Source organism: Clostridium sp. 10cd* (genome assembly GCF_044336395.1).
In the GTDB taxonomy this organism is placed as follows: Bacteria; Bacillota_I; Bacilli_A; order Erysipelotrichales; family Erysipelotrichaceae; genus Clostridium_AQ; species Clostridium_AQ innocuum.
Genome location: NZ_CP172347.1, coordinates 4,147,044 through 4,262,386 on the forward strand (window position 1 = coordinate 4,147,044; position 115,343 = coordinate 4,262,386).

Here is a 115,343-nt window from a genome sequence, read left to right on the forward strand (position 1 = left end):
CTTGTATTTTCAGCACCATTGATAAAGTCTGTGGAAATGCTTTTTACAGCTGCCCACTGTACCATATACGTCAGTAATGGGATCATAACACTGTCTGTGTAATAAAATTCAATGCGTTCTTCTTTGTCAATTTCCTGAAGATCTTGAATCGTATCCTTTAAATCAGATGTGGCAAGAGCCTTGCAGCATTTTTCCATGGATGTCCAGAATAAAGCGATGTCCATAACAGCAACAACAACATTTTTTAAACAGGATACAGCAACTATCAGGGAACGAACAGCTGCTTCCACACTGTTTTTTTCAATTACCATCGTCTTCAGTCGATTTGTATATTTGGCAAGATTGGCTAATTGCTTTGTCTGTTCCTCTTCCAAACGAATCAGCTCAGCATTGATTTCCGTTAATCTCTTGCTGCGGTTTTCCTGTACGCTGCTTTCCTTCTGTGACTGCTCGGCAATTTGTGAAGAAACACCATGTAAAGCTGCACTAATGCTCTTAAGCGCACTTGATTTTTTGTTAACCTGCTTTTCTGCTTCCGTAATTTCAATATCCTTAGCACGGATGTCAGACCTGATGCTTTCCCTTTTTTCATCATTATCCGCTGTTTCAAGAGCTTTAACAAGTTCCTCTTTCTCTTTCTTCAGACTTTCGAGTCTATCCTTTGCGGCATTTGCTTCTTTTTGTGCAGTGTCAAGCTTTTCCTTATCCTCAGTTGAGCTTTCTGTAGAACCTGATTTCCCTGCCACATCAGCTGCTACAGAAGCAGCACTGCCAAGAAATGAGAATACAGCGCCCATGATGTCCATTGTACGCTGATGCTTTTCAGCATCCAGCTCTGCCTTGCTAAGCTTCTCATATTCGGTCTGCAGCCTGGTCAGACGTTTCTTAATTTCCTGTTGGGCAATATCCGCCGCTTCCTGCTCACTTTGAAAATCCGCCATCTCCTTCTGTATCTGATCCTGATGTGCATACTGGCGATTGTTTTCGTCAATAGTGTTTTTTAAGGTTTCTGAAGTATCCCCCGCCATTTTCTGATAGTCCTTTGCCAGCTGCTCCGCCTGTCTGCTCATTGTACCTGCAATTACAGAAAAGCGTTCCAATTTCTTGATTGCAACCTTTTCCGCACCCTTAGTCAGCCAATCAAAGAAACCAATCAAATCATGAATAACAGCAGAGGACTGTCTTGCGAAATCGTCAATCACATTGATTCCCTTATCGTTTAAATCCATCAATGTTTTCTGCAGATCCCATATCTGCGTTTGTACATCAAAGCCATACACCGCATGATATGCAACATTTAGCAAATCTACAGAATTATCAAGATTCTTGAGTACGGTGTCCAAATCCATTTTGTGAAGTATATTCTTTTTCTCTGTCACCACTAGTGTAGAGGATGCATCCGGGGCTTCTTTCAGGCTGTATGTCTCTCTAATACCACCACAGTCCATAGAAATTGTATGATCCTTTTCAACCTTTAAAATTAAATCATTTGCCATTGTGTTTTACACTCCTTTTCTTTATAAGGAATCATAAGTATGCGCATAACTGATTCATCCTGTACATACTGTAATATATTTCTGCATCTTGGTGCTTCGGATCTACATGTCATGCGAATATAATAACAAATACTGCAATTTGCTTATTATAAAAGAACCGGTTCCAAGATAGAATCGGCTCCTCTTTTTGGTTGTGAACTAAAGATGTTTCCACTTCATATTATTGCCATTTATTATATCTGTTTTATCTACGAAACAGCATTTATCCGCACTGATGGAATTCGGCAAATGATACACCTTGGTTTTTTGATTCAGGTCATATTTATGTGTAAATTTTCCCTTTGCAATTTCAAAATGATTATGATTTCCTGTAGCTCTGCCTGCAGTTCCCGCATTCGCTATCTGTGTGCCCTGGCTATATTTTACACCAACTCTGATACCGTCAAGATTGTTGTCGTGTATAATCATAATCGTAGCATAGTCTATTGTTCCATCCGCAAATCGAACCTTGTTCTGAGACTGCCAGAATACTGCATTTCCCAGATCCGGTCCATCAACGCCGACACAGACTACATCAAAGGGAGCATATAAAGGACTGCATCCACCTTTATAGCCTGCTAAATCAAGCGCATTAACTCCCTGATGTGAGTATGATCCGTTATTACCCTGCGTGATATTCATGTGTTCCACAGGAAACAGAATATTCTGTATTCCGTCTTTTATGCTTTTTTGATGTGCTTGCATTTTATCTTCTCCTTTATGTTACATTCATACTGATTTTATTGAAGAAAGCTCTGCTTTTCGTAATCAGTTTCTTTACATGTGTGCATTATTCCCGCATGTGCAAAATAATCCTATCCGAAAATATATTGAACAGGATCATGCTTACGCTTACATTCCTTCCGGAATTTTAAAACTCAAAAGTGTCTCACGAACATCAGCATCCTGAGGCCACTCATCACAGAAAACAAGATAGTTGCTCATTTTCTCTGATCCCTGATATGTACCGATGCAATACATATCATCCAGCATAACGGAATTTGCATCAGCTGTTGTATTTGTTTTTTTCAAATACATAGTATATGCAATTTCATACTTGTTCTGTGGAGTGACACTGAGGAAATCTGACATCTCATCATTTCCCAGCGGTCCAACAAGAACGCGTGAATAGCCACAGCCCAGATAAGCCGTTAAGCTTTTGTGAATCACCATGATATGCAGATGATCGAGATAATTGATAACATTCTGATGCGGTGCACAGGCAGGCCGATTATAATGAATATCAACAGCAGCATACGTTCCTGATTGGTTCTTTGTAATCGCCATTCTACACCCTCCTTCCATCCTCAGGATATCAGAATACCAATATGATGAGGGCAAATTTTATTATTTATACAAATTAGAGATTCTGTTCTACAAAGTGGTTTGGTAAATAAAAAAGGAAAAAGAGTAATTCATCCTGATTAGATGACATTACTCTTATTAACCTCACTATAATTATATCGAGTATGGTATTTACTTTTCATAAGAAAGAAAAACTATAAAACCAGCGTATTATAGCTGCTTTTTTCATTGAATTATAGACACTTGCAAACTGTCCTTTACTGATCCACAACACTCCTGTTCTACCGTTATAGCCAAACAAAGTGCTTCAATTTATACTACATATAAATTCCCAGACACCATTTTATAAACTCGTACAATGCTGAACATGTAATTCCTACAAGAATATCCTTTTCAATCGTATAACTATGCTTTTTAATATACTGAACTATGCCAGCTTTATCTTTTTGTATAGCATATGCATATATATGTTCCAGTATTTCTTTATTTTGTGAATTCTCCGTTTTTGAAATAGATTCCCATAATTCCTTTTTTAAAAGATTCCAAGCCTCTGGACTAATTTCATTGGTCTGAATATTGATTTGGTTATTATTCCCTATAACTGTATTCGATATATTCGAATAATTCGTATAATTTCCCATAAGTTACTCCTCGCTTTATATTTTCAATTCCGGATATTCATCAGCATCCGAAATACTCACTTTATTATCGCTGCCTATGATCGAATCACTGATATCGGAATATGAGGTCTTAGATTGATCCGCATATACCATAATCCCATGATTTGTGATATCCAGCTTTTCAAGGTTAATAATGATTTCATTTTCAATTGCATGTCCATTCATGATATTTCTAATCACATCGATAACCTTTAAGGAGAACTCATCATCTTTGCTATTGATCCAGAAACTAATTCCACTTCCCGTAGAAATAATAATATTTTTCCCAAGATTCTTATTTTTTTCCCAAGTGCGATAAAGCATATATCCTGAAATTGCCGCACTAATCAAAAACATAAAGCTGGTAAACTTTATTTCAGCAGCAGTCACTGTATAGAAAAAAATATAAAAGCTAATTATGAAAATACCTATTGCATAAGGTGAATATCCATACTTAGGCGGATAACGCAGAGATACACTGGCAACATTCTTAATTTGAATAATTGCATCATCCATTTCTATTATGTTCTTCTCAATTTTTAATATTGGTGAAGAAAGTACATTTACATCAGCCTGATAATTCATTCTAATCCCCTCCATTTAAATTCCATTCAGCTACTTCAGTTTGACCATTGTCATCTGCTTTTTTATTAATTTCAGTATATAAGATATGTCCATCTTGTGTTAAAGCGACAGTGTGAAGCCATCCGGCAGAAATCTGTACAACATTGCTCCATTCCTGTACTTCTGTCTGACCAAAATTCTCTTTTTTATCAAGAATCTCCGTAGCTATTACAGTTCCATCCTTACGGAGCCCTATACTGTGAAATCTACCTGCTGATATTGCAATAATATCACGCCAGTCTGATACGGAACAACGCCCATCTTTCTCATATCCTGCAGAAACAACAGTGCCATCTTTTTTCAGCCCCAGTGTATGATTCGAGCCTGACGCTATTTGTATTATATCTGTCCAACCATCCACATCCGTTTCACCAAAATCGTATTTTTCATTATTGATTTTTGTAGATACAACCGTTCCATCCGATTTCAATCCTATAGTATGATCCCATGCTGCACAAACCTGAATGATATCTGTCCAATCAGTTACATCACCCTGCCCAAAATCATACATATCATCAATGAAGGTAGATATCACTGTACCGTCCTTGCGTAACCCAACGGTATGCCATGTCCCAGCAGATACCTGAACAATATCAGACCATCTATCTACTTCTGCTTGTCCTGTATCGTTAGAAGTATTTACTGAGGTTGAAACAACAGAACCGTCATCTTTCAAACCCACTGTATGATATTCATTGGAAGATATTTGTATTATATTTTCCCAATCCTTCACATTATTTTGTCCACGATTATCTTCAGCTTTGTGAATCTCTGTAGATAATACGGTACCGTCTTTTTTTAAAGCTATCGTACTGTATACACCGGCATCGATTTGAGGAGAATTGTGATTTTCAGTATTCACTATACCTTTTTCATTTTTCTGTTCTTTTATAGCTTTCTGTTCTTTTTTAGCGGAAACAGAGTCAGTTATATTTTCATTATCATGTGGTATTTGCTGCATTGCTGTAATGATAAGAAGAGCACTCAGAATAAGAACGCCTGCTGCAGCCATGATGGCCAGTTTCCTTTTCCTATCTCGTTCAGCAAGCATCTGGGATTCACATAATTGTCGATACTCTGCCTCACGTTCTTTCAGATTTCCTTTCTGTATAACCATTTCTGTCGTTATCAGCGGGCCGGTTATCTTTTCACAATACCTTCTTATATTCTCTTCAAAGCTTAAATCAACAGATAAGATAAGTTTTTCATCTTCCAGAAATTTATTAATTTTATCAGTTATCAACTTTTCATGCTTTATTTTTAACAAATCCTCATCCATGCATGATAATAATTTCTTTTTATCTAAACCGTAAGTATCTTCCATTTTTGTTGCATAATTTTCAAGGATATCGTCAAGCGTCTGTTGCTCATTCATTATTAGAAATTTATCTGGCTGCTTATAAGCCCTATTTTTCAAGTCTTCATTCATTAATTCAATCAATTTTTGTTTTTCAGAACCGCACGATTCACAGATATCTGATTCTGCTGCATTACAAAATCCGCAGGTACAGACCCAAAACGCATTATTTATTAAAGGTAGATTATGAACCGTTAATCCTGAAGTATAATCATTTAATAAATTCAATTGCTGACGATCACAGCTTAATTTGATATTCGAAACTATATGTCCATTCACAACATATTCTTTTCCATCTGTAATATAGCTAATTAATGATAAATCTGTAGATGCGTCAGATAACTCTATTTCATATACAAATCCTTGCAAATTCTGATTCTGATATTCTGAAACAGGTTCAAATCGTTTAATCGTAAATTCCTGCCCATGAAAATTAAATTTCATTTGCATTAAATCATTTTGTTCATTGAAAAATCGATTAAAAAATCTTACCTTTAGAAATCTTCTGCACACACCATTACGCTTTACAATGATATTTTCAACGTTATAAAGCCAATATACTGAATCTAATCGATTACGTATACTGTCCTTATTCATGCAATTATAAAGCATGTAAAATAAATTATTCATATTCCCACCCTCTTTTTTATACCTTTATTTTATAAAACAATTAAGTATTTGTAAACAATTTATATCATTTTTATTAACCTGATGATTGCAGGAACTAAAAGGAATTCTTTATTTATGTGGGAGAAAGAGGTCTAAAACTTCGATTCAAGTAGTCTTTCATATCACATGTGCACAAGATTTCTAAATATCATCATGCAAAAAAGTCAGTCTATACTGCAATTAAATCTACAATAATAAACTGACTTTTTATTTAAATATTATTCATCTGCTGTATTTTCTTCCATGACCTGTTGAGCCAGAGCTTTTACATCTTCACCATTCTCAACTTTTTTCATAACTTCAACAGCGCGTTTTACAGTATTGACATTTGGTTCCATTACCCATGAATTAAATCCATTTGCCGGTGACCATGCGCTGGCATTACCAGTACCATTTACAGAAATCTGTTCGATATCCCAGCCGCTCATATCATTGATCTGCATTTTGATCAGAGATGTCATTTCATTATTACTCATATTTGTTTGGAAGCTGCCACTGACTGCATCCAGAATGCTTGTATAGTTTGTAATAATAGATGGTGAAATTGCTTTGTTTATAATACCGGTAATTACACGCATCTGATTCTTACCGCGGTCGCGGTCACCGCCGCCTAAATTATATCGTTCGCGGGCAAAGCGTAATGCTTTTGATCCATCCATATAAACGTCTCCTGCTTCATATGAATAAGTTCCGTCACTTGCTGTAAATGCTACAGGATTATTAACTGTAATACCACCTAAAGCATTAACGATATTTTCAACGCTTGAGAAATTTACACGAACATAATAGTTAATATCAATACCGAAATAATTCTCCACTGTCTCAACTGTACAATCTACACCAAAGATACCGGTATGTGTCAGTTTATCTGTCTGGCCACCCTGACATGGCTGAGGTACATAATAGTCACGAGGAATGCTAGTTAGTAGAATCTGATGTGTTTTCGGATTCACTGTTGCAATCATGTTAACATCAGATCTGGATACAGTTGATATTGTTCCATAAGTATCAATACCGGTAATGTAAACATTGAATGGTTCAGAAGTAACATTTACATTTTTACTAATGTCTTTAGTAGTAGTCTTATATTTATAGCTTTTTACAATCCTTGTTTCTGAATCGAATTTTGAATGATTGTCTTCAAATAAACTTCTGGTAGCTTCATCCATAATGATAGCGTCAATCTTACCATCATATAAATCATCAGCAATCGTCTTATAAGATTTATAATCAACAGTTGATATATCCTGTCCAGCATCTTTCTTTATATCTGAAAGTCCCTTTTCCATGATATTTTTGTCTCCGGTCTTCGTTAAACCAAACTTACTATTTTTCAAATCACCAATAGATTTGGCTTTATTTTCTTTCATAACAACAACAGACACTACAGAGGTTTGTGAATCATCCCCGGTCATTCTAGAGAATGCTGATCCTGTTTTAAATAGATACCAGTTTCCAACACCTAAGAATACCGCCAATATAACAATCAGTATTTTTCCCAATACCTTATTTACTTTATTTACTTTTTTCCCAAGTTGCAGATAATACATACCCAACAGTAACAATAAAAGAATCACGCAAACAATCATCGCATATTTCATAGGAATAACATTAACCGTGAACACCTGTACAATCATCCCTAATGTCAATAACGCATAAAGAAGAACAAAATAAAACCCTACATTTTTTAATAAAGGTGTTTTTTTCGCCTTATGTATTTTCTTAGCCATAAACAGCCTCCTCATTTCATCAACAGTACTATTATAAAGGTTTTTTTACAGTTTGACCATACGATTTGTATTACATTTCCTTAATATTATGCAAATTCCATCAATAAAGGATAATAGACAGTTATCCAAGGTTGAAAAGAATGCTGAGGGATGGATCGTTGCTATGTCACGTTCATCACGAATGTGTGGTCATAGATGTTATAAAGTCAAACCTGAAAAGAAGTTTGATAGGCGAAGCCTACCCTATTGGAGGAAGCAGCATGAAATGGTATGTTGTACAGGTAAGAAGCGGTCATGAAAGAAAGATTGCAGAGAAGTGCCGGACCATGATTTCAAAGGATGTGCTGCAGGAGTGTTTTATACCTGAGTATATCCGAAAAAAGAAATACATGGGGAAATGGCATGATGTAAAGGATATCCTGTTCAAAGGCTATATCTTCATGATAACGGATCAGATCGATCAGTTAAATATAGAGCTTAAAAAAATACCTGATTTCGTGAAGGTCATCGGTAAGAAAAAGGCAGACATATTTCCTTTGAATGAAGAGGAAGTTGCTTTCATGAAGTCATTCGGAAAAGAAGAACATGTTGTAGAGATGTCTACAGGCTTCATACAGGGAGAGCAGATATTTATAACAGAAGGACCATTACAGGGGAAGGAAGGACAAATCATAAGAATAGATCGGCATAAGCGGATCGCCTATCTTCAGCTCAGTATGTTCAACAAAGAAACCACAACAAAAGTCGGATTAGAGATCATAAGCAAGTGCTGAAAAGGGACTTGCTTTTATTTTGGAGGGATAGCATTGGAAAAAAGAAATATACCATTTTCACCCCCTGATATGAGTGAATTAGAGGTAGAGGAAGTAAAGCAGGCTATATTATCTGGATGGATTACAACAGGGCCTCGTACAAAAGAGTTTGAAAAACAAATCTCAGCATATGTTGGAACAAATAAAACAGTTTGTTTAAATAGTGCAACAGCTGCAATGGAATTGACTTTGCATGTACTTGGTGTTGGACCAGGAGATGAAGTTATTGTTCCGGCGTATACGTATACTGCTAGTTGCAGTGTAATCTGCCATGTAGGGGCAACACCAGTTATGATAGATTGCGCTAAAAACAGTTTTGAAATGGATTATGATAAATTACCGGATTTAATTACAGAAAAGACAAAAGTCATAATTCCCGTAGATTTAGCTGGTATCATATGTGATTACAAAAAAATTTACGAGGCAGTCGAATCTAGAAAGAATCTTTTCAAGGCAAATAATGATATACAAAAAGTATTCAATAGGGTCATTGTTATGGCAGATAGTGCCCATGGTTTTGGAGCAACACAAAATGGTATCCATGCAGGAGCGATTGCAGATTTTACTTGTTTCAGCTTTCATGCTGTCAAAAATCTAACAACAGCAGAAGGTGGAGCGGTAACTTGGAAATCAAGAAAAGGAATTAATGATGAAGATTTATATAAGCAATATCAATTGTTATCTCTACATGGTCAGACAAAGGATGCTCTATCTAAAAATAAGCTAGGTGCATGGGAATATGACATAGTCATGCCTGCATACAAGTGCAATATGACGGACATCAATGCTGCTATTGGGCTCATACAATTGAAACGTTACCAAAAAATGTTGAAATGGAGACATGAAATTATCAGAAGGTATGATGAAGCATTTAAAGATTTACCTATTACATTACTAAATCATAAAGATGATAATCATATGTCAAGCGGACATCTGTATTTTGTAAGAGTGAATAACATCATAGAAGAAAAACGAAATGAAATCATCATCAAGATGGCAGAAAAAGGAATAGCATGTAATGTTCATTATAAGCCATTACCTATGCTTACTGCTTATAAAAATTTAGAATTTGATATCGAAAATTATCCAAATGCTTATAAGCAATATAAAAATCAAATTACCCTTCCTCTGTATAGCAAACTAGACAAGACAGATATCGACTATATCATTACTTGTTTCAAGGAGATTTTAAAAGCATGCGGATGTTATTAAAAGACTGGGAAGAGTTGCCGGAGTTTATGCGAAATGAAGATGTGAAAGTTTATTATGAGAGTTTATCAAAGAAGAAAATTAGTCTATTTTTTAAAAGAATATTCGATATAGTAATGTCACTAATTATGATTATAATCACTTCCCCGCTCCTTATACTACTCTCAATTTGGATTAAATTAGATAGCAAAGGTCCTGTATTTTACAGGCAAGCAAGGATTACGCAATATGGGGAAATATTTCATATTTATAAATTCAGGACAATGATAGTTAATGCGGATAAATTAGGAACATTAGTTACAACAAAAAATGATGTGCGAATAACAAAAGTGGGAAATAAAATAAGAAAGTGCAGACTTGATGAAATACCACAGTTATTCAATGTTTTGCGAGGAGAAATGAGCTTTGTTGGGACAAGGCCAGAAGTAAAAAGATATGTAGATAGTTATACGGACGAAATGAAGGCTACACTTTTATTACCTGCCGGTATAACATCTGTGGCCAGTGTAAAATTCAAAAATGAAGAAGATGTTATAGAATTAGTTAAAAATAAATATAGAAATACGGATGAATTATATATTAGTGAAATATTGCCTAAAAAGATGAGTTATAACCTAAAATATCTTATTAATTACAGATTTTATAAAGATATTTATTGTTGTTTGATAACGGTTTTATAGGAGAGAAGATAGATGAAAAAACCATATATTTCTACAATTATAGTTGCTCGAAATGCTGGGAAGTCAATAGAAAAAAGTTTAAAATCTTTAATTGAACAAGATTATCCAAAGGATTTATATGAAATAATTTTTGTAGATGGTGTATCTGAAGATCAAACACTGAAAATTGCAGAGAACATACTGGAAAATTCTAAACTAGATTATCAAATAATAATCAACCCCAAAAAAACTTTAGCGTCAGGGTGGAATTTAGCAATAAAGAAAGCAAAAGGAAACTATGTCGTAAGAATAGACGCTCACGTTGAAGCATATAAAGATTTTCTCGACAAAAGTATATCAACCTTATTGGAAATGCAAGATGTAACATGTGTCGGTGGAAAAGCAATTACTGTCGTTGAAGGTAAAAATCACGAGATAATTTCTAATGTTTTGTCTTCTCCTTTTGGTGTTGGTAACTCTACATTTCGAGTCTCTAATACAGCGCAATATGCTGATACGGCAGCATGCGGTTTATACAGAAAAGAGATATTTGATATAATAGGTTTTTTTGATGAATCATTAGGAAGAAGCCAAGATACAGAATTACATGCAAGAATCACAGCAGCTGGGGGGAAATTTTACTTTAATCCTGAGATTAAAGTAAAATATTATGCTAGAAATACTTATACGGGAATTATCAAACAAGCATATCATAATGGAAAATGGAATATCGCTGTTTGGAAAAAAAACAAGCGTTCACTTATGCTCAGACATTTAATACCGCTTTTTTTTGTGCTAAGTATAATCATTTTAGGTTCTTTAAGTATTTTTAGTATGCTTTTTTTGAAAATACTTTTATGCGAACTTATCTTTTATTTCATACTAGCGCTTTTTGCTGGATTACAAAAAAACAGGTATCCTATTCAACTAATGAAAACGATATTTCTATTTTTTTTAATGCATACTGCATATGGGATTGGGTCAATTAATTCATTTATTCATTACAGAAATTTATAAAAGGAGGAATTCATTATGAATTTATATAACAAAATTAGAAATAAAGAAGAAAAAATAGCCTTAGTAGGATTAGGCTATGTGGGAATGCCAATAGCAGTTGCTTTTTCAAAAGAATGCGATGTTATTGGTTTTGATGTAAATAAGTATAAAATCGAATCATATAAAAATGGTATTGATCCCACTAAAGAAGTCGGTAATGAAGCTATTAAAGAATGTAAGGTAGAATTTACAAGTGAAGAGATTAAACTACAAGAAGCAAAATTTTTCATTGTAGCGGTACCAACTCCAGTCCGAGATGATCATACTCCTGATCTATCGCCTGTAGAAGGCGCTAGTGAGATTGTAGGAAGAAATCTTAGTAGGGGCTCTATAGTTGTGTTTGAATCAACAGTATATCCAGGTGTTACAGAGGATATTTGTATACCAATATTAGAAAGAGAATCTGGATTGATTTGCGGAAAAGATTTCAAAGTTGGTTATTCACCAGAAAGAATCAACCCTGGAGATAAAATTCATCGATTAGAAACGATAACGAAAATAGTATCTGGCATGGATGAAGATTCATTAGAAGAAATAGCAGCTATATATGAAATAGTGGTCGAAGCCGGTGTTTATAAAGCTGAATCAATTAAGGTTGCTGAAGCTGCAAAAGTTATTGAAAATAGTCAAAGAGATATTAATATTGCATTTATGAATGAGTTGTCAATTATTTTTAATAAAATGAATATTGATACACATGCTGTTTTAAAAGCCGCAGGAACAAAATGGAACTTCTTAAATTTTTATCCAGGTTTAGTTGGCGGACACTGTATTGGGGTTGATCCTTATTACTTGACTTATAAAGCAGAACAAGAGGGGTATCACTCACAAATCATATTATCTGGTAGAAGAATTAATGATGATATGGGGAAATATGTTGCTGAAAACACAGTAAAAAAATTAATTGAGAATGATAAGAATATTAAAAATGCAAGAATTGGCATATTAGGATTCACATTTAAGGAAAACTGTCCAGATACAAGAAATACAAAAATAGTCGATATAGTTAAAGAATTAGGTGAATATGGTATAACTCCTATAATAGTAGATCCTATTGCTGATAGTGAAGAAGCAAAAAAACTTTATAATATCGATTTTAAAGACTTAGAGGAATTAAAAGACTTAGATGCTTTGATTATTGCTACTGCACATGAATGTTTCCATAAATATACAAAAGATAAATTTAATAATATGTTTCGAAATAGCAAGATCATTATCGATGTTAAAGGTATTTTAAACAGAAAATCATATGAGGATGCGGGCTATACATATTGGAGACTATAGTTATGACAATAAAAGATATTTTAGATGTGATTAATGATTTGCATATCGATTATAAAATCTCAATTTTAGATGATTTTGAAATAAATACATATTGTTCATTAAATGAGCTGAAAGAAAATGCAATAACGTGGTTAAAAAAATATGATAAAAACAGCCGTGAAAAGATATTATGCTCTAAAAATACTTTATTTATAGCTTCACTAGAAGATTATGATTTCTCTGGACGAAACACGATATTCATAAAAGATTTAAAAGCAAATTTTTTCACAATCATGAAAGTGATTTTTAAGGATATAAATCCTGAAGAAAAAATCAGTAAGGTTGAGAATACTTCTACAGTATTAACATCGACTTTGGGCTGTAATGTATATATAGGACATAATTGTTTTATCGATGCAGATGTTGAAATTGGTGACAATGTTACTATTATGCACAATGTGGTAATACAAGGAAAAGTTAAAATAGGTAACAATACGTTTATCGAATCAGGAGCATTAATTGGCGTTTCGGGTTTTGGCTTAGCGAATAACGAGGATGGAAATCCATTTATTGTTCCTCATTTAGGAGGAGTTATAATTGGAGAAAGCGTGAGAATTTGTGCTGGAACATGTATTTGCCGTGGATGTTTATGCGACACAGTTCTTGGAGATTATACAAAGATCGATAATTTATGCCATATCGCTCATAATGTAATTATTGGAAAAAGAGTAGCAATAACTGCAAATTGTGAAGTTTCAGGTAGTGTTAAAATAGGAGATGACACATGGCTAGGCCCGGGAACTACTGTGCTAAATGGAATTTCAATTGGAGAAAAGGTGTTCACAGGTATAGGTACTAATGTAATACACGATACAGACAATGATGTTTTGATTTATGGTAATCCAGGCAAGACTAATGAAAGAAAGGTGAAATGAAATGGATAATTTTAAACCATCTTATGAAACATATAAGAAGATTATAAGCGATATAAAAGAAACTGGAAAATATTGTGATTACAGTAATGCGATAGATAAAGATGAGTTTATTTTAATGAGACATGATATAGAGTTTTCCATAGAAAGAGCTTATAATCTTTCATTAGTTGAGAGTGAAAATGGGTTTTATTCAACTTATTTTGTGCAGATTACTAATAATTTTTATAATGCTTTTTCTTTGAAAAATATGATTTTACTCAAACAAATGATTGATAATGGACATCATATAGGTTTACACTATCATTTAAATGGGCAGACAGATTTTTTAGAAGTGCGTGATGGGGTACGGGATCAAATACGTATTTTATCAGAAATGTTAGGAACTAAAATTGATAGATTTTCAATACACAGGCCAATAAAAGAAGTTTATTATCATAAGATTCAAATTCCTGGAATTTATAATGCCTATGCTCCAGAATTCTTTTCATATGCTGATGAAATAACTGATTATACGAAACTTGATGTAAAATATATTGCAGATTCTAAACATCATTGGAATTATGGAATACCTTTAGGTAAAGATTTAACCGAAAATAAAAAAATACAAATTTTAATTCATCCTTTTTCATGGACTGAAGAAGGATATGATAATTTTAATAATTTCAAATCATTACTTAACGAAAAAGATGACGAGTTGATAACTACATTAAATGATGAATTTAAGCGTTTCAGTGAAATACATAACGAAATTAAAAATGAACAATGTTATTTTCATATAGATAAATAGGAGGAATCAAAATGGGATATACAAATTTGAAGTTTCCAGAAAATAGTGTTTTTTTAGTAACCGGAGGCGCTGGTTTCATAGGCTCTAATTTATGCGAGGCTATTTTAAAGATGGGGTACAATGTTATCTGCCTTGATAATTTATCAACAGGAAAAAGAGAAAATATTGAGTTATTTTTAGACAATCCAAACTATAAATTTATCAAAGGAGATATAACAGATTACGACACCTGCTTAAAAGCATGTAATGGTGTAGATTATGTGTTGAACCAAGCTGCATGGGGATCAGTACCAAGAAGTATTGAGATGCCCTTATATTATGAAAAGGTTAATATAGGCGGTACACTTAATATGATGGAAGCTGCAAGACAGACAAATGTAAAGAAGTTTGTTTATGCATCTAGTTCTTCAGTATATGGTGACCACCCCATACTACCAAAAGTTGAAGGACAGGAAGGAAACCTGTTATCACCTTATGCATTAACAAAACGTGTTGATGAAGAATATGGAAAAATGTATAAAAAATTATATAATCTAGACACATATGGTATGAGATATTTCAATGTGTTTGGGAGAAGACAAGATCCAAATGGAGCATATGCTGCTGTAATACCTAAATTTTTAAAACAGTTAATGAATGATGAAGCACCAACAATCAATGGGGATGGAAGGCAATCTAGAGACTTCACATATATTGATAACGTCATTGAAGCTAATTTGAAGGCTTGTCTAGCTTCTTCAGAAGTGGCAGGAGAAGCATATAATGTAGCTTCTGGCGGTAGAGAATATTTAATAGATATCTACTATAATCTGTGTTCAAGTTTAGGTAAAAATATTGAACCTGTTTTCGGTCCTGATAGAAAAGGCGATATTAAACATTCTAACGCAGATATAAGTAAGGCAAGAAAGTTTCTGGGATATGATCCTGAATATAACTTTTCTGATGGAATAAAGCTAGCTATAGAATGGTATAAGGAGAATTTATAATGGTTGATGGCTTAGTTTCTATTATTGTTCCCATTTATAATGTAAAGCCTTATTTAAAACGATGTATTGATTCATTGATTTCTCAAACCTACTCTAATATGGAGATTATAATGATTGATGACTGTTCTACAGATGGATCGAAGACCATAGCAGAACAATATTCTTCTACATATCCCTTTTGCAAATTATTATCACACAAACAAAATAAAGGACTTGCTGGAAGTAGAAATAGTGGAGTGAAAAAAGCGGAAGGTGAATGGCTTTTTTTTGTTGATAGTGATGACTGGATTCACGCTGATACATTAAAACTCCTTGTAAGTAATGCGAAAAAATACAATTCAGATATAGTAATGTGTGGTTACTGTTATGCATGGGATAATAATGAGATTAAGATTATTGATTCTTTTAAAGGAATCTCCTCAGAATCATCTCAAAAGGATAAAATAGCACTTGTACCACAACCTAGTGCTACAAGGCGTTTATATCGGTCTGATTTTTTTCTTGAAAAAGACTTTGATTTTCCAGAAGATATAAAAAGAGGGGAGGATTTCCCCTTAACTATTCCACTTTTAACATATACAAGTAAAATTACGATAGTTAATGAACCACTATATTTTTATTATCAACGTAAGGGATCTATTTCAAATATAAACAAAATAGATGATTTTTCTTTTTATGATAAAATCATTAAAGTGACAAATGAGAGGGTAAACAAAGGATTTGAAAAAGAAATTGAATATAGATATATCCTTGAACTTGTTTATTCAAAAACATTATTGATGATTAAGTCAAAATATAAAAATAGTGAAATAAAGAGTCATCTAACAGCATTTGATAAAGAATATAATGGATGGATTTACAATCCATATTTAAAAAAATGTAATAGAATGAAACTGTTTTTTATAAAAAATGCATACAAAAAAAATATCAATATTCTTAAAGTATTGGTATTTGCTTGGGATAGGAGGAGATTGATAAAGTGATAATACACACCAAAAAAATGCCCTTTAATTTCGATGGAAAATGTTTTAAAATAATCTCCTTTGTTGATAAAACCCTTTTTATAATTGGTTTATTGTTTTTTTTATATTCATATAATATAGGGTATACAACTTGGATGTTTTATGCCATATTAATAGTATTTTTTTCTAGTTTATTGTATTGTTGCCAAAATATAAAAAAAAGATTAGGTTTATTATTATTTTACCTTGTCTTTTTTTTATTTTTAATGGGAAGAATGTTTGTGGATTTATTTACATATGGGTATGTTACATATAATTTTGATCCTCCAATCGGCTCCCATATAAATTTATGTTTATTTATATCTATAGTATTTTTACGATTCGGCTTTCTAATTATTGAAAAGTTTATAAAATTGCAAGACAGACCATTATTTCAAGATAAATATCACTTATATAGAATTAAAAAGATAAGCAAGTTTATATTTTATTTGGCTATACTAGCTACAATTCCTATGGTTTTAGAGGAGTTTTTCTATATATTAAATGATTCGTATGGCGCCTTATATACAAGCTTTGAATCAAAAATACCCTCAATTATTAGAGTAATATCAAATATGCGAACTATTTCAGTTTTTGTTTTCTTAGGTTGTTTCCCTGATAAAAAAGAAATAAGGATTCCGATAATTTTTATATTACTAAATGGTTGTTTACAAATGCTTACAGGTGACAGGACGAATTTATCACAGGCAATTTTGATAATTGTTTTTTATTATGGATTAAGACAACTTTTAGCTCCAGAGGAGAAATGGATAAAAAAAAGTTATATTATCATTGCATTTATAGTCATACCATTTTTTCTTGCTTTTATGAGTTTTTTTGTTTATATCAGAGAGGGGTTCAATACAAATGAAGTAACGATTTTCAATCAATTCATCAGGTTTTTTAGAAGTATTGGAAGAAGTGTTGATGTTATAGGATACGGTAAATATTATGAAAGCGAGTTACCATCAAGAATATATACGATTGCAGATATAATCAATTATTTTAAGTATAATCAAATTACTGCCTTCTTATTTGATATGCATTTACCAGCGCAACATACTAAAGACTTTGCATTAGGTGGATATTCTTTTATGCATTCACTTACTTATTTAATAGATCCCGAGCTTTATTTAAAGGGACACGGGGCAGGCTCATCTTATGTTGCTGAAGCATATTTTGATTTAGGATATATTGGTGTTGCAGTATTGAACACTGTATATGGGGCATTCTTAGCATATATATATAAGTCATTGTATAGAAATCCAATTATCATAGGATGTTTTTTACAAGCCATTAATATCATGTTTTATGTACCAAGAGGAGCTGCTGATTATCCAATAACATATATATTAAATATAACTGTAATTTCTGCATTATTGATAATATTTGTTTATTCTTATAACGATATTATTTTAAATAAGCTACACAAGTTAAAAAGGAAAATGAAAAATGGTTAATGAGGTATCGAATAATAGTAGAGGTTTTGTAAAAAGATTGATTGGGTTTTCCAGTGCTTCTTGGATAAGTGCTGCAATTAGTTTTATTTCAACACCTATCATAACAAGATTATTTTTGCCTCAAGAAGTGGGAAAAATAAATTTATTTACAACCTTTATGGTTTTATTTCAGACAGTAAGCATATTAGGGCTAGATCAGGCATTCATGAGATTTTATAATGAACCACCATTTAAAATTAACAAAAGAACGTTACTAGGTTTATGTATATTTTTTTCATTTAGTATGTCAATGATATGCGCTTTAATTGTATTGATTTTTTTTAAAGAAGTGACAACTGAAATTACAGGTGATATTAAAATTTCTATATCGATTTTTTTAATAATATCAATTTTTTCAAGTGTTTCATTAAGGATGACAAGCATTGCATCACGAATGGAACAAAAGGTTTTTTCCTATACAATTCAAACGGTATGTATAACATTTATTGAAAAGGTCTTATTCGCTTTTATTGCTTTTTTTCATCCTAAGCATACAGCAGCTATTGCAACTATGAGTATAGGCTATTTTATGGTAGCGGTATTATTTCTTTACATCAAAAGAAAATCGATCAAGATAGATTTAAAAATTCCTAAGGAATCTATATACATGATTTTACGTTTCGCATTACCATATTTGCCTGTGCTGTTATTGTCTTGGCTTAATAATTCGATTCCTCAATTTGTCTTGAAAAGATTTGTGGATTACGGAGCAATCGGTATTTATACAAACGCAGTTTCAATAGCGAACATTTTAACAATTATACAAACTGGATTTAATGTATACTGGGCACCATTTGCTTATGAAAATTATAAAACACATAAATATCGGTTAACCAGAGTACATAAGTGTATATCTTTCTTATTAATTTCATTTGCTATACTTATCATAATTGGACAAGACTTCATTTATCTTCTCTTAGGAGAAAAATATAGAATAAGTAGACTGTTCTTTCCTTTTTTAATATTATCACCTATATGCAATTCAATTGCAGATACTACCGGCATCGGTATAATGTTATCCAAAAAAAGCTACAAGAATATATACACTTTCTCAGGGAGTGTAGTAACAAACATCTTTTTAAGTTTGATATTGGTACCATATCTAGGGATAATGGGAGGTGCTCTAGCTGCTGGAACTGCCTCTGTAGTTATGCTTTCCATAAGAACCTATATCGGAAGCAAGTATTATAAATTAAGTGATAATTATAATTATTTATACATATCCATTTTGTTACTGTATGCAATTGCTTTTCTCAATTATTTTTTTTCAAACCAGCTAATATTGAGAGAATTTTCTATAATAATATGTCTTTTAATTATAATGTGTATATATAGAAAGGAATTCTATTATCTTTTTAATTTTGTATCTATGGAGATTAAAAATTTAATAAGGAGAAAATAAAATGAAAAAGAAACTATTATTTATAATTCCCACACTCTCTTGTGGCGGTGCTGAACGTGCAGTAGTGGCTTTATTAAATAAAATGGATTTTACTAAATATGATATAGATTTAATGCTGTTTCGTAGGGATGATATGCATTATATAAACTCTGTTCCAAAAGAAGTAAATTTATTAGAAAATGATTTATTAACTGATCTGTGTTTTTGCCATGTCAAGCATTTGCTTAAATTCAAATATTTGCTTAATTATTTTCAAATCGTAATGACACGTATTTATACAACTATTCGGTTAAAATGGAATAGTTTAACAAATGCAAAAAAAGTTTTTTATGATTGGGATAAAATAAATAAATATATCCCAAATTTAAATAAAAAGTATGATGTAGCAGTGAGCTTTTTAGAAGGTCTATCAAATTTTTATGTAACTGAAAAAGTGAATGCCTGCATAAAAATAGGTTGGATTAGAGCAGATTATGAGCTTTGGGGGTATGATAAAAATCATGATATACCGTATTTCAAAAAATTAAATTATCTATTCTCTGTATCAAATGCAAATGCTGAAAAGATGAAAAATATATTTCCGCAGATTGCTGATAAAATCTATACAATGTATAATATAATAGACTTTGATTTAATTGCAAAGAAATCGAAAATGAAAATTGCTGAATCAGAATTTAATGATAATAAAGATATCACTATTCTGTCAATTGGGAATTTAAGACCAGTAAAAGGTTATGATAAATCCATTGAAGCATGTAAAATACTAAAAGAAAAAGGTTATAATTTCAAATGGTTTGTTTTAGGTGAAGGGAATGACAGAGCAAGACTTGAAAAAATGATTAATGCAAATGAATTAAAGAAATGTTTTTTCTTGCTTGGTCTAAAAGATAATCCATATCCTTATTTAGCAGCAGCAAATATCTATGTACAATCATCAAAACATGAGGGATTTTCTACTACTATTCGAGAGGCAAAATTTTTTGAATTACCTATTGTAATAACAGATTGTCCAGGAATGAGTGACCAGATTTCTGATGGAATTAACGGTTTAATAGCTGAACAGAATTCACAGGATCTTGCAAACAAAATAGAGAAATTAATAATTAATCAGGAATTGCGTGCTTCATTTTCCGAAGCATTGAAAAATTCGTCAGATTCTGACAATGGAAAAGAATTAAATAAATTATTAAAAATTTTTGATATGTAATCAAGCCCTAAAGAAAGGAAAAAATTATGTTTTTTAATTCATATGAATTTATATTTAGTTTATTACCAATATCTCTATTTCTTTATTGGAGCTCCTGCCATTTTAACCTTAAAAAATATGCAAATTTAATATTGTTAATTATTTCGATTATCTTCTATATAAATTTAACAGATATTATAGGTATGATTGTAATTTTAATAAGTATTATCTTAAATTTTTCACTTTATAAAATATTTGAGAATAATACAAGATATAAAAAAATCTTTTTTATTATAGGGGTGTTAATTAATATAGGAATGTTAGGATATTTTAAATATGCAAATTTCTTCATTGATAATATTAATACCTTCTTCAATTTTGATATGTCAATTACTGAACTTATTGCACCAGTAGGTATGAGTTTTTTTACATTTCAACAGATAAGCTTTATTTCAGACACATATCATAATGCTAATACGTTTCATTATAAATTAGTAGATTATACAATACATATTTTATTTTTTGGATATATATTATCAGGGCCAATTACAAGACACGATCAAATCATTAAACAATTTACAGATAAAGATAGAAAGATCTTTAATTATGATAGTTTCAGTAAAGGAATTATCACATTTACCATAGGACTCTTTAAAAAAGTTATTATAGCAGACACTTTAGCTAAGTTTGCTGATATCGGATTTGGAAACATAGATAACTTAAATACTACTACAGCAATACTAACAACATTAGCCTATACATTGCAGATATACTTTGATTTTAGTGGTTATTCTGAAATGGCATATGGAATAGGGAATATGTTCAATTTAACCTTGCCTGTAAACTTTAATTTACCATATCAATCGAAATCACTTATAGAGTTCTGGAAACGTTGGCATATTACGTTAACAAAATTTTTAACTGATTACATCTATATTCCTCTAGGTGGTAATCGAAAAGGACAAATAAGAATGTATGTTAATACTATTTTAGTGTTCTTTATAAGTGGTTTATGGCATGGGGCAAACTGGACATTTATTATTTGGGGATGTTTACATGGAATCTTATTAGGTCTTAATAAGTATTTTAGGGGACAATGGGATAAACTAAATGATGTTTTACAATGGCTTATCACATTTAGTATAATCAATTGCTTGTGGATTCTTTTTAGGTCTGATAGCATTCATGAAGCCATTCATTTTTTTACCAAGCTTATAGCGTGTGATTTTGGCGCAATAGATAACACATTTAATATGTGTTTTATATTTCCTGAGTTTACAAAATTATTATCAATAGGTCATATCTATTCATCAAGATATTCCATTTTTACTGTTTTTATTTTTCTACTCTTAATACTATATATACTGCAGGAAAAAAATATAATAAATTGTGTTGAAGAACATTTGATTAAATATCTTAACTTAAAGCATATTGTATTATTTAGCGTTCTTTTTTTGTGGTCTATATATTCATTAGGTACTATCGTAAGCTACATTTATGTTAATTTTTGATAGGAAAGAGGTAAGTATATATGGGCACAAAAAAATTTGTAAAACTCTTTATGATTATGAATATCACTATGCTCTTGTTAGGGGGAGGGATTGTATGGTGGTATGATCCTATTTTTAAGTTTCATAAACCTTTAATGAAACCTAAATACTTTGACGAGATATATCAAAACTCTGGCATTGCAAATAATTTTGATTATGACTCTGTAATTATAGGCTCTTCTATGACTGAAAATTTTAAGATCAGTTCTTTTAATAAAGCTTTTAATTCAAACTCAATCAAGTTAAGTTATTCCGGGATGAGAGCGAAAGATTTAGATTTAGCTCTTTCTCAAGTGCTAAAGAGTAAAAATAAAATAAATACTATTCTTATCGGATTAGATGACCATTTGTTAGATTATCCGAAGTATGAGTTTAGATTTGACATTCCTACATTTGTTTATAAGAGTGACTTCTTAAGCTCATTGAAATATGTATTTAACAAGAATCTACTAATTAAGGCCCTTGAAGCCGAAGCAAAGGATACTGATTGCCCTTACTGCTGGTATGATACTGTTAACTTTGGAAAAAAATACTGGATTAATGATTATAAATACATTGATTATTCTAATGTTCCTGAGAAAGAATTAAGTGATATAGAAAAGGAAATTATTGATAACAATATGAAATATTTAATAAACTCAATTAAAATGAATCCAGAAACTGATTTTGAAATTTTTATTCCTCCATATAGTATTATTTATTGGTATCGAAATAAAGGAGAAGGTAAAATAAACTATCAGCTAGATGTACAATTATATGTGTACAAAAAGCTTCTCGAGTTTGAAAATGTTAAGATATATTATTTTCAAAACGATTTGAATATAATTGAGAATTTAGATAATTATAAAGACTATTCACATTATAGCGAGAGTATTAGTGAATATATTTTAGCAGCAATTGCGTATGAAAGAAATAAATTAACAAAAGAAAATATTGATAACACATTACAGCAATTCAGAAATTATTTAGTAACATATGATTTTTCAAAAATTTTTGATTAAATTGATATTATTTAATAATAATAGAAATTAAAAGATAGCGTATAAAAAAAGTGAGGTGTTTAATAAATCAACGGCAATTCATTGATTTATTATTATATGAAGAAAAATAGAAATAGCAATATAGAACTTTTAAGAATTATAGCAGCATTATTTGTATTATCATATCACACAGTTAATGCCACTGTAGATATCAATGCATTAGAATTACCAAGTCGATTTGCTATGACAGGGCTATTTTTTGGAATGGGAAGGATATCAGTTAATATTTTTGTAATTATCAGTGCTTGGTTTTTATGTGAACAAAATTTTAAATTTGAACGTATAACAAATACCTGGTTAAGTACAATCTTTTATACAGTACCGATTGCCATATCATTCGTTTGTTTTTGCAAGGCAGATTTAGTATATCTCATAACTAATATGTTTCCTGTTTTTTTTCAGCCACTATGGTTCATTACAGCATATGTTTTCCTACTCTTTTTAACTCCCCTTCTAAATTTAATACTTTCTAAATATGAAAAAAGAAAATTCAGAAATATGATTATATTTCTAAGTGCCTTATTTGTCTTACCTATGACATTCCTTCCGCAAGTAAGGGGAGCATTTTATTCTGAACTTGGATGGTTTTGCGTTTTATATTTAATTACAGGGTATTTACGAATTTATCAACCATTAAAGATAGTGGATAATAAGAAAATATGTCTACTTGTCTTCATTATATCTTATTTATTTATCGTATCTTGGTATATTTTATATTATGATGTTCCCTATAAATTTTTATCAAATTACCTAGATTTTGCAGGTATTACACACGCATCCTTCCTTAATTTCACAAGCTCTTTACCTTCAGTCTTTGCATCTTTTTCATTTTTCTACTTATTTAAAAACATGAATATAACTAAGTTTAATAATGTGATAAATTGTATTTCTAAGACTAGTTTAGATATTTATATTTTGCTTTCATTGAAGGGCCCAAGTGGTTTAATATTCTGGGTTGATATATTAGATTTAAATGTTTATGTAAATAATGGTAATATATTTATGAAAGTCACTATTATTATTATCGCTGCATTTGTTATAACTAGTTTGATCGGACGTATTAGAATTTACATAGTTAATAAAATAATGCAGCATATTCCAAAGTTGAATGGTATATTCTAATTATTTTTAATTAGAAAAGAGTGTAAGCGATCTAAAAAGTACACACGACCAGAAGCGAAAAAGATGTGCTATAACATACATAAAAATTAGATAATAAAAATCAAGCCTAAATTTCAGAAAATATCACTTCATTATCAGTAGATCACTTGTCTACGACAAAAAGATGGAATCTTCCATTTTTCTGAGAAATATGTATAATATAAATAGGCTATCTTTGAAAGATAGTGTTGTTCTTGCACATACCGTAAATGATTTTAGCTAGTTTAGCGATACATGCAACCTTGGCGGCTTTTGAATTTAACGGGTTCAATTGCTGCCTTTTCTTTTGATAAAACTGATTGATGGGATTTACTTTCTTTAGCCTTATATTACATGTGACCGCCAAATACAGTAGACATCGTAATCGCTTGTTTCCCTTCTTTGAGATAGATAAATGATCACCATCCAGTTGTCCTGATTGACTGATATACCTTCTTGATAAAGTTAGCCATATTGCTCTGTAATCATTAGTCCTTAAATCACCACCAGCACTAGAATGAGTAGTGATGATTATTAGAGGAAGTATTTTATTGAAAATAATATCCAAATTATGGTTTTATCAATGGATTTAGTAAATTATATTCTCCTGCTAAAAAACATGTCAACTCTGCATATCCATTCATTAAAATACCTGGAAATGCATTACTGTAGGATTCATTCCATATTAACTTTTCAGTTACTTCTTTGAGTGTAGTCATCTCATTGACCTCATTTAATTCAAGAGGAAATGTTCCCACTATTTTTTTATAAATATCCTGCATATCAGAACTAAAGAAAACATATTTTCCAGTATATAGCTGCTTTGATAATGAGTAAGGTTTATGCGCATAGTCCTTACCTCTTCCGCTATAATTCCATCTATATAAACCATTACTTCCATTCATATAGTTCTTCAACCTATAAATTCTAGATTCATTAGAAGGATCAACGAGAATCTCTTTCTGAAAATAACTGGAGTTGACATTCAGAATCGCTTCCAAATTGGCTTTGTAATTCTTATCTTCTGTAACACAAGCGATGTTTTGTAGCATAAGGGGTATTCTAGAATAATGGCTTATATCTTCCTCTATTTCTTTATTAGAAAAAGGTTTCATATTCTCTTCAATATCAGTATAATTCGCATATAAATAGTCCCTGTGATCAGACCATGCACCTTTTTGAAATGCATAGTGATTGCCACTATATCCAAACTTCTTATATATTACTTGTTTCGTTAAATCGCCTAATTCTTTCAACTTTTTTGTCTTCTTTATATCACCTGCATTTTTATAATAAGGAAGCAAATTATTGGCTGTCACCAATACAAAAAGATCCTCATCTGTAATCGCTTTTTGATATGAATATTGTGGCTTTGCTTCACTTATTTTATATGCTATTCGGTCTTTCATATTATTAAAATCATCCATATTCCAATTCCATGCCGGTAGTTCCACTGTGCTCATAATAAAGTCATAGCATTTATCCACTAAAGTGTGCGAGACCTTATTTTCTCCTTTACTGGATAGTAAGATATAATTGCTGATAAAGTAAACATAGTTAAGCTTATTTAATATTGCGATATCTCTATCTTCCAAAAGGTCAGTTATTTCATCTTCAACATCATTAAAATAAGCATTAAACTGAACGAGGTATTTAGAATCTTCCTTCATGCAAAAAGATGCGTATAAAGGAACAATCAACAGTTCAGCATCGTTGTATAAATCAATTTCTCTATCCATCGTTTGGGTTACTGTTTTTTGCCAAAGTTCATCTAGATCCTGTTCCCTATCAAGCGTATGGGGATTAATCTTACATGAAGATAAGACACCTAGTAGAAGGATACAGAAAATCATTATTCCCTTTTTCTTTACTCTATTCAATAGAATCAAAAGAACACTTTCACTTTTTTCTAATGTCATCAATTTATTTTTTATATATATTGTTACTCTCCTAATGATGTATTTTGTCATTGATCCATCCTCCTAATTCCACATACTATCAAATACAATGTTAACCCAAAGTGAATATTTATGTGAATCTTATATATTTCTCCTTAGGAATAAAAATAACACAATTACAGGTAAACAGTAGTAGTACAATCTTGTTTTCTTTTTTCTCTTTAACGATTTTATAGATTAGTAATACAATACTCGTTATAGTAACTGCAAAAACAAAGGACCGTAAAAATCTGTATGTATCAATAAAACAGAGCTTATATTGCCAATTACTCTACCATTCAGATATAACCATTGACTTTGTATCATATTAAAAAAATCAGAAATGGAATTGAGCGGAGCGCGGCCCCTTCCCCAATCATCACCTACAAGTGGAAAATTAAATGATAAAATCAATAGTAATAGAAATATGGATATCAATAGCCATTTACTTTTTAAATTTTAACACCATGGAAAAACTCCGCTTTCTTCGTTAGGAAAACCATCATTTCATATTAGTAAGTCACGGTAAACATCTGACTCTTTAAACACTCTATTTAAAATGTATAATATTCTTTAAATGAGTGATATAGTCAAATCTTCTACTTGTCTTTGAAATTTCAAAATACATTTTTTTATTTTCTGTTATTTTCCTATTAAAACTAGCAACTTCTGGAATCATGCTACCCTCAAAATCAAAAGAATAACCATTTGTATTTGCCCACTCAATGCTGTTCCATATTAAATATAGTTGTGCATTAGCATTAGTCGTTGGAAAATATGATGTGAACATATTATATATACATTTATTATCATCATCAACAAATTGACAATTTATTGCACATAATTGGTCTTTATCATATGCAAAAAGAATACGTACTTCAGCGTATGCTTCAACTTGTTTAATAAGATTATAAACAAATTCATTACTATATGACTTTCTTTTTCCCCTTATTCTATAAGAATCATCTTGAGCCTTTAAATATTTATTTACATCTATATTGTCTTGAATTACTATTTCATTTTTTGCTCTATTGATACAATATCTAACTTTCCTATCTAATTTGGCATATAGTTCTTGTAGTTTCTCACTCCGGTCAACGAAATATGAATATCTTGTAGTTTGCTGAAATCCCTTTTCATAGTATTCTTGCCAATCAGTAAAATCATAAGAAAATGCAATTTTGAATCTATCAAAATTGGGAAGTGTATTAATAATTTCATGATTGATTTTCCTTTTCTTTTTATCAGTAAGTCCATTAGTATACCAAATACCTAGACGTGGTGTCAAACGAGGATTCTCAATAAATTTAAATGAGCCTTTTCTCCTATATTTAAAGGGGAATACGGCTATAATCTTATCTGATTCAATAGCTATAATGATTTCCCAATTATCATGAGTAGTGCAATCCAAATACCAATCACGCATAAAAATCGGTATATTAGGCTCCATTTGACACAGTTTTTTATAAGCTTCTTTACTAGTTGGTTCCTGTATTGAACAAAAACATTCCATGATCTCATCTCCCTAGAATTAATAGTAGTCTTAAGTAGGTTTTTATACAAATATATATTATATACTTAGGCGTGAAGTATTAGATATAATAATAATGGAACAAAAATAAATATACAATCAAAAACAAGAAATTTTTTGATAGGAAATTTTGTTAAATATAAGAAATAACCTAAATCTATTGAAACTTTTAAACAAATACCTAATGAATAGATAAATAGCATCTTTTCAATTGGTAATCCTATTATACCACATGTCACGATTATACTAATGTTTAAAACAAGAGATAACAGTGATAGATACAAATTGAGTTGTGGCTTTCTAATAATCATATAATTGTTGGATAAGCAGGAACCGCAGAACTGCATTAAACTTGACAAGACTAAGGTAGATGCGAATATCCCTGCGGTATGCCAATTACTTCCTAGGAAAAAGCTGAACAACTCTTCACCAAATAGCATGAGAAGTATCACTGGAATGATCGCTAATTGTATATTTTTTTGGATCATTTTAAAAGAAAAAGTCCCCACATCTTGATTGTCATTATACATTTTTGTTGCTGTTTGATAATAAACACGATTTACTGGTGTTGCAATAAATGTGTTTGGTAAATTGATTATTTTATTTGCCATTGAGAAATGCCCCAATGCTGTTCCACCAAAATAGAACGCAATTAACTGTAATGGAACCTGTACCGTTATTGAATTCAATAAATTCGCAGGCATTTGATATTTTGTAAAATGTCTATACTTTGTGAAAACTTCTTTCATATAATTTAAGTCATACTTTTTGGCAAAGGGATTTACTGAAAACCGTATCTGTATCATTCTGGCAATATTACCCAGAATTGTACCGCTGATATAGCCGTAAACACCGAATCCTAAAAAACCTAGAAGACAGGAAAACAAAACATTAAAAATCGAGTATGTCAATGAATTTAAAAACAAGGCTCTATATAAACCCTTTCTATTCGCAGCTGCATAATAAATTTGAGAAAGCATATATGAAAAAATATAAAGAAACATAAAAAAGAGTTTCAAAATATAACCATTTTTAACTGAGAATAAAGTAAACCACGGAGAAATTAAACATAATAATACAAATATGATAAGTCCGATAAACATGCAACTATATTTTAGTATATAACATATTGCATTTGATTCATCGTCTTCTTTTGGTATCATAATTGCAGTCATGAGCCCTAGTCCAAGTATAACGATTATAATAGCACCCGATGATATAATTAAATCATATTCACCAATAGTTTCCGGTAGAAAAATCCTAGAGATTATAGGTGTAGATAACATAATTATAACTTGACCTAGAAATACCCCAGATATCATCGTTAAAATATTCTGAGTAAACTCTGATTTCAAAAAATTATGTTTTCTAAATTTTATATTCAATTTCATAGATTCTCCTTATTAAATGTTTCTATTAACGTGTTTAAATCAAGATAATCTTGTGGCTTTCTTTCTGATATGAAATCCTTATACATCTGAAAGGCTGTATTCCAGCCATTGTACGCAGTATTACCATTATGCCATAATAAAACATAGCATCCATGATATAAATCGCTAATCTCTTGTATTCTTTTAAATGCTTTCTTAATGTCTGTATAATTTCCTATTTCACCATTTGTTTTTTTACAAATCGCGACATCCATCATAAAGAGCGGTACTTCAACAACATTGTATATCTGTCCTGTTTCAAAGTTATATGGTGGAAAGGGAAATGCAGTACCAAACCTAAATCCAATTCTATCATAAAATCCTCCTGTGAAATCAAACGCTATGCCTTCTTTATCAAATACTTTATAACTTTCATTGATATCAAACATTAGATAATGAGCTCTTCCAATGAGAGGATAACCATAAGGTAAAAAAGCTTTAATTTCGTCTTTTTTAGCAACTGTTTTTGTTGAAATATAATTTGTCGCATAATGAACGCCAATACTATTTTTATTTAATTCAAACTCGTTTTTAAGTTGATTTTCAATTTTCGAAAAATCATATCCACTAGAAAAATTGATGTCTTTTCCATAAGTATTTAAAATAAACCAAAAATTTGGAAATCCTTTTTTTTGTTCAAAATCAAATATATCTGTGATCCCATTCCTGTTTCTTTTAAAGAAAATATCACCCATTCGCATGAATCCATCATGAAATTTTCGATTAAAAAAGGCGTGCAGAATATTCTTAATTCGCTTTGTGCCTTTAAGCTTATCTATATCATGAGATAAAGCAAAGTGAGTATTCAAATAAAAATCTTTTTGCTCAACATCAAGCTCATCTAATATCGTATTTATACAGATATCTACAATTGGCACTAATTCTTCGCCTAATTTACAGATCATTTTGTTTTCACTCTTAAATCTACCGTTATTATCTTTTTCTTGTACCAAACACTCATCCATTCCAGAAATAAAGAAAAAAATAGTAAATACAAAACATTTTTCCTGCTTTTTATTTGTTATTACTTTATCTAACCTAGAATATGAGGATAAAATTTGTTCGATATCAGATAATGGAAATTTACCATCACAATAAGATTTATCAGCTAATTTAATTAAATACTTATCATCCGTTATAACAATACTTATCTTTTCTGATTTAGTTCTTAAATTGAGTAAATATTCTACGTACGAAACAATATTTTCATGAGTTAAGACCATGTAAACACTCCTTTGCTCTTATTTCTTTCGTTAATCTAAAACTTCATTGCTGAAGAGAATTGAAACAAAGAGCCAAAAATAAAAATAACTCAAAAAAGAAAAACTCATCAACAATGGAACTACACCAATAAAAGCTATTAGAATAAAATAGCTTCTATCATATTTACTACTCAAAATAAACTTCACAATGAGTACAAGTAACATAGCAATGCCAAATAAACCAAAAGAATAAACAATCTCAAGGATAAGATTGTGGGAGTAACTTCCTCTTGCTTCGTTATCCGTACATTTTTTATTGTTTTGAATTTCGCATAAATAAATGCGATCCGCACCAACACCATTTCCAAGTAGGATATTATTTTCAATATCTTCTATTAACGGCTTATAAATCAAATCAGAACGCGCTGAAGTAAACAATTCACCTTTTGCAGCTATATGAATAATCCGTACGATTTTTCCCTGTTTCATTAAAGCAGTATCAAGAGATTTTGCTATCGCTTGATAATTAATGCATAGAGCTATGATTACAATTGCGGGTAAAAGGAGTACAATCTTAATTTTTCTCCTAAGTTTTTTCCACCGCTTTTTCAAGCCAGGAAAAGCTAAAATAAAGGCTAGTAACAATATATAAATCAAAGGTGCTCTGCTTCCTGACAATAGTTGAAAGCCGATGAGAAAACTTGCAATCAAATAGGACGGCTTTTTCTTATATATAATCGCTTTATATAGAGATATGGCGATATTTGTATACACATAATAAGCAAACCATATGTTATATAAATCATGCTCATAAATCCTTATAATACCATTTATTATAATCAAAACAAAGAGTGGCATTTCAAGTCTGATAAAAAAGTCTTTAGATTTCTTGATCAACCTACTTTCGCCCAACATAATCCATGTAGGTATAAACAAATTAAGGAGTAGGCTACGAATATTCGACATAAAAAATGAAAAGTTCTTAAATATAGCAATATTAAACAGAAATATGATCACACAAAGACCTATGAATACAAGTTGCCTTTTATTGATTTTATAAAAGCTTTTAACCAAAAGTACAATTAGTACATCCAATTCTATGAAAAACAGAACTGTATCCGTGATTTTATACACAATCAAAGGAATAGTTGATATCGTATCGAGAAATATTGGAAATAAAATCAAAACTACCCATAAATGTGTGATATCCATATCCATATGAAATTGATATATTTTCTTTAAAATAAGCTTTAATTTCCGCATATTTTTTACTCCTTTTTACAACTTTAATGGTTCAAAAATTTCTACCACTATACAGTTTTATTCTTGATACTGAAAAATAAATCTTCATATGTGTCCGTAATTTTATCCCAATCATACCGCTTTGATAGAGTAGCACATCTTTGTGACATGGCATTATAATCAGCCATTATTTTATTTATACACTCTGCCATTTGTTCAATACTATAACAATTTACTCCATACCCTACAACTCCATCTGGAAACTGCTGATCAAAACCTTCTCCTTTTGAATATATTACTGGAATACCTTGCGACATCGCTTCCGCATAAACCAAACCAAAAGTTTCACTAATTGAAGGCATAATGAAGATATCGCAATCCTTATAAAGAGTTTTAATGTATTCTTTGTCTTGTTTGCCATGATATATGATGTATGGCTTCTCCACAATTAATTTTAACAATGCTTTATTATTGCATCTACCAACAATTTGCAAAGATACATCAAATTTCGATTTTAATTCCATTTCAATAAGTTTTACAATGGTTTTAACATTTTTATTTTTATTGACTTCACCTACAAAAACAAGCTTTAATTTCCTTAAATCCCTTTTTATATGCGTATTTGTATCCGCCAACCAGTAAGCATCAATTCCATTCGGTATCACTACAGATTTAGCTTCTATTGCAGATTTTTTATTGGTTGGAATATACATATCAAGTAACCTTGTTTTATAGGCTTCAGATAAAAAAACAATTTTTTCAGCATGATTAAGAATTTGGATACCTAGTTTTCGCAAATATATAATACGTTTAAAAAAAGTATTTATATCTGTATTTCGTACAGTTACAATATAGGGCGTTCCAGTTTTCAAATAATGCTTATAGGCAATATACCCATTGGAGAAGACCGTATGCGCATGTAAGATGTCTGCATCAAGATTCATTTGAGCAAACGCCTTGTAAACTTTATTATATTTTTTATAAAAAAACAAACGATCTCTTGCCTTGAAACATGCAGCCTTAATGAGATAATCTTGATTAAAAGGGCTAACATCCGCAGCATACGAATGTGGGGCAAACACTATTGTTTCATTCTTTTTTGATAACCTAGAAAATAAATTTTGATAGAGCTTAGACCCATAATAATAAGAACATATATGAATTACCTTCATCCTTCAACCTCATCATTCTTATAAATTTCCAATAAATTACATACCTTTTTGTCCCAAGTGTAGTCAAATCTGATATCATACAGATTCTTTTTCATCTCTGCTAGCGTTTCAATCGTGATATTACCTAAAAGAGTGGGAAGCGCTTCTGGATCTTCCGCATCAATACAGAACCCAATTCTCTTGTCAATCACCATTTTCGCATAAGGCGCTTTCTTATTCACAATGATCGGAGTGCAGGTAAGAATTGCTTCAAAAAACTTTACGGGATATGCGGATTGCCAGTTCGCACTTTTTGTTTGATAAACGCAATATAAAATATCCGTGTTACGATATAACATTTCAATATCGTTTATTCCATCATATGTACCAGTTAAAATCTCATTTTTACCAATTGATTCGGCATATTTTTTTAGTTCTTGATAACTACTACCAATCCCATGAATACGAAATTCAAAATCAGGGTTACAACTAGCATCAATGAAAAATTTTAATGACATATAGTCTCTTGCTGCTCCGATATAAGCAATTCTGATTTTAGATGTAACTGTTTTGTCGATTTCCTTAAAGAGATGGATATCAGGATAGTTTGGTAGCTCGATACATTTTCTTCTGTTTTCTTCTGAAATACCCTTTAGCTGAAAATTATTCACGTAAATGATATAGGCAGCTTTATTCTGAGTATACGTTAAAATTTTTTGCAACATCCAATCTCGCTTACTATTATCGCCTTTCAGATAATATTCATGCATATCAAAGACAAGCAACTTGTCTTTAAGAATGATGGCTGCTAAGGCAGCCATCATCAAATCGTGACAATGAAGGTAACAATATGCAGAATCTTTCTTAAGATATGTTTTAGTCTGGCAACCAAACTTAATCAGCCAGATAAAATATATAAACATCTTAAATTTACTAATGATTTTATATTTATTTATAAGTCCAGTAACGTATTTACTTCTTGGATATAAACGATGTACTTTTATACCATCCATAACTTCATCCTGTTTATCTAACTTTTCATTTTTTTTATCCATTGCAATTATTTCGACATCATAACCACGTTCAACAAGAAATCTTGCTTCCTTATAGACTCTTACATCTGGTTGAAAATTATTGTCTAATAACATTTTAACACGTTTCTTTGGACTCTTCATAATCATCTTTCCTTCTTACTATAGCAATTCTATATTCGATTTATCAGCAATATCCTTCATCGCATTTCTTGAATCAAAAATTGCTTTTGAACTTTTTTGAATCATTTCAAGATCATACGATTTATGTGCTGTGGCGATTACAATCAAATCATATTCACCTAGAATCATTGGATCTATTTTTTCGATACCCTTATATGTCTTGCCAAAATATCTATATTCAGGAATATATGGATCAAAAAAATCGACCTCTGCATTTTCTTTTTTCAATAAATCAATTAGCTTCAATGCAGGACTTTCTCTATAATCATCAATATCGTTTTTATACGCTACTCCAAGAACCAATAGCTTTGAACCAGCCATCGCCTTCTTCTGTTTATTTAGCACTTTATAACATCGCTCAACACAATACTCTGGCATCTTATCATTGATAATCATACTATTTTCAATCATAGATGTATGGAATCCATACTCTCTAGCCTTCCATGTTAGATAATAAGGATCTAGAGGAATGCAATGCCCACCTAGTCCAGGACCTGGATAAAAGGCCTGATAACCAAATGGTTTTGTCTTGGCCGCATCAATGACTTCCCAAGCCGAAATGCCCATTTTTTCACATAACATACAAAGCTCATTCACAAGGCCAATATTGATGTTCCGATAAGTGTTCTCCAGTATTTTTTCCATTTCCGCAACCGCTGGTGAAGATACTTCATGAATATCTCCATCAAGCACTGCCCGATACATCGCTGCTATTACCTCAGTAGCATCTTTTCCGATTGCACCAACTACTTTTGGTGTATTTTTAGTATGGTAAGTCGTATTACCTGGATCTACCCGTTCTGGGGAAAAACCCAAATAAAAGTCTTCTCCGCATTTCAAACCAGATCCTTTTTCCAATATGGGTTTAACCAATTCTTCTGTAGTTCCTGGATATGTCGATGATTCTAGTACCACCATTGTATCTTTAGTTAAGTATTTTGAGATTGCCTCCGTGCTTGCCTTTACATAACTGATATCTGGCTGCTGGTGCGCATCCAATGGTGTTGGCACACAAATTGCAATGAAATCTACATTCTTAATAAAACTGAAATCCGTAGTTGCGGATAATGTCTTATCTGCAACTAGCTTTTTTAGATCTGCATCAACAACATCTCCAATATAATTTACCCCTTCGTTCACACATTCTACCTTTTCATTTTGTACATCAAAACCAATTGTTTTAAACCCTGCCTTTGCCTTTTCAACTGCTAGAGGTAATCCGACATAGCCTAAGCCAACTACTCCTACGACAATTTCTTTATCAATTATTTTCTTTAATAATTTCGTTTTCATATTTTCTCCTTCACCTTATCATTGATTTTTCGGTAATGCTTCCCACAACATTTACAATCTGCAATTCCATGTTTAAACTCTAATTTTTCTCCGCATTCACAAACATAACATAATAGCTTCGCAGGATTTCCAACTACACAAGCATAATCCGGTACATCCTTCGTAACCACGCTGCCAGCTCCAATGAAAGCATAGCTACCAATATCGTGCCCACAAACAATTGTACAATTTGCGCCTACGGAAGCGCCCTTGTGCAAGGTTGTTTTTCGATATTCAGTTTTTCTGGATATGAAGCTTCTTGGATTAACCACATTGGTAAAAACGCAACTTGGTCCTAAAAACACATCATCTTCGCATATTACACCTTCATATAAAGAGACATTATTTTGAATCTTAACATTTTTTCCTAGCACAACTTTGGGCGATATAACTACATTTTGCCCTATATTACAATCCTCACCTATTTTGCAGTCTGACATAATATGTGAAAAATGCCATATTTTTGTTCCATTTCCAATTTGACATCCTTCATCTATATAGCTAGATTCGTGCACATAATAATCAGCCATGTCGATATTCCTTTACAACGGTTTTTATTTCATCACAAATAATTCCGATTTTTTTTTCTTCCAAATAGGGGTGCATAGGTAGACTCAGACATCGTTGACTAATTTCTTCAGACACATTTAAATCAGACAAATTAAAGTTATAAGCCTCATAAACCTTTTGCTTATGGAGTGGTGTTGGATAATAGATCATCGTTGGTATGTCTCGCTCTTTCAATTTGTTTTGCAAGTATTCTCTTTCTTCAGATGAATTCAACAATACTGTGTACTGTGCCCAACTGCTTATCATATTTTTCGGAACATAAGGTACTTCTACAACATTTTCAAGGCTATTTGAATATATCTGTGCAAAAGTATTGCGATTATCTAACTCATATTCTTTAAAAACACGTAGCTTTGGTAACAAGATCCCTGCTTGTAATGTATCCAGTCTGGAGTTCAGACCAACACGTACATTATCATACTTGAATTTTCCTTTGCCATGGATTCTTAAGGATTTCAATTTATCATAATATGCATCATTATCTGTAAATAATGCGCCGCCATCACCATAGCATCCCAATGGTTTTGCTGGAAAGAAAGACGTTGTAGCAATATCGCCAAAGCTACATGCCTTTTTTCCGTTTATAGATCCTCCAAAGCCTTGTGCACCATCTTCCAAAATAAGAAGATTGTATCTCTTTGCTAACGCATAAATTGCTTCAAAGTCTGCTGGCTGTCCGAATAAGTCAACTGGAATAATAACTCGTGGAACAAGTGTGCCTTCTTTTTGGACCTCAATGATCGCTTTTTCCAGTTTCTTTGTATCAATATTAAATGTTCGAGGATTAGTATCCACAAAAATTGGTGTTGCTCCAACTAAAGAGACTACTTCCGCTGTTGCATAAAATGTAAAACTTGGTAAAAAGACAGCATCACCAGCTTTGATATCCCATGCCATTAGCGCAAGTTGCAAAGCATCAGTTCCATTTGCACATGTCACACAATGTTTTACGCCAACATATTCGGCTAATTTTTGTTCTAGTTCCTTGACAAAAGGCCCCATCATATATTGGTTTGATTCTAATACTACTTGAATATTCTCGTTGATATCTTCTTTAATATGGTTGTACTGTGCTTTTAAATCAATAAACTGCATAGTTTCCCTTCTTTCTTACATTGAGTAATCTTCTTAATTAAATCTATTTTTGAAATCAATAGAAGCCACCTCATCTAATAGTGGAAGTTTTACTGCTTTGCCAGTGGCTGCTGATTCATATATTGCCAATACCAATTCCAACGCTCTTGTTCCTGCTTCCGCATCAACTAACGGTTTTGTATGTGTTTCAATTGCTTCTATGACATTATTATAGAGGGGAGTATGACCAAATCCATAAACACTTTCAGGATTTTCGCTATGTTCCCTCATGATATTATCTGCATCATCCCTATCATCAGCAAATTCCCACTCTTCTATGATGTTAACGGATTTGCCACCAGCTTTTACTGTTCCCTGACTGCCAAAAATATAGAGTGTTTCTTCTAAATTTTTAGGATATACGTTTACCGTACCCTCAAATAAACCATATGCACCATTCTTAAACTTAATAATCGCCATTCCAAGATCTTCTGCCTGAATATAGTCATGATTCAAGTTATCTGTATAGGCCATAACTTCGTCAATTTCATCGCCCATCATCCAGCGCAACAAATCTGCATTGTGGATACATTGATTCATCAAACAGCCACCATCATTTTCCCATGTTCCGCGCCACTTTGCCTGATCATAATAGCCTTTATTACGATTCCAGCGTACATGCGCTGCTGCATGAAATAACTTCCCAAAACGCTTATCCTCAATTGCTTCATGAATCTTCTGGATGGATTTATTGAATCGATTCTGATGATTTGCACATACAACCACATCATTTTCTTCTGCTGCTTTACATATCGCACGCGCGTCCTTCATATTCATTGCGATTGGTTTTTCAACAATAACATTGACCTTATGCTGAATGCAATACAAAGCAATCTCTGCATGTATACCTGATTCAGTAGCAATGCCAACCAAATCAGGACTCTCATGATTGATCATTTCTTGATAATTCGTATATTTTTTTATACCTGATGAATCAAACTCAAACTTGGCCAATAATTTGTTCATGTTCTTCGGTACTACATCACAAATCGCAACGATATCCAGATTATTATCTCTGGCTGCAGCTATGTGATTAGGGGAAATTCTCCCACATCCAATTAACGCATACTTCATTTTGTTTCCTCCTCTGTTTTTTCAATAAACGATACAATGTCTTTATAAATATTGTCAGCATCAAATAATTCCTTATATATTTCGAAGGAATTATTGCACACTCTGATATATTCGGATCTATCATTAAGTAAATTCTCTAAATACGCTTTAATATCTTGCTCATTGTCACTGCATAAACCACAATCATAGTTATGAATAAGTTCATTCATAACCCCTTTACATGTGACAATCATGGGAAGTGAGTAGGAAGTACCTTGACAAAATTTATTTCCAACTCCCATATTAAAATCGAAAGAATCATTGTAAGGGGCGAGTACAGCAAAGGATTCAATGAGCAGCTGTGACATCTGCTGATTATTGCACCAACCCATGAATTCAACATTTTCAACATCCTTCATCATATCTTTCACAGTATTAAATTGCGGACCATCTCCAGCAATCCGAATTGTCATAAGCCCTTTTAATTCAATCGCAATTTTCTTAATCAATGGATAATTAAAGCTATTTCCTAGACTTCCAATAAAAGTTAAGTATTTTTCTGGATGATTACAATTGCGGCGATACGTATTGATTTCCAAAGCATCTTTTGTTTCACATCCAATATAAAATGGTTGAGTGATGGGTTCTGAAGTTTTGGAGCTCCTCTTATAAGCCCCCCATTCTACTGCTTTACCAGTTACCCCTGTCAAATATGTTATTTCGTTGAAAATATTCTTTGCCCTTCTATTTGAAAATAAATAATATGGATAAATCAAAGCTTTTTTTATACCATGAAGTCTATCCACGAATATATCTGGCCAGAAATCACGGATATCTATAATAACTTTAACATTATTTTTTTTTGCATATTTTACAGCTTCATAAGCTAGATCAATTGTCGGATAAGCACAAAAGATTACATCTGGAGGAATTCTGTCAGAAATTATTTTTTTAAAATTGCGACTTTCCTTATAAGAACTCATCAGTCTTTGTAACGATATATTCTTTTGATAAGAATTAGAATGAATAAAATTCACTTGATAGTTGTCTTTTATGTTAATGCTACAAGTTTTATCAACCTTATATTTTTTTTTCGTATGATCAAATGACGAAGTAAATAAAGATACATCGTGATTTGCGCCTACTAACGCTTTGGTGAGTTTTCCCATCCTACCAAGGCTTTCTTCTTTATCGTACTCCCAAATAGGTTCATGACTTTTAACCAGCCAAATATTCATAAAAACACCTTTACTTTCATATTTTTATCTTTTTACTCTTTTTGAAGGGACTCCGACATAAGTTCCTGGTTCCACTATATCCTTGATAATCACACTACCAGCCCCTATGATACTTTCTTCACATATCAAGATATTGTTAACGACGTTGCAACCTGTTCCCAGCCAACACTTAGCTCCTATTTGCACCTTGCCAGATAAGTGACATCCAGGTGAAATATGGACAAATTTTCCAATCTTGTTTTCGTGATCAACACTGGACAAAGTGTTGATGATGCATCCATCATTAATTTCTGTTTTAGAATTGATGACTACATTCGCCATAATTGCCACACCCTTACCAAGTAAAACATCAGCGGCTATTACTGAACTTGGATGGATAAGATTAACCAATTTTCCGTTAACCCTTACTATCTGATCAAATAATTTAGCTCTTATTTCGTTATTCCCTAAGGAGATAAAGAAATCATATCCACCTATATATTTTTCAATAGTGCTAATAGATCCTATGATTCGATATGGATATTTCTTATTCTCAGCATCATCTAAAAATACAATTTCATCATATCCATTTAATTTTGCAATATCCGCAAGAACCAAACCATGACCACCTGCTCCAATTAACACAATTTTTTTACTAATTCCCATGGAATTCCTCCATTGTTACGGAGGTATCACTGCTAATACCTTCTTGCTTCAAGACCAATAAAATTGTCTTTCCTATGATTTGGATATCCAAAAGGAAATTGCAGTGCTCCGTATAAAATACATCCTTTTTGAATTTCTCTTCCCATGTTAGAGCATTCCTTCCCATCACTTGAGCAAGCCCGGTCAAGCCCGGTCTTACATCGTGGCGATGCTGTTGCTCCTCGCTATATAACGGTAGATATTTCACCAATAATGGTCTTGGACCCACAAAGCTCATATCACCTTTTAGAATATTGAAAAGCTCTGGCAATTCATCTAGTGAAGTGGCTCTTAACTTTTTTCCAAATGGAGTCAACCTTACCTCATCAGGGAGTAAATTTCCTTCTTTATCTATTTCGCTTGTCATACTTCTAAATTTATACATACTGAATATCTTTTCATTCTTGCCAGGTCTTTCCTGCATAAATATAACAGGACTTCCCAGTTTCACTCTAACAAGTATGGCTATAATTAAATAAATAGGACTTAACAAAACTATTGCAATCAAAGATAATATGAAATCAAGGAACCTCTTAAAAAATAATTTATACATTATTTAAAGCACTCCTTAATAATTTCTATTATTTGTTCTTGCTCTTCCACTGTCATCTTATTATCACTTGGCAAGCACAATCCTCTTTCGAAAATATCCACTCCAACATCAGCGCTTTTACCTGAAATATAGGCATTTGTTCTTGCTCTTCCGTTTCCTTCTCTCGTTATGAATGGATTCATTCTAAATATAGGCTGCATGTGCATCGGCTTCCAAATCGGTCTGCCCTCTGCATTGTATCTCGCAAGTTCTTCTAATATTTCTGTTGGACATGTTTTGCCTGCTTCGCTAATAAATAGTGCCTCTTTATCACTTCTTACCTGTTTACACATTGCTTTCTTATCGATAATCAAACAAGATAACCAGAAGTTTGGCTCACTATTCTTTTCATCGTAAGGATTCATTTTTATTGGAAGATTTTTTAAACCCTTTTTATATCTTTCATAAATAGCCTTTTTTTGTGCAATATGCTCATCTAAGTATGGTATCTGTCCTCTTACTACACCTGCGATGACGTTTGACATCCGATAATTGAATCCCAATTCTTCATGCTGATACCAAGGCGCATTTTCTCTTGATTGTGTAGACCATTTTCTTACTTTTTCAGCTGCTTCTTTATCATCAGACAGAAACATCCCACCTGATGATCCGGTTATGATTTTATTGCCATTAAATGATATTGCATTGTAATCTCCAAATGTGCCTGTCTGTACACCTTTATAGCTTGCACCTAAAGACTCGGCTGCATCTTCTATGATAATGGCATTATGTTTTTTACAAACTGCTTTGATTTCATCAACTTTTCCGGGAGTACCATATAAGTGGACTAGGATAACTACTCTTATCTCAGGATATAATTCAAATGCTTTCTCTAAAGCAATCGGATCCATATTCCATGTATCATATTCCGCATCTATAAATACTGGAATCCCGCCTTCATAGACTACTGGATTGATAGTAGCGCCAAATGTCATGTCTGTACAGATTACTTTATCTCCAGGTTTTACTCCAGCTAGTTTAACTGCCAGATGTAAAGAGGATGTTCCGGATGCTAAAGCAACAGCATATCTGCATCCAACTTTTTCACAAATCATTCTTTCTATTTCATTAATGTTTTTGCCTACTGTAGACATCCAATTTGTTTCATAGGCTTCCGTAATATATCTTAATTCTTCTCCATGCATAGTTGGGCTTGACAGCCATATTTTATCCTTGAATTTCTCCAAATCTATCCCTCCAAAATAAAAGCAAGTCCCTTTTCAGCACTTGCTTATGATTTCTAATCCGACTTTTGTTGTGATTTCTATGTTGAACATACTGAGCTGAAGATAGGCGATCCGCTTATGCCGATCTATTCTTATGATTTGTCTTTCTTTTCCCTGTAATGGTCCTTCCGTTATAAATATCTGTTCTCCCTGTATGAAGCCTGTAGACATCTCTACAACATGCTCTTCTTTTCCGAATGATTTCATGAAAGCAACTTCCTCTTCATTCAAAGGAAATATATCTGCCTTTTTCTTACCGATGACCTTCACGAAATCAGGTATTTTTTTAAGCTCTATATTTAACTGATCGATCTGATCCGTTATCATGAAGATATAGCCTTTGAACAGGATATCCTTTACATCATGCCATTTCCCCATGTATTTCTTTTTTCGGATATACTCAGGTATAAAACACTCCTGCAGCACATCCTTTGAAATCATGGTCTGGCACTTCTCTGCAATCTTTCTTTCATGACCGCTTCTCACCTGTACAACATACCATTTCATGCTGTTTCCTCCAATAGGGTAGGCTTCGCCTATCAAACTTCATATCCAGTTTGACTTTATAACTATATGACCATACATTCGTGATGAACGTGACATAGCAACGATCCATCCCTCAGCATTCTTTTCAACCTCGGATAACTGTCTATTATCCTTTGTTAAAATGAATTTTACACTTTCCATTTTAACTAGAAATATAATACTACAAAAGTAACTATATTGCAACCTCTCTTACTTTATTCTGGTCTGAATATCTAACATATTTATGACTTTATTAGATAATGTAATGATGACTGACAGAATTTGAAATAAAACTACCAGTATAACTGGTAGTTTTCTCTGAGCCTATAAGGCTCCTTTCCCTGCTACACCTAAAGGTACGGTGAGAAAGACTTGACGGTTGCACTCTGCTACTTGTACCCCTTAAAGGGGTCCTCTATTTTATTTTTTCACCTGTGAATGGGTCTACAAATTCCTTCATGCTCATTTGATCATACATTTTGTCCTCGTAAATTTGATTCCTTATGTATTCTTCTATTACTTTTTTATTTTTTCCCACTGTATCGACATAGTAGCCCCGACACCAAAATTTACGTTGCCCGTATTTATATTTCAAATTCGCATGTCTCTCGAATATCATCAATGTGCTCTTTCCCTTCAGATATCCCATAAATGACGAGATACTCATTTTGGGTGGAATCTTTACCAACATGTGCACATGATCATTGCATAATTCCGCCTCAATTATCTCAACACCTTTTCGCGCGCATAAATCTCTTAGTATTTTTCCTATATCTTTTTTCAATTTTCCATATATTACTTGCCTTCTATACTTAGGCGCGAAAACGATGTGATAATTGCAATTCCATTTTGTGTGTGCTAAACTTTCTGTATCCATATTTTATGGTACCTCCTTTATTTTGTTGTGACCGCCAAGCCACTTACATTATATCGGAGGTTTTCTTTTTTTTGTTACTTTTCTTATAGCTTAAGCTTTTTAGAACCACCTGTATAACAGGTGGTTTTCTTGTTACAAAAAGATATATCACCAAAATGTGATATACCTTCGCTTTTTTATTTCGTACAAACGCTTTGATCCTGATCTGTTATGATTAAGCTTAGCAACCTGTTCTTAATATCATCACGCTGTTCGACATCATTCAATACCTCTTCAAGCTTGACCAATCTGTCTGTAATATCGTCCTTTGTAATTGCCATGACATTGTTTTTAAAAATTAAATTGTTTTTCGTTCTTGTTGTTGTTTCTCCATCAAGCTTTAATTCCTCAAACATCTTCTCTCCGGGACGCAATCCAATTTCAACGATATCAATATCCTTATAGGGTTTGAATCCTGACAATCGAATCATTTTTTCAGCTAAATCCAAAATCTTCACTGGCTCTCCCATATCAAGAACGAAGATTTCGCCTTTATCCGCATAAAAACCTGCCTGCAGTACCAGCTGTGCTGCCTCTGGAATCGTCATAAAGTAACGTATGATGTTTTTATCTGTTATTGTGACAGGACCGCCTTCCGCAATTTGTTGCTTAAAAATCGGGATAACGGAACCATTTGATCCTAAAACATTCCCAAAGCGAACAGCAGCCATCTTAGTCACGCCATTGTTACCATTTGCCTGCAAAATCATTTCAGTCATTCGTTTTGTTGCACCCATGACATTGGTTGGATTAACCGCCTTGTCCGTACTGATCATAATGAATCTGGATACATTATTCTTAATGCATGCATTAATTACATTATTTGTTCCAAATACATTGTTCTTGATAGCTTCCATAGGACGCGTTTCCATTAACGGAACATGTTTGTGTGCAGCTGCATGAAAGACAACATCCGGATTATATTCTTTAAAAATACCATTAAATGCTTTGAACTCCCTAATGGATGCAATTAATGAAATAATTTCAATAGTTTCATCCAGCGTTCCATGTGTCCGGTTTCTATTAAATTCCTGTTCCAGCATATACAAGGAATTCTCATTGATATCAATCATCAGCAGCTGTTTTGGTTTGAATTTCACTATTTGCCGGCACAACTCAGATCCGATGGATCCGCCGGCTCCTGTTACTACTACAACCTTATCTGTTAAGTAGCTTTTTATTTCATTTTGCTCAAGCTTAATTTCACCACGGCCAAGAAGGTCTTCAATACTAATATCCTGAACCGGATACTTTTTAGGTGAATTCAGCTCATTAACAAGTAAATTGTCACCTTCTTTCATAATCTTGGTTTCCAGTTTTGCAGATTGACACAAATCATAAATCCTTCTCACTGTATCCTTATCAGCACTCGGCATAGCAATAAATGCAATTTTCACATCATACTTCTGCACAATCTCTGGAATATCATATGTATCTCCCAAAACCCTATATCCTGAAATTTCATTATTAATTTTCTTATCATCAACAAAACCCACGACACTAACATTAAAATTATTATTTTGCGCCAATTCCTTTACTAAGATATATCCGGCATCTCCAGCGCCTATAATGATAGCTTTATCAGTTTTATTCGCAACCTTGTATAACCTTCTTCTATACAATCTGTAACAAACACGTACATTAAACATCAGCAAAGCTGTTAATAATCCTCCAGTAACTATAACACTAAGAAAAGTTCTATCCAATTCAAATACGATCGCCAAAGCAAACAATACTACAGTAGCCATAACAACAGCCAAACCGATTCTCAGAGTTTCGATAGGCCCGACATACTTCCATAAGCTTTTGTGAATTTTAAACAACATGAAGCAAATCATGTAAACTAATAAAACTGAAAGCATTGCCAGCGCAAAGTTTCCTATATAAATATCTTCAAAATTTGGTATTCTAAACTCTATCTTAATCCAATAAGCCAATAGAAAGGATACAAATACGATGCATAAATCAAAAAAGCACAGCATCATCTCTCTATGATTCTTATATAGATTGTTTTCAAATATTTTCTCAATCATTCCAGCCACTCCTTCATACCTATCCTATTCTACCATACAACTTAATTTAATAAAATCTAATTTTAAAAAATCAAGGTAAATATACCTTATTTTATGCTTATACATCAATAATGAATTGTTATTTGTACCAGAATTTATGAATTTTCAAGTATCTCATATCTATCATATAAGAAAAAAATAATTTCCATTCCAAAGAACAGTTTTCAGCTTTTTCTATTATCATGATGACCGTTAGCTTTTCCTCAAATATAACGAATATCTCCTTATAGAGAATTATTTCATTTTCAGATGGCTTCGTCCATTACAGATAGGGGTACCATGCAATCTCAAAGCCTTTAGAGATTTTTTCTATTAATGCATAAGTCAACATCATGCACCGAATTTCACTTGTTATTCACATAAGTCTTAATTCTTAAAAGATTCATCATTATCTGCAAATATACAAAAAGAGAAACCTAATTCACAAGCTTCTCTATTAATATTTCTAATTATCTATGATGCTAACACTTTGAAATCATCCCTTACTTTTTGTCATAGTCTTGAATATTGCGTATTATTTCAATAAAATATTTATCTTCATAACGATTAAAGATAAACTCTATGATTTTTGTTGGAACAACCAACAATGCAGTAATCAAAGATACTGAAGCATTGATGAAAGCTACTAAAGTATTCATATCAAATCCTCTATTTACCATGACTGCAATTGAAATACAATGCGCAAGTACCACAACTATCATAACGCCTAAAAAATAAATACAGAAACTTTCTTACACCTAGTTTCGAATGAAAGAGTTTTTGTAAAAAACCCCTATATTCTATAAGTATCTTTGCATACTCTTCATTTCTTTCTTGCTATCTACTTTTCTTCTTACAAATTCATAGGAATCAACTTCATTATTCCGCAAATACAAAGGTTTTTTTAGTAAATTTCAAATCGTTTTTTCATTTGATTTTATCCTCAACCCCAATTCCCCGATTCTTCTTAATATAGCAGTTTCAGAAACATCAAAAATATCCGATAATTCATTAACAATCGTTTCTTTTTTGTATTCTAAAAGTGAAAAAAGTTTATATTTATCGGTAAAAATATCTTTTGGCATTAATAAAGCAGCAGCAAATCTATTTACTCTTATTTCCGTTTCACTAGTAAGCTTATCCTTATCCAAACTATATTCATCCGCAAAATCTGACTTTCCATCATAATCAAATATGTAATGCCCTAACTAATGAGCCGATATAAAATGCTGGTGTCCGCGATTTTCATATGCATTAATTAACAAAATTCTTTCACACCCTCGTGCCTCTATTAAGAAATCACTGCCCCCAATAACTCCAGAAATATTCGCTGATAGGTTTTCTTTATATATCTTAAATCCCGCTTTATCAAGAATATGCGCAATTGGTGTCCGATAATCTAGCAATTCAATCTGATGGCGTACTTCACCTACAATTCTTTTAATTTCGTTCGAATCAGAAAAGTCTTTAAAATAATTATTTTCTTGTCTTAATCTATCAAATACACACATAGCTCTACACTCTCTTTTCTTTCCTAACGTTTAACACCTCAAATCTATATTACAAAATTTTTCCTTTTTTTGTAAAAATAAAGTGTAGAAACATGGTCTTTAACAGAGACAATTCACCCCTTCCCTATAAATATCTAAATTTTACACCCTTAATTCAAAAACAACATCTTAAAATAATCTTAGTAAAAATCTAGCTATAAATATTATCAATCATTACTGTATTCTATTCTTATATTCATACTCTCATAAATTCTTATCAATAAAGGATAATATAGGATTATCCTTAAAAAGAGTAAGACGAAAGCTATATAAGGAGCTATATGAAATTCATAGAAGATAAAGTATGGACAGAAATTCTAAATTATTTTTATAAGAAACAATATGGTAGCATAAAGGGAAATATTAAAGGTGTTCAGTTTGAAGCGTTGGTTGCATTTTTGCTTAAACTGTTATTTAATCAATATGAAATTGAATTTCATCCTACGAAGGCCTCGCATGATGGTAGTAAAGATTTTTGGGCAATTGATGATCTGCAAGAGCTTTGGTGGGCGGAATGTAAAAACTATACACAAAATATTGCATTGAAAGAATTAGCTCCAACACTGGTTATGGCTGAACTAAATGATGTACAGCATTTGCTTTTCTTTAGTTATTCAAACCTTAATAAAAATCTCAAGCGTCATATAGGACGATATGCATTTGAACACAAAAAAGAAGTTTTCATTTATGAGAATGAAACAATAGAGGAACTCCTATTCACAAATTATAAAGAAATGCTTTCAGATTTTCTGGGTCAACAGATTAAAGCAGATTTTCATCACTCCGTAGAAATAGATTTTTATAATGAAAAAAATCCAAAACTGATAGATAAGAAACGATTTAACGGGTATTATGAAATCATGGATTTAGCTGTGGGTGAAGTGTATAATTTGAATGTTATCGCAGAAAATAAACATAAATTCAATTCCTGTACTATTAAAATAACCATTGATGAATCAGAAGATAATTATTATTTTGAGTTTCTATCACAGGACAAGGCTTTACGTAATAAGATAATGCGTACTATTGAATTAAAACCTAATCAAATCGTATTATGTAAATTTAAAGTACGTTTAATAAAATATAGGGAAAGGCTAAAGCTTCCACGCTTATGTACGGAAGTATGCCTGAACGGTGTGCAGGAAGCAAAAGCAAAAGCTGATTCTGTGGCATATCCTTGTGAATGGAATAGAAACAATGTCCTTATAGGGAAGCATTATGAGGATCTCATAAATATATTTACACATGAGTGTATAAATAATTCCCCAATGTCCGGATTTCTGGTATATGGTGGCGGTGGCACCGGAAAAACAAGAATATTACAGGAATGCGATGCAGTTTTAACAAAAAATGATTATCATATCCTAAATTTTATAGGCTTTGATAAAAATAGTTCTTGGAAGGATGTTGTGCGTGAAATCACCTATAGCGCTTTTGCGATTTCGGAAGACCTTGCATTTCATCTCATGTGTGAAACCGACGATATCGTTATACCGAGTCTTGATGATAATATCAAAGAAGAAATTGTAGCATTTTTTAAATTATTAAATAAGAAAGAATTCGCATTTGAAGAATTGCATCGGTATCTTAAAATAATTTTTGGAAAATTATCACAGGGCAGATATGCTGTAATCATTGATAATATGCAATCTTATGCGGTAGAAATTATTGATTTCTTCAAAGAAATGATACAGTATATGCTCCAACATCAGCAATCCTCACATATTGTCTTACTTATCTCTATCAATACGAGTCTTGTATTTGATGATCGATACCTTGATTTTATCGGGGAATTTAGCAGAATTGATTTTCTCTGCAGGAAAATTGATGGATTTCAAAATGAAAAACAGGCCATCGCATATTTAAAAACTATTTTGAGCTTGGATGATTATCCTTTAAATCTTCCTGTATTAAGAAAGATTCTTGCCAGTACGTCGTTAAAGCCAAAATATATCCAGCAGCTTGCCAATCACTTAATCATATCAGATTGCATAGAATTTAAAAATCAGCATGGAATTATCAACAAATCGAAGGAACTGGAAGCGAGTTTACGATCTATTCCAGATGATTATGAAAGATTATTCAGTTCGAGTTATCATATGATATTGGATAAATATGTACAATGGAAGTCAGATATCTATGATTTTATTTCCTTACTTCATCTTTTTTCCACAATGGATGAATCATTATTAGATATATTAAATGTAGACAGAAAGATTGTTCAGGCCTTAGTCAGGCACGGGGTCATTAAAAATGAAGGTGACCATAGGAACAAATGCTATGCATTTGAACACGATCTAATTGAATCCTGTTTAAGTACGGATATCTATCCAGATCTGCTGAAAAATGCGATGAAATATTTAGAGTCCTATCAAGACCTTTTTCATACGATTCTAAGAGATAAACAGGTTCCTATTCTGCTTTATAAGCTTTCTCATCGTATGTATGCAGGCAGTGAGCTTATAACTATAAACAAACATAAAGTACTTTATACTATACCAAATAAATTTATATTTAATTTTCATACGTATTTGCTCGATAATTTCATAAATAAAAAAGATGAAATGGAATTGAATGTGTTTATTAAGGAAGTGTCTGAATGCTGTAAATATGTTAGAGATCATATCAGTGAGTTAAGTGCAGAATATTTATTCGATAAAGCCTTTTCACATGTGTTTGATATAGTTTCAAATGAAAAAAACATTCTCCGTGAGCAATTCTCATTCATCATACATTATTGTGAAAATAAAAACAGATTGGCAAAAGCCGATTTATCTAGAAAAATTTACACTTTATATTATGAAAGATTGGAAGCTTGTGTATTAAATCATCGTGATATGGAAAGAGAAATTGAATATGCCAAAGCTTATCTTGAAAATCGAATTTTTGTATGTGGCAGACTGGAGGGTGCTTCATTGAAATATGTTTCCAATCTCAATAATTCAATGATGACAGCAATCGCATGGCAGTTTCATGATATATTATTAGAAGACTGTTTTGATGCTGCTAATTTATTTTTTATGAATAATGAAGATCTGAAACGAGGAATAGAATTATTGAAATGGGGCTTCAGAAGCTTTGAGTTATTGCCTGCTCATACAGCAGCGAAGTTTAAAGTTAACTATTATTCGAAGCTTATTCTCTATCAATTGATTACGCAGCAATTTGAGGATGCCATCAAAACAGCGAATGAAGCATTGTCCTATATAAAAGATAACGAAATCATCAATTATCATATTTTCTTTAAGTGTCGTTATCTGAAATATAAATTGATAGCTCTGTTATTGATTGGAGACTGTTCAGATATACTTGACAGCACCTTCGAGCAGTATGAAACAAATTTAAGTATTACACATACAGATAAATCAGATGACTGGCTATTTCTTCAGGCTAAGTATGCATTTTTAAATAATAACAGAGATAACTTTGAATCAATATTTCAAAGGCTGTATACTTCAATGGATTACGCTTCAAGTAATGTGAACATGCTGGAGGAGCTCGCATTAAAATATAAATTATTGTTTCCTGAAAAAATATTTTCAGAAATCGATGACAGAGCGAAGTCTTTATCATTAGTAAATAAGCTGCTCTATATGACCCCAAACGAAATCAAAGCATTCAATGCTGACTATATAAGCAAGGCAGTGATAGTCAGCATTGATAAAAAGGATGGATTTTACATGTGATTAACAGGAGCGGTCAATAATTGAAGACAGTGGTAAGAGGTTTCCATGAGAATCTAATACCAAATCATCTTTTATGTCTCGCATATGATACCAAATCAGATTATCTTGAAGGGAAGGGAAATAATCCACGAAATAAATAATTGGGACGTTGACATTCATGAATGAGTAAGGTATTTCATCATAGATTTGTATAGGAGTAGAATAATGTGGTGTATTTTGCGGATACGTATGGATATCACAATATTCAATATCTGCTATTTTTCTTAGCTGTGAGGCATACCATTCAAACTCCCATAAAGATGATAGATTGATGAAATAATACATGGGCTTTAGTTTAAAGATTGATTTTAAATATTTAAAGGATCTCATTATGCTTGAATCGATGGTGGGTGATAGAGTTTTGTAATTTTTAGCCCAAAACATGCTAGTGGAATCACTGCGTAAATGAGAGAAACTGGCACTTTTTCCATTTTTGAATGAGCTGCTACCTCTATGATATGCAATAGAATCAGCAATAACCCAGTTTTCTAAACCTAAGTTTCCAATCTTGAGTCCTATATCACAATCACTGCAACAATACGGCATATCCAAATCCATGCCTCCTACTTCAAGATATGTTTCTTTTCGCAGCATTAATGTTGCACTTGTTGTGGAGGAGACCTTTCTATCTTCCATCGCTAAAGGATGGTTGAATTTTAGACCTCTTAGCGGATGGACAATACGGTATTTTGAGTATTCTATTCCAAAATCGATAATCCTGTTATTTATAGGGTTCAATAGTTTTGAGCTCACTGATCCAATATTATCATTGGATAATAGCTTTTTTAAAAGAGGAGTATACCAATCATGATAACTGAAAATATCCTGATCACATAAGGTAATTATGTCACCATGTGATGCCTCAACACCTAGATTTGCTGTTTTTGAATACAGCATTGATTTATCATATTTAATATATGTAAATCGCTTTGGTAAATCTACTTTTAATTCATTCAGGTTATTATTATTTCCAACTATAATGATTTCTACTTCATTAGGAATGATTTTATCCAAAAGCTGTGTTGTGTAATATAGCATTTCTTTGTTTCTATGATAAGGCATAATAATACTTTGCTTTGGCTCCATGATTGTTATTCTCCTCTCTTCCCTGTATTTAAATAGTTTTCTGCTGCTTTTGCATCTTCCAGAGTGTTAATATTAAAGTTGGCATCGCCAGATTGTTCGATTCGACATTTAAGACCAGTATCAATAGCTAACTGGATCCAATTGCCCATTTCATATTCCCCACGCTGTTGATTCGGTTTCAGTTCTGTCAATATACTTAACATACTCTGTCTCATCAAACATAAGCCGGTGCCTTTCCATTTGTTAAAAACCTCAATCGGCTTTTCAATTAAGCAAGTAACCAGGTTATTAGAATTCAGCGACAGTGTGTAAGCCTTTTGTATATTTTCGATTGTATCTTCTGTTACGCCACATAAACAGTCTGTATCTGAATGTTTGAATTTTTCCATCATAGACATGATTCTGGGATGCACTGTAATTTCATCACTTAAACACATCATGAAATCACTATTTATGTAAGGTGCTGCTAATAATATGGCGTGTGCTATTCCTAATTGAGGTTCTTGATAAACATATGTTATTTTTATGCCTTGATAAGATTCACCCATATATTTCATAATATACTCAGCGTTATGACCAACAATGATTATTAGTTCGTCAAAATACTGTGGTAATACCAATTCAAGGATATAGTTTATTAAGGGTATATTATTTATGGGCGCAAAGCATTTATTTGATATCTTCATATCCAATCGGTGACCTTTACCTGCTGCCAGCAAAACGAATTTCATATAATTTTCTCCTTTTTAATTTTCATCAAATGAAGGATAATCCTATATTATCCTTTATAGTTTCCTTATTCAAATAATGCAATCAATGCATCATATAATTCCTCCGGCGTTTGAACCGGTTTACTCACCTTCTGTTTATCCACCTGGAAATCCAGTGTGTCGATAAATCTGATTTCATTTTGATACAGATAATCAAAGCCGATCTGTAAAACTGCTGCATGGCTTCGCTTCTTTAAATAGGACGCACAGTCTGCATCTATAATAATAATCTGTTTGTTTTTCACCATATTGAGCCGCTTTAGTAAATGCGGATCCGAAAACAGCCCCAAGCCGAACAGCACAATAGAGTCCGCTTCCAGAATATCTTTTTCAAACTGTTCCAATATGTCCGGATATACTTTATGCTCCTTGTTTTCAGGTGAACTGCATATAATTTCCGATGCTTCATAATCTCCATGCAGTGCTACTATCTTCATATCAATGGTGATTCCACTGTCCTTGATATCGAAAAACTCATTTGTAATCTTATCATAGTTCGTCGTATAGCAAGTAACCCTTTCATACCCTGTCTCCTGCATTTCACGAAACAGACAGCCGGAGAAGCAACTCATTTTATGAAAAGAGTTTTTATCCGTATGCTTTAATTTTGATATTGTCCGCATCGTTTTCGGTACACTGGTCTTTTCATTATCAATAATCAAATTCTGCATATTTGTTTTTATTTTATCTGAAACAGCCTTTTCCAGCTGCTCCAGTATCTCTTCTGCTTCCACCTTGGAACAAAGATTCGCCAGCCTTGATAAAAGGAACTCTCCATTCACATTTGCATCCGCTATCTTTATGTCATCCAGCAGATGGCAATACTCATTCAACAGCCCTTTTGTCTCCTTATACCATTTCATACTAATCCATTTATTGGGGCACGCATCAAAGAGCTTTTCCATAATCTCTTCTTTATACAATGGATTATTCAAATACGCACTAAAGAAGCAATTGAACCCGTTGCCTATAATGAACACACTTTTCATTCTGCTTCCCCCTTAATCTATCGCATCCAGCTCATGATATAATGTTTTTGCATACGTATCTGTCATTCCACTTAAAAAATCAGTGACCAGTAACAGCCGTAAATATAATGCGTCACGCTCCTTATACTCACCTTCCAGCTTGGAAGCTTCCTTGCGGTAATTTGCGACGTGATTTGAGGAAAGCAGACTTGTAACCTTCTTATCTATTTTCTGCTGCTTGAAGCCTGCGTTTTTACAATCAAAATATATAATAGCAGGAACAAATTTATCCAACAGCGAGTTCAGGAGCTTATGAGCAGAGATTTCCAGCTTCATAATGCTTGTATGTGTAAACGCATAATCCTTTGCTGTTTCCTTTAAAATTTCCAATGTCTTCTCATGATAGGTATCCTCCAGCAGCTCCTTGTGATATTCTCCCTTCATAATGGCCGTATAATTGATACTGAACGAATAGGCCGCACACCACATCAGCCAACCTTTTATGTATTGCAGCCAGTTTTGGACAGCATACATTTCTGCATCCTTCACAGAGCTGCATAATTCCAATCCTTTAACATAAAGCTCCGTCAGCTTCTGCTGTGCTTCCTTTACATAATAATATTTATCATTTTTATCATATTTCTGTATTTTATCTGCGATTTTCTTCCTTAACTGATGGTAGCTGAACAACCCTTTCTTAAAGGAATCCTCTACATCTGCCACGCCGTAGGATATATCATCAGCAGCTTCCAGTAAAAACGTTAACGGATGACGTACATAGCTTCCAACAGCCAAAGTTCCGGTCTTCCTGCATATTCTTTGTACCAATTCCTCATCAGCCTGAAAGAACCCCATTTTATGATATTGGATATTTTCTGCTTTATCATCGATATCTTTGGAACAGCACGGATATTTAATCAATGTGTTAATAACTGCAGCTGTAAGATTCATGCCAAATTCACTATCCGAGAACGGCAGCTTAAGTATGGAACGAAGTGCCTGCGCATTCCCTTCAAAATTCTCAAGATCCATTCGCTGCTATTTACTCAACAGGCTGTATACAGATTCTTCTCCATACATAAGCTCTTTCAAGTGATTTCGAAACCAGTCTCTTATTATCGTTTCGCCAAAATGACCAAACGGCGGATTCCCAATATCATGCAGAAGACCTGCACAGAACAGAATGTCCGGCATTGATTCTGTTTCATGCATAGAAACCCTGTTGTATTTTTTCAAACGCTTTCGTGTCAAATTTGCCAGCTGCTTGGCTGTAAATGCCGTTTCCAAAGAATGTGTGAGTCGAGTTCTTACAAAATCATTTTTGTCCAATGGAAAAACTTGTGTCTTATCCTGAAGTCTTCGAAAAGCTGCGCTCTGGATAACCGTTTGCTGATCCTTTTCAAATTCGTCCCGTAATTCCTTATCAAATTCTTCCAATGGAATCGCCGCCAGACGTTCATCTGATAACAATGCTTCCCAATTCATATTGCCTCGCTTTCCCTGATACTGTCTTTGAAAAATGAATACGACAAAAAGCCCCCGTATTTTCCCCACTCTTTTTCTTTATTATACAATAGAAACAGCTAACCATGTAAAATTTCTCGTACTTTTTTATGTTTTTTTCTATTATTGCTACCTATCGTTTTACAAATCTTATAATTCATGGAATTCATTCAGCAAATATCACTGAGAATCAACATCCATCAGCTTCCTTTCGCAAACCATTCAGCTTTTTAAATCCTTCCTCACTTCTTATCCTCTTACATTTCTCCGTCAATAAATTTCATAATTTACAGTATTTTCCATTTAATATATATTTACATATTTTACCATATAAACTAGCATAAACCTTGAGGTGAAAAACATGAACTATATCTTAACCAAAGAAATTGTAGACCGGTATCTGCAGGAATGCAGTATCGCAAAAGAGCTGAACGCCCACACACTGAAGGCCTATCAGATCGATCTGAAGCAGTTTTTATGTTTCATGGAACCCTATGCATACGATGTACAAAAGGAATCTCTGCATGCCTATATTCTGCATCTGCACAAGACATATCAGAAACCAAAAACTATAAAACGCAAGATTGCCAGCATCAATGCCCTGTTCTCCTATCTTGTTTTTCATGATCTGATGGAAATCAATCCCATGAGCCGTCTGCGCACCTCCTTTCGGGAACCCCGGCTGCTGCCCAGAACCATACCGTACACACACCTTTCCTCCATCTTCAACCGCATTTATGATGAGATGAAGAACTGCAAGACCAGCTACCAGCGCAAGGTATGTGTCCGCAATGCCGCCGTCATGGAGCTTCTCTTTTCCACCGGCATGAGAGTCTCCGAGCTCTGCCATGTCAGGGATGAAGAAATCAACCTGCGTGAGCAGTATGTCCGCATTTATGGAAAAGGATCAAAGGAGCGCATCCTGCAAATCGGCAATCCGGACGTGTTGAAAATTCTCTATTCCTACCGCTCCATGTTTCAAAAAGAAATCGAAACCAGCGGCTTCTTCTTCATCAACAAGCTCGGCAACCCGCTCTCCGAGCAATCTGTGCGCCTGTTGATTGCCCGCTATGAGAAAGCGCTGAAAATCCCCCAGCATCTGACGCCCCATATGTTTCGCCATACCTTCGCCACACAGCTGTTGGAGGAAGACGTGGACATCCGCTACATTCAGCATATCCTTGGACACAGCTCCATCACTACCACGCAGATCTACACCCACATCAGCTCCAACAAGCAAAAAGAAATCCTGTACCATAAAAATCCAAGAAATTTCATAAACCAGAGCTGATTGCACATATACTGCATCCCGCCTCTTGTCTAATTCAAATCCGAACAGCAAAAAAGAGAATTCAGAGATACTTTGCGTACATGAATTCCCTTTTTCTATATAACTGGCATTGTATTAAAGCATTCCGAAAATCTCCATCTCTTACAGGAAACTTTCTGATCAACGAGAGTGAAGACTTCCCTTCATCTTTGGTTATACACTGGCTTTCCCCGTTCAGCCATTCACCTTCAGCAGCTCCAGAATCTGATCCTTATCCATCCTCATGATATTCGTCTCATTCTCTTCCACGAAAATATCCGCAAGCTCCTTTTTCATCTGCTGTAAATGCTGAATACGCTCCTCCACGGTATTGCGCATAATCAGCTTATACACCTGCACGCGGGAATTCTGACCGATGCGATATGCCCGATCACTCGCCTGATTCTCCGCCGAAACATTCCACCAGGGATCATAATGAATCACTGCCTCCGCAGCTGTCAGATTGATACCGGTACCCCCGGACTTCAGTGAAATAAGGAACACCTTCTTTTCCTTATCCTGAAACTTCTGTACAAGCTCCCGTCGCTCCTCCTTACCGGTACTTCCATCCATTCGGAAATACGGTATATGCAGATGCTGTAGCTCAACCTGAATCAAATCCAGCATGGAGGTAAAATTGGAAAACAGCAGCACGGACTTATCATTCTCCACAAGAGAGCTCACCAGCTCCATGCAGGCCTTCAGCTTACTGGAAGGCTGCGATACCTCCTCATACACAAGACGCGGGTCACAGCAAATCTGCCGTAAGCGCATCAGCATTCCCAAAACCTGGAACCGATTGGTCTTCACCAGATCGAGCTCCTGCTGCAGCTCCTTGTTGACCTGTGCAAGATTCGCCATATACATTGTTTCCTCTGCCTCATCAAAGGCGATACTGAGCGTTGTCTCCGTCTTTTCAGGCAGCTCACTCAGCACCTCCTTCTTCACTCTTCGCAGAATGAACGGCTGTACCATTTTCTTCAGCTGCTCCTGCTTCTCCTTATGCTTTCCAAGAACGATATCCTTCTCGAAATGATGGGAGAAATAGCGGTAATCAAACAGGTAGCCCGGCATCAGAAAGTCAAAAATACTCCACAGCTCAGCCAGTGAATTTTCAATCGGTGTACCTGTCAGAGCCAGTGCATGATGGCTCTTCAGACGCTTCGTGCTTGTCGCATTCATCGTCCGCTGGTTTTTGATATACTGTGCCTCATCCAGAATCTTATAGAAGAATGTCCGGCTTTCATAATAGCCGATATCCCTCTTCAGATAATCATAGGAGGTAATCAGCAGATCCATATCCATACTGCTGCGGATCAGCTCCTCCCGCTTTGCCTGAGAGCCTGTGATACAGCAAACCCTTAAATCACTTGCAAATTTACGCACCTCATCCTCCCAGTTATACAGCACACTGCTCGGCACAACGACAATGCTGGTGCGGCCTGCCTGCTTTTCGCTTTCCAGAAAGGCAATGACCTGCAACGTTTTTCCAAGACCCATATCATCCGCCAGAATACCTCCGAAGCCATACCGGTGCATCAGCTTCAGCCAGCGAAAGCCATCCTTCTGATAATCACGTAAAAGCTCATTATAGCGCTGTGGTATTTCAATATCCTGTGTACTGATCTGCTGAAAGGAGTTCAGTATATTCTGTAAGACATCCTCTTTATGGAAGGCAATGGAGTCACTTCCCTTTGTGAATGCATCCAGCATGAACAGACGATATCCCGGCAGCTGTATGCAATTCTGCTGCAGCTGTTCATCCTCGATATGAAACTCCTGCATCATCGTATCCAGTTCCTCCAGCTGATCACTCTTCAGATTCAGCAGCTTCCCGTTTTTCAACCGATAAAAATGCTTTTTCCTGCGGTAGGCGCGCAGCACATCCAGCAGCTCCTCCTTATGAATATCACGGCTGTGTAAATCAATTTCCAGAAGGTTACCCGCAAGGCGAAGCCCTGCCTGCAGATTAACCACATGCTTCTTATTCATATTCTTCAATACATCACTGACAAAAATCTCACAATATCCCGACAGAAACGGAAGGCCGTCCCGCATGAACTCCAGCAGGGTTTCACTCACATCATGAAACAGCGCGCAATGCTCCTTCGGCTGTATGATATCCGCATACTGCCTTATGAAATTTTCAACGATCTCCTGGCGCAGCGGCAGATATTCCTGCTCATCCTGAAAGCCCGGTATCCGTTCATCCTCATACAGAACATCCAGCTGAAAATACACCCTTCCCAGCTTATCAATATCCCCATACAGCTCCAGCCCGATCGGCTCCAGCGTATAGGCATACTTCGCGATTCCATACATATTCGCATAATCACGGATTTCACTTAGAACATATTTATAGAAATCCGCAAACTGCTCATTGCGCACATACAGCTGCTGCTCACTCAGGGAATCAATCAGCTCCAAACACTTCCCCTGTTCATCAAAGCGATAGCGGTACAGCGTATCATCCTGCATGCGGTACAAGTGATGCCGTCCCCGAATACCGCTTTTCAGCAGCGACCAGTTGCGGAAGGTAAGCAGAACAAAATCCTCCTCACTCTTTACGCGGATGTCCAGCAGCTGTCGTTTATCCTTCATCTGAATGTTGCGATAGCGCTGTGGAAGGCGCCCCAGCAGCTCATAAAACTCATCCATATACAGCGGAGGAATCTCCATAACGCTCGGATTGGATACCAGCGTCTTTCCCTCATAAAAGCAGTTTTTCAGAAAACGGATCAGATCCTGGCTGTCTTCATCAAAGCGGTTTATCGAATGGGTGAACGCCAGAGACATACCATATTGTGCATAGGTCTGCTGGGCAAGACGCTCAAAGAAATTCGCAAGGCTGCTGATGGTATACCATTTCCGGTCTCCGATTTTCAGTGCGATATACATATGCTGCTGGTCAGTGACCTCAGCTTCCACAAACAGATGCACCTTTTCCACATGCTCACGGTTTTGCAGCTCCTGATAATAGACCTTGCTCTCCTGCAGAATATGACTGGAGGTCGCAAACTGCTTCATCAGCTCTCTGCGGCGGGTATTCTCCTTCACCATCGCCTCGATGTTCTGATGCTCCTTCAAAATTTCCATCTGCAATCTGCCCTTTTTTACAGGTACTGCTTCCTTTTCTGCAGAAATCCTCTGCTTCTCTTTCTTAACAGGTGATGGACTCTGCTGAAGCAACGGAAGTTGTGCAGCCGGCTGTACGGCGATTTCTTCCTCTTTCCGTTCATAGGAATATGGAAACTTCTCCGGCTGCAGATCATGAATCTGATACAGTACGGCAAGCAGATGCTCGCATATTTTTGTTCGCTTGCAGCTGCAGAAATAATAATCCACATCACTCTCCGCATTTAATGTAAACTGCAGTGTCGCATAAAACTTGCCACTCAATGTTTCCATCCGTGCCTCTACGTGGTACTCACTCTGCGTTTTTGCTATATATATTTTTTTAATCAGGTTTTCCTGTTGAACCTTTCTGGCCTTGATCAGCTTTGTTTCACTTTTTGTCTGTCGCTTAATATCATCTACCGTTAATCTCACAGCTTCATCCCTTTACTCCTGCTTTTCCAATCTTTACAAACATGCAGGGTATCCTTTCTATTCCGAATACAAAAAAGCATCCAATACGTCATGTTACGTATTGCACACTTTTCCTCGCGTTTCTTCTTATATGATACCTGCAAATCCAAATAAGTCAAGCCGCTTTTCCTTTATTTTCTAAATCCGTCAGGAAAAACAGATACGATTCACCAAAGCAGCATGCGCTGTTAGGCGCTGTTCGCTGAAACAACAGCAGTCTATGACAGTCTGTAAACTCTTTATGCTATCAAGCAATGGTATCTCTATCAGCCTATATCTGTGTTTCAAAGCGGTGAGGCATTACGAAAACAGCTTACTGTACATTCTGAGCTTCTCTGTAATAAGGCATCCCGCACTGCAGCCATACATTCTGCCAGTAGCACAAAGCAGGCTACATATGCCGAACCCGCAGGACATCCACAACCATCATAATAAATTCCCGGTTGGTCGGCTTACCTTTATTCTTACTGATCGTATTACGGAACACGGAATACAGAAAGTCCACATCCCCGCGATCCAGCGTTGCCTCTACGGCATTGCGGATACTGCGCTCCACACAGGAAGGCGTCGTATCATAAGCCTCAGCTATCGTTGCATATAAGCCATTCATCATATTCTTTAATAGCTCCGGATGAGCATAAACTTCCAGGATAGCGCTGCGCAGATAATAGTGTCCTTTGATGTGTGCGGGTGTTCCCATGTCATGCAAAAGATTTGTAACCTCTTCGTATAATTCCTTTGTCAATGTATCCATCATAAAATTCCCTCCATCCATTTCTCTGATTCCACACACTAACAATAATTTAAATCTGTCCAGAAGTAAACCGATGTCGTTATCTGTCGAAATTTATAATTTATAAAAGCGTTTGTAATTACAGGCCATTGCAGTCTTATCAGGGTATCCCGTATCGTCTGGTGTATTTCTATGATGATCCTTATGCCAACAGTAACAGGCGTTCACAATTCCCTGCCGCATATAAAAAAATGAAGGGTTCATAACGAATCCTTCGAGCGGGCAGACGATCTATATAAGCATTTAAAGACCGCCGCTTATTCAAGCCTGCACATCCATCTTACAGCAGGAAGATATACGGATGCCTTATTGCAAGCATCCACAAACAGCATAAAGAATCCAAATCTATTGGTATACACAACAGATTGGATTCTCTTTTTTCTATTCACACTGAGTAAGCATGCCGTATATCAGAAAATGCTTCCGCATTTACTTTAGCCAATCACTGTGGAACACCCCTGCCTGATCCACACGCTCATAGGTGTGTGCACCAAAGCAGTCCCGCTGTGCCTGTATCAGATTCGTTTCCAGACTTGCCGTGGTGTAGCCATTGACATAATTCATCACACTGCATAAAACCGGTATATACAAGCCCTTTTGCAGAGCGAAGCTGATGATGCGCTGTAAATCCTCTCTGCCCTGTTTCACATACTCTGTAAACTGATCGGATACAAGCAGATTTGTAAGGTTTGCATCCTTGTCATAGGCCTGATATATATCCTTTAAGAACTCTGATTTGATAATACAGCCATTCTGCCATATCACCGCAAGCTGCTTGGTATCAATATGGTAGCCGCATTGCGCATTCACGGCAGCTATGAGGGAAAAGCCCTGTGCATAGATGCTCGTTTTTGCCAGCAGCACCGCCTTATACAGATCAGCAGCCAGCTGCTCATTGCCGGTTTCTTCATCCTGTGTACCTGCATAGCACTGTTCCGCCTGTAGCCGTTGGGCTTTCATGGAAGAAAGAAATCTTGCTTCCACAGCCTCTATAAGGCTTGGCACAGGAACACCGTATTCCAGAGAAACACATGCTGTCCATTTCCCGGTTCCCTTCTGCTTTGCGACATCCAGCACCTTGTCAAGCAGCCATTCCTCCTGTTCCTTTTTTTGCAGGATATCCTCTGTGATATCCAGAAGATACGAGGCAAGATTATGCTGATTCAGCTGATGAAATGCCTTTTGCACAGCGGCACGATCCTTTGGATACAGCCTTTTCAGGATTGCATAAAGCTCCGCAAGCAGCTGCATATCGGCATATTCAATACCATTATGCACCATCTTCACAAAATGGCCGGAGCCTTCTTTTCCGATATAGGTACAGCAGGCTGTGCCGTCTTCATTTTTGGCAGCGATTGCAGTAAAGATGTCCGCAATTTCGTAATAGGCCCTGTATTCCCCGGAGGGCATGATGCTGGGACCATGCAAGGCTCCCTTTTCTCCACCGGAAACACCGCTTCCTATCAGATAAAATCCATCCTGCTGCAGGGACTGCATTCTGCGCTGTGTATCCTCATAATAGGAATTCCCGCAGTCTATCAGTATATCCCCTTTCGCAAGCAGTGGCTTCAAGGATGCAATGACACTGTCCACCACACGTCCTGCCGTTACCATTAGGATGATTTTACGCGGTTTCTCAAGGCTGTTGACAAAGGCTTCCAGTGACTCATATCCGAAAAGCTTCGGATATTTCTGTGTAAACTGCTTTGTGATTTCTGTTTCTATATTGTATACAGATACAGAGAAGCCGTGCTGCATGATATTGCGTGCCAGCGACTGTCCCATGACGCCCAGTCCGTATACTCCGATATTATTCATAGCGAGCCTCCTCTTCCTGACGGCGCTTTAATTCCTCCTTGGCCTGCTTGAGCAGCTTCGGGTTCTGATACAGCGTCAGAATACTGTTTGCCATTGCCTTGCTGGAAATATCAAGACAGTGTTTGCCGGCATCGGATATTGCGAGCTCGCGAAACTGATCGGTATGGCCGGATATCTTCTTTTCCGGAAGCAGTGTCATATAGAGATTGCATGCGGGAATCACACGGGAAACATTTCCCAGATCCTCTCCACCCGCATCACTCGGCATTCCCTCCATCATGGGCTCCCCAAGTGCCAGCATTTCCTGTCTGCACAGCTCAGCGAGCACCGCATTCGGCATACGCCCGTAATATCCCGGTATTTCCTTATAGCTTACCCTGCAGCCGCTGGCCAGTGCCATGCCTTCTGCAATGTTTATGATTTTCTGTTTGGTGGTTTCGATATCCTTTGCCCGCATGGTGGATATTTCCACCTCCAGCCTTGCATAATCCGGAATGCGTCCGATATCCCGTTCACTTTCCGCTATGATACAGCAGATATGAATAGAATCACGCAGCTGCTGCCGGGCAAGTCCCACTGCCTGATAAAACAGATTCGCCGCATCCAGTGCATTGATGCCGTTTTCCGGATGGGATTCTGCGTGTGCACTCTTACCGAAGTACTCTATTTCAAAGTCGGTAAAGGAAGCACATTCGCCTCCGATTCTTGCCATGGCACTTGTCGGATGCATCAGGAAAACAGCATCCAAACCGTCAAATACACCCTGCTTAAGCATGATGATCTTTCCTCCGCCATCTTCCTCGGCAGGTGTTCCATATACCTCGATGCTGCCTTCCAGCTCACTGCTCTCCAGAACCTGCTTTACTGCGACTGCACAGCCTAGCGCACTGGTTGCGATCAGGTTATGACCGCAGGCATGCCCCAGTCCCTTTAATGCATCGTATTCCGCAAATACGGCAATTCTTGGACCGTTTCCTTTTTTGAACACAGCCTGAAAGGCCGTATCCAAACCGGCGATTCCCGTCTTCACAGCAAATCCCTGCTCCTGCAGATAAGAAGAAAGCGCATGTGCAGCTTTCTTCTCTTCAAAGGCAATTTCAGGATTTGCATGGATATAGGAGGCCAGCTTCCACAGATGATCAAAGTGTTCATCTATAAATAAATTAACCTTTTTTTTTAATATTTCCATATAAAATCTCCCCTAATTTAATAGTTTTTAAGATCTTGTTTAAACTATATCAAAGAATGACAGTATAAGTGAAGCAATAATAATACCAATTAGGATACCGCCATACTTTGTACCTTTTTTCTTCATGTAAAAATAAATACCTGTAATCACAGCAAAAGGCAATAACCCTGGCATAATACCATCTAATATATTCTGAAGTAAAATCGGATCACTATTTTCCAATTTAAAACCTGCCGTTGTTGTTAGTGATACAAAACTTGCAGACAACGCTCCCATCATCATTAGCCCTAGGATACTGCAGGCATCAATTATTCGATTCATTAGTCCACTTTGTATAAGCTTACTGATAGCGTTACGGCCAAGTGAATATCCCAGACGGCACATATAGTAGCCAATGAAATATCCAGCCAAAGGAAATAACAATACGAAGAATGCACCAATTAGATTGTTGCTTAGAGCCATCGTTGTAGCAAGTGCAAGACATATAGGTTTAAGTGTACCCCAAATCAATGTGTCTCCAATTCCTGCTACAGGGCCCATCAATCCAGTTTTCAAAGCTATTATCATTTCTCCAGAAATTTCCTTATTTGCTGCCTTTTCTTCTTCCAACGACATCGTAATACCATGAATTACAGAACCTATAGTTCCCTCCGTATTGAAGAATTGCAAATGGCGAAGCAGTGCCTCCTGATACTCCTCATCATTTGGATATAGCTTCCGTAATGTATTTTGAATACTGGCACAGAAAGATAATGACTGCAGTCGATCATAGCAATGTGAAACTTCACACAGCCAATACCATTTATTATAAGCTCTGAATAATTCTTTTTTTGTAATCTTTGATTTCTTAACTGCTGCTGTCATGATTACACCTCCCTTTCTTTTTTATTTTTAAGGAACAAATATAATAAAGCAATACATGTTCCGAAAATTGCAACTCCCATTGTAGCTACTTCAAAGTATATAACTAAGAAATATCCAATTACAAAGAATGGTAGAAATTCCATTTTTCCAATTGTATACACCGCCATTGCAAAACCAATTGCGGGTAATACGCCGCCTGCTACTTCAATACCGTGCATAGCCCATGTTGGAATTGAATTGATTACCCCTTCAACGAGCGTAGGCGCCAGTATATTAGCGAGAAAAATCGGTATAGCAGTTAGAAAGAACGTGAGTATAAGTGGGTATACAGAAGCATTACGTGTAACTGCTGCATAATTTCCGTTTTCTACGCTTTTTTGTGCGCGAATAGTAAACGTTGAGTTGATTGAATATTTAACGTTCCATAGTATAGAACCCAGTATTCCAAAAGGGACTGCTAAAACAGTTGCTGCGTGTGCATCAAGCCCTGTACGGAGTGCAATCGGAATAGCTACCAATGCTGCGCTAGAAGCACACGCTGGAACAGTACCTCCTGGATAAATGATTCCTAAATACATTAACTCTAAAGATCCCCCAATCATTAAACCTTGCTCCACCTGTCCAGTTAAAAGTCCAAGAAGCGCACCTACAAGAACAGGCTGTCCCAGAGTATCACTCAGGGTATAACCAAAATCTGTCGTTGATACAAACTGCCAAATCCCACAAAATGCTGCAATCAGCAATAAACTAGTATCCATATTCATTTCCTCCTCTATTCATTGAACTCTAATTTTTCAATCACTTTCTCTATTTCATATTTCTGCTGTGTTGGTACAACCTGTATGTGAATATCACTTCCTTCCGCTATCATTTCCTTCAAAAGTTGTACATCCTTTGCATCAAACGAGATTCCACTGGAAGTATTGATTCTACCAGAACCTCCACCAAGCCCTCCAATTTGTACCTCAGGAAGAGGGAAGCCTAGCCTCTGAAGATTTCGTATATCACTAACGTTTTTAAATAAGAGCAAAACTTTACCTTCTCCGAACTGATCTGTTGTCCACTTAGCCATTGCATCATCTACTGTAAAAATATCTACCTTAACATTAGATGGAGCAGCCATTTTATAAACACTAGCTAAAAACTCATCCTTAGCCAGCATATCATTAACGATTATAATTCGATTTGCATTTGCCTGTTTCACCCATTTGGTAACTACCTGACCATGTATCAGACGAAAATCAATACGCACTAAATTTATATCAGCCATATAAAAACCTCCTTATTTGCGCTCATTAAGCAATTTTATAACATCTTTTCCACTATCTCTCAGTATTTCCAGTCCTACTTCAACTAACTCCTGTCTAGGGCGAAGATTTCTTTGTGAGGTCACCTCGATATACATCGCCAGATTCAATCCGGAAATCACCTGCATGTCATATGTTTTCGACAGAATCGCACATGTCGTACACGGTGTTCCGCCAAACAGATCCACCAGGCACAGAACCTTACCATCACCCAGCTTCTCCAGCTGCTTCTCCAGCATTGCTCTGTAATCCTCCGGCTGCATTCCCGGCATCAGAGAAAACGCAAATACATTCTCTGCCTCACCGGCAATCATCTCAGCGGATTTCATCAGTTCTTCACCGAATCTGCCATGTGTACAGACGAAGACCCATACATTATCCTCCATAACTTACTCCTTTCTTATTACCTTCACTCATTTACTAGCAAGTCCCATGCCAAAATAAAAAAGTGCCTGTTTATCAGCACTTTTCCATCTCTGTATGCTAGTGTGTCATTCTGTGTCAAAGTTATCCATGATGTAAGCCACTTCTGTGTCAGAGATGCGGATTTGAAATTCCCGCTCAATGATTTTCATCGCTGTACGGACAAGACGATACAGCTTTTCATTTCGCTGAATACGTTCCTGACAGGCATCATATTCCATCTCCGCACCACGAATACAGCGCTCAATCATACATCCGACATGCATCATATAACCAATCAGTATCCGGTTATAGTCGTCAATATCCCACATTTTGGATATGACCTGGAAGGATTTGCGTATCACATCATCTGCTTTTATCGGGTCAAGGAACACAAGCGATTCCTTCAGAAAATTATTCATGACGATATTGGAGGAAACCGGCTCCCTGTCTTCAACCCCAAGTGCTGTGGATATGATTTGTGCGATTTTTGCCAAACCGTCCTCCAGAATGATTTTATCACTGGAAATGTACAGCGTATCCTCCAGATGCAGATCTCTGGCACCGACAACGGCAAGAATACGTTTATTTTCCAGATGCTTTTCTTTAAAGGATTCCGTATTGCATGCAACAATATCGATATGATATTCGTCTATGGCAGGAATGGCGGAGCGAATCAGCTCTCCCAGCTTAACCGCTGCCCCTTCGCCGCTCAGACAGGTCGTTACAATGACATTCTGGTGCAGGGCCTTTTGCTTGATTTCCTTGGAGTACAGCTTTCCGATATACGGAGTATAGCTTCGCAGCTCGCGATACAAATCGTCCAGTGTATATTCGCTCAGCATCGTTTTCCGCAAAGCTTCCAGTACAAACGGTGTGGATATCATATCGATTGTCTTTGTTGGAATTCCTGTTTTCTGTGTAATGATTTCCCCAAAGGATAGCAGGGAGCCCATATCGACAAGAATGAACACCCCCTTTCCCTCATCAATTTCCTTCACTTTGCGTGTCACCGTTTCCAGAAAATCATCCACACTCTGATGCAGGCTCATATCAAGCGCATGACCATGGCGTGTGTCCAGCAGCGCGTTGGCAACATCCACCATATTGCGTGCCACACCGTTTCCATGTGCCAGTGCAAGAAGTGCAATCGCTCCGTTTACCTGCGGCTTATCCTTTTCAATACACAGAAACATTGTAAAGAAGACGATTTCCTGCGGCGGAAACGGAATTTCCAGCTCCTTCTGCAGGAAGCTCATGATTTCCATTGCCACATGATATTCATTCGGATTTTCACTGAGAACGTCGTAGATGTTTGCATTCAGCTCATGCTCCTTACGCTTGTTTTCCATCAGTGCGGATATATGCAGCGCCATTGCCGTATACACCTTTTTGGAAATCGGATAGCCAAGTCGCTGCTGAGCCAGCTGCAGGGCAACCTCTACTGCATGATATACATGAATCGGTACAATTTTGTAAAGCATTGCTTCACTCCCGGATTCCTCAATCTGATTGCTTAAGGTTTTGATATAGGTTTCGATATACATGCGCATATGACGGTTGATGTTTGCATTGTCAAAGCCCTTTGCCTCATAATCCTGAAAACGGCGGTTCATTTCCTCATAAATATTCAAAAACTCGCCATCATAGTGTTCCAGCTTTGTTTCCTGATCATAGACGAAGATCTCCTGATCATGCATCGTCAGAAAATCATCAACCTCCTTCTGCTTGCCGGAATTTAAAAGACCGTGATAGATATGCTCCTGCAGTAAGGACAAAGTAATGCGAATCACGTTATCCTGACGGGATATATGCTCCAGAAAGCCGTTGGCACATAGCAGGCGGATATCCGCCTTCAGCTGCCCGATGTTCCCCTTGCAATCGTAGGACAGCAAAGCCCGCATGACCTTGGCCTTAACCTGAATAGGAATTTTGACCTGGTTATATTCCTGACGGAAGAATTTTTCAATCAGCTCATAGCGCTCTTCAATGGAGCGTTCTTCCAGAGAAGGCATGGTGATCGTCATCGGTATCCTTCGTAAAAAGGTCTGAAGCAGACTGGATTCCAGGTTTTCCGTTGTTGCGGCGATGATCAGCACTCTGGCATCCTTGCTAGTTTCATTGGCTCCCAGCTTGCGGTATTCTCCCTTGTCCAGCAGCATGAACAGCATTTCCTGCCCCTCCGGAGGCAGCCGGTGAATTTCATCCAGAAAGAGGACACCGTTTTGTGCCTTTTCCACCAGACCTTCACTTTCCCTGTCTGCGCCGGTATAGGCACCCTTTACATATCCGAACAGCTGTCCCAGCAGAAGCTGTGGATTATCCGCATATTCGGCACAGTTGAAAATAACAAACGGTGCAGTCTTTTGCAGTACACCATGATCCTTGGCATACTGATACATGATTTCCGCAAACATCGTCTTACCCGCACCTGTTGGTCCCACCAGCAGCGTATGCAGGCCAAACGGCGGATAGATCATAGCCGCCTTTGCCTTGTTGATCATCGTCTTCAGACTTTTATCACTGCCGATCAGCTTATCAAAATCATTTTCGGTATACACTTCTCCTCGTTCCTGCAAATATTCCTGCAGAGAGGAAACAGCAAAACGTTCCAGTGAATGCGCCAGCAGGACCTCCATGCGTTCCCTGTCGAAATAATAAACCGGTCTTCCGGTGATCTTGATAACTGCATTCTCCTGAAAAAGCTGATTCAGTTCTTTACTTACATTCGCCCGATCCATCCCCATGAAATCGGATAGCTGCTGTGCGCTGACCCCCTCATAGCCTTCCTGTATGGAAGAAAGGCTGATGTCTGCACAGAGCTGCTTCAATGTGTCTGCTACCCTGGATTTTCTCCGCATGTTTTCACCTCTTTATTCTGATACGTGTTCAATGCGATTATAAGTTATAAGTATTTGAAAGTCAAAATGTCTGTGTGAATTTCCTGAATTTTACTTTACATAAGCAGGCGGTTTCTACACATTATTTATATCGCTCCTTCCTACGTAATAATATGCATAATGAAAAAAACATATATTATATCCTTTATGTGCTTTCAGAATGAAGCGTGTTCTATACCGATTTTATAAGCATACATAACAAAGAATAAAAGGTTTGCAAAGTGTGACTGCTATCAGTTTAACACGTTTTAAAGTACTTCCAGCTGCTGTTCCCATAAGCTCTTTCACTTGCAGATTCAACTTATCTCATGATATTGCAAAAACAATAAACAAATTTTAGTGGTACAAAAAAGAGCTGAGATGATACAGCTCTTTAAAAATTACTGTAGGTATAGCTTTTTAGGATAGATGCAGAGATTGCAGAACCGTAGGCCGTATGTCTTCTTCAACATCCAGTATATTCATAGCATCCACCGCACTGACATCGATTTTCTGCATCAGTTTTTTTACATGGAGTAGTGTTGCTTCCACTTTTCCCTCTTCCTTGCCTCTTTGCTCAATGAAATCGCTAAAGTTGCACATATCCATAACCTCCTTATCTATCTCCTTCTCCATTAGTATACCATACGTCTTCTGTAATTGTTCCATTTTATCCTCTATAACGAGATTTTTTATAAACAAAATCTTTAACAGCTCTAAAAGCCTCTGCTTGTTCTCATCCTCCTGCTCTACCGCATTTGGAATATCCTGCGCTTTTCGTATGCCTTCCTTCTTTGGATACACCATGACCGCTGTGAGCAAGTCATAATCCTCCCTTGCGGCATGCCATATCTTTGTCTCACACGTTTCCTGTATCTTATAGGTGTTGATGACATCATTCTTTTGATTGTTATGACCGATACAGATCCAGATGGAACAGACCTTTTTGATCCTGTCATAATCCGAATGCTGAAATCCATCCTTGGGATGCTTCTGTCTTGCCATCAATCTACTGCAATAATACAAAGCACGCTTGATCAGAGGATAACCGGGATCATCCTTTGCCTGGCTTTCCAGATTGATGATCATGCGAACTTTCTTATCCGCAGGAGTATTCCTGCCTGCTTTCTTATGCTTCATGGGGATTGTCGCCTCGAACTGAATATCGTATTTGATCTGTGCCCCCGGTATGGTTTCATCCGTGACCTCAACCTGATGATCATCGATATATTCACATTCTGCTGTGTTTATAGAAGACATTTCGATATAGGACGGTATGTCCTCCAGTGGAATATCTGCGTATTCCGGAATACAGCCCTTCATCACATAGGCGAGAATCTGCTTGTTTGATAATAGCTTTTTACAGTACATGTCATATTTCTTTTTATGATCATAGCAGCTAATCATAGCTGCTGCTTCTGTTTTCATTTTTGTTGTCATAATCATATCCTTTCTTTCTCCTATTGCTATCTGTACTTTAAGGATATGATCCGGTGGTGCTCTTGTTCTGCTGTTGTTTTCATTAGCATACAGAGGTACCTGCTGTTTCGTATCATACGCAGGAACAGATGCAACAAAAACAAGGCAGTCCTTACCGCCGACAAGCGGTGTTCAGCTGCTGTAAGCTATTTAATAACTGTAAGGAATGAATGAAAGCATAAGAAAAAACGCTTCTAGCAGGCGGTTGAGCTACTGAAAGGCCGGGGCTTTTGCGGATGAATTAGATGTGAATGGATTGTACTATTTATATAGTTTCTCATAGACCGACCTCTCCTTTTTTTGTATTTACAGTGTAGCATATATCCTGTTGGAAATACAGAAAAAAATCTTAAAATCAGAGTATAGACGAAGTAAAAAAATTCATTTGGTGAATGATAATACAGTCTTATAACTGTATACCAGATAGCCCTTATGACACGATCGTCAGGATAGATAGCGCTTAGGCGAATACAGGTTGGCACAGCAGACTTCAATAAAAGTGGAAATTGTAACTGATATTCATATCTGATAAACAAAAATAGGATGCGTAGGCTGTAAAACTAACAACAGCTCCGCATCCATTCATACACATTCTCAAATATACCTTTCAGCACTAATCCTTCTTATCCTCTTTCGGCAGCAGGTACTGCACACGCACTGATTTCTTTGCACGCTGCCCCTGTGCATCCTCGACACTCAGCTGGTAGGTTACTGTTTTTGCTTCCACAGGCAGCTCCTCATCCCATCCGGTAATCAATGCACTCAAATCGTTTCCAGATGCATCTGCAGCAGTAACACCAGCATAATCACGTACCTCCTGCATTGTGGAATTGGATTCAATAACAAACTGAAAATCCGCATGTGCCGCCTGTATAACCGGCTTTGCGTTTTCCACAACCTTAATTGCAAAGGATACACGCTCCTTCTGTAAGGATGCAACAGCCTGATAGGTACCCGGTGTTGTAACATCAACCGCAGACAAATCCAGCTTAACCTTTTTTAATACATCGGAATCTGCATTTACATAGGTTTCCGCCTTCTGACTCAGCTTTGCATTCTGCTCAATGATAAAGGTCTCTTTCTTGGCAGCAATCGCATTGACGCTTTGTTGTTCCTCCTTCAACGGCACATAGGCTTCCGCTTTTACAAATTTCTGCTTCAGCAGTCCTGCAGTCAAAACAACAGCAATCATCAGAATACCGATTGCCAGTACAGCTTTTTCTTCCTTTTTAAATTGAAAATACTTCTTCACATCATCACTTCCCAACTTACTTCAACGTTTGTATTTTATCATATCCCTTCCTGTAATAAAATGCCTAAAAATACAATTTCAGCCTTTATTTATCACCTTTTTTACCATATGGTCCGGAAAGGTATGTTTGTGGGATTACGCATTCTGCACCTGTGGAAAATATGACATTCCATCGTTTTTCATTTGTATTTTTTTCTGCTTGATATTATAATCATACTACTCATGTTGGAAAGCTATCAGCTACCGTATAGATTATAGATGAAATAACACAGGCAGCGCGCTTCCATTCCATATTTATACAGAGCTTTTTTCATCGCTGTTATGCGGGCAATATGATATGATTATCCTGTAGTAAGCAGCACGCCAAAAATCAAAACAACATTTTCAGGAGGTACAATATGACATTTTTACAGAAATTGGGTCCCGGCAGCACCCTCATTGCCCCAGCCTACCTGCACGCAGCTCTGCGCGAGGAGCTTTTAAAAACACGCAGCGGCATGCTGGGACTGAAGCTGAACACTCTGCAGGGATGGCTGCAGCAGCAGGCAAATGTTGCAGTACCGTCCAGACATGTTGCCTTATATCAGTATAAGCAGCGGATACAGACAATCCTTCCGCAACTGAAAATCTATCGTGAGGTGGCGGACTCCCCGGTATTTCTGAACGAATGCAGGTCGTTTCTGGATTCCATTTATTTCTGGAACATCCCCCAGAGTGAACTGCCTCAGGAAAGTGAAGCACAAAAAGAACTGTTTGCAATCCTTTCTCAGCTCACGGATATTGCCGTGCCTTCCAAACAGCAGCGTGCAGCATTAACGAATATAAAAACAAAGCGGCTGGATGATCTGCATATTCTGGATGTGTATCACACGCTGGAGGAAGAACAGCTCATACAGGCGCTGGTTGCGCAGGGGGCACAGCGCTGTACTCCGCCGGTGTATGAGCCAATGCCATTGTTTTTCCATGCTGTAAACAAGCGCCAGGAAATCGAAGCATGTGCACAATATATTATCGAGCACGATCTGGATGCGGATGATATTCATATCACCCTTGCCAATGCAACCTATAAGCCGATTCTTGCACAGATTTTCCAGCGTTATCAAATACCGTATACACTGCTGCAGGATTCCCATGCGAGTATACTGCCACACCGCTTTTCCGCATTGTTCTCTTATTATCTGAAGCCGGATACGGAAAATCTTCTCCGTGTTCTGGATTGCGGTGTCGTACACATGGAACAGCTGCAGAAGCTGAAGGATTATCTGGATGTATTCTCCTGTGATATCGAGGAAGCCTTTGACCATTTACAGCAGATTGAGGATGAGGGACATATTCTCGATGCACTTGAGCTGGCCAAGCTGCAAAAGCTGGAAGAAGAGGCTGAGCTGGTTCGTCAACAGCTGGTGGTCTATCTGCGTCCGCTGAAACAGCCGATATCGATGGAAGCGATGATACAGACCGCTGCTTCCTATGTCAGAGAATCTCTGCGCAGGGACGATGCAGATACCAAAATTCTTCTGGATATTGAGGCGATGCTGAAGGAGCTCCATCCTTATATATTAGAAAAAGAGGATATTGCATTTTTTCTCTATTTCCTTGACGGTATGACACAAAGCAGTGCTCCCACAGAAAGAAGCGGAGCCATCGTCTGTGATCTGCGCCAGTCCCCCTTCTGCCGAAAGCATTTATTTGTTCTGGGATGTACACAAAAAGACTATCCTGCCTTTCAAACAAAAAAAGGCATTTTCGATGAGAACTATCACGCATTGATTTCAGCCTATCCTTCCATGGAACGACGTTATCAGTTTTATCTGAAACAGATATCCGCAATGCTGTACGCAGCACCATCCGTATATGTATCCTATCCGCTCGGCACCTATGAGGGAAAAGGAATGGAGGCTGCCCTGGAAATTGAGGACTATGTCCAGAAGCAGCATGCGAATCCAAAAGCGGGTTCAGTAGCTTATCCGCTGTATAGCAGCTATGAACCTGTTTCCACCAACATTACATTGTCTCCTGAAATGGCACAGGCTCTGTTTGTTAAAGATAAAATGATCCGGGGCTCCATTTCCGCTCTGGAACGCTATGTTAAATGCCCGTTCTCTTACTTTCTGCGCTATGGTCTTTCCTTGCGGGACCGATGAAGGTCGGCTTTCCGGATTCCTATGCCGGCACTCTCGCACATTACCTTCTGGAGACCTTTACAGGGAAATATGGGAAGGCCTATACAAAGGTGGCAGAGGAAAAAATCGAAGAAGTGCTGATGAAGGAAATTCGGATTATGCAGGATGTGTTTCCATCTCTGGAAAAAAAGCTGGAAAATGTAGCACAGCGGATACTTACCTCTATGACACAGACCTTGGGCTTGCTGGATGACTTTGAACAGCATTCCATATTATCTCCGTATTTGCGTGAGAAGGAGTTTCATTACAGCATTCCCTTAGGGGATGACATCAGCCTCGCATTAAAGGGATATATTGACCGCATCGATGCGTCGGATGAATTCTTATGTATTCTGGATTATAAAAGCTCTGCCAAAATGCTGTCGGAGGCTAACGTATTTGCCGCCTTGCAGCTGCAGCTGCTAACCTATTCCATCGTCTGCAGTAAAGAATTTCATAAACGTGTTATTGGATCCTTCTACGTTTCGTTAAAAAATGAAAATATCCCTTATACGGCAGGCAAGCTGTCCCGGAGAAAACCGGTAACACATCTTCCATCCAGTAAAGAGGAATATGAAGAAATCCGTCACAAGGCACACCGCATGAACGGCTGGGTCATGGACAGTGATATACAGGCACTGGATGACAACGGCGCACACATTGTTGGTGTGAGTCAGAATAAGGAGGGGATCATAAAGCCGCGCAAGTTGTATGATCTCGGCAGTATCGAACGTTATTTTACAAAAATGTATCAAATGATCGGTAACAGAATCATAAACGGGGACATTCGCTGTTTGCCGATGGAAGAGGCCTGTATGTTTTGCAGCTATTATGAAATCTGCCGATTTAAGGGCATATATGCAGAAAAAACACAGCTGGTGGAGGTAGAGGACGATATCTATCAGCAACAGAAAGGACGTGAAGAAGATGCCTGAATGGAATCCCATGCAGCTGAAGGCGATTCAGACAAAGGAACACAACATCCTGGTATCCGCATCTGCAGGAAGCGGGAAGACCACCGTGCTGATTGCACGTCTGATGGATCTGGTCATGAAGGATCATGTCTCCATTGACTCCATTCTTGCCATGACCTTCACGGAAGCTGCCGCAAACGAAATGAAAAAGCGTCTGGCCACAGAGCTGCAGAAGGCGTTGACCGCTGCCCGAACAGAAGAAGAGAAAAGCTATATCACCAGACAGCTGACGGGTATACAGACAGCACATATATCAACCATCCATTCCTTCTGCCTTTCCATCATACAGGAATATTATTACATTCTCGGACTGGATCCGCAGCGTATCAAAAGCATTATGGATAACGGAACGATGGTTCTGTTTCAGCAGCAGTCCCTGGAGGAAGCCTTTGCGAAACAGTATCAGCTGCAGGATGCAAGCTTTCTGCAGCTGTGTCAGATGTTTTCAGCAAGAGCGGAAAACGATGAGGCCCTGCGTACCATGATTATGAATCTTGCAGGACTGGCCTCCAGCAAATCCGATCCGGAAGCCTGGCTGGATTCTCTGGCAGAGAATTATCATGAAAAGCGTCTGCTGGAGGATTTACCAAAAGAGATTTATGAGAATTTCTTTGAATATCTCGTTGTGCAAACTGCACGTTATGAAGAAACGCTGGTCCGTATAGATGAGCTTTACCGGTTAAAATATGATGATCAGGTAAAAAAACACGCTATAGTGGAACAGAAGCTGCTTGCTCTTCAGGACCTGCATCAGGCCTTGCAAAATCAGGATTATCAGGCTTACCGCGCTGCCTTTCTCGCCATTGTACACGCCGTTGTACCTCCAAGCCCGGATAAGGAGGATAAGGAATATGCCCGCCTGAGAAAAAGTCTTCTTGCTTTAGAGGATGCACAACTGGAAATCCTGTTCAGTGAGGATGAATTTATGCGTGATATCCGCTACTTGTATCCTTATATAAAAAAGCTGGTGGACATGTGCAGGGATTATCGCAGCGCCTATGCAAGGATAAAGGAAGAGCATAAGGTCATCGACTTTGATGATATGGAGCATTTCGCTCTGGAAATTTTACAGGCGAAGGGTGGCCGTGTTGCTGATATCTATCGTGAAAAATTCGTTGAAATCATGGTGGATGAATTTCAGGACAGCAATGATGTTCAAAACCAGCTGGTAATGCTGATCTGCAGAAAGAACAATGTATTCCGTGTTGGAGACATCAAGCAGTCAATTTATGGATTCCGTCATGCCAAGCCGTCTTTGATGAAGGGACTGATCGATCATCGCGGAGTATTTGATGAGGTTATTTATCTTTCAAATAATTACCGTTCCAAGAAAATGATTGTCGATTTTAATAATGACCTGTTTAAGCTGTTGATGAATATCGATGGATTTTCCTGCAGCTATGCAAAAGAGGATGATGTAGAAACCGGTGTCCCTGCGCAGAACGAGGATAATGTTCCCATCTGTTTCCATGCTGTATACCATAACGAAATTAAGGAAGCAGAGGGGATTATCGTTTCCAAAAATGAATTAAAGGCAAGCTATATTGCCAATCAGATTTTGGAAATTAAGGAGCGCGAGCAGCGAAAGTGGAAGGACTTTGTTGTCCTCGTCCGTGGAAATGCCCGCAAGGATGATATGAAGAAGATTTTCGATGAGCTGAATATCCCGTATTTCATTGATATCAAATACGGATTCTATCAATCCAATGCCGTACAGGTGATTCTGTCCGCAATGAAGTGTATTTTGCATCCGCACGATGATATCAGCTTTACTGCCACTATGCTGTCACCGCTTTTTCGTAAATCAACTATGGATTTCGCACAGGCCAAGCTGCAGAAGGAAAAGGGACAATCGTATTATTCCTGGTTCTGTGAGCATCCGTTTCCCGGATTTGAAATATTACAGGAGCTGATTTTCCAACATGGCAGGCTGCGCATCAGTGAGCTCATAAATAAACTGTATGAGATGCAGGATTATTATCGTCTGCATACAAGCATTCAGGAAAAAACCAATCTGGATCTGCTGTTTGAAAAGGCTGTACAGTTTGAGGATCAGTATGCCTCCGGATTATCCTCCTTTCTTTCACAGATCGAACAGATCAAGGATGCTCAGACAGCAGAAGCGATTCCGATTGGCGCTGAGGCGGATGTGGTCCGTGTTATGAGTATCCACCAGTCCAAGGGTCTGCAGTTCCCCGTCGTATTCCTATGGTCTACCGATAAGCAGACACCAATCGAATTTAAGGATTTCTGTATCAGTGACTCCGAGCTCGGGCTGGCAATGAAGGCAATGGACTTACCGCAGCGCTATGTCCGCACAACGATACCGCGAATCGCCATGGAACATAAAAAGGATAAGGAAGAGCTGGAGGAGGAGATGCGCATTCTCTACGTGGCAACCACCCGTGCCCAGACACAGATGCATATCGTTGACTGTATACTTGAGCTTGATACCTATAAGCATCCGTTGAGCATGTCACAGGTATACAACCGCAATGGCTATACATCATGGATACTACAAACGTTTCTATGCAACCCAAGTCCACTCTTTACTGTAAAGGAGGTGCACCGCCTCTGGCACAGTGAGGTGCAGCAGGCAGAGGCGGGCGTATACCATCCTTTCCGGGTATATGAAAAGCCATCCAAAAGCATTGAACTGGTAACCGCTTCCGCACAGGAGACAAGGGAGCTGCCTGCGTTTACATTTGACGATGACATGCAGGGAAGTGATTATGGAACCATGATGCATAAAATGATAGAAGCACTTCAGGCTCCGGTATGGAGTCGTGATGTTATTCTCCAAGTCGCCAATCAGCAGCTGGTGGAGCTGAAGGAATGGGATATTCAGACATTGCTGCAGCTGGGAAAGGATCCGGATTATCTGTCGGCATACAGAGGGGATGTCCATCATGAAATGCCGTTTATGGTTAAGGACGGATCGCAAATTCTACATGGCTATATGGACTTTGTCAGCATTCAAAACGACCTTATGATCATCCTTGATTTCAAGACAGATTCTCTCAAAGAGGATGCGGAATTCATACAACGATATAAGGGACAGCTTGCTATGTATAAAAAGGCTATGCATATCTTATATCCAAAGCATAGTATCACGACCTGCATCTATTCTCTGCATCTGCATAGGATGATTGCCATTTCATAACAAAAGACAGAATCCAAGCCTGAGAACCTCCTCAGGTTCATGATTCTGTCTTTTTTGCTTATACTCGATTCATAACTTGCTTTCCATATTATGAATATTCCCTGTCTGTGATGTATCTGACTGTATACATGCAACAGATATGGTGTTGTTTCTTCTGCTCTATCAACAGTTACAATCGTCAACCTGCAGTATGCCTAAAGCAGGACAGCAGCCCCTTCATTAAAATATCGAGTGTCCTTCCGCACATCCAGGCACAAAGCTTCCCTTCATTTACGCTTTCGGCTCTACAGCAATAAACAGCTTATCTCTTTCCGCTATTCCGTAATTCTTTGAAAAGAAATCATACATCGTCCAATTATAATAAAAACGTTCTGCAGGGTAAATACCATAGCCGTCCTGATTATGGTCTGTTGTATCATAGGAATCCGCCACGATAAGAACATCATCCTGTGTTGTTTCCGTCCCCATGGTATCATATCCGATGATTACCTGCCAGTGTCCTCCCCAGTCATTCCATGCCACCATAACCGGTATACCTTTTTTTAAAAAATCCTGAATCATGCGCAGATTGATTTTATCGTAATCGCTTTCCCTGTAATCATACGTTGAATGAATCTGAAACCCTCCAACACCTTCGAAAATCTGTATCATGGATTGTAAAGAGGTAGCCTCACTTTTCAGTTTATTTGTGCGAAGCTGCGCAAGTGTTTCCTCATTGTGCTTACCGAGCTTCCCGTAATACTGCAATACCATGAGTGCCGCATCCACACCGCAGCTCCATTCACTCGTCTGCTGCATCGTTTTAAATTTCGGCAGCAAGGTAAGCGTATCGGTAGACTTCATATGATAGAAATCCGGATGCTTGAAATATGGTGATTCCTTTTGATCACCCTCACGCTCCACACTGTCTGCCCCGTCATCTTCTGAGAGATCCACTGTATGTGCAATCTTCATTTCATCACTATAATTTTCCTTTTCCTCCGTTTTCACACTGCAGCCGAAAAGCAGTACCGCTGCCATACAAAAAATAATCGTTTTTTTCATCATGTCCTCACTTTCTTAGTGAGTATAATACCTGCATATGCAAACGTGCATACTGATCCTGTTATATCCGCTGTGCTGTATGATTCTATGTTCATAAAAATAAAATATAAGGGATATCCTGAGTCTATACGACAAACATCTGCCTTTACTACTCTTATTGATCTTACAAGTATCGATACTCATAAAACTGGCTTTAAACCAACAACAAGACTTTACACTCACAATAATCGGCATTTGACCTGGCTGTCCGTATGGCCTTTTTTCTGGGGTCAAACGAATGCATATTGCATTCCATGCAATTAGGGTGGTGTAGCATAAAGGTTTTCAGGACATCCCTCCACTTCTTCTATGAGCGGAATTATAACGAAAAGGAAGGTATTTCACAATACTAAATATAGGTAATATCAAATACAGGAACAAACATGAAACTGTGTATCGGATGTAAAAACAAAGGGGCTGTGACGAGTAAGAGAAATTAGTGTTTCTCTGAAAATCACAGCCTTTTTTATTATGATTTTTGTATTTTGGGTACACTGAAAACAACTTTTTGAGTGAATCTGGTTTTAGGCCCTTTTTTCGTTAGAAATCCCCCATCCCATTGTGGAAAACTAATTCAGTTTGCTTACATTTCTCTGCTTTTCTCTTTTTTTATCCCTTATTTTATAATTATGGTACTTTCTTATGTTATATCCAATACACACTAAGCTTAGTTCTACCTTGACTCCGCTTTCTCCTCGTCGATGCAAGCGGACATATTCAAAATCTTGTTTGATGTCCGCAAACGCTCCCTCTGCCTGTGCACTACGATTTCTCATCAATCTCTTTCCTTCTTCACTCTTTAGACATTCATCTATCTCTTTATGCATCTTTTCTAAGGCAGGGACTATCCGTGCACTTCTTCCGTTCTTTGATGTCGTGCATTTGCTCCTGTGTGGACATTCACCGCAGTTTTTATTTCTGTAATACATCGTCGTTTTTGGATATTGTCCTTTGATATTGAGTCCTATTCGCTCTATCTCAAATACATGTCCGGCTGGACATACTGGAGTACCATCCTCTTGTCGTTCCATGTGCCGCAGTTGATAGCGATTCTTATCATTTACTTTCTCTTTCTTCTTTTCATATCCACTGTATTTCAATAGTCCTTTAATCCCTTTACTTTTGCAGTAACAGTAATTATCATAGCTCCCATATCCTGCATCCGTTACTTCTATATCAGGGTATTTTCCATATAATTCTTTATATCCTTCTGTAAATGGTTGTAACGTTTTTATATCATTTGGATCACTACTTAGATATTGATAGGCGATGTACCCATTATTTACTCCTATTTGTACGTTATATCCCGGTTTGAATACATTTGTATGATTGTAATAATCATATTTCATATGCATGAATGTGGCATCTGGATCTGTCTTGGAAAAACTGTTCCTGTCTTCCAATATATCTTCCTGGATTGCATACTCCCACATCTTTACTGCACTTTTCTTCAATTCATCGCACAATTTTGCGATTTCGTGTTTTCCTCTGCCTTTTCGGATATATTCTTTTTCCTTCAGCCAATTTTCAAGCGCTTCATCTATTTTGATCATATACTCAATATTTGGATATTTCAAAATTGAATAATTGATATTGATTTCATGTTTTTTAAAGTATCGATTCACTTGTTTTAACAGTTCCATACATTTCTGCCAGTGTCTGGGAAGGTATCGTTTACTCCAACCTTTCCAACAGAACGTCATCTTATTGGCATTTGCCTCAAATTTTGTACCATCAATATAAAGAATCTGTTCTTCCAATGCTTTTTCATCTTGTACATACAGATAGATTTCTTTCGCAATCGTTTGAATGGATTCTTTCAATGTATGATTGATGAATCGTTCAAAGCTCTTATAACTTGGAACACAACCGTTCGTGATACTACGGTAACGAATATCATAGCGACAAAGTTTTTCCAGTTTTCGTAAAGAAGCATAGCCGTCTTCAGCAAAGGCCATGAGGATGATGGTCAACATCATGACAGGGTCATAAGAGCGAGAATCAAGATTATGGAAATCTATAAATTTATTTAGATTAATCCTCCCTAAGACTTCCAAGATCGTGACGCTCAAATCATCATCAAGAACATCATTTTGAAAAGAATAATCAAAATTTAGTAGCATATATGGTTGATATGCGGTATAATTTCCTTGGTTAATTTGAGTACTTGTCATACATAAATTATACCAAAAAATACACCTTCTTCTCTATAGAATTGGGTGTATTTTTTATGTCTGGGCTGTGACTTATCTGTCACAGCCCCTTATAAGATAAGCTCCTGCTGTACTCCTGCAGAGCGTTTTGTCACATATTTTTTTAGAGCCTCCATGATAGAGTAGATGATGTTTTCCAGAACTCCCAAATCCATACTCTGTACAATCAGCTGGAGCAGATAATCTTCCTTTCCCATGTCAAAGTCATTATCAAACATCAGCAGCAGCATTGCCAGAATATAGTTTTCTCTGAGGTATTCCTCATCCTCCTGTAAAAGGTCAGAAGCCTGCAGTATGGTTGTGCGGCAGTCACAATTTTTCATCCAGTCACAGAATTCTCTGGACAACTCGATCCTTCCCTTGCGATAATACAGGCAGTCCCCCTCCTGCCATAAAACAAACCGGCTGGTGAAATCCTGAATTCGCTGTGTAAGTGGCAGACGCCAGTCCTCATAAGGATCGAGCCTTCCGTTATTATCCAGATCTTTAAACGCAAAGCCGTCCTGCTCGATAATCTGAATACCGAGATTGGGATCATAGCTGAGTGTTTTACCGCCTTTATTTTCAATGCACTCATGATTGTGCCTGTGAGTCAATTTCCATTGCATAAACAGAAACCTCCTTGTGTCTTTCTACCTGTAGTATAACAACACTCGCCGCGTATGTTGTCAAACAATCTTGTGAAATTGTGGGTTTACGCATATCTTTCGAAAGCCTTCACATTTTGTACAGAAAAAGAACATACAGCCCTTTATACTATATGTTCTTCTTTCTGCATGATTCCTTATAATGCTTTTTTCTGTGCGAGCATCTTAATAATTTCCACAGTGCCGTCAATACCGAACGTAGAGGAATTGATGCTGATATCATAATTCTCTGCACGACCCCATTTGCGATCCGTATAGTACTCATAATAATTTGCACGGCGCTTGTCGATTTTCTTGATGCTGCCCTCGATATCGCGTTCATCCACCTCATAGGAATGAACCGCACGCTCTTTGCGATCCTCCATATCTGCATGAATATACACATTCAGTACATCACTGCGATCCCGCAGCACATAATCTGCACAGCGTCCGACGATGACACATGATCCCTCACAGGCCACACCCTTGATTACTTCTTCCTGTACCAGATACAAGCGATCATTTAATGATAATTCCGTTATCGTGGACAATGGTCCTCCCAGAGAATATCCCAAGGCACCCAGGAGTCGGAACCCCTTGCTTGTACGGGCATCATCTTCTTCAAAAAGCTCTTTATCCATACCGCTTTCTTTGGCAGCAATCTCAATGAGCTCCTTGTCATAGAACGGTATTCCCAGCTGGTCGGCTATTTTCTTACCGATTTCACGTCCTCCACTTCCAAACTGTCTGCTGATGGTGATAATGGTCTTATTTTCCATAAAAATCGACCTCCTTGTTGTTACTTTTATTATACTATGTTACTTTCACAACATCAATGAATTGACGGCCATTTTCTGAAAACAGTCCCGTTTAAGCTATAACAGAGAAGGAAAGCAGTACGTAGTTAAAAACGGTATGCAATCATCAATTTCCTGCCGCTTTCTCTGCCTCCTCTGCAATGTTTAAAACTGCAACCACCTCCTCCGCCTTCACATAGGGAGCCTTTCCCTGATAAATACATGCGTACAGGTCATCATAAATCTTACCATAATCCGTTACCCTGGAGGGAATGCGGGTCGTAATATCATTCCCATATTCATCCATATATGATAATACTCCCCAGTTATCCTCCGGTTCCTGCAGAAAGGAAGCCTCGATAGGCTCCTGTGCAGATTTTGCGAACAGATGCCCCTGACTGTATTTCATAAAACTGCCATTTGTGCCATGTACAAGGAATCTGGGATATGGCAGCTTCACAAACAGGCTCGTTTTAACTGAGACCTTAAGCTTACCGTAATAAAGCTTAATATCAAAATAATCATCGGCTCCCTCTTCTTTATTAAGAATGCCTTTTACATCATAATCCGTTCTATCAGGAATACCAAACAGAGCTATCATTTGATCAATCGTATGAATACCCAAATTAAAAATCATATCCTGTGTTACAACAGGGCGTGTTTTAAAATAATCATAGTGAGATTCTATTTCAATGAGCGTACCAAGCTTTCCACTTTCTATGATATCCTGCAATATAAGAAAATCCGCATCAAATCGTCGATTCTGATTGGTATATGCAAGGCATCCTTTTTCCTGTGCAAGCGTAAAAACACGTTGTGCATCACTGCTTTTCATTGCAAAGGGCTTTTCCACCAGAATATGCTTTCCGGCCTTCAAAGCCATTTCTGCATAGCTTACATGTGTGTGATTTGGTGAATTAATACAAATGACATCAATTTCAGAATCCTATAAATTAACCTGTTTATATACCTCTTTTTAAGAAACGCAGGAAATCATCAGCGCCTTTAGAACCTGTATCACTTTAATGACTTGCTGTTCCAGATCACTGTTATCTGTCCGTTTTTCTATTTTCAGTGATACGCATCCATTATCGCAGCTGCCGGACGTTAACAAAATATCCCCATATGCATGCTTATCCTCTGCCAAATCATGCCATTCCGCATGCTCTGCTAGTTTCTCATGAAGTCCCTCCAGTATATGCCGGTCAGCAAATCCCTGCAGCTTTCCGACATTCCCGATGGAATCCAGATACACCCGCTGAATACGCTTCTTCCCTATATACTCCTGCAGCATGCGCAGACCATACTCAGAACGTGTGCCCTCATCAATCATAGCAAAGGCTACGTGCTGCTTTTCCTGTTCGGATAGATCCCAGGCCAAAGCAAACAGGGCAATCAGACTTGAAGAATTGCGCACCATTGTATTTCCTGCCGCTATTCCTCCACGCATATGCCGAATCCCATAAAAACCGAACAAACATACGAGTACAAGCACCGCTCCCCATAGACTCACAAATCCGTGCTTCTGAAGACTGGGAATCACTGTAAGGTATAAAAATGCAGCAATCGCAATCATACAGCATAGAAACAGCAAGGTATGGAGAAGGAAATTTCCCCTTGACCAGTTCGCATCAAAGGCTTTCTGCTCTTTTGGGAAAAACTGCCACAGCGGCGTATCATAATACGTGATGAAGACCACATCCGCTTTTTTGAAATCACCAGCGTAAAGATTATACATATTTACAGACTCCCGCCTCATGAGCGAAGCGGATACACAGGTGATATCCACAGGAAATCCGGCCTGCTCCAGCTGTTTCTGAGCCGCTCTCAAAAAATCCGTTTTCTGTCTTTCCGTATTTCTTTTTCCAAGAAGCACGCCATAACGCAGAATTACATCCTTTACGCTTTCCTTCTCCATCTTCGTCACCTCACGTATTCAGTTGTTCCAGCATTGCTCGCACACACGACAGATTTTCAGCGCAGACAACATCCGATGCCGTATCCTCCACATCAATAAAACGATAATCCGGTATCCGCACGGTTTGAATTCCTGCCGCAATCGCCGCCTGCACACCTGTCAGGGAATCCTCAAAGGCTACCGCATGCTCACAGGGAACCTGTGCCCGTCTTAAAACCTCCAGATACAAATCCGGATAAGGCTTCAGCTTTATTACATCATCTGCAAACACGGGAATGTCAAGATAGGATAGCAGGCCCAGATGTGCGAGTATGGCAGTCGAGCGCTTTTTCAGAGAGGAGGTCGCAAGCCCTGTCCGGTATCCGTATTCCCGAGCTGCCTGCAAAGCATCCCGTGCATAGGGCATAGCAGACAGCGTACCATTCTCCAGACACTGATAGATATACTGTTCCCGATCCTTACGAATCCTTGCGCACAATGCTTCCTCATGGCATACCTGCATCAGATATGCATGTGTATCATGAAAGCTTTTTCCCACCCAGCTTTTCACCACGGCTTCCGCAATAGCAACCTGCTGCTTGTTCAAGGCATACAGCCAGCCCTCCAGATAGACGCGCTCTGTATCCACAAGCAGACCATCCATATCAAAAATAAGAAGCTCTGTTTTATCGCTGATCATATGCACGGACAATATTCACCAGCTTTTCCGCCTCCAGGCGTACAGCTTCAAAATCTCCTGCTTCAGCTCCCTTCGTGAGGCTTCCACCAGTTCCAACCGCAACTGCCCCGTTGTCCAGCCACTCCGTCAGATTGGCTGCATTCACCCCTCCGGTCGGCATGAAATCCGCCTGTGGAAGAGGTCCCTTAAAGGCTCTGACAGCCTTCGGACCAAAGGTATCACCCGGGAACAGCTTGATCACATCTGCCCCATAGCGCAGACATTCCAGCATATCCTTTACATTGGCAGCCCCAGGAAAGCAGGGCACACGATAGCTGTTGCACAGCTTCATGACCTCTGTATCCAGATGCGGACAGACCACAAACTGCGCGCCCGCAGAAATTGCCATGCGTGCAGATACGATATCCAGACAGGTACCTGCACCGATAATGATATCATCACAATGCTCATATGCCTTGCATAAATGCGCAATCACCTGTTCTGCCTGTGGTATTGTATATGTGATTTCCATGAAATGTATTCCACCGCGATATACAGCATCCACAATGTTTGTGACTTCCTCTTCATCCTTACCGCGAATGACTGCTACCAGCCTCTGTTTTTTCAGCTCAGCCAGCAAAGTTGTCTTATCCATATGCTCCTCCTTATCCTGTAATTGATACGTATCTCTATGCCTCCAGCGAACAAATCAGATTTTCCACCGCCATACGGCTCATGGCGTTAATAGCCTCCTGTGTGGAAGCGGCCGTATGCGAACTCACAATCACATTGGGAAGTGTCAGGAGCTTGGAGTTCTGCGGCGGCTCCTGCTCAAAAACATCCAGCCCCAGTCCGTAAAGCTTCCTTTCCTTCAACAGCTCATACAGCGCATCCTCATCCAGCAGTCCTCCTCTGGCCGTATTGACAATAATCAGATTACTTTTCGCACGCTTCAGATTTTCTTTATTCAGGATATGACGTGTTTCCTGCGTCAGTGGAAGGTGTAGAGAAATGAAGTCACATTCCCGTATGATTGTATCCACATCTGTAAAGCATACATTATATTTATTCAAGAAGGCATCATCCCTTATGATGTCATATCCATAGATATGCATGTCAAAGCCGCTGGCACGCTGCACGACCCCCTTCCCTATAGCCCCCAGTCCGAGTACACCGATCGTTTTTCCATAGATATCCAATGCTTCCTTTTTGGACCAGTCATTGTGATGACAGCCCTCATTAATTTCCACAACACGCCGTGCCACACTCATCAACAGAGTCATGGCGTAATCCGCAACCGCATTGGCATTCGCATTTACAGTGCGGCTTATGGCGATGTCGTTTTCTTGCGCATATGCACAGGCAATGTTATCGATACCGACTCCGTACTTTGCGATAGCCCGCAGTCTGGGTGCCTGCCTCAGAGCCTCTTCACTCACCGGATCAACACCGACAATCAGTCCGTCCATATCCTGAAGTGCACTGCGCATCTGCTGCTCATTCATAATTGTGCCGTAAGGATTGAAGACGGGTTCAATTCCATGCTGTCGAAGCTTTTCTATCAGCTCCTCGCGATTATATTTTCCAAAGGAACGCGGAGTAATCAAAACCTTTTTCATCAGTAGTCCTCCCCGTTTTCTTCTTCCTTCACCACCAACGGCTCACTGATGCCATCCCGACCAGCCGCCTCCGCAATCGCAACAAGCTCCTTAAGGGAGGAGGATGCCCGCATTGCCGCGGTTTCCAGCAGCATTGCCAGATTCATACCGGCAAGCACACGGACACTTATTCCCTCCTGCGCCATTCGGGCCGCTGCATATACAGACGCATTAAACGGAGAAGCTCCGTAAAGATCGACAAATACCAGTACACCATCTCCACTGTCCAGCTGTCGTATAGCCTCCATGACCTTTGCACGAAAGCTTTCAAAATCCTCACCTGCGCAAAGAGAAACCGTGTGCATCCGGTCACAGCTTCCCATAATCAGCTCCAGGCTGTCCAGCATTCCTTCCGCCATTCTTCCATGGCTGACCAGCAGAATCCCAATCATGCGGAATGCTCCTCAAACAGGCGTGCAGCCTCTTTTAAAGATACACGGCGTGAGGATGGAATCGCCTGAAAATATACATCAATGCCATAGTCTTTTTCCAGCTCCTGCAAAATCTTTAGCTGTTCTTTGTTGATTGCGACCTCCTTAATGATTGAGGTCAGTCCCGGCTTCTGTGGAATACCGCCAAGATTCAGCTCTTTCATCGGCACTCCTCCCCGTATGATATCTGCCATCACCTCGATGCTCTTGGTCAGCAGAATGACATGATAGTCATCGTACTGCCGGTCATTCCAGTATCGTACAGCACCGTCCTCCTTCAAAACCCGTACCTTCAGGCCGGTGCGTGAGCCTGCACCAAGAATGATGTTCTTTGTAAACGGATCGTGTGCCGCTGGATCATCTGCGACAAATATCGCAGTTGCCCCAGCGGATTTTGACAGACTCGTCATAACCTGTCCGTGAATCAGTCTTGCATCTACACGTGCCAACACTACCTTACCCATAACGGTTCCTCCTTAATGTTACAGAATGCCAAAGCCGGCCAGTACGCCGAGGATAATCGTCAGACCGATCAGTGCCTTCGTGACATTCAAACCCTTTTTAGTGAAATAGAAATATACCAGCCCCACAGTCAACAGCGGCAAAATCCCCGGCATCACACCGTCAAGGATTTCCTGAATTACGAATTTCTTACCGGACAGGGTAAAGGCCAGCGTAGAGGATACCTTGACATAGTTGGCTGCCAGAATTCCCATCATGAACAGTCCCAGAATCGAGAGTGCTTCAATAATAATCTGCATCTTCGTACCGACGACCTCAGTGGCAGCTGTGCGCCCCAGCTTGAAGCCCAGCTGCGCGAAGTAATAGCCGATAACCAGCTGATACAAGGAGAACATGACGAACGGAAACAAGGCGCCGATTGCGTTTCCCTGCTGTGCCCACGGTAATGCGATGGCGATAAAGATATATTGAATCGTACCGGAGTCAATGGAATCCCCGATACCAGCCAGTGCTCCCATCAAACCGGCCTTCGTGTTGTAAATCAGATCATCGTCAATTGTGACGGGTGTATCCATATACACCTCCTGCGCACGAGCTGCCTCCAGGGAAGCCATGATTCCTGTTATGGTACCTCCACCCCACGATATCTGTGTATTGAAGAACAGCAGATGACGCTGGTAGGCCTCAGATAAATCCTTTTTGTCCTTATACAGCTTTTTCAGAATCGGCATCAGCGCCCACATCAGAGACGGTGCAATATATTTATCAAAGGAATGCGGAATCTCATTGGCGAAATAGAAGCGCAGCCATGCAAGGCTGACATCCCTTTTCGTTATTGCTTCCGGTTCCAGATTCACGCTTTTCTGCAGCATTTCACTCATAATTGTATCCACCTTTCCATAACTTCATCCTAATAGTCATCCTCTTCCTCGTTGTCTGCAGTATTGATTCCGGAAGCGGAGAACATGCTCACAGCCTCTGTTTTAGACAGAACGAAGATAAAGGCGATGATGGTACCAATGATTGCATACGTAATCATTGTGATATTCAGACTCTTTAATACGACAGCGACAAAGTAGGCAAGCAGGAAGAAAGCAATATAATTCTTTTTTCCGATTACATAAATCGTAACAGCGATACCGATGGATGCCAGTCCGCCTCCGATTACCTCCAGAATATGGAAGAGGATGCTTCCGGATGTGGATTGTACGATATCCGCGATAACCGGTGCTCCATAATACAGAGATACGAACATGAAAGGAACAAAAATCAGAAAGGCCACCAGGATCGGAATGAAAATGATAGATATTGTAAGCATTTTATCGTTGGCACTTTTTGCGTATTTATCCGTGAATTTCTGCATAACGAAGGTGTTGACGAAAAAGCGGAACTGATACAGATAGGAACCGAGCAGTCCAACCGGTACAGCAACGGCGATAGCTGCCTCCGGCTTCATATCTCCAAGCAATGCCACCGGTACAGCAATGGCTGCGGCAATGGCAGGCTCGGAGGGCATCTGACCTCCCGGAGAAAAGACCCCCATATAAATCAGCTGAATCGCTGCGGTGATAATCATCGCTTCAGCGACACGGCCGAATACGAGACCGACGATCAGTCCGGTCATCATTGGGGTAAAGCGCAGTGTCGTTGTGGCACCTCCCAAAAATGAACGTGACATAACCAGACCGATCCAGATGGAAATAACTACTGCCTGTACAATCGTGATTTGCATATTTCTGCCTCCTTGAACGTGTACATCATTCTGCGGTTTTGTGACCGCCAAATCCCTTTCTCAGTGATGCGACGACTTTCCCTGTGAAGGTATCCTCATACAACGAGCGATAGCGCATCATCAGGGCTGTGGAAATTACCGGAACGCTGACATTACAGCGCATTGCCTCCTCCACTGTCCATTGTCCTTCTCCGGATGCATACATGATTCCCTTCACGGCATCCAGCTTTTCATCCTCTCTGAATGCCTCCTCAGCCAGCTCCATGAGCCAGCTTCGAATGACAGAGCCGTGATTCCACAATCCTGCGACCTGTGCATTATCATAGGGATAGGGGCTGTGCTGTAATAGCTCAAAGCCCTCTCCTATGGCCTGCATCATGCCATATTCGATTCCATTGTGCACCATTTTCAGATAATGACCGCTTCCCGCATCACCGGCATACAGATACCCCTGATCCGAAGCAATGCGTTGAAATAGCTCTTCAATAACTGCAAAGTGCTCACGTTCACCCCCAATCATAAAGTTGGCTCCCTCAAGGGCACCGCGAATACCGCCGGAGGTTCCTGCATCATAGAAATGTATCTTTTTCTTTTTTAGAAATTCATAATTACGTAGCGAATCTCTGTAAAATGAATTTCCCCCGTCGATCACGTAATCCCCTTCCTCCAGCAACTCTGCAAGTTGGTGTACCATGCTTTCGGTTATGTCCCCTGCCGGAAGCATCAGCCAGATTATACGCGGTTTCTGCAGAACAGCAATCAGCTCCTGCAGCGTTTGTACAACCGGAATTCCCTTCGCTTTTGCCTGCTTTCGGGGCCCTGTCTGTATGTCATACCCATAGGCGCAAATTCCACTGCTCTGCATGTTCATAGCAATATGAAGACCCATTTTCCCCAAACCGATTAAACCTGCTTCCATTCTTCATCTCCTTTCCGTGCACTCAATCCGCATCAGCAGATAGCGCTTACACCATCTATTATAAAAATAATTTCCATATTGTCAATCATATTTTGCAAATAATTTCCAATGCATGAAATGTTTATATCCGTGTAAACACAAGTTGGGATGCGTTGGTGACAGCTTGGGGATAAAGCTTCATATATCCCATTATATTCAGGTTTATTTTCATTTATGTTGAAAAAAAATCATATCGTTTATTTTCACATTTCATTCGTAATCCGGGATAATCCACTGTTAATCAGACAGGTAATATTTTCATATTTGGATTTAATATATAAAATAATTTTTCAATAGCTGAAAATAATTTCCAATATAACACCACATTTCACAATATCTGTTATAATATAAGTATCAGAAACGGGGTGTATGTATGAGTATGGAATTTGCAGGGCGGGTGAAGGGTCATTATTACGGTTTGAGTAAAACGGAGAAAAAAATTGCCGATTATCTGCTGGAGCATGCAACGACCGCCAGACACTTATCCATTCAGGAGCTGGCAGAGGATATTGATGTATCCATGTCTGCTATCTCCCGATTCACCAAAAAGGTCGGCTATAGCAACTATCAGGAAATGCGGCTGCAGCTGAGTGAACCATTTGATCATCTGAGCGAAGCGTTTTTTGCGTCCCTTGATGAGAACGACACAGCAATGAATATCGCAAAGGCTACCTTTCAAAGCGGTATTACCTCGCTTTCCTCAACAATGGCGGTATTGAATCAGGATTCTCTTGAACAGTCCGTACACCTGCTTGGAAGAGCAAAAACCTGTGGACTGTTTGGAATGGGAGCTTCCTCCGTCATTGTACACAGTGCCTATCAGCGGTTTCTGCGAACCTCCTTAAACTGCCAGTTTTCACTGGATTACCATATGCAGCTAATGTATGCAGGAAGGCTGAGTGAAAAGGACTGTGCCCTAATCGTATCGCATACCGGAAGAAACAAGGATGTTCTGCGTATTGTGGATATCCTGAAGGAGCGCGGTGTCCCAATCATATCTGTTACCAGCAACGCCGCATCCCCTCTTGCCCGGAAAAGTGATGTTTTTCTATTTTCCATTTCAGAGGAGACAAAATTTCGTCCGGAGGCGATTTCCTCCAGTGTTTCCCAGCTGATGCTGATGGATACCCTCTTCACACTGTACGCCATCAAAGAGGATAATGATCCGGAGTACTTCAACAGAATTCGCCGAATCGTAAACACGACCAGAATTCCATAAGAATATGCTGGAATGAACATCTTTCATATGCCCTGATGCTGGAAACATAAAAGAAAGAAGCTCTTATACGTTTATACAGTCAGATTTTCCTGTTCATCTGTGTTTAAAAGGAGAGAGATATCAGGCAGGCTATTGCGATTCACCTTTGTTCCATCATCCTCTCCCTATGTTCATGCAAACCAATTTTGTATATTCCAGAACTCTTTTTCTGTAAATATTAACATAAATAAATACAAATCGTATAAATATCAAGCTTATTCATTTTCAGTAAAATTTCGTGGTATTATTAACTATAAAATTTTAGGAGATATAAGTATGAAAAGAAGAAAAAGAGTCAAACGAAAAGTAAAAATCGCAGCCGTCATTGTGCTGCTTATATGTATAGCTGTCAGTCTGATAATCATAAACCGAACTCGTATTCAGCTGGCTTTTAAAGGGTATGACAGGGATGAACGCAATATTATAATGACATTAAGTGCACAGGAGATCGATGAGTATGTATCCTTTGCGTCAGACATTGATATATCGAAATGGAACCGGATGAAAAACAATAAGCATTATCTGGATTATGAACTATATGCAGAGAATGGCGCTGATAAAAAAGAAGCTGTCGCTTATGTTGATCAGTTTTATGCAGACTATTATCAAGCCTTACGCAGCCAGGGGTTTGATCAGCCAACCCTTCGTACACTGATGAAAAAGACCAGTCTTGCTGATTTTAAAACAATAAAGGATAAGAAGCTGACCTGGAAACAGATTCAACCTTATATCCATATAAACGGACGTATACTGGAGGATGTCCCTGACTATCTGAAATCAGGCTTAAAGCCTCTTGAAGCAGTAATGCGTATTTCATATGCGTCCATAAATTCTTCAGCACCAATCACAATTCAGCGATCCTATTCACTTGATGACCCAAAACATCTATTACTGATGATCAAAAGAGGCTTTTATGTACCGAAAACCTACGTTCCTGAAAATTTAACAGCTGTTCAAATCCCCGTAGCTCACAATGACGGAAACAATCTAATGCGAAAGGATGCGACAGACGCTTTGGAAAGCATGTATAAGGATGCGAAAAAGCAGGGGCTTATTCTAGCTATTAACAGTGCGTATCGGCCTTATAACGAACAGCAGCAAGTGTATGATGAATATATGGTGACCTATGGTGTACAGACAGCTGTGAAGCTGGTAGCAGAGCCCGGCTGTAGTGAGCATCAGCTCGGATTGAGTGTGGATTTAACCAGTCAAAGTGTCATGGACGGCACATATGCGGTATTCGGAGACACACCGGAATACCAATGGGTAATTAAAAATGCTCACAAATACGGATTCATTTTACGTTATCCCGAGAATAAAACAAATATAACAGGGACAGCAAATGAACCGTGGCATTTCCGTTATGTAGGAACTGAAGCCGCTACAGAAATATACCGTAAAAATCTGTGTCTGGAAGAATATACACTGCAGCATGGTTTCTCATATCCCGTTTCAATAAAGCGCTGATAGCAAATGGATGATATTCATTATGAACCGTCCAGTTATTTTCCTATGAGGTCAATACGATTTTTATTTCATACTGGAATGTATCCTTTTTATGTATTCGGAGTTTTTTCTGTTATAATACTAGTAGATGGTTATCCCATTAAATAATCCAGCGCGAACCATTAGCTCACATGAATTCCCTGGGAGGTTCGCGCATCATTTTGTTCAAATTCGCACAAATGTAACAATTTCAACGCAATTTTCATTAACCAAAGTTTTATAATTGTGTAAATTTGTTTCATTTAGGGGATTTCATGGGATTTTTCACGGTCTAGCCTCCCTGAGGCTAGTGGATCTAAATCGCATAGTATAGTATATGTGATATAATATCATGAAGTCTAGCCTCCCTGAGGCTAGTGGATCTAAATATGGTGACAGAGTTAGCTAAGCATAGGCATTGACATTGTCTAGCCTCCCTGAGGCTAGTGGATCTAAATCCAAGTGATAAATTTAATGTGGCAGGTTTCACAAGTCTAGCCTCCCTGAGGCTAGTGGATCTAAATTCTACCTGTATTTTTTTAAGACCTTTCTGTATTTGTCTAGCCTCCCTGAGGCTAGTGGATCTAAATTAAATTTTTTACTGTAGGTATTTTTGGCATTTTAGTCTAGCCTCCCTGAGGCTAGTGGATCTAAATCAATTCGAATGTAGGAGCTGATGGGTTATTGAAGTCTAGCCTCCCTGAGGCTAGTGGATCTAAATTTTAACATAACCGCAATAATCTTCAAACGATAACCAGTCTAGCCTCCCTGAGGCTAGTGGATCTAAATTTTAACCGTTAACCCAGAAATGGCTAAACGTGCATTGTCTAGCCTCCCTGAGGCTAGTGGATCTAAATAACTTCTTTTAAAATTGAGTTTCCGTCGTTAAGGTCTAGCCTCCCTGAGGCTAGTGGATCTAAATCACTTTCCAACAATCTAGGTGCGTATCATGTATGTCTAGCCTCCCTGAGGCTAGTGGATCTAAATGTCTATATACTCATCAATTTTACTATGCTCAAGGTCTAGCCTCCCTGAGGCTAGTGGATCTAAATTACAGCCACCATGCAACTCGACATTCGAATTTCCGTCTAGCCTCCCTGAGGCTAGTGGATCTAAATTAAGCGTTGTGTTATAGTCAAATGCTCCCGTCGTTATGTCTAGCCTCCCTGAGGCTAGTGAATCTAAATTTATTATAAGATTTCCCATTATCCTATGAAAAAATACGATTTCCTTTTGCCTGACAGTAACGCAAGATCATTACAGGCTTAAGAACATCGTATTTTTTAATTCATTTTATTTATCCGCTCTTCTTTTCATATGTGCGCTTTAGCTGTTCCATAAAAACAGCAAGGACTGCAATATCCGCAGGATTCACACCTGAAATACGGGAGGCCTGTCCCATCGTCAGAGGCTGTACCTTATTCAGCTTCTGTCTTGCCTCCAGTGACAGATTCACCACCTGATTATAGTCAAACCGCTCAGGCAGGCATACCTTGTCCATCGCCCGCAGATGTTCCGCATCACGCTTGGCTTTTTTTATGTATCCCTCGTAGCGAATCTCGATTTCCACAAGCTTCGCAATCGCAGGATCAAATTCGCGTTCCAGATAAGGCTCTAAAAGCGCGATGGTAATTCCCGGTCGCTTCAGCAGCTCTGCAGCACTGATCCCCTCCTTCAGCACATCCAGTCCTAGCCGTTCCAGCAATCCATTAACTGTTGATTTTGGTGTAAACCGAACACTTGCAAGATAGGAAATCATTTCTTCGATATTTTGCATTTTCTTCTGATATCGTGCATAACGCTCATCGCTGATCAGACCTGTCTCATACCCATATTCGCTTAGTCTTGCGTCTGCATTATCATGACGCAGCAGCAGCCGATATTCAGCACGGGAAGTAAGCAGACGATACGGCTCCTTTGTCCCCTTTGTCACCAGATCATCAATCATGACACCGATATAGGCTTCATCACGATGCAGGATTAAAGGTTCCTTGTGATCCAGCTTGCGAACTGCATTGATTCCTGCCATCAGCCCCTGTGCCGCAGCTTCCTCATATCCACTAGTACCGTTGATCTGTCCAGCAGTATATAAATTCTCAATGATTTTATTTTCCAAGGTCGGCTTGCATTGCAGCGGATCTATGGCATCATATTCAATCGCATAGGCATATTTTTCAATAGTGCAGTTTTCCAGACCAGGCAGAGAATGCAGCATAGCCTCTTGTACATCGTACGGCATAGAGGTAGAGAAGCCCTGTACGTAGGTCGTATCCAGCGACTCGCTTTCTGGCTCCAGAAAAATCTGATGACGCTCTTTATCCGCAAAACGTACCAGCTTATCCTCAATACTGGGACAATAACGCGGTCCCACTCCCTTCACCAATCCGGAATACATGGCAGAGCGTTTCAGATTGCTGTTGATAATGTCGTGCGTCTTTGCCGTCGTGTAGGTAAGATAACAGACAGCCTGCTGATCAAATGGACGAATTTCCTTTGTATCCTCAGAGAAGCAGATAAATTCATCCGTTCCCGGCTGTACTGCGGTTTTTGAAAAATCAATGGACGCCGTTCGTACACGGGCAGGTGTTCCAGTTTTCAATCGAAAGGTTTCAATCCCCAGATTACGAAGACTCTGTGACAAATTCTCCGTTGTTGGCTCATCCTCAGGACCGCTTAAGGTAGAAGTATGCCCAACCAGAACCGTACTGCTCATAAATGTACCCGTTGTCATAATCAAAGCACGACAGTTCACAACGGTTCCATCCTTTTGACGAACGCCGCTTATCCTGCCATCCTTAGCCAGCACCTCTTCCACACACATTTCACGGATTTCCAGATGCTCCTGTTGTAATAGCTTGTCTTGCATATAGCGCTTATATTCCAGCTTATCCGATTGTACGCGAAGACACTGAACACCCGGTCCCTTCGTTGTATTCAGCATTTTAAACTGCAATGCAGTCGCATCGGCAGCTTTTCCCATTTCACCGCCAAGTGCGTCAATCTCTCTCACGACGATTCCCTTTGCAGGACCTCCAACACTCGGATTGCATGGCATGGATGCAATCATATCAATATGCATAGAGTATAGAATTGTCGTTTTCTTCAAACGGGCACAGGCCAACGCAGCCTCAACTCCTGCATGACCCCCGCCAATTACGATAACATCAACCATACGATTTCCTTTCCTAATGTCCCTTATAGCCACATTTTGCACAGGTATTTCCCGATCCCATCAGGGCCCCGCAGTGTGGACACATATGCTCCTTTTTACGTATTTCCTTATCGAACTCACTTACAAATTCCCGCTGAATTCGTTTTCTTCTCATATTCAGACGAAGCAGGAAAATTGCTATGAATAGCATAATTGCGCAGACGAGCAGACTGCATGCACTCGTCCAGAATGGATATGCTTCTATATATGAATAGAGTGCAAATATGCCAGCTAGCAGTGCTATAAGAATACAGAGCGCAAATGACAGCCAGCGCTGTTTCAAGCTGAGACGTGAATTGTTATATTTCATGATGATTCCTTCCTTCATTTCCAATGCATCCCACAGCCTATAATCTCATGAGAAACCCAATCCCGAATATGTCCTCATTCGGGTTATATTATAGAATATTTTCAAACGTATGAACAGGGATTTTTTTATATTTTGCGTTTGTATTCGTTCTAGTGAGCACTGTAAGCGCTCCGTTTTACCGATTCTTCTGCATAAGGTAATCCTTGTTTCCAGAAAACAGATTTTCTTTTATTACACACAGATTTTCGTATAGATTCAATAGGATTCACTTACGTATTCTGCTTGCTTACTGCAATTATTAGCCAGTTGTTTTATAAGAAAATACAGTCCAGATTAAGACATTGAAAATCAACACATGGAACTTCATATTATACATATTAAAAAATAGCAGAGATTTGAATAGTCCTGTGCCTGCCATCGTACTCAAAGCTGAATACACTAATTCCAAAATACACTTATAGAAAGCAAGGAAAGGCATTGACTTTTCACTCATTTTTTTCTATACTTTAGGAACTGAGACAGAAAGCCTTTAAGGGCTGAAAAGAGAGTGTCGCCGGCAAGCAAGCACTCTCTTTTTTTACAGAGGTCTGAGACAGAAGGGGTGTGCAAGATTTCCACATGCAGGATAAGGACTGCCACAGAAATCGATCATTTACTTCACTGCGTTACCGGCGGCTCTGCCGTTCGATCATATAGATCAGCTTCAGAAACATCAGGTACGCTACGATCTGATCCGTATGTACTTCCCCTTCATTTCAGCACACATGTCCTTGTGTCCATACTGTTACCTCCACTATTACATACGGTTTCTTTTTTTAAAACTCCTAAATTTTTTGACATTTCTCTGAAATAACCTATAGTTAATTACAAAATCATCGTACCTTTTATAGCTGTAGTACATCCATCTTTTCATGCAGTTCCTATACATCCCCTACGACCTTACCGCATTTGCGTACTGATTAACCACAGGTGAAAAAATACGTATCTGTGGACAATTTATGTTCAAGTTAATCATAAGAGTCTAGTGTAAGGCATTGAAAATCAACACATGGAACTTCATAATAAAAAAAATAAATCTGAATAGTCCTGTGCCTGCCATCGTACTCAAAGCTGAATACACTAATTCCAAAATACACTTATAGAAAGCAAGGAAAGGCATTGACTTTTTATTCATTTTTTTCTATACTTTAGGTACTGAGACAGAAAGCCTTTAAAGGCTGAAAAGAGAGTGTAGCCGCCAAGCAAGCACTCTCTTTTTTACAGAGGTCTGAGACAGAAGGGGTGTGCAAGATTTCCACATGCAGGATAAGGACTGCCACAGAAATTGATCATTTACTTCACTGCGTTACCGGCGGCTCTGCCGTTCGATCATATAGATCAGCGTCAGAAACATCAGGTACGCTACGATCTGATCCGTATGTACTCCCCCTTCATTTCAGCACACATATCCTTGTGTCCATACTGTTACCTCCACTATTACATACGGTTTCTTTTTTTAAAACTCCTAAATTTTTTGACATTTCTCTGAAATAACCTATAGTTAATTATAAAATCACACAATGCTCCTATAGCGGCAGCCCTGAAATCTTATCTCCTCCACTTTATGCAATTCATGTCATTCCTGGAAATAAACCTCCCTTGCCATATCAAATAGAATGACATGAGCTCCCTGCAGTGTCTTGATGCAGAAGCTTTCATCAATTTCCACAGCATCGCGCAGCTGTAAGCAAATATCATTACACTCCACCTCACCTTCTATAACAATAAGATATACCTGACGGGAAGGCTCTACCGGAATATCCAGCTCCTTTCTGGAAGATAAAGCACTGACATAAATATCCATATCCTGATGGATTTTCACATAAGCTGTATTCTTATGACCACTTACGATATGCAGCAAACGGTTTTCGCGATCCTCCCATGGAATGCGTGCTTCACCATACTGCGGAGTATAACCGCTTCGATCAGGCAAAATCCAGATTTGAAGCAGACGTAATATTTCCTCCCCGTCGTTTTTCTCACTGTGGAAAACTCCGGTACCCGCACTCATGTACTGTATTTCCCCACGTTTCAGTGTTGATACATTTTGCATGCTGTCGGCGTGGGTCAGCTCCCCCTCAATCACATAGGTTATGATTTCCATATCCCGATGCGGATGGGTTTCAAAGCCGGTATGAGGCTGTATCGTATCATCATTAACTACCCGCAGCACACCGTAATGCATATTTTTCGGATTGTAATATTCCGCAAAGGAAAAGTGAAACCAGCTGTCCAGCCAGCCGAGACAGCTTCTTCCCATTTTGCGGTGATCAATCTTTTTCATCATTGTATATACCTCCATATCCAGTATGTACATGTATAACACTTCCATGCATACGCAGTTACACTGAACATCACTGAGATAAGAAAAAACTCTCAGATGCCGCGTGATTCATAATACATGGGCTGCTTTTTCTGGCATGCACCTTATCCGGAACGTTCGCATCTTGTTGTCCGCCATCATGATTTATAAACGCTCTTGTCTGCGGCTATATGCTGTAACAGTCATTCCGCAGTGCTGTACCACAGGCATTCAGACGAAAACAGCAAAAAGAAAGGATACTCTTTCAAGTACCCTCAGTGTTCCATATTCAAATAAACAAACAGCATCCGGTTTTTACCGGACATATCCTTAAGAACCTCAATTCTTGCATTTGGAAAATATTTCTTCGCCTCTTCACTTAGCGCTTCCTTCTGGTTATAGCCCATTTCAAACGCCATCATAGCACGTTCCTTCAACACCTTTGCGGCATTTTCAAAGATAATGCGATAGAATTTCAAGCCGTCCTCTCCTCCAAATAGTGCCACGTGCGGTTCATAGTCCACAACACTGTGCTCCATTTCCTCCTCACGCGGTATGTAGGGAGGATTACTAATTAGAATATCCACCTTCAGATTGCGGTCAATCAGCGGCTGTAACATATCTCCAACCATGAAATTGACGATTGCTTCATTGTCATCAGCATTCTTTTTCGCAACAGCTACAGCCTGTTCACTGATATCCGTTGCCATCATATGCAGATTCGGTTCTTCCTTTTTCAAAGAAACCGCAATCGCCCCGCTGCCGGTTCCAATATCCACCGCCATCACATTATCCTGACTGGAAAAATGCTCATCATAGGCTGCCAGAATATTTGCGACCAGCTCTTCCGTTTCCGGGCGCGGAATCAAAACATCCTCATTCACGGTAAAGCGATAGCCGTAAAACCATTCAAAACCAAGAACATGTCCGAGAGGAATTCCGGTGAGAAGGCGCTGAATACCTTCTTCATAGAGTTCTTCCAGCTCCGGCTGCATTTCCTCATCGAATTCCATATACAGATTGTGCGCTTCTTTATTCGTCAGCTCCAGCATATACAGCAGGGCAGACTGTTCGCCATAGCCGGCTTCCTCCATACGCGCCTGAGCATTCTTCAGCACGGAATGATAGCTGCTCATTATTTCTCCCCTGCCAGCTTTGCCTGCTGATCCGCACTCAGTAATGCATCCAGCAGATCCTGCATTCTGCCTTCCATAATGCGATCCAGCTGATTCACGGTATATCCGATACGATGATCAGTTACACGATTCTGCGGATAATTATAAGTACGGATTTTTTCTGCACGATCTCCGGTGCCGATCTTGTTCCGGCGTTCGATACCCTGCTCTTCTTCCAGCTTGCGCTGATGCTCCTCATACACACGGGAACGGATTGTCATCAATGCAGTTGCACGGTTTTCATGCTGTGAACGTCCGTCCTGACACTTAACCGTAATTCCGGTAGGCTTATGCACAATACGAACTGCGGAATCGGTCTTATTGATATGCTGACCTCCGGCTCCGCTGGCGCGCATGGTTTCCATTTCCAGATCGTTCATATCAATATCAAAATCCTCCGGTTCGATTTCCGGTGTTACCAGAACGGTTGCTGTAGAGGTATGGATACGCCCCTGACTTTCTGTCTTGGGAACGCGCTGTACACGATGACTTCCGGATTCAAACTTCAGTTTTCCATAAACGCCGTCCCCCCTGACCATAAAGGAGACAAGGGAGAAGCCGCCTGCTTCACAGTCATCCATTTCTACGATTTCTATCTTCCAGCCCTGACTCTCTGCAAATTTGCTGTACATCCGGTACAGGTCACCTGCGAAGATATTTCCTTCATCTCCACCGGCTGCCCCGCGGATCTCCACGATGGCATTATGAGAATCATTGGGATCCTTTGGTATCAGTAGAATTTCCAGCTTTTCCAGATATTCCTCAATCTTAGGCTCCAGCTCCTCGATTTCCATTTTCGCCATTTCCTTGATTTCCTTGTCATCCTCCAGCAAAAGCGCCTTGGCATCCTCCAGAGCACTCACACTGTTTTTATATTCCGTATAGGTTTCCACCACCTGAGTCAGATCGGCCTGCTCACGTCCCAGCTTGGCCAGCATCCTGCTGTCGGTTACGATTTCCGGTGACATCATCATTTCATTGATTTCATGATAACGGTTCACCATTCCTTCAAGGCGTTCTATCATTACACTCATACTATACCTCCTACGAGTTCTTTCTCTCATTATGCCTGAAAAACGCATAAATATCCTTATATACTATATCATTGAACGGCTGAATTGCAAAGAATAAAATGTAGGAATAGATGCTTTCCCTTCGAATATATGCGTTGCTGAGTGAATGAGAGCAATCGTAAAAAATACGGCAAGTGCTTTTGCAAGTGCTGCAGATGATACCATGAGATACCCGATCACGAAGAGAAACCTTAAAATCCGTTAACAGCTTTTCCTTGTCAATTCACAGACAAGCACGAAATACCGTTACGCCTTCGGTTAAAGCACAGGTTATCAATCACTTCATAAACAGCTCTTTGCGGCTGTGAACCTTTACTTTGCGATATAGCCTTTTCATATACGATGCGACCGTATTCTCCTTTAATCCGCTGGCCTCAGCCATCTCCCTTCGACTATATCCCTTTAACACATAGTTTACCAGCTCCAGCTCTCTTTCTGTCAGCCCATAGCTGTTATAATCGCGATGCTCCTCCAGCAGCTGTTTCAGCTTTCTCCATCTCCAGCTGTCGCTGCATGAAAGAAATACATCCTTTCCAATTTCCAGTATGACTGTCATGATGCCATCCGGCTGGCAGATTTCGATTATGTGATGAACAGCCTCTACGATCTGTTCCTGATGATTTTCCTCCTCCAGCAATATGCAATAGAACAACAGCGCATATATCGTTCCAAACATCTGCTTTCTTTCATGCGCCTGACTTTCCAGCAGGGATGCCACAACACGCAGCTTTGCATAATTACGAATCTTTATCAGATACATGCCGTAAACAATAGAAGAATACAGGGTAGCTCCCTGAAGCAGATTTCCTTTTCTCCCCTCCTGGATCCATTCAGCAACTTTTTCATATTCACCGGATAAAATATATAAATAGGCCTGTGCAAGATCGATTTCCGAAAGAAGCGGCGGCAGGATCACCTTTTCCCGGAGAGCAGCCAGCTGTTGATGAACAAATTGCAGTAATGTATGATCACGAAGATGATATGCGGCTCTTCCAATTGTAAACAGCGAGGATACACAGATCCATTTCTGACGGTAATGCTCGGCAATGTAGTATGCTTCCCATGCTGTATGTATGCTTTCCGCAAAGCGGGCGCTTTCCAGCTGCTGTTCAGCGGATGACTGTTCCATTAAACCACCATTTGAGTTATTGGTAATTTCAAAGTAGTAATGCAGGTCCTTATGTAGGATATTGACGATTCTCTGGATATCTCCCGGTTTTCGATGATATAAAAACAGATTGTGCGGACTGCCGAAGGTTGATATGATTTCCGGATTGCTGATTCGTGAGGTCTGATTACGCAGCAGAGTTTTTGACCGCTTAAAATAGCGGCTCATCTCATGTAGATTGTTATAGCGGGAATATGCCAGAATCAGCTCCACCTCCCCCTGCAGCAGCTTCTCATCCTCATGCAGGCTTCCGCTATGCAGCGCATGTAGAAAGCCCTCCAGCAGCTGCTTTCCATAAAATATATCCTGCAGATTATTGAAATTATCCATAATAGCATGCAGCCATGCATATGGATAATCCACGTACAGCTCCATTGGTACCATCTGATAGATATTCCGCATTAACTCAGTATCATAATCTGCAAAGTTTTTGCTTTCGTATAATTCCAGCAGCTGCAGTATTTTTTTATAATCCTTCAAAAGATAAAGCTGACGCAGACAATTGAGGATATCACCGCTGCTTTCGTAATAATCGGCAATTTTGCGATAGAGATGACTCGGATTTTTTTCATACATAAGGAATTTATCATACAGGAACTCACGAAATACAGGAGAGTAGGTAAAGAGGCGTGTAGTTCTGTCCACCTGCACAAACCAGTGGAAATTCATCATCCAGGTCAATATTTTCATGATTCCGGTATCCACGCATAAAGCCTCAATGAGCTGGATATTAAAGTGCTCGGGAACAGACAGCACAGCCAGACTCTGCCGCTGTGCCTGATTCAGCTGCCGGTATATATATACGTCAAACAACGGATACAGCTGCAAATCCGGATTCAAAGTGCGTACGGCTCCATATTCCTCCAGCAGTGCATGCACACCGATGGTCCATCCGCAGGTAACTCTTAGAATTTCCCGCACTTCCCGTTCATCAATGCAAATCTGATTCACAGCTGCCAGCTTCTGAATATCGGCAAACTGAAATCGCAGCATTGTCGTAGGGATCAGCAGCGTCCATCTATAAAGCTCTGAATTAAAAAAAGAGGGAATTCCTGATGCAAGAAGTATAATCCTGCAGCTATGTTCCCTCCGTTCGTACACCTTCATGATATGTCTGTCCAGTATATGATTGCGATATTGATCCAGTATGATGATATCATAGCTGCCGCTATCTATACTTTTCTCAAAAATTCCCCCAAGCTGTTTACGATTTTTCTTATGCATATGAATCCAGCAGCACCTTTCCTTTCGATTATGCAGAAAGGCAGCAACTGCTGTTGTCTTGCCAAAGCCATCCGGTCCGTAAATGCAAATCAGCGGATAGGAAACCATATGCTTCAGCATTGAATTAAATTGTTTTCTGGCAATCTGTCTCATATTCCTTCACCTATACCATTATAGCGTATATTACAAGGAATTCAAAAGTGAATTATTACCATTTTATGTATATCCCAAAAAAATCTACAGCTCCTGAATTACGCAGAAGCCCCCATGTATTGTAACAGTATTTTTTACATCCATTTTCTGCCTGAATATCAGATACAGGATATGCCTGCTTCAAATCCCATACATCAATCAGATGAGGACCGCATGCAGCACCTCTTCAAATATTTGTGAAGCAGAATACTTTCACTATAGTTGTTTCATGGCAGCCATCGCAGTGCTCCGCCATTTCGTTTTTGTATCGTAAGAAATTCATTCATCCCCTTTCTTAAACAAACGCTGTATAAGCGTTATCACAAATTGAAAAACAGCGGCTCCCACATCACCGGGAACCGCTGTACAGCTAACGAATAGAGAAATAGATACCAAATACGAGAGAGATGAAGAGTATCAGTACAAGTGCTGTTACAATCAGTACAGACAGCTGTCCTTCTTTTCTTATTTCCTTCAGTGCATTCTTTACAGAAAAGGTATTCCACTGAAAATATTTTCTCAGTGATAGCATCATCAGGACTGCCGAGATGAAGTTCATCAGAATGAATTGTCCAATCGTCATCAGCAGCAGATTTACACGTATGCTTTCCACATGCTGAGGAACCGCAAGATCCTTCAGAAAATGCTTCAGTACATACCAGACATACAGATTGGCCGTACAGATCATAAAGCCGGTAATCACGATCGGACTTTTACTGATCAGATCTTCGTAGGATTTACCACTCAGGTTTGACAGACCGCCTACATATACCAGAAACAATACGACCATGGCAACACACGCATACTTCGCATACCGGATATAACGGAAACCGCCTGTTTTTGCGAGCTTGTTTTTCTGTCGGATAAGATCTCTTCTTTTCATACTGACTCCTCCTGCAATGGTTGCCATTTTCTCATCTCCTCTATTATGGTTAGTCTAAATGCAGATAATCCTTTACTTTTGTTGTAATATTTACTACACGAACACCATATATTACCTGAACAGAGTTCTTTCCGCGTACAACGCCGATAGCCTCCAGATAATTTTTCCAGCTTGTATCCGGTGCAATCAGGGAATCATCCTTGACTGTAACACGAAGACGGCTGGCACAGCAGGTTACGGTTTCAATATTGTCCGCTCCCCCAAGAGCTTCAATAATACGAACCTCGAGTGCATCCTCAGGTGCGGAAGAGACATTCGCTTCGTCCTTACCGCTGTTTTTGATTTCATTGTATTCTTTTTTGCTCATCAGCTTGATTTCACCCTCGTCATCACGACCAGGTGTTTTGAGGTTGAATTTCGTAATTGCGAATTTGAATGCAAAGTAGTATACGATAAAGGTTACAGGAAGCAGCCACAATGCGCTCATGGCATGTACCTTCTGCGGCTGGAACAGGTTTGGAATCATGAAGAACAGCGCAGTTCCATTGATGGAAATATTTGTGATTTCCGCTGCGACATAGCACAGACCGCACAATGGAGCGTATACCAGCCAGTACAGTGCAGGTGCAACAAACAGGAAGGTATACTCAATCGGTTCTGAAATACCAACCATTGCCAGCGTGAAGACAGACGGCACCAGCAGGGATGCTACCTTCTTCTTATTTTCCGGTTTTGCACAGCGATACATAGCAAACGCGGCACCCGGCAGACCAGCCAGCTGGAACAGCAGACGTCCGTTGGTGAAGTTTCTTGTGATATAGCCGGTTGCACTTGCGCTTGCAGCCTGACCGTTGATAATGTTTTTAACACCCTCATACATCACACCGTCGATCATCATCGTACCGCCGACCTTTGTATATTCGATCGGGAATGCAATCAGATGGTGAATACCGAATGGCAGCAGCATCTTATCCAGTGTACCGAACACGAAGGTTCCCAGCAGACCACTTGTACGGATGAAGCCGGTGATACTCTGCAGAGCACCTGCGACATACGGCCATACATAATAGAATGCGATTGCCAGTGGAATAGAAGCAAGAGCGACCATAATAATAACGAATTTTGTTCCTGCGAAGAATCCGAACATTGCCGGCAGCTTTGTATCAACGAATTTGTTGTGCAGTCCTGCAGCAATCAGACCGGTAACAATACCGGAGAAGATTCCCATGTTGTATGAATAAATCCCCAAAGAGCTTGACCATAAAGCATTGAAGTTCAAGGCAGCCTGCTGTGTATAACCGCTTTTTACCAGTGCGTCAACAGTCGTGGTTTCAGCGGTCCATCCTTCCAGCGCAGCCCAGCCTTCAATTCCTCTCATAAAGCAGAAGAATAAGATCAGTCCCGCAAATGCTGCCCATCCTTTCTCCTTCTTGGCAAGAGTGAAGGCAATTGCCACGGCGAACCATAGCTGCAGATTGTTCATAAACATGAATCCCAGATTGGTGATCATGGTGAACAGATTGTACAGGATGTTTCCTTCCGGCAGGATGTAGTTTGTAAATGCACTACCGATACCCACGAAGAAACCAACGAGCACAAGCAGGATGATTGGAACCATCATTGCCCCGGCAAATGTCTGAAGTTTTGCCTGAATGTTTTTCATAGCTTGTTCCTCCTTTGTTTACGCTTTCATTTTAGCATGTCCGCCAATTTGAAAAAGAATGCAATGAGTTACGGTAATTCATTATTATTGTGGTAATTTTTCATCACCTTTTTGTACATGCCAGTTCCACAAGTGCCTCATAGTAGATGTCACTCGCTTTTAACAGCGACTTCACAGGCATACATTCGTTGGGCATATGAGGGCGGGGATCCTCATCAGGAAAGGTCGCACCAAATGCCACCCCGTGCTCCAGAACGCGGGCATAGGAGGCTCCCCCCTTGGTAAACACCGCAGCATCTTCCTTCATAACCCTGTGATATGCTGTTTTCAGACTCTGAATCAAAGTGCTGTCCTCTGCGACGTAGAGCAGACGCTTATGGCGTAAAACCTCAAGCTCACAGCCATAATGCTGTGCCGTTTTGCGTAAAGTATGAAGAAGGCTTTGCTCATCCGTTGACCGCACATAACGCACATCGACACACAGCTCCAGCTGTCCATCCTGCGTATTCAGCGACATCAAACAAACAGAGCCGCAGCCCATGGCAGCATCCTCATGATACAAACCGCTTTTCTTACCGTAAAAATCATCAAGAAAATTCTCGTATATCATATTCACCATCGGATACAGAGAGCCTGCTTGATCGAGGTGTCCGTGAAAATCCTTAACAAATTTGAAAATAGCATTATCCCCGCGCTGCGGATTGCGGGAAAGTGCACGTACACCACGATAGGTGATTTTTATGCCATCTTGCATAACCTCAATCAGATTGGTACGCTCAACAAAGCTGACATCACTGCCCTTGGGAACAATCACCTGTAAATCATCACAGACGATATGCAGACGCTCCTTGCAGTGCAGGCTGATATCCGAATCTGCATTCAGCAGGAAGCGTACCTGCAAAATCCCCTTTTCTCCATTGACAATAGGAAAGTTGCCATCCGGGGAAAAGCCGAAGATTGGTTGCGGGTTATGCTTGAAATAATGCTCCATGCATTCCCATGTTGTTTCCTCAGCCCCTCCGGCAATGAGGCGGATCGGATGATACAGTGTACGACCTTCCTGCCTGATACGGGCCATTGCATATAAAGCTGCCAGCAGCGGTCCCTTGTCATCATTGACTCCCCGGCCGTACAGCATACCGTCTATCTCCTGCATTTGAAAGGGATCGCCGTGCCAGTGAGAGCGTTCTCCTGCTTCCACCACATCCAGATGAGCCAGCACGCCGATATAATCATCTCCCTCACCAAGTCGGGCATCTACAGCATAGCCGTCAAAATCATGGACGCTAAAGCCCTCCCGCTGAGCAATCTGCAGGAAAACATCCATTGCATTCCGTATCTCTTTGCCAAACGGGGCAGATGCACCTGCAGTGCGTTCATCACGGACGGACGGAATTTCCACCAGCTGCTTTAAATCCTGCAGCAGCTCACTCGTTCTTTTTCCTGTATCATAGATAGTTTTCATTATGTTATACCTCCTTATATGGTTATAAATTCCACATGAAATTGCCGCTGTCATTCTTGACAGAACAGCGTTTCACACGTATAGTTGCAAGTGAAAGCGAGGGTGCACGCTTATGAATAAACGAATCATGAAAATTGTGGATGTTCTGTTGAAGCAGGACTCCTATATCACGATTGATAAAATCTCCGAAGAGCTTGCCGTATCCAACAAGACGATTCGCAATGACCTCCAGATCGTGGATCAGTATCTCGAGGAAAACAACCTCAAGCTGATTAAAAAAACCGGCGTCGGTATCCGTATTGACGGTAAAGTCAGGGACAAGCTGCACGTATTGGAAAGTGTACGGGAGAAAAATAAAACGCTTGCCGATTATTCCCCACAGGCACGTAAAATTTTTATCGGGATGCAGCTGAGTGCCTTTGACAGCTGCCGCATCTATGAGCTGAGTGAACAGCTGTTTGTATCCCGTGCCACCATTCACAAGGACATTCTCTCCTTGACAAAGGATCTGGAAACCTTCAAAATCGCATTGCATCGCAAGAACAACAACGGAATCAGTATGGAAGGCAAGGAAAAGAATATACGTAATTTTCTGCTGGAGCTGATGCTGCGTGACAATGGCTATCAAATGTTTATTGATATCATACGGCGGGATGATTACCGCTGTGACGGCTCCTATGTATTTCCCGGGCTGGAGGTTACCGATGACGAGGTCAAGGACTTTACCGGCTGTATTCTCCGCTGGGGCAATCCGTATATCAATTCCCTGACCTTTCCCTCCATGGTGCTTGTCCTGCTGCGAGCATTTGTCACCTATCTGCGCATTCAAGATCGCCATATTGTCCATCTTTCGACTTCCTTCATCGAGGATTTGCGAAAGGAGCCATTCTATAAAGAAGCACGCGAGCTGTGCGACCGGCTGGCCAATCATTACCGGCTGCAGATTCCGGATGTGGAAATACGCTATCTGCAGGTCTATTTTCTCGCCCTGCAAAACAGCCGCGATCTCAGTGAACAGGAACAACAGGAAGCGCGTATGCTGAGTGATGCTCTGCTTACCTCCTGGAGCGAACAGCTGCATCTGCCCTTTGACCGGGATGAAGCACTGTGCCAGTCTGTATATGACCACCTGTGTCCTGCCATTATCCGTTTTCGTCACGGCATCCCCAATGAAAACCCGTTGATGCAGGAAATACATACGCTTTATGAACGTACCTTTCAGGTGGCAAGAAACAGCGTTTCCGTTATAGAAGAGCATTTCCACTGTAATGTGAGTGACGATGAGGTCGGCTTTCTCGCCTTACACTTGGCAGCCTCTTTGGAAAATATGAAGCAGCCGCTGAAAACCATATTAGTTGCTCACGGCGGTGTGGGAGCCGGAAATCTGCTGCGTAGAAAGCTCAGTGCCCAGATACCGGAAATCGACATCATCTCCCAGGAAACCTTCTTTTCCATTTATGAGTGCGATATCAGTGATATTGATCTGATCATCAGCACACTGGAGCTCAATCTGCATACAGATGTCACCATACTGCAGGTCAATTCCCTGCTGCATGACTACGACATTCTGCGCCTAAAGGATGTGATTCGCGAATATTACAAGGTGAAAAACGATCCTTATAATTTTAAATCGGCAGCACAGGAATAAATCATATTCCCTTGCCCGCAGGAGCTTATGCATAGGAAGCACAGAAACGATATCCTCTGTTTTCAGGTGCATTTCCGATGAAACGAAAAAGCCCTGTAAACGCTAAATGGAATACAGCACAAGGGCTGTACAGCTGTTGAATAACACTATCTGTGTAAATGAAAATCGGGAAGCTGTGATTCTATTGATATACAATAAAATCATACTTCCCTTTTTATGTCCCCTGAAGTGATACCGTCTACAAGCCGCCACGCTTTTATGGCAGTGTATAGGTTACTGCGACGCTTTCTCCACCCTTAACTTCGACAGGCTCCTCTCTGCGGAATTCTGCATAGCTGTCTTTATTTGTGAAAATGACGATAACACTCAGATCATATCCCTTTGATAACAGATATTCACGATCCATTTTCAACAGCGGCTCACCTTTTTTCACGTGCTTCCCCTGCTCACACAGACAGGTGAAGCCGTTTCCGTTTTCGTTTACCGTATCGATTCCGACATGAATCAGAATTTCCATACCGTTTTTCAAAGTAAGACCGACTGCGTGGTTGCTGGGAAACAGCATGGTTATATCTGCATCGGCACATGCATATACGGTATCACCTGTAGAAGCGATGGCAAAGCCGTCTCCCATCATCTTCTGAGAAAATACAGGATCCTTTACATCTTCAATCGGAATCAGTGTTCCGTCCACAACAGCAAGAAGCTCCTCCCTGCTCTTTTCTTTCTTTCTAAATCCGAACATATGTCATACCTCCTGATGAAATATTTATTACAAGTATATCTTACCTGTTTCCTGCATGTATTACAATCATTTCACTGTTATTTTCGCAGCCTTTTCTATGTGGTAATTTCTTACAGCAATGTTTATAAATTGCCTTATTGATACGGATGGCGTTTCCACATCCTGCGATTGCGGAAGTTCAGCGAAGTAGCGTACAATAAGGGTGCGAAAAGAAGGAGGAACTTACTTATGAAACATATCAAAATTGCAGCTGGTCTTGCACACGTTAATTATGGAAGAATTGCGGATCTGGTTAAGGAAGTCAGTGATGCCGGAGTTGACTATATTCACTCTGACGCAGCTGACATGCACGATCTTCAAAACATGAAGCTGATGGGTGGTCATCAGATTATCGCGGGTATTCGTCCGGAGACAGACAAGCCGATCGAATGTCACATTTATACAGTTAGTATGGACAGAATGTTCATCGAACAGATTGACGAGGCGGGAGCAGATATGCTGATCATTCCTGCGGAGCACTTTATCGGCGCACAACTGGCTTATATCATCAACTGGTGCCGTGAACGCCACATCAAGGTTGGTCTGACACTGGGCTGCTATACACCGTTATGCTTCGTTGAGGAAAGCATTTATGATATTGACCGTTTGCACATCGTAACACACGGTGTAGATGAAACCGATGGAAAAGACAACTGGGGATGGAGAAAGAGTGCCATTGATCTTGTACAGCGTGCACGCAAGATGATTGACGAGAAAAATCCAAAATGTGAGCTGGCGGTTGACGGTGGTCTTCGTGCCGATAATATGGACAAGCTGATTGAATGCAATCCGGATGTCATCGTTCTGTCCAGTGCTATTTTCAAGGATCCAGATGGAGCAGCAGCTGGTGTGAAGAAATGCAGAGCCGCAATCGATGCAGCAGCAGAAAAATACGGTCTTGAATAATACAAAGAACTCTCCCGCTGAGAGTTCTTTTAAAGAAAGCTCCATCCTGACACTGGTGAAGGATTACGGATGGATCACGTTTGCTGCTGCCATTACCGCTGTTGCGGTTAATTTCTTCTTCACCTCGACCGGACTGGCACCGGGGGGTATTACCGGTCTTTCCCTGGTTTGCTCCACCGTATTCGGTATTCCGGTTTCCACGATGTCTCTTTGTATCTCCATACCGCTGCTGATCTTATCCACCATCGTACTGGGGAAAAGCTTTGGTATCAAAACGTTGTATATTACACTGGCAACACCGCTGTTTATGAAATTAATTCCCTCCATTCATACAACACAGTTCCTTCTGGATATCCATCCGCTTCTGGAATTGGCGGTTGCCGGTCTTCTCGGGGGACTGCTGGTTGGGGCTGCCATCGGTATCGCCTTAAACCACGCCTGTGCAACCGGAGGTACGGATGTCATAGCGCTGTTGATTCAGTATGTTTTTAAATTCCTAAAGGTCAGTGTGATTCTGTTCTTCCTGGATGGCTCTGTTGTGATTGCCTCCGGTGTGATTACACAGAATGCATTGATCTCCGTATTCAGCTTCCTGTCTCTGATGGTCATCATCCAGACGATCAGCTTTGTGACAAAGCATAAGCTGAGTGCGTGAACTACCGCCAGCTAAAGAGCAGGGGCTTCTAATGAATGCTTACACATCCATCAAAACGTTTTGTTCGTGTTCAGATACACGTAACTGGCACGTTCACCGTACCTCTACTCCATCGCTCTCGCTCTGGCATACATGGATATACTTTTCGTATGATATTGCTTGCTCCATTGATATCGGCATTCATTAGAATGCCGTTTTTGCTTCTGTACAATCCTCGCTTGATTCTTTTCCCTGTGAAGGTGTGTGTTACATCGTTTCCATAGACTGGTATTTGATCCTCGTCAATGGAACTAGCCTTCGATTGTATTGCTTCTTCACAGACCACGACTCTGATTCCTGCCGCTTCTCCTTTGTATTTGATCATTTCGATCAGCGTATGAAACGGTATCTGAACAAATGTCTGATTGTTCTTCTTCCCCATATGGATACGCTTCTTCCAACCCGCATGATTCCCTACGACGATAACTTCGATTCCTTCCTTCACACATAGATCTATTATTTTTCTTGATGCTTTGTGCAGGATATCCTTTACACGTCGATTTCGCTTTTCGCTGATACGTTTCATTCGTTTTGTTTGATGGATGCCTTTGCTATCCTTCTTTCCAGTTCTTAGCAGTGAGCGATAATGTGCGATCTGTTTGTTAAAGTATTGATTGACTGCTTTTATTTCATTTCCTTTTATCAGCACAGGGCGGTGTCCGCTCGTAAACGCAATTGCTGTCAGATTATCGACACCAATATCTATGCCGGCTACTCTTCTATATCTGTATAAAGCAGCCGATATTCTTTAAACTACGTAATTTTATAACCTGTAATGTATGGCTGATATAAGATGTGACTATGGACTGCTTGACATTCTCCAGAATACTTTTACACTAAGAGTAAGAATTTGTCACAATGTGCACACACTTCCGTCTAATTATAGGAAGAGTAAAGGAGGCTGATATTATGCAGCAGGAGGAATTAAACAAACGAATTGATCAGGCGGTTCAGGGGGATCGCCTTGCACTGGAGGAGGTTCTGACAGAAATACAGGATATGGTATTCAATCTGTCACTGCGTATGCTGGGAACCATAGCGGATGCACAGGATGCCGCTCAGGAAATCCTCATTAAGGTTATGACCAGTATTTCCACCTTTCGCAAAGAAAGCAGATTTCAAACCTGGGTGTATCGTATCGCTGTGAATTATCTGATGGATGTAAAAAGAAGCATGTTCGCAGCGCATCCCCTGGATTTTGATTTTTATGCAAATGATCTGCGGGCAAGCTATGTGCCGGATGAAGAAGAAGCCCTGACGGGATGTACGAGGGAGGAGGCCGCAAGAGAGCTGAAGCTCTCCTGTACCAATGTCATGCTGCAATGCCTGAAGCCGCAGGATCGCTGCATTTACATTCTCGGGACTATGTTTCACATTGACAGTAAAAGTGCCGCAGAAATTCTGGATATGACTCCGGAAGCATACCGGCAGCGCTTATCTCGGGCAAGAAAGCGCATGGCTTCTTTTTTAAGCACCTATTGCGGAGCAGTATCCAATGGATTCTGTCAGTGTGATAAGCGGATTCCCTACGCAGTTATGACACACCGTCTTGAGCCGCAGAATCTGGAATACAGCAGACTGAAAACACTGGATAAGCGGATTCTGAATGAATTCTGTGATCATATGGAGGAGCTGGAGGAGATTATGGACAGCTTCGATCAGCTGCCTGCCTTTCGCTGTACAATGGACGCCAAACAGCTGTTAAGGGAGCTGGTGGATTCAGAGGTCATGAAAAAGGTACAGAATGCAAAGGAGGTGGCCTGATATGTCTATTATGATGGAATACTTGCGCCAGCTACAGAAAAACAACCAGCGGGACTGGTTTCAAAGTCACAAGGAGCTGCGGAAGGAAGCAGAAGCGGAGTTTGAGGAGCTTTTACAGGAGCTGATGGAGCGCATTGCATGCTTCGATTCCTCCATTAACGGCTTTGCGCCGAAAGAGCTGACCTTCAAACAGGTGCGCGACACCCGTTTCAGTAAAGATAAAACTCCGTATCTGCCTGCATTTCGCGCACATATTTCCGCAAAGGGGAAGCTTCCCATACCGGTTGGATATTATATTCATCTAATGCCGGATAATCAAAGCTTTCTGGGAGGAGGATTGTTCGCGGATATGTTCAAGGACGCAACAGCCATGATGCGTGATGCGATTGCCGCAAAGCCGGAAGAGTTTTCCGCCATTATCGAAGCTCCTTCGTTTAAGGATCACTTCACAATTACAGGGACAAAGCTGAAGCGTGTTCCCAAGGGGTATGATCCTGACCACAGCATGGCCTCCTATCTCTGCCACAAAAGCTGGTGTCTTGAATATCCGCTCATGGATAATGAGGTGGAAGACCGCGAGAAGTTTCTCACACTGGCCTGCACCCTGTTTCATGCAATGAAGCCGTTTCATGATTTTATGAATACGGCATTGCAGGATTTTCAGTTCCCGCAGCGATAGAGATATGTATGGATATCAGAAAGAAACATGCTTATAGATGGCTATGGAAAGGTGCTGCTGTCATGATGCTGTATATATGACATTGCACTCATTCATTTTTCACAGCATACATATCTGTGCAAGACGAAGCTGTAAATGACTTTATAAATGATACTACAGAATAAGCAGAAGCTCCCATTTTACATGGATGCCTCTGCTTATTTTGCCTGCATGCTGACTTTATGACAGTCTGCCTCTACAGCTGTTTTCGCAAATGCTGAGTTTTATCTATTTCCCCATGAAACTGCGCAAGCATTTTTTCCCATGCCGCATGCAAATTATCGTCCAGCTGAAACAGACCGGAATTTCCCACGATGAATACTTCCACCCCTGCCTGACGCAGCTCCTGAAAGGTTGCTGCATTGCAGGAGCCATCCACTTCGATTAGATACCGATAGCCATGCTGCAGCTTAAGCGCCTTCGCTTCTTTTATCTTATCCAGCATTTCGCGAATAAAAGCCTGTCCGGCAAAGCCCGGATCAACACTCATAATGGTGATTTTGTCAAGTAAATGAAGATAATGCCGGATATAGGACAGGGGAGTTGCCGGATTCAAAACAATACCGGTCCTGCATCCAAGCTCATGAATCTTATGAAGAATACGAAAGGCATCCGTGTTGATGGTTTCTGCA

Annotated in this window: 99 protein-coding genes and 1 CRISPR repeat array (2 of these 100 cut by a window edge); of the genes, 27 read left to right on the plus strand and 72 right to left on the minus strand. The window is 38.5% G+C overall.

The window, feature by feature from the left end; genetic code table 11:
* From ACG3M1_RS20750 to ACG3M1_RS20780, 7 genes are all read right to left on the minus strand, one after another.
* Positions 1-1,496, minus strand: partial view of a hypothetical protein gene (locus ACG3M1_RS20750; RefSeq protein ID WP_008816507.1) — the 5' portion only. Its footprint begins 157 nt before the window's first position; the window shows 1,496 of its 1,653 coding nt (coding positions 1-1,496); its start codon is at positions 1,494-1,496; its stop codon lies beyond the left edge, outside the window.
* A gap of 198 nt (positions 1,497-1,694) precedes the next feature.
* On the minus strand, positions 1,695-2,240 hold the full coding sequence (locus ACG3M1_RS20755; protein ID WP_008816506.1) for a M23 family metallopeptidase: 546 nt from the start codon (positions 2,238-2,240) through the stop codon (positions 1,695-1,697).
* A gap of 147 nt (positions 2,241-2,387) precedes the next feature.
* Entirely contained in the window at positions 2,388-2,822 is a 435-nt protein-coding gene (locus ACG3M1_RS20760) for a hypothetical protein (RefSeq protein ID WP_008816505.1), read from the minus strand.
* A gap of 335 nt (positions 2,823-3,157) precedes the next feature.
* Positions 3,158-3,481 (minus strand): hypothetical protein, encoded by a 324-nt coding sequence (locus ACG3M1_RS20765; protein WP_008816504.1) that lies wholly within the window; start codon positions 3,479-3,481, stop codon positions 3,158-3,160.
* 15 nt (positions 3,482-3,496) lie between these two features.
* The gene (locus ACG3M1_RS20770; protein WP_008816503.1) at positions 3,497-4,084 is read right to left on the minus strand and encodes a hypothetical protein; all 588 of its coding nucleotides are present in this window, start codon (positions 4,082-4,084) and stop codon (positions 3,497-3,499) included.
* A gap of 1 nt (position 4,085) precedes the next feature.
* Complete coding sequence (locus ACG3M1_RS20775; protein WP_216880616.1) at positions 4,086-6,110, minus strand: RCC1 domain-containing protein; 2,025 nt, start codon at positions 6,108-6,110, stop codon at positions 4,086-4,088.
* Between the two features lie 257 nt (positions 6,111-6,367).
* Positions 6,368-7,879 (minus strand): LCP family protein, encoded by a 1,512-nt coding sequence (locus ACG3M1_RS20780; RefSeq protein WP_008816500.1) that lies wholly within the window; start codon positions 7,877-7,879, stop codon positions 6,368-6,370.
* Positions 7,880-8,139: 260 nt separating this feature from the next.
* Here ACG3M1_RS20780 and loaP (ACG3M1_RS20785) point away from each other — a divergent pair, with 260 nt between their 5' ends.
* The 15 genes from loaP (ACG3M1_RS20785) (at position 8,140) to ACG3M1_RS20855 (ending at position 24,386) form a co-directional block, all read left to right on the plus strand.
* Positions 8,140-8,652 (plus strand): antiterminator LoaP, encoded by a 513-nt coding sequence (gene loaP, locus ACG3M1_RS20785; RefSeq protein ID WP_216880614.1) that lies wholly within the window; start codon positions 8,140-8,142, stop codon positions 8,650-8,652.
* A gap of 33 nt (positions 8,653-8,685) precedes the next feature.
* Entirely contained in the window at positions 8,686-9,903 is a 1,218-nt protein-coding gene (locus ACG3M1_RS20790; protein ID WP_008816470.1) for a DegT/DnrJ/EryC1/StrS family aminotransferase, read from the plus strand.
* Complete coding sequence (locus ACG3M1_RS20795) at positions 9,888-10,580, plus strand: sugar transferase (protein WP_008816471.1); 693 nt, start codon at positions 9,888-9,890, stop codon at positions 10,578-10,580. Before ACG3M1_RS20790 ends, ACG3M1_RS20795 begins: the two co-directional genes overlap by 16 nt.
* Positions 10,581-10,592: 12 nt before the next feature.
* Entirely contained in the window at positions 10,593-11,576 is a 984-nt protein-coding gene (locus ACG3M1_RS20800) for a glycosyltransferase family 2 protein (protein WP_008816472.1), read from the plus strand.
* Positions 11,577-11,591: 15 nt separating this feature from the next.
* Positions 11,592-12,899, plus strand: a complete 1,308-nt coding sequence (locus ACG3M1_RS20805) for a nucleotide sugar dehydrogenase (protein ID WP_008816473.1) — start codon at positions 11,592-11,594, stop codon at positions 12,897-12,899.
* A gap of 2 nt (positions 12,900-12,901) precedes the next feature.
* Entirely contained in the window at positions 12,902-13,813 is a 912-nt protein-coding gene (locus ACG3M1_RS20810) for a UDP-3-O-(3-hydroxymyristoyl)glucosamine N-acyltransferase (protein WP_008816474.1), read from the plus strand.
* A 1-nt stretch (position 13,814) separates the two neighbouring features.
* The gene (locus ACG3M1_RS20815; RefSeq protein WP_008816475.1) at positions 13,815-14,600 is read left to right on the plus strand and encodes a hypothetical protein; all 786 of its coding nucleotides are present in this window, start codon (positions 13,815-13,817) and stop codon (positions 14,598-14,600) included.
* 11 nt (positions 14,601-14,611) lie between these two features.
* A complete protein-coding gene (locus ACG3M1_RS20820; RefSeq protein WP_008816476.1) occupies positions 14,612-15,586 on the plus strand; it encodes an SDR family oxidoreductase in 975 nt (324 codons plus the stop codon).
* Complete coding sequence (locus ACG3M1_RS20825) at positions 15,586-16,569, plus strand: glycosyltransferase family 2 protein (protein WP_008816477.1); 984 nt, start codon at positions 15,586-15,588, stop codon at positions 16,567-16,569. Before ACG3M1_RS20820 ends, ACG3M1_RS20825 begins: the two co-directional genes overlap by 1 nt.
* A complete protein-coding gene (locus tag ACG3M1_RS20830; RefSeq protein WP_008816478.1) occupies positions 16,566-18,047 on the plus strand; it encodes an O-antigen polysaccharide polymerase Wzy family protein in 1,482 nt (493 codons plus the stop codon). Before ACG3M1_RS20825 ends, ACG3M1_RS20830 begins: the two co-directional genes overlap by 4 nt.
* Positions 18,040-19,488, plus strand: coding sequence for a lipopolysaccharide biosynthesis protein (locus ACG3M1_RS20835; protein WP_008816479.1), 1,449 nt, complete (start codon positions 18,040-18,042; stop codon positions 19,486-19,488). The genes ACG3M1_RS20830 and ACG3M1_RS20835 overlap by 8 nt, the downstream gene beginning before the upstream one ends.
* Before the next feature lies 1 nt (position 19,489).
* A complete protein-coding gene (locus tag ACG3M1_RS20840) occupies positions 19,490-20,695 on the plus strand; it encodes a glycosyltransferase (protein WP_008816480.1) in 1,206 nt (401 codons plus the stop codon).
* Between the two features lie 182 nt (positions 20,696-20,877).
* Positions 20,878-22,185, plus strand: coding sequence for an MBOAT family O-acyltransferase (locus ACG3M1_RS20845; RefSeq protein ID WP_157133574.1), 1,308 nt, complete (start codon positions 20,878-20,880; stop codon positions 22,183-22,185).
* 20 nt (positions 22,186-22,205) lie between these two features.
* Entirely contained in the window at positions 22,206-23,225 is a 1,020-nt protein-coding gene (locus tag ACG3M1_RS20850; protein ID WP_118003132.1) for a hypothetical protein, read from the plus strand.
* Positions 23,226-23,321: 96 nt separating this feature from the next.
* A complete protein-coding gene (locus ACG3M1_RS20855; RefSeq protein ID WP_008816483.1) occupies positions 23,322-24,386 on the plus strand; it encodes an acyltransferase family protein in 1,065 nt (354 codons plus the stop codon).
* A gap of 208 nt (positions 24,387-24,594) precedes the next feature.
* Here ACG3M1_RS20855 and ACG3M1_RS20860 read toward each other — a convergent pair whose 3' ends face one another.
* From ACG3M1_RS20860 to ACG3M1_RS20970, 23 genes are all read right to left on the minus strand, one after another.
* Complete coding sequence (locus tag ACG3M1_RS20860) at positions 24,595-24,972, minus strand: transposase (protein ID WP_084801248.1); 378 nt, start codon at positions 24,970-24,972, stop codon at positions 24,595-24,597.
* 1 nt (position 24,973) lies between these two features.
* On the minus strand, positions 24,974-26,374 hold the full coding sequence (locus ACG3M1_RS20865) for a hypothetical protein (RefSeq protein WP_008816484.1): 1,401 nt from the start codon (positions 26,372-26,374) through the stop codon (positions 24,974-24,976).
* 183 nt (positions 26,375-26,557) lie between these two features.
* On the minus strand, positions 26,558-26,779 hold the full coding sequence (locus tag ACG3M1_RS20870; RefSeq protein ID WP_222859835.1) for a hypothetical protein: 222 nt from the start codon (positions 26,777-26,779) through the stop codon (positions 26,558-26,560).
* A gap of 112 nt (positions 26,780-26,891) precedes the next feature.
* A complete protein-coding gene (locus ACG3M1_RS20875; protein ID WP_008816485.1) occupies positions 26,892-27,854 on the minus strand; it encodes a hypothetical protein in 963 nt (320 codons plus the stop codon).
* A 65-nt stretch (positions 27,855-27,919) separates the two neighbouring features.
* Complete coding sequence (locus ACG3M1_RS20880) at positions 27,920-29,263, minus strand: oligosaccharide flippase family protein (RefSeq protein WP_008816486.1); 1,344 nt, start codon at positions 29,261-29,263, stop codon at positions 27,920-27,922.
* On the minus strand, positions 29,260-30,525 hold the full coding sequence (locus ACG3M1_RS20885) for a DUF7033 domain-containing protein (RefSeq protein WP_008816487.1): 1,266 nt from the start codon (positions 30,523-30,525) through the stop codon (positions 29,260-29,262). The genes ACG3M1_RS20880 and ACG3M1_RS20885 overlap by 4 nt, the downstream gene beginning before the upstream one ends.
* A 30-nt stretch (positions 30,526-30,555) precedes the next feature.
* A complete protein-coding gene (locus tag ACG3M1_RS20890) occupies positions 30,556-31,767 on the minus strand; it encodes an O-antigen ligase family protein (RefSeq protein ID WP_008816488.1) in 1,212 nt (403 codons plus the stop codon).
* Between the two features lie 47 nt (positions 31,768-31,814).
* On the minus strand, positions 31,815-32,918 hold the full coding sequence (locus ACG3M1_RS20895) for a glycosyltransferase family 4 protein (RefSeq protein WP_008816489.1): 1,104 nt from the start codon (positions 32,916-32,918) through the stop codon (positions 31,815-31,817).
* The gene (locus ACG3M1_RS20900; protein ID WP_008816490.1) at positions 32,915-34,072 is read right to left on the minus strand and encodes a glycosyltransferase; all 1,158 of its coding nucleotides are present in this window, start codon (positions 34,070-34,072) and stop codon (positions 32,915-32,917) included. The genes ACG3M1_RS20895 and ACG3M1_RS20900 overlap by 4 nt, the downstream gene beginning before the upstream one ends.
* A gap of 18 nt (positions 34,073-34,090) precedes the next feature.
* Positions 34,091-35,404 (minus strand): nucleotide sugar dehydrogenase, encoded by a 1,314-nt coding sequence (locus tag ACG3M1_RS20905; RefSeq protein WP_008816491.1) that lies wholly within the window; start codon positions 35,402-35,404, stop codon positions 34,091-34,093.
* The gene (locus ACG3M1_RS20910; RefSeq protein WP_008816492.1) at positions 35,401-35,973 is read right to left on the minus strand and encodes an acyltransferase; all 573 of its coding nucleotides are present in this window, start codon (positions 35,971-35,973) and stop codon (positions 35,401-35,403) included. The genes ACG3M1_RS20905 and ACG3M1_RS20910 overlap by 4 nt, the downstream gene beginning before the upstream one ends.
* Positions 35,966-37,108, minus strand: a complete 1,143-nt coding sequence (locus ACG3M1_RS20915; protein ID WP_008816493.1) for a DegT/DnrJ/EryC1/StrS family aminotransferase — start codon at positions 37,106-37,108, stop codon at positions 35,966-35,968. Before ACG3M1_RS20915 ends, ACG3M1_RS20910 begins: the two co-directional genes overlap by 8 nt.
* 33 nt (positions 37,109-37,141) lie before the next feature.
* Positions 37,142-38,221 (minus strand): Gfo/Idh/MocA family protein, encoded by a 1,080-nt coding sequence (locus tag ACG3M1_RS20920; RefSeq protein ID WP_008816494.1) that lies wholly within the window; start codon positions 38,219-38,221, stop codon positions 37,142-37,144.
* The gene (locus ACG3M1_RS20925) at positions 38,218-39,438 is read right to left on the minus strand and encodes a glycosyltransferase (RefSeq protein ID WP_008816495.1); all 1,221 of its coding nucleotides are present in this window, start codon (positions 39,436-39,438) and stop codon (positions 38,218-38,220) included. Before ACG3M1_RS20925 ends, ACG3M1_RS20920 begins: the two co-directional genes overlap by 4 nt.
* A 24-nt stretch (positions 39,439-39,462) precedes the next feature.
* Entirely contained in the window at positions 39,463-40,083 is a 621-nt protein-coding gene (locus ACG3M1_RS20930; protein WP_008816496.1) for an acetyltransferase, read from the minus strand.
* Positions 40,073-40,675, minus strand: a complete 603-nt coding sequence (locus tag ACG3M1_RS20935; protein WP_008816497.1) for a sugar transferase — start codon at positions 40,673-40,675, stop codon at positions 40,073-40,075. The genes ACG3M1_RS20930 and ACG3M1_RS20935 overlap by 11 nt, the downstream gene beginning before the upstream one ends.
* Entirely contained in the window at positions 40,675-41,901 is a 1,227-nt protein-coding gene (locus ACG3M1_RS20940; RefSeq protein WP_008816498.1) for a DegT/DnrJ/EryC1/StrS family aminotransferase, read from the minus strand. The genes ACG3M1_RS20935 and ACG3M1_RS20940 overlap by 1 nt, the downstream gene beginning before the upstream one ends.
* Positions 41,902-41,934: 33 nt before the next feature.
* Complete coding sequence (gene loaP, locus ACG3M1_RS20945) at positions 41,935-42,447, minus strand: antiterminator LoaP (protein ID WP_216880604.1); 513 nt, start codon at positions 42,445-42,447, stop codon at positions 41,935-41,937.
* 433 nt (positions 42,448-42,880) lie between these two features.
* The gene (tnpA, locus tag ACG3M1_RS20950) at positions 42,881-43,342 is read right to left on the minus strand and encodes an IS200/IS605 family transposase (protein ID WP_008816099.1); all 462 of its coding nucleotides are present in this window, start codon (positions 43,340-43,342) and stop codon (positions 42,881-42,883) included.
* Between the two features lie 176 nt (positions 43,343-43,518).
* Positions 43,519-45,414 carry a polysaccharide biosynthesis protein gene (locus ACG3M1_RS20955; protein WP_008816468.1) on the minus strand — a complete coding sequence of 632 codons (1,896 nt, stop codon included), beginning with the start codon at positions 45,412-45,414 and terminating at the stop codon, positions 43,519-43,521.
* Positions 45,415-45,935: 521 nt separating this feature from the next.
* The gene (locus ACG3M1_RS20960) at positions 45,936-46,091 is read right to left on the minus strand and encodes a hypothetical protein (protein WP_008816467.1); all 156 of its coding nucleotides are present in this window, start codon (positions 46,089-46,091) and stop codon (positions 45,936-45,938) included.
* Between the two features lie 255 nt (positions 46,092-46,346).
* Entirely contained in the window at positions 46,347-46,628 is a 282-nt protein-coding gene (locus ACG3M1_RS20965) for an ImmA/IrrE family metallo-endopeptidase (protein ID WP_256292848.1), read from the minus strand.
* 12 nt (positions 46,629-46,640) lie between these two features.
* The gene (locus ACG3M1_RS20970) at positions 46,641-46,943 is read right to left on the minus strand and encodes a hypothetical protein (protein ID WP_008816466.1); all 303 of its coding nucleotides are present in this window, start codon (positions 46,941-46,943) and stop codon (positions 46,641-46,643) included.
* A gap of 320 nt (positions 46,944-47,263) precedes the next feature.
* Between ACG3M1_RS20970 and ACG3M1_RS20975 the strand changes: the two genes are divergently transcribed.
* A complete protein-coding gene (locus ACG3M1_RS20975) occupies positions 47,264-50,668 on the plus strand; it encodes an ATP-binding protein (RefSeq protein ID WP_002606180.1) in 3,405 nt (1,134 codons plus the stop codon).
* Here the strand turns inward: ACG3M1_RS20975 and ACG3M1_RS20980 are convergent, their stop codons facing one another.
* The 5 genes from ACG3M1_RS20980 to ACG3M1_RS21000 form a co-directional block, all read right to left on the minus strand.
* The gene (locus ACG3M1_RS20980; protein ID WP_002606181.1) at positions 50,669-51,793 is read right to left on the minus strand and encodes a glycosyltransferase family 2 protein; all 1,125 of its coding nucleotides are present in this window, start codon (positions 51,791-51,793) and stop codon (positions 50,669-50,671) included.
* Between the two features lie 5 nt (positions 51,794-51,798).
* Positions 51,799-52,524, minus strand: a complete 726-nt coding sequence (locus tag ACG3M1_RS20985) for a sugar phosphate nucleotidyltransferase (RefSeq protein WP_008816465.1) — start codon at positions 52,522-52,524, stop codon at positions 51,799-51,801.
* A 65-nt stretch (positions 52,525-52,589) separates the two neighbouring features.
* Positions 52,590-53,552, minus strand: coding sequence for a hypothetical protein (locus ACG3M1_RS20990; RefSeq protein WP_008816463.1), 963 nt, complete (start codon positions 53,550-53,552; stop codon positions 52,590-52,592).
* A 12-nt stretch (positions 53,553-53,564) separates the two neighbouring features.
* Positions 53,565-54,563, minus strand: a complete 999-nt coding sequence (dgt, locus tag ACG3M1_RS20995) for a dGTP triphosphohydrolase (RefSeq protein WP_244343371.1) — start codon at positions 54,561-54,563, stop codon at positions 53,565-53,567.
* 6 nt (positions 54,564-54,569) lie between these two features.
* The gene (locus ACG3M1_RS21000; RefSeq protein ID WP_008816461.1) at positions 54,570-55,016 is read right to left on the minus strand and encodes an HD domain-containing protein; all 447 of its coding nucleotides are present in this window, start codon (positions 55,014-55,016) and stop codon (positions 54,570-54,572) included.
* A 379-nt stretch (positions 55,017-55,395) separates the two neighbouring features.
* On the opposite strand from ACG3M1_RS21000, the gene ACG3M1_RS21005 reads away from it, so the two are divergent.
* The gene (locus ACG3M1_RS21005) at positions 55,396-56,325 is read left to right on the plus strand and encodes a tyrosine-type recombinase/integrase (RefSeq protein ID WP_008816460.1); all 930 of its coding nucleotides are present in this window, start codon (positions 55,396-55,398) and stop codon (positions 56,323-56,325) included.
* A 213-nt stretch (positions 56,326-56,538) separates the two neighbouring features.
* On the opposite strand, the gene ACG3M1_RS21010 is transcribed toward ACG3M1_RS21005, so the two are convergent.
* The 11 genes from ACG3M1_RS21010 to ACG3M1_RS21060 all read right to left on the minus strand — a co-directional run bounded on the left by ACG3M1_RS21010 (position 56,539) and on the right by ACG3M1_RS21060 (position 71,914).
* Positions 56,539-59,892, minus strand: a complete 3,354-nt coding sequence (locus tag ACG3M1_RS21010; RefSeq protein WP_395814560.1) for a DEAD/DEAH box helicase — start codon at positions 59,890-59,892, stop codon at positions 56,539-56,541.
* 430 nt (positions 59,893-60,322) lie between these two features.
* Positions 60,323-60,688, minus strand: coding sequence for a sporulation initiation factor Spo0A C-terminal domain-containing protein (locus ACG3M1_RS21015; RefSeq protein ID WP_008816458.1), 366 nt, complete (start codon positions 60,686-60,688; stop codon positions 60,323-60,325).
* Positions 60,689-61,153: 465 nt separating this feature from the next.
* Positions 61,154-62,542: an NADP-dependent phosphogluconate dehydrogenase gene (gndA, locus tag ACG3M1_RS21020; protein WP_009269887.1), complete on the minus strand. Its 1,389-nt coding sequence runs from the start codon at positions 62,540-62,542 to the stop codon at positions 61,154-61,156.
* The gene (locus ACG3M1_RS21025) at positions 62,535-63,731 is read right to left on the minus strand and encodes a M20 family metallopeptidase (protein WP_009269888.1); all 1,197 of its coding nucleotides are present in this window, start codon (positions 63,729-63,731) and stop codon (positions 62,535-62,537) included. Before ACG3M1_RS21025 ends, gndA begins: the two co-directional genes overlap by 8 nt.
* A gap of 39 nt (positions 63,732-63,770) precedes the next feature.
* Positions 63,771-64,595 (minus strand): PTS system mannose/fructose/sorbose family transporter subunit IID, encoded by an 825-nt coding sequence (locus ACG3M1_RS21030; RefSeq protein WP_008816455.1) that lies wholly within the window; start codon positions 64,593-64,595, stop codon positions 63,771-63,773.
* Between the two features lie 2 nt (positions 64,596-64,597).
* Positions 64,598-65,353, minus strand: a complete 756-nt coding sequence (locus tag ACG3M1_RS21035; protein ID WP_002606191.1) for a PTS mannose/fructose/sorbose/N-acetylgalactosamine transporter subunit IIC — start codon at positions 65,351-65,353, stop codon at positions 64,598-64,600.
* 14 nt (positions 65,354-65,367) lie between these two features.
* Positions 65,368-65,865: a PTS system mannose/fructose/N-acetylgalactosamine-transporter subunit IIB gene (locus ACG3M1_RS21040; protein WP_002606192.1), complete on the minus strand. Its 498-nt coding sequence runs from the start codon at positions 65,863-65,865 to the stop codon at positions 65,368-65,370.
* Between the two features lie 12 nt (positions 65,866-65,877).
* Positions 65,878-66,288, minus strand: coding sequence for a PTS sugar transporter subunit IIA (locus ACG3M1_RS21045; RefSeq protein ID WP_008816454.1), 411 nt, complete (start codon positions 66,286-66,288; stop codon positions 65,878-65,880).
* Positions 66,289-66,393: 105 nt separating this feature from the next.
* Positions 66,394-69,165, minus strand: coding sequence for a sigma 54-interacting transcriptional regulator (locus tag ACG3M1_RS21050; RefSeq protein WP_022300426.1), 2,772 nt, complete (start codon positions 69,163-69,165; stop codon positions 66,394-66,396).
* Between the two features lie 438 nt (positions 69,166-69,603).
* Positions 69,604-70,629, minus strand: coding sequence for a hypothetical protein (locus tag ACG3M1_RS21055; protein WP_054344297.1), 1,026 nt, complete (start codon positions 70,627-70,629; stop codon positions 69,604-69,606).
* Positions 70,630-71,275: 646 nt separating this feature from the next.
* Positions 71,276-71,914, minus strand: coding sequence for a hypothetical protein (locus ACG3M1_RS21060; RefSeq protein WP_008816451.1), 639 nt, complete (start codon positions 71,912-71,914; stop codon positions 71,276-71,278).
* A 398-nt stretch (positions 71,915-72,312) separates the two neighbouring features.
* On the opposite strand from ACG3M1_RS21060, the gene ACG3M1_RS21065 reads away from it, so the two are divergent.
* From ACG3M1_RS21065 to ACG3M1_RS21075, 3 genes are read left to right on the plus strand one after another with little or no spacing between them, the layout of a single operon-like run.
* On the plus strand, positions 72,313-74,058 hold the full coding sequence (locus ACG3M1_RS21065) for a hypothetical protein (RefSeq protein ID WP_395814563.1): 1,746 nt from the start codon (positions 72,313-72,315) through the stop codon (positions 74,056-74,058).
* Positions 74,055-75,011, plus strand: coding sequence for a PD-(D/E)XK nuclease family protein (locus tag ACG3M1_RS21070; RefSeq protein ID WP_395814566.1), 957 nt, complete (start codon positions 74,055-74,057; stop codon positions 75,009-75,011). Before ACG3M1_RS21065 ends, ACG3M1_RS21070 begins: the two co-directional genes overlap by 4 nt.
* Positions 75,004-78,213, plus strand: coding sequence for a UvrD-helicase domain-containing protein (locus tag ACG3M1_RS21075; protein ID WP_022300170.1), 3,210 nt, complete (start codon positions 75,004-75,006; stop codon positions 78,211-78,213). The genes ACG3M1_RS21070 and ACG3M1_RS21075 overlap by 8 nt, the downstream gene beginning before the upstream one ends.
* A 270-nt stretch (positions 78,214-78,483) precedes the next feature.
* Here ACG3M1_RS21075 and ACG3M1_RS21080 read toward each other — a convergent pair whose 3' ends face one another.
* From ACG3M1_RS21080 to gnd, 14 genes are all read right to left on the minus strand, one after another.
* Complete coding sequence (locus tag ACG3M1_RS21080) at positions 78,484-79,257, minus strand: C39 family peptidase (RefSeq protein WP_009269894.1); 774 nt, start codon at positions 79,255-79,257, stop codon at positions 78,484-78,486.
* Between the two features lie 608 nt (positions 79,258-79,865).
* A complete protein-coding gene (locus tag ACG3M1_RS21085) occupies positions 79,866-81,470 on the minus strand; it encodes an IS1182 family transposase (RefSeq protein ID WP_008817373.1) in 1,605 nt (534 codons plus the stop codon).
* 89 nt (positions 81,471-81,559) lie between these two features.
* Complete coding sequence (locus ACG3M1_RS21090) at positions 81,560-82,117, minus strand: hypothetical protein (RefSeq protein WP_002606200.1); 558 nt, start codon at positions 82,115-82,117, stop codon at positions 81,560-81,562.
* Between the two features lie 176 nt (positions 82,118-82,293).
* Positions 82,294-82,914: an AAA family ATPase gene (locus ACG3M1_RS21095; protein WP_002606201.1), complete on the minus strand. Its 621-nt coding sequence runs from the start codon at positions 82,912-82,914 to the stop codon at positions 82,294-82,296.
* Positions 82,915-83,059: 145 nt separating this feature from the next.
* Complete coding sequence (locus tag ACG3M1_RS21100) at positions 83,060-83,869, minus strand: Gfo/Idh/MocA family oxidoreductase (RefSeq protein ID WP_308170677.1); 810 nt, start codon at positions 83,867-83,869, stop codon at positions 83,060-83,062.
* A gap of 39 nt (positions 83,870-83,908) precedes the next feature.
* Positions 83,909-84,850: a hypothetical protein gene (locus ACG3M1_RS21105; protein ID WP_022300430.1), complete on the minus strand. Its 942-nt coding sequence runs from the start codon at positions 84,848-84,850 to the stop codon at positions 83,909-83,911.
* 10 nt (positions 84,851-84,860) lie between these two features.
* Complete coding sequence (locus ACG3M1_RS21110; RefSeq protein WP_022300431.1) at positions 84,861-85,529, minus strand: HAD family hydrolase; 669 nt, start codon at positions 85,527-85,529, stop codon at positions 84,861-84,863.
* Positions 85,516-86,163, minus strand: a complete 648-nt coding sequence (locus ACG3M1_RS21115; RefSeq protein WP_022300432.1) for a bifunctional 2-keto-4-hydroxyglutarate aldolase/2-keto-3-deoxy-6-phosphogluconate aldolase — start codon at positions 86,161-86,163, stop codon at positions 85,516-85,518. The genes ACG3M1_RS21110 and ACG3M1_RS21115 overlap by 14 nt, the downstream gene beginning before the upstream one ends.
* A gap of 34 nt (positions 86,164-86,197) precedes the next feature.
* Positions 86,198-87,127: a phosphoglycerate dehydrogenase gene (locus tag ACG3M1_RS21120; RefSeq protein ID WP_022300433.1), complete on the minus strand. Its 930-nt coding sequence runs from the start codon at positions 87,125-87,127 to the stop codon at positions 86,198-86,200.
* A complete protein-coding gene (locus tag ACG3M1_RS21125; protein WP_022300434.1) occupies positions 87,127-87,558 on the minus strand; it encodes a PTS sugar transporter subunit IIA in 432 nt (143 codons plus the stop codon). The genes ACG3M1_RS21120 and ACG3M1_RS21125 overlap by 1 nt, the downstream gene beginning before the upstream one ends.
* Complete coding sequence (locus ACG3M1_RS21130; protein WP_008816432.1) at positions 87,555-88,061, minus strand: PTS system mannose/fructose/N-acetylgalactosamine-transporter subunit IIB; 507 nt, start codon at positions 88,059-88,061, stop codon at positions 87,555-87,557. The genes ACG3M1_RS21125 and ACG3M1_RS21130 overlap by 4 nt, the downstream gene beginning before the upstream one ends.
* 18 nt (positions 88,062-88,079) lie before the next feature.
* Complete coding sequence (locus ACG3M1_RS21135) at positions 88,080-88,940, minus strand: PTS system mannose/fructose/sorbose family transporter subunit IID (RefSeq protein WP_008816431.1); 861 nt, start codon at positions 88,938-88,940, stop codon at positions 88,080-88,082.
* Positions 88,941-88,969: 29 nt separating this feature from the next.
* The gene (locus ACG3M1_RS21140) at positions 88,970-89,791 is read right to left on the minus strand and encodes a PTS mannose/fructose/sorbose/N-acetylgalactosamine transporter subunit IIC (protein ID WP_002606210.1); all 822 of its coding nucleotides are present in this window, start codon (positions 89,789-89,791) and stop codon (positions 88,970-88,972) included.
* Positions 89,792-89,816: 25 nt separating this feature from the next.
* Entirely contained in the window at positions 89,817-90,710 is an 894-nt protein-coding gene (gnd, locus tag ACG3M1_RS21145) for a phosphogluconate dehydrogenase (NAD(+)-dependent, decarboxylating) (protein ID WP_022300435.1), read from the minus strand.
* 412 nt (positions 90,711-91,122) lie between these two features.
* Between gnd and ACG3M1_RS21150 the strand changes: the two genes are divergently transcribed.
* Together ACG3M1_RS21150 and ACG3M1_RS22860 are read left to right on the plus strand one after the other, a co-directional pair.
* Entirely contained in the window at positions 91,123-91,968 is an 846-nt protein-coding gene (locus tag ACG3M1_RS21150; protein WP_022300436.1) for a MurR/RpiR family transcriptional regulator, read from the plus strand.
* A 315-nt stretch (positions 91,969-92,283) separates the two neighbouring features.
* Positions 92,284-93,474, plus strand: a complete 1,191-nt coding sequence (locus ACG3M1_RS22860) for a M15 family metallopeptidase (RefSeq protein ID WP_175627764.1) — start codon at positions 92,284-92,286, stop codon at positions 93,472-93,474.
* Positions 93,475-93,782: 308 nt separating this feature from the next.
* Positions 93,783-94,679: direct repeats of the CRISPR family, unit length 32 nt; unit sequence GTCTAGCCTCCCTGAGGCTAGTGGATCTAAAT.
* Between the two features lie 110 nt (positions 94,680-94,789).
* Here ACG3M1_RS22860 and mnmG read toward each other — a convergent pair.
* The 9 genes from mnmG to ACG3M1_RS21200 form a co-directional block, all read right to left on the minus strand.
* Entirely contained in the window at positions 94,790-96,664 is a 1,875-nt protein-coding gene (gene mnmG / locus ACG3M1_RS21160) for a tRNA uridine-5-carboxymethylaminomethyl(34) synthesis enzyme MnmG (RefSeq protein WP_008816427.1), read from the minus strand.
* A 13-nt stretch (positions 96,665-96,677) separates the two neighbouring features.
* Positions 96,678-97,013 carry a hypothetical protein gene (locus ACG3M1_RS21165; protein WP_008816426.1) on the minus strand — a complete coding sequence of 112 codons (336 nt, stop codon included), beginning with the start codon at positions 97,011-97,013 and terminating at the stop codon, positions 96,678-96,680.
* A gap of 1,615 nt (positions 97,014-98,628) precedes the next feature.
* On the minus strand, positions 98,629-99,339 hold the full coding sequence (locus ACG3M1_RS21170; protein WP_022300139.1) for a pirin family protein: 711 nt from the start codon (positions 99,337-99,339) through the stop codon (positions 98,629-98,631).
* A 290-nt stretch (positions 99,340-99,629) separates the two neighbouring features.
* Positions 99,630-100,490 (minus strand): peptide chain release factor N(5)-glutamine methyltransferase, encoded by an 861-nt coding sequence (gene prmC / locus ACG3M1_RS21175; protein WP_009588443.1) that lies wholly within the window; start codon positions 100,488-100,490, stop codon positions 99,630-99,632.
* The gene (prfA, locus tag ACG3M1_RS21180) at positions 100,490-101,554 is read right to left on the minus strand and encodes a peptide chain release factor 1 (RefSeq protein WP_395815485.1); all 1,065 of its coding nucleotides are present in this window, start codon (positions 101,552-101,554) and stop codon (positions 100,490-100,492) included. Before prfA ends, prmC begins: the two co-directional genes overlap by 1 nt.
* Before the next feature lie 325 nt (positions 101,555-101,879).
* Positions 101,880-104,147 carry a response regulator transcription factor gene (locus ACG3M1_RS21185; protein WP_161129181.1) on the minus strand — a complete coding sequence of 756 codons (2,268 nt, stop codon included), beginning with the start codon at positions 104,145-104,147 and terminating at the stop codon, positions 101,880-101,882.
* Between the two features lie 409 nt (positions 104,148-104,556).
* Positions 104,557-105,069: a hypothetical protein gene (locus tag ACG3M1_RS21190; RefSeq protein ID WP_224720924.1), complete on the minus strand. Its 513-nt coding sequence runs from the start codon at positions 105,067-105,069 to the stop codon at positions 104,557-104,559.
* 49 nt (positions 105,070-105,118) lie between these two features.
* Positions 105,119-106,732 (minus strand): PTS transporter subunit EIIC, encoded by a 1,614-nt coding sequence (locus ACG3M1_RS21195; protein WP_008816421.1) that lies wholly within the window; start codon positions 106,730-106,732, stop codon positions 105,119-105,121.
* Positions 106,733-106,835: 103 nt separating this feature from the next.
* Positions 106,836-108,197 (minus strand): Sapep family Mn(2+)-dependent dipeptidase, encoded by a 1,362-nt coding sequence (locus tag ACG3M1_RS21200; RefSeq protein ID WP_054344388.1) that lies wholly within the window; start codon positions 108,195-108,197, stop codon positions 106,836-106,838.
* Positions 108,198-108,309: 112 nt separating this feature from the next.
* Here ACG3M1_RS21200 and ACG3M1_RS21205 point away from each other — a divergent pair, with 112 nt between their 5' ends.
* Positions 108,310-109,845 carry a BglG family transcription antiterminator gene (locus ACG3M1_RS21205; protein ID WP_008816419.1) on the plus strand — a complete coding sequence of 512 codons (1,536 nt, stop codon included), beginning with the start codon at positions 108,310-108,312 and terminating at the stop codon, positions 109,843-109,845.
* A 256-nt stretch (positions 109,846-110,101) separates the two neighbouring features.
* On the opposite strand, the gene ACG3M1_RS21210 is transcribed toward ACG3M1_RS21205, so the two are convergent.
* Entirely contained in the window at positions 110,102-110,590 is a 489-nt protein-coding gene (locus tag ACG3M1_RS21210; protein ID WP_008816418.1) for a PTS sugar transporter subunit IIA, read from the minus strand.
* A 228-nt stretch (positions 110,591-110,818) separates the two neighbouring features.
* On the opposite strand from ACG3M1_RS21210, the gene ACG3M1_RS21215 reads away from it, so the two are divergent.
* Entirely contained in the window at positions 110,819-111,535 is a 717-nt protein-coding gene (locus ACG3M1_RS21215; protein WP_002606228.1) for a ribulose-phosphate 3-epimerase, read from the plus strand.
* Positions 111,504-112,190, plus strand: coding sequence for a YitT family protein (locus ACG3M1_RS21220; protein WP_002606229.1), 687 nt, complete (start codon positions 111,504-111,506; stop codon positions 112,188-112,190). Before ACG3M1_RS21215 ends, ACG3M1_RS21220 begins: the two co-directional genes overlap by 32 nt.
* Positions 112,191-112,260: 70 nt before the next feature.
* On the opposite strand, the gene ACG3M1_RS21225 is transcribed toward ACG3M1_RS21220, so the two are convergent.
* A complete protein-coding gene (locus tag ACG3M1_RS21225) occupies positions 112,261-112,974 on the minus strand; it encodes a transposase (RefSeq protein ID WP_227761520.1) in 714 nt (237 codons plus the stop codon).
* Positions 112,975-113,138: 164 nt separating this feature from the next.
* Between ACG3M1_RS21225 and ACG3M1_RS21230 the strand changes: the two genes are divergently transcribed.
* Together ACG3M1_RS21230 and ACG3M1_RS21235 are read left to right on the plus strand one after the other, a co-directional pair.
* Positions 113,139-113,993 carry an RNA polymerase sigma factor gene (locus ACG3M1_RS21230; protein ID WP_002606231.1) on the plus strand — a complete coding sequence of 285 codons (855 nt, stop codon included), beginning with the start codon at positions 113,139-113,141 and terminating at the stop codon, positions 113,991-113,993.
* 1 nt (position 113,994) lies between these two features.
* On the plus strand, positions 113,995-114,672 hold the full coding sequence (locus tag ACG3M1_RS21235; RefSeq protein ID WP_008816416.1) for a DUF2461 domain-containing protein: 678 nt from the start codon (positions 113,995-113,997) through the stop codon (positions 114,670-114,672).
* 235 nt (positions 114,673-114,907) lie between these two features.
* On the opposite strand, the gene alsE is transcribed toward ACG3M1_RS21235, so the two are convergent.
* On the minus strand, positions 114,908-115,343 hold the 3' portion of the coding sequence (alsE, locus tag ACG3M1_RS21240; protein ID WP_008816415.1) for a D-allulose 6-phosphate 3-epimerase. 266 nt of this gene lie beyond the right edge of the window; the window shows 436 of its 702 coding nt (coding positions 267-702); its start codon lies beyond the right edge, outside the window; it ends in the stop codon at positions 114,908-114,910.

What these genes read in the sequence shown, in the direction of transcription:
- ACG3M1_RS20760 (WP_008816505.1), bottom strand. Translation starts at nt 2,822, where the DNA reads ATGGCGATTACAAAGAACCAATCAGGAACGTATGCTGCTGTTGATATT.
- ACG3M1_RS20920 (WP_008816494.1), bottom strand. Translation starts at nt 38,221, where the DNA reads ATGAAGTATGCGTTAATTGGATGTGGGAGAATTTCCCCTAATCACATA.
- mnmG (WP_008816427.1), bottom strand. Translation starts at nt 96,664, where the DNA reads ATGGTTGATGTTATCGTAATTGGCGGGGGTCATGCAGGAGTTGAGGCT.
- ACG3M1_RS20895 (WP_008816489.1), bottom strand. Translation starts at nt 32,918, where the DNA reads ATGAAGGTAATTCATATATGTTCTTATTATTATGGGTCTAAGCTCTAT.
- ACG3M1_RS21150 (WP_022300436.1), top strand. Translation starts at nt 91,123, where the DNA reads ATGAGTATGGAATTTGCAGGGCGGGTGAAGGGTCATTATTACGGTTTG.
- ACG3M1_RS20815 (WP_008816475.1), top strand. Translation starts at nt 13,815, where the DNA reads ATGGATAATTTTAAACCATCTTATGAAACATATAAGAAGATTATAAGC.
- ACG3M1_RS21085 (WP_008817373.1), bottom strand. Translation starts at nt 81,470, where the DNA reads ATGACAAGTACTCAAATTAACCAAGGAAATTATACCGCATATCAACCA.
- ACG3M1_RS21140 (WP_002606210.1), bottom strand. Translation starts at nt 89,791, where the DNA reads ATGCAAATCACGATTGTACAGGCAGTAGTTATTTCCATCTGGATCGGT.
- loaP (WP_216880604.1), bottom strand. Translation starts at nt 42,447, where the DNA reads ATGAAATGGTATGTTGTACAGGTGAGAAGCGGTCATGAAAGAAAGATT.
- tnpA (WP_008816099.1), bottom strand. Translation starts at nt 43,342, where the DNA reads ATGGATACAGAAAGTTTAGCACACACAAAATGGAATTGCAATTATCAC.
- gnd (WP_022300435.1), bottom strand. Translation starts at nt 90,710, where the DNA reads ATGGAAGCAGGTTTAATCGGTTTGGGGAAAATGGGTCTTCATATTGCT.
- ACG3M1_RS20865 (WP_008816484.1), bottom strand. Translation starts at nt 26,374, where the DNA reads ATGACAAAATACATCATTAGGAGAGTAACAATATATATAAAAAATAAA.
- ACG3M1_RS21210 (WP_008816418.1), bottom strand. Translation starts at nt 110,590, where the DNA reads ATGTTCGGATTTAGAAAGAAAGAAAAGAGCAGGGAGGAGCTTCTTGCT.
- ACG3M1_RS21185 (WP_161129181.1), bottom strand. Translation starts at nt 104,147, where the DNA reads ATGAGACAGATTGCCAGAAAACAATTTAATTCAATGCTGAAGCATATG.
- ACG3M1_RS21030 (WP_008816455.1), bottom strand. Translation starts at nt 64,595, where the DNA reads ATGACAGCAGCAGTTAAGAAATCAAAGATTACAAAAAAAGAATTATTC.
- ACG3M1_RS21075 (WP_022300170.1), top strand. Translation starts at nt 75,004, where the DNA reads ATGCCTGAATGGAATCCCATGCAGCTGAAGGCGATTCAGACAAAGGAA.
- ACG3M1_RS20875 (WP_008816485.1), bottom strand. Translation starts at nt 27,854, where the DNA reads ATGGAATGTTTTTGTTCAATACAGGAACCAACTAGTAAAGAAGCTTAT.
- ACG3M1_RS20890 (WP_008816488.1), bottom strand. Translation starts at nt 31,767, where the DNA reads ATGCGGAAATTAAAGCTTATTTTAAAGAAAATATATCAATTTCATATG.
- ACG3M1_RS21220 (WP_002606229.1), top strand. Translation starts at nt 111,504, where the DNA reads ATGCAGCAGCAGAAAAATACGGTCTTGAATAATACAAAGAACTCTCCC.
- ACG3M1_RS21035 (WP_002606191.1), bottom strand. Translation starts at nt 65,353, where the DNA reads ATGGATACTAGTTTATTGCTGATTGCAGCATTTTGTGGGATTTGGCAG.
- ACG3M1_RS20985 (WP_008816465.1), bottom strand. Translation starts at nt 52,524, where the DNA reads ATGAAATTCGTTTTGCTGGCAGCAGGTAAAGGTCACCGATTGGATATG.
- ACG3M1_RS21070 (WP_395814566.1), top strand. Translation starts at nt 74,055, where the DNA reads ATGAAGGTCGGCTTTCCGGATTCCTATGCCGGCACTCTCGCACATTAC.
- ACG3M1_RS20910 (WP_008816492.1), bottom strand. Translation starts at nt 35,973, where the DNA reads ATGGCTGATTATTATGTGCACGAATCTAGCTATATAGATGAAGGATGT.
- ACG3M1_RS20980 (WP_002606181.1), bottom strand. Translation starts at nt 51,793, where the DNA reads ATGGAGCCAAAGCAAAGTATTATTATGCCTTATCATAGAAACAAAGAA.
- ACG3M1_RS20845 (WP_157133574.1), top strand. Translation starts at nt 20,878, where the DNA reads ATGATTGTAATTTTAATAAGTATTATCTTAAATTTTTCACTTTATAAA.
- ACG3M1_RS21230 (WP_002606231.1), top strand. Translation starts at nt 113,139, where the DNA reads ATGCAGCAGGAGGAATTAAACAAACGAATTGATCAGGCGGTTCAGGGG.
- ACG3M1_RS21125 (WP_022300434.1), bottom strand. Translation starts at nt 87,558, where the DNA reads ATGATTGGGATTCTGCTGGTCAGCCATGGAAGAATGGCGGAAGGAATG.
- ACG3M1_RS20770 (WP_008816503.1), bottom strand. Translation starts at nt 4,084, where the DNA reads ATGAATTATCAGGCTGATGTAAATGTACTTTCTTCACCAATATTAAAA.
- ACG3M1_RS21080 (WP_009269894.1), bottom strand. Translation starts at nt 79,257, where the DNA reads ATGAAAAAAACGATTATTTTTTGTATGGCAGCGGTACTGCTTTTCGGC.
- prfA (WP_395815485.1), bottom strand. Translation starts at nt 101,554, where the DNA reads ATGATAGAACGCCTTGAAGGAATGGTGAACCGTTATCATGAAATCAAT.
- ACG3M1_RS20990 (WP_008816463.1), bottom strand. Translation starts at nt 53,552, where the DNA reads ATGAAAAGTGTGTTCATTATAGGCAACGGGTTCAATTGCTTCTTTAGT.
- prmC (WP_009588443.1), bottom strand. Translation starts at nt 100,490, where the DNA reads ATGAGCAGCTATCATTCCGTGCTGAAGAATGCTCAGGCGCGTATGGAG.
- ACG3M1_RS21170 (WP_022300139.1), bottom strand. Translation starts at nt 99,339, where the DNA reads ATGATGAAAAAGATTGATCACCGCAAAATGGGAAGAAGCTGTCTCGGC.
- ACG3M1_RS20800 (WP_008816472.1), top strand. Translation starts at nt 10,593, where the DNA reads ATGAAAAAACCATATATTTCTACAATTATAGTTGCTCGAAATGCTGGG.
- ACG3M1_RS20935 (WP_008816497.1), bottom strand. Translation starts at nt 40,675, where the DNA reads ATGTATAAATTATTTTTTAAGAGGTTCCTTGATTTCATATTATCTTTG.
- ACG3M1_RS21090 (WP_002606200.1), bottom strand. Translation starts at nt 82,117, where the DNA reads ATGCAATGGAAATTGACTCACAGGCACAATCATGAGTGCATTGAAAAT.
- ACG3M1_RS21045 (WP_008816454.1), bottom strand. Translation starts at nt 66,288, where the DNA reads ATGGAGGATAATGTATGGGTCTTCGTCTGTACACATGGCAGATTCGGT.
- ACG3M1_RS21190 (WP_224720924.1), bottom strand. Translation starts at nt 105,069, where the DNA reads ATGAAAAGAAGAGATCTTATCCGACAGAAAAACAAGCTCGCAAAAACA.
- ACG3M1_RS20835 (WP_008816479.1), top strand. Translation starts at nt 18,040, where the DNA reads ATGGTTAATGAGGTATCGAATAATAGTAGAGGTTTTGTAAAAAGATTG.
- ACG3M1_RS21205 (WP_008816419.1), top strand. Translation starts at nt 108,310, where the DNA reads ATGAATAAACGAATCATGAAAATTGTGGATGTTCTGTTGAAGCAGGAC.
- dgt (WP_244343371.1), bottom strand. Translation starts at nt 54,563, where the DNA reads ATGGATCTTGAGAATTTTGAAGGGAATGCGCAGGCACTTCGTTCCATA.
- ACG3M1_RS20880 (WP_008816486.1), bottom strand. Translation starts at nt 29,263, where the DNA reads ATGAAATTGAATATAAAATTTAGAAAACATAATTTTTTGAAATCAGAG.
- ACG3M1_RS21200 (WP_054344388.1), bottom strand. Translation starts at nt 108,197, where the DNA reads ATGAAAACTATCTATGATACAGGAAAAAGAACGAGTGAGCTGCTGCAG.
- ACG3M1_RS20900 (WP_008816490.1), bottom strand. Translation starts at nt 34,072, where the DNA reads ATGAAGAGTCCAAAGAAACGTGTTAAAATGTTATTAGACAATAATTTT.
- ACG3M1_RS21110 (WP_022300431.1), bottom strand. Translation starts at nt 85,529, where the DNA reads ATGATCAGCGATAAAACAGAGCTTCTTATTTTTGATATGGATGGTCTG.
- ACG3M1_RS20810 (WP_008816474.1), top strand. Translation starts at nt 12,902, where the DNA reads ATGACAATAAAAGATATTTTAGATGTGATTAATGATTTGCATATCGAT.
- ACG3M1_RS21165 (WP_008816426.1), bottom strand. Translation starts at nt 97,013, where the DNA reads ATGAAATATAACAATTCACGTCTCAGCTTGAAACAGCGCTGGCTGTCA.
- ACG3M1_RS22860 (WP_175627764.1), top strand. Translation starts at nt 92,284, where the DNA reads ATGAAAAGAAGAAAAAGAGTCAAACGAAAAGTAAAAATCGCAGCCGTC.
- ACG3M1_RS20850 (WP_118003132.1), top strand. Translation starts at nt 22,206, where the DNA reads ATGGGCACAAAAAAATTTGTAAAACTCTTTATGATTATGAATATCACT.
- ACG3M1_RS20970 (WP_008816466.1), bottom strand. Translation starts at nt 46,943, where the DNA reads ATGTGTGTATTTGATAGATTAAGACAAGAAAATAATTATTTTAAAGAC.
- ACG3M1_RS21025 (WP_009269888.1), bottom strand. Translation starts at nt 63,731, where the DNA reads ATGGAAATATTAAAAAAAAAGGTTAATTTATTTATAGATGAACACTTT.
- ACG3M1_RS20775 (WP_216880616.1), bottom strand. Translation starts at nt 6,110, where the DNA reads ATGAATAATTTATTTTACATGCTTTATAATTGCATGAATAAGGACAGT.
- ACG3M1_RS21095 (WP_002606201.1), bottom strand. Translation starts at nt 82,914, where the DNA reads ATGGAAAATAAGACCATTATCACCATCAGCAGACAGTTTGGAAGTGGA.
- ACG3M1_RS20885 (WP_008816487.1), bottom strand. Translation starts at nt 30,525, where the DNA reads ATGGTCTTAACTCATGAAAATATTGTTTCGTACGTAGAATATTTACTC.
- ACG3M1_RS21050 (WP_022300426.1), bottom strand. Translation starts at nt 69,165, where the DNA reads ATGCGGAGAAAATCCAGGGTAGCAGACACATTGAAGCAGCTCTGTGCA.
- gndA (WP_009269887.1), bottom strand. Translation starts at nt 62,542, where the DNA reads ATGAATAATATCGGAGTATACGGACTGGGCGTCATGGGACAGTCGCTG.
- ACG3M1_RS21120 (WP_022300433.1), bottom strand. Translation starts at nt 87,127, where the DNA reads ATGAAAAAGGTTTTGATTACTCCGCGTTCCTTTGGAAAATATAATCGC.
- ACG3M1_RS20930 (WP_008816496.1), bottom strand. Translation starts at nt 40,083, where the DNA reads ATGGGAATTAGTAAAAAAATTGTGTTAATTGGAGCAGGTGGTCATGGT.
- ACG3M1_RS21015 (WP_008816458.1), bottom strand. Translation starts at nt 60,688, where the DNA reads ATGATGGATACATTGACAAAGGAATTATACGAAGAGGTTACAAATCTT.
- ACG3M1_RS20825 (WP_008816477.1), top strand. Translation starts at nt 15,586, where the DNA reads ATGGTTGATGGCTTAGTTTCTATTATTGTTCCCATTTATAATGTAAAG.
- ACG3M1_RS20915 (WP_008816493.1), bottom strand. Translation starts at nt 37,108, where the DNA reads ATGCAGTTTATTGATTTAAAAGCACAGTACAACCATATTAAAGAAGAT.
- ACG3M1_RS20905 (WP_008816491.1), bottom strand. Translation starts at nt 35,404, where the DNA reads ATGAAAACGAAATTATTAAAGAAAATAATTGATAAAGAAATTGTCGTA.
- ACG3M1_RS20795 (WP_008816471.1), top strand. Translation starts at nt 9,888, where the DNA reads ATGCGGATGTTATTAAAAGACTGGGAAGAGTTGCCGGAGTTTATGCGA.
- ACG3M1_RS21055 (WP_054344297.1), bottom strand. Translation starts at nt 70,629, where the DNA reads ATGATTATGACAACAAAAATGAAAACAGAAGCAGCAGCTATGATTAGC.
- ACG3M1_RS21105 (WP_022300430.1), bottom strand. Translation starts at nt 84,850, where the DNA reads ATGGAGAAGGAAAGCGTAAAGGATGTAATTCTGCGTTATGGCGTGCTT.
- ACG3M1_RS20780 (WP_008816500.1), bottom strand. Translation starts at nt 7,879, where the DNA reads ATGGCTAAGAAAATACATAAGGCGAAAAAAACACCTTTATTAAAAAAT.
- ACG3M1_RS21040 (WP_002606192.1), bottom strand. Translation starts at nt 65,865, where the DNA reads ATGGCTGATATAAATTTAGTGCGTATTGATTTTCGTCTGATACATGGT.
- ACG3M1_RS20805 (WP_008816473.1), top strand. Translation starts at nt 11,592, where the DNA reads ATGAATTTATATAACAAAATTAGAAATAAAGAAGAAAAAATAGCCTTA.
- loaP (WP_216880614.1), top strand. Translation starts at nt 8,140, where the DNA reads ATGAAATGGTATGTTGTACAGGTAAGAAGCGGTCATGAAAGAAAGATT.
- ACG3M1_RS21000 (WP_008816461.1), bottom strand. Translation starts at nt 55,016, where the DNA reads ATGAATTGGGAAGCATTGTTATCAGATGAACGTCTGGCGGCGATTCCA.
- ACG3M1_RS21065 (WP_395814563.1), top strand. Translation starts at nt 72,313, where the DNA reads ATGACATTTTTACAGAAATTGGGTCCCGGCAGCACCCTCATTGCCCCA.
- ACG3M1_RS21135 (WP_008816431.1), bottom strand. Translation starts at nt 88,940, where the DNA reads ATGAGTGAAATGCTGCAGAAAAGCGTGAATCTGGAACCGGAAGCAATA.
- ACG3M1_RS20975 (WP_002606180.1), top strand. Translation starts at nt 47,264, where the DNA reads ATGAAATTCATAGAAGATAAAGTATGGACAGAAATTCTAAATTATTTT.
- ACG3M1_RS20855 (WP_008816483.1), top strand. Translation starts at nt 23,322, where the DNA reads ATGAAGAAAAATAGAAATAGCAATATAGAACTTTTAAGAATTATAGCA.
- ACG3M1_RS21130 (WP_008816432.1), bottom strand. Translation starts at nt 88,061, where the DNA reads ATGGGTAAGGTAGTGTTGGCACGTGTAGATGCAAGACTGATTCACGGA.
- ACG3M1_RS20765 (WP_008816504.1), bottom strand. Translation starts at nt 3,481, where the DNA reads ATGGGAAATTATACGAATTATTCGAATATATCGAATACAGTTATAGGG.
- ACG3M1_RS20955 (WP_008816468.1), bottom strand. Translation starts at nt 45,414, where the DNA reads ATGATTGAGAAAATATTTGAAAACAATCTATATAAGAATCATAGAGAG.
- ACG3M1_RS21115 (WP_022300432.1), bottom strand. Translation starts at nt 86,163, where the DNA reads ATGGATAAGACAACTTTGCTGGCTGAGCTGAAAAAACAGAGGCTGGTA.
- ACG3M1_RS20755 (WP_008816506.1), bottom strand. Translation starts at nt 2,240, where the DNA reads ATGCAAGCACATCAAAAAAGCATAAAAGACGGAATACAGAATATTCTG.
- ACG3M1_RS20960 (WP_008816467.1), bottom strand. Translation starts at nt 46,091, where the DNA reads ATGAATACTTTAGTAGCTTTCATCAATGCTTCAGTATCTTTGATTACT.
- ACG3M1_RS21215 (WP_002606228.1), top strand. Translation starts at nt 110,819, where the DNA reads ATGAAACATATCAAAATTGCAGCTGGTCTTGCACACGTTAATTATGGA.
- ACG3M1_RS21235 (WP_008816416.1), top strand. Translation starts at nt 113,995, where the DNA reads ATGTCTATTATGATGGAATACTTGCGCCAGCTACAGAAAAACAACCAG.
- ACG3M1_RS21005 (WP_008816460.1), top strand. Translation starts at nt 55,396, where the DNA reads ATGAACTATATCTTAACCAAAGAAATTGTAGACCGGTATCTGCAGGAA.
- ACG3M1_RS20840 (WP_008816480.1), top strand. Translation starts at nt 19,490, where the DNA reads ATGAAAAAGAAACTATTATTTATAATTCCCACACTCTCTTGTGGCGGT.
- ACG3M1_RS21195 (WP_008816421.1), bottom strand. Translation starts at nt 106,732, where the DNA reads ATGAAAAACATTCAGGCAAAACTTCAGACATTTGCCGGGGCAATGATG.
- ACG3M1_RS20820 (WP_008816476.1), top strand. Translation starts at nt 14,612, where the DNA reads ATGGGATATACAAATTTGAAGTTTCCAGAAAATAGTGTTTTTTTAGTA.
- ACG3M1_RS20925 (WP_008816495.1), bottom strand. Translation starts at nt 39,438, where the DNA reads ATGAATATTTGGCTGGTTAAAAGTCATGAACCTATTTGGGAGTACGAT.